Raw genomic sequence first — 115,343 nt, 5'->3', positions numbered from 1 at the left:
TGTCAGATATAACAATTAAAAAAGAGATTAGAGGTGTTATTAGGAATTCTGGATTTAGAGCAAATCCAAAAATGGTTTGCTCTATAGTAAAAATTATGAATATGAAATATTCTCATATTGATAATAAAAAAGTTGCTTCAATTGCAAATGAAATAATAAATGAGCAAGTTGTATGAATAAAATAGGATTTAATAAAAATATAGAATCTCTTCCTTCTTTTGATAAATTTCAATCTATAGTTAATCAAAGAGTAATGTTTCTAAAGTTTTTTAATCAAGAAGTATCATGTAAATTAAAATTTTCGAAAGAAGAATTTAAAGCGTGTAGAAAACAAAGTTTATTTAATATTTTTATAAAAAAAATATATTCTCATCTTTTATATACAGATAATAGTACGAATTCTTTTAAATTAGATATTGAAAAAAGTATAAAAATAAATAAATTTTTAAAAAAAACTAATAAAGAAAATGATTTTAAATTTAAAAATTTTTCTTTTTCAAATAAGAATAGGGTAGATATAAATATTGCAGTTAGTCTAATAGATATTCTTGAAGAATCTGGTTGTTCTTTATATTTAGATGGAAATAAAATTTTCAAGAATTTTGTATCAAATAAAATCATTAAAAATAATGAAAGTAAAAAAATAGATGTTAACAGTGATTCAATTGATATTGTCTCTGAAGAAAATTCATTTAGAACTAAAATTTTTACATTTTGGGAATTTATAAATTCAAAAAGTCTTCAAATAGATGAACATATACAAAAAGCAATAAGTTGTATAAATAGTAGTGATTTTAAGCAAATTTATTTAGTTTATCCAAAAAATGAGAACTTTGATAAACATATAAGAATTCGTACAGAAGGAATTACCTGTAGTGAATATGAAATAAAATTAATTCCGTATTCATTACGTTCAACATTAAGATAAAAAAGGAATAAAATGAAAGCAATATTTTATGCAAGTAGTACTGGAAATACAGAAGAAGTAGCAGGTAAAATTAATGAAAAGTTAGATGGTTTTGAACTTATTGATATAGCAAATGATGGAGTAGATAAAATGAATGAATGTGAAAGTATAATTGTTGGTGTATCTACTTGGGGAGAAGGTGACTTACAAGATGATTGGGAAGATTGTCTAGCAGATGTTCAAGCAATAGATTTTTCAAATAAAACAGTAGCTCTTTTTGGTTTAGGGGATCAAGATGGATACCCCGATGAATTTGTTGATGCTTTAGGAATAATGCATGAAGAAATTTCTTCAAAAGGTGCAAATATTATTGGACATACTTCAACTGATGGATATGAATATGATGAATCAAAAGCAGAAGTAGATGGCAATTTTATAGGATTAGTAATTGATGAAGATAATCAATCTGAACTTACAGATGAAAGAATAGATAATTGGTGTACAACAATAAAAAATCAAATCTAGTTATAATACTGATAACAGTTATTGATATTATTAAATATTAAGTTTAGAAAAGATACAATACTGAATACAAGTTTACTACTAATATTAGAATTTTAGAAAAAAATAAAAGGGATAAATATTATAGGTCACACTTTAAGAAAGTATGACTAAGATTATGATGAATCTAGAGCTGAGGTTGATAAGAATTTATTAGTCTAATACTATATGAAAATAATCAAAGTAAATTATGTTTAGAAAGACACTTTTGCAATTCAGTCGCATTAAAGACTTTCTATATTAGAATTCGAAAATGCAACAAGGTTGCAAAAACAAATTAGGAAAATTTAAATGAAAAAAATTAGTTTAATAGCAGCATCTTTATTATTATCAAGTAATTTAGTTGCAGCAGATAACAGTTTTGATAGCGCAATCAAATCTGGTACAGTAAGTGGTGATGTTACTTTATATGGTGAAACACAATCAAATAGTGGTTCGAATAAAGATTCAGGTTTTACTATGGGTTCTATTAATATAGGATATGAAACTGGAGATTATTACGGATTTAAAGCTGCAGTTGGAGCTAGAGCAAATCATGATTTTTCTGAAGAAGAAGATGGAGATTATGATGGTGGTAATGATGATACAAAAGCTTTAATGCATACAGCAAACATTTCATATACAAATGAATATTTTGGTTTAACAGTTGGTAGACAAGAGATTGATTTAGAGTGGATGGGTGATTTCCATGAAGCAGTTGTTTTAGGTATTACAGCTATTCCTGATACTACGGTAGTTTTAGGTTACTCAAATAGACAAGCTGTTGCAGATTCAGATGCAGTATTAGAAAAATTTACTAAATTTAACGAAGATGATGGTGCTTATGTATTAGATGTTAAATATGAAGGAATTGAAGGTCTTGTTATTAATCCTTATTACTATGATGCAGATAATATTGCTTCATGGTATGGTTTAAAAGCTGATTATGATAATGATATGTTTGGAATTACTGCACATGGTGCAAAAAGTAATGAAGATGGTAGTTCTGAAGATGGTCAAATTTTACATCTTGAAGGTAGAACAAATATTTCTGGTTTTGATTTAACAGCAGGGTATATCACAACAGATAATGATGCAGGTATTGCAAGTATTGGATCTTTAGGTGATAATATTAACCCTTGGGATAGAATTACAGGTGGTGATGGTAATCATGTTTATGATGCTGATGCTGATACTGCATTTATTCATGTAGGATATGACTTAAACGGATTAGAACTAGCTGCATTATACGGTCAAACTGATTATGCAAGTGATAAAGAAAAAGAATTAAATCTTACTGCTAATTATGGTATTACTGACCATTTTTCAGTTGGAGCTTTATTTATAGATGTTGATGCCGAAGATGGTGATGATGACTATAATAAGTTTGCATTAACTTTAGAGTATGCATTCTAATATAATTTTATAAATCTTAATAAAATAAAGGAGTAGAATATACTCCTTTGTTTCTAACTTTCTTTTTTTTATAAAATCTGCTAAAATACCGCATTTTAATTTAAATATAGGGAAATAATGCAAATAGTAAAAATAATATCTACAATTTTTTTTATAACATTTTTAGTTGGTTGTACAAAGCAAGTTCCAAGTGATAAAGTTACAATCTTAGAAGAAAAAAAAGCTCTTACAGAACAAGTTCTACTTGAAAAAACAGAAGAAAAAATAATTAATAAAATTCCAGAATATATTTTAACAAAAAATGAAAAAGAGTTTTTAAAAATATTAGAAGCTGATAAGTATGCATCATTATGTGGAAACTTAGATGAATATTTATTTATAAAAAATATGCCTAACAGTGAAAAAAAATCTGCACAATTAAAAGAATTATTTTATAATTATGCAAATAATTTAAATAACTCTTGTATCGATCAAGATTCTTTTAACTCAACACTTAAAAAATCTAAATATAAAAAAAATAAACAGTTTTATGAAATGTATAATGCTAAATTAGACAAAGAGTCTTTACTTAATCAATATAGTTTAAATAATAGTTCAATAGAAAAAATTCTTGAAAAATATACTCCAAAACATCCAGATTTTTTTAAACTTATTGAAAAACTGGATATTAGTAAACTTTCAAAAATAGAATACAACAAATTAAGATTAAATATTGAAAGATTAAAACTTTTAAAATATGCAGGAAATGATAATTTCATTCAATTAAATGTTCCTTCATTTGATTTCTCTTTATATGAGGAAGGGAAAAAAACCAGAAGTTTTGGTACTGTAGTTGGTGAAAAAGAGACTCAGACTCCTATCCTTTCAAGTAAACTTTCATATTTTATTATAAATCCTACTTGGAATATTCCTGATTCTATTGCAAAAGAGACAATTATTCCAAATGCTTTAAAAGATAAAAACTACCTAAAGAGAAAAAATATAGTAATTCGAAAAAACTATAAGCTTGATTCTAAAAAATTTAGATTTAAAGATATTAAATGGAAAAAGTATTTAAAAAAACATGTGAAATATATTCCATATAAATTTATTCAACTACCTTCAAGTACAAATGGTATGGGAAGAGTTAAGTTTATGTTTCCAAATGAGTATGCAGTTTATATGCATGATACCATTGGAACATGGCGATTTAAAAGTAATAAAGAAAAAATTAGATTCGTTAGCCATGGTTGTGTAAGACTTGAACATCCAATTAGCTTTATGAAACATATTACTACAAATTATACTCCTAAATCTTATAAAAGTATTAGAAAAACATATTTAAATAATGAAATGAAAACAGTGGGGTTGAGTAAAAAAATACCGGTTCATATTACTTATATAACATCGTCAATTAAAAAAGATGGAAAAGTTTCTTTTCATAAAGATGTTTATGGTTATGATAAAATTCAAAAACTAAATTTTTCTCCTTATACTCAAACAGTTTTACTTTCTGAAAAAAATAAAAACGAACAAATAAATTAATTTAATATAGAGGTTAGTATTACCTCTGTAGACTTAATTTAAGTAGAAATTCATGTTATAAATTATAAAATGATAACGATTATTATAGTTAGTAGCAAGGAAATTAATGTTAGCAAGTTTTTTAATTACATTTAGAGAAGGTTTAGAAGCTTTTCTAATAGTAGGTATTATTCTCTCATATTTAGGTAAACTTCAAGCAAAAAAATATAACAAATATATCTATTTAGGTGTTGTCTTTGGTTTAATAGTATCTCTTTTTATCGCATATATATTTCAAGTAATTATTTATGGTATGGATAATGAACTCTACCAGCATTATTTGATGATTTTTATTTTACTTTTTGCAACGGTTGTTTTATCTTATATGGTTGTATGGATGGCAAATCAATCAAAACAAATAAAAGGTGAAATTGAAGAAAATTTAAAAAGTCTTGTGACAAGAGGTAATATTCTAGGCATGGTTTTTTTAGCGTTTCTAGCAGTTTTAAGAGAAGGGTTTGAGACAGTATTATTCTTCTCTTCATTGACTTTAACAGAAGGCTTTACAATGCAAGAAGGTTTGATTGGAGCTGTTATAGGCTTAATTACTTCACTTATTTTAGTCTATGCACTTATGAAAGGTGCAAAAAATATTCCTTTAAAATCATTTTTTAAATATACAGGACTTTTAATTTTAATTATTGCAGGTGGACTTTTCGGAAGTGCTATATCTATGATGCAAGCAAGCGAACTAATACCTACCTTTATCCCTGTAGTTTATGATATATCGTTTATTTTGGATGATAGAGGTTTATTTGGAACATTCTTAAGAGCGTTATTTGGATATAACTCTTCTCCTACATTATTACATCTAATTTCTTGGTCATTATACATGTTTACAGCAATTTTCTTATGGAAGAGAACTTACGCTTATGAAAAAATCTGATATTTTAATCATTGGTGGAGGGGTTGCTGGTCTTATGGCTGGTATCGAGCTTGCTAAAAATGGTAAAAAAGTTATAATTCTTGAAAAAGAAAATATGGTTGGAGGACAATGTAAAACAGAAATCCTACAATCTGGAGATGAAACATATAGATTTGATTATGGAGGACATAGGTTTATTACAAATAATGAAGTTCTACTTTCTTTTGTGGAAGAGGTTCTTGGAGATGATTTATTAATTGCAAAAAGAAGTTCAGTAATTCTTCATCAAAATAGAATATATGAATATCCTCTAAATTTGAAAACCCTTTTTAAAGTAGCTCCTATAAAGCTGTTAGTTGGCGCTTTTTTTGATACATTAAAGATTTTATTTAAATTAGTAAAACCTGATGATACTAATTTTAAATCTTGGATTAGTTCTCGTTTTGGAAGAACATTATATAAGAATTTTTTTGGACCATATACGCAAAAACTATGGGGAGTAAAGCCCGAAAAATTAAGCGCAGATTGGGCAGGGCAAAGAATTTCTTTGATTGATTTAAAAGATGTAATAAAAAAACTATTTTTTAAAAATAAAAAAACTGCTCGTACTTATGCTATTAATTATAGATATCCAAAATATGGATTTGGTGGACTTCCTAAAAAAATGGCAGAAAAGTTTGAATCTTTAGGTGGAGAAATTATTTTAAATGAAGCAGTAGAAAAATTTATTTATGCAAATAATAAAATTCAATTAGTACATACTTTAAATAGTACTTACGAAGCAAAAGAAATCATATCAACAATGCCTTTAAATGAGATGTCTAAAAAACTTGGTTTTGAAAGTGGTTTAAAATTTAGAAGCTTAAGATTTTTATGTATAGGTTTAGATATAGAAGACTTTTCACCACATACTTGGCAATATGTAAGTGATTATGATTTGTTACCAACAAGAATTCAAGAACCCAAAAGAAGATCTAGTTCAATGTCTCCTGAAGGAAAAAGTTCTATTATGTTGGAAATTCCATGTAATAAGAATGATGAAATTTGGAATATGGATGAAGATGAACTTTTAGAATTAGTAAAAAAAGATTTAAAAAGATTGAAGTTTGAAATTGAAGATAAAATAGTTGACTATTTTTCTTTTTCAACAGAACATGCTTATACTCTTATGGATATAGATTATAATGAAAAAAGAGATAAAACGATTAAATATTTAAACAACTTTCAAAATCTTATAATGGCAGGGCGTCAAGGGACATTTAGATATATTTTTCTAGATACTGCTATGGAAACAGGGCTTATGGCTGCACAAAAAATCTTAAATAATAAAAGTCATACGAAAGAAAAGATTTATAATCATAGAAATGAAAAAACAGTTATCGAAACAAAAAGTGTCGCATAATTTAAATAAAGGAAAAAAATGAGACTAGTTTTACTTTTTATTGTAGCAATTGTTACATCAATTAATTTACATGCATATTCTTATGCAGCAGCTGGGAAAGAACCAACGATAGATTCAAAAGAAGCAATATTAAAATCTATTAATGATGATGATTTTCAAAGTGCTAAAACTATTTTTTTTAAATATAAAGAAAACTATCAGTATTTAAGCGTGGAGTTTAATTCTTTATTATTTGAAGGCTTAAAAAATGCAATTGATAAGAAAGATAAATCAGCTATAGTAAAATGGTTAAATGTTTCAATTGCTTCTGAAATTCAAAGAAGATTAGATGGTGGACTAAAAAATATTAAACAATTTAACATTGCGAAAGTTATGTTAGCAAAAGCAAATAAATTTTATAAAATATTATCACCAAGTTTAAGTGAAGAAACAAATAAAAAATTAAATCAAGCTATAAAAAAATGTATAGAATCTATAGGTAATCCTGGTTTATTTGGCGTTGGAGCTAAACCTATAAATATTGAAGAATACCAAAAGAACCAAGAAATAGCTATAAAGATTTTAAAATCATTATAGATGAATAATTATAAAATAACTATAGGTATAATGACTTTTCTTTATGCCTTATTTATTTTTTCATTCCCTCCCTCATACTATAATGATGATGCTTTATTTCTAGCAAGAGGAATTGATAATTTTAGCATTATTGATTTCTCTCCCCATTTCCCTGGATATCCTTTTGTTATAATAGCTGGCAAATTTATAAATATATTTATATCTGATAGTAAATACTCTTTATTTATCCTTACTTCATTATCTGCTATTTTATTACCTTTTATTATATTTTTATATGTGAAAAAGTTAAGTGATGAGAAAGTAGCTTTAATAGCTTTTTTTCTTTCTTTATCAAGTCCGTATTTAGTAAATCTTTCATTATCTATGTTAAGTGATAGTGTTGGGTTGTTTTTTTTATTTTTAGGTTTATATTTACTTGAAGTAAATAAAAGCAAAACTAGTGGAATAGTATTTTCAATAGCTCTATTTTCAAGGCCGTCTTATTTAATCTTTTATGTAGTTGGTTTAATCTATCTTTTTATTGTGAAAAAAAGTAATTTGAAACAGTTACTTATTTGGTTTTTTATAACTACTTTAATTTTTGTATTTTATATATTTTTCACAAATGGAATATTATATATTTATGAAGCAGAACGTTTTATTTTAGGGCATTTTAACTTATGGGGAACGGGACAAAATAGTCAACTTTCTTGGTATGAAAACATTTTTTCATTTGCAAATATTCCTTTTATAGTTCTTTTTTACTCTTTTTTTAAATATCAAAAAAGCTTTACATTTTTGTATGTTCTTTTTATTTTTTATTTATCATGGATACTTTTAGCACAAAACCCAGATAATCTGCGTCATTTGATACCTTTAGTTTTTATCACAATAATTTTTATTTCTCAAAGTATAAAAAATAGTTATTCTTTAGTAGTTTTAATTCTATTTTTTAATTTATATAATATTGTAATTTATGATGAAGAAATATCTCCAATTGAACAAATAATTAATAAAATAGATGAAAAAAATAGGTTAATTATTAGCAATAGAAGTATTGAAATATTAAGAGAAAAGTATAATAATCGAGTAGTTGATCATTATTATATTAACAATGCAAACTACCTAAAACAAAACAATAAGATATATTTGATAACTACAGAAATACCTTTAAATACTAACAAAAATATCTTTCAGGGACGTTTTATTGGAGAAAAGACTTTTTATTTATCTAAAAATTAGAGTCAATTTCATTTATTAATGATAATTAGTATCAAATTAACCCGTTATTAAGCTTATTTTTTTTACAATTCTGATAATCGTTTTCAAAAATAAAAAGGACTTTAATGAAAAATATAGTAAAAATGTCACTTGCGGCATCTTTAGTTGTATCATCTTTATACTCAGCAAATACAAAAACTGAAGTAATGGATAAAAGATTTGATACAGCAGGAGCAATGTTCGCATATACAGAATTTGAATTATCTGGTGAACCAATGGCAGAAGGTTTAGGACTAGATTTAGATACACTTGACCCAAATGCAATTAATCAACCAACACAGTTTGATTATACAGCAGGAATTGAAAGTTATGAATACTCAGAAGAAGCTATGTATGCATTAAACTATCAATCAAAAATGGGACCACATTTAGTAAATGGGCTTCTTAATGCAAAAAGAGGTGGAGACATGACTTCTCTTGCAAAAAGATTTATCAAATTTGCAAAAATAACTGGAAATGACCCAGAAATTTTACCTCTAAATATGCATCCAACTGCACTTCCATATATTTCTGGTATGCCAGAGTTTGCTCAAAAAATTGATTTAACTGTTGTAAATAATGATGAAATTGTTGTTTTTAAACATGGCAAAGAATCTACTGTTAAGACGGCAATTCCTGCATATTTAAGAGATTATAAAACTCTTGCATGGGTTGAAGACGGAATGGACAAAACATTTAATCCTGCAGCATTTGGTGGAGCATTATTAAAAGATACTATGTGGGCACAAGATTTCTTAGGTGGAATGCATATTATCGAAAATGATGAAGAAGTAGAAGCTTCAAGTTCAACTATGGATCATGATGGAAAACATGCACTTGGTGTATCTTCAGCAGATGGTGTAAATGGTGCAATTTTAACTGAACTTGCTTGGGAAAGAATTCTTTTTATGCAAGAAAAACTTGGATATGATGGTAAGAAATTAGGCGTTTCTTTTACCCCTTCTTATGATGCTTCAAAACCAGTATGGTTTGCAAATAAAGTAACAGTTAAAGAAGGACAAAAAAATGGTACAAAATCTATTGCATCTTTAAAAGTTAAAGAAGGTCAATCAACTTTAAGAGATACGTGGGGAATGTTATGGCCAATTTCTGAATTTTATGCATATTCTGATCAAAGAACTAACAATACAAATCAAAACCCAGCATTCTTAAGTGTATTTGATGGTGATCCATTTAAAAATGCACCAAAAGCAAATACTGATGCAAATAGAGCAAATGATGTAAAAGCTGATGATGCATTTTCTGCTGCTGCAAACGTACAAAATTTATTATTTGAAAATATTTCAACAATTCACTTTGATAAAAAAGCTGGAACTTTAGTTGATACGTTTAATGGTAAAAAAGGTTCAATGCTTACAACTTTTGATGCTGCTTATTCAATTGAAGCATTAAGAATTTTCCAAAGATCAATTGATGCCTTACCAGTTGGTTATGGTTCAGCTGATGGTGCTAAATCTTTAGAATCTACACAGGGTAAAGAAGCATTAGGTATTATAAAAACTCAAGCTGATTTCTTAATTAAAAACTTAAAAGATTCAAATGGATTATATGCAAGTACATATAATTTAAAAGATAGTTCTAAAAAAGGTCTTGATGTAGGAACTCAATTTGCTGTAGTTCGTGGTTTAACAGCAGCATTTTTGGCAACACAAGATGAAAGTTATAGAAAAGAAGCAAGAGCTTTATTTATTGCTATTGAAAAAAATATGTTTGATAAAGATTTAGGAACTTATGTAGATGCTACAAAAGAATATACTCCTTATTCAATTGGTGCAGTTAGTGGTGGTCTTAGAGATGCAATTAACAACTTAAAAAATGCAGGTAGCGAAAAAGAATCTGTATTAGAGTTAAAAAATTTAACTGATAGATTTACTTCTTGGTTTCAAATTGTTGTAAATGGTAATTCTACAACTACAGGAGCACAATTAGCTGAGTGGTTATTAGATTCTGGTGAATATGAAACAATAGATATGAAAACTACTAATAACGATGAAGATAATGTTCCTGCAATTAATAAAGCTGGTGGGAAATATGGTACTGCAATGACAATGGCAGGGAAAGTAAAACTTTCTAAATAAAATAGTCATTTCTTTTTTTCTCCCACTCTATCAAGAGTGGGAGTTTCCTTCTTTAATACATTTTGATACTCATTTTCGATATTAAGAATACTATCAATAATTTTTTTGTATAATTAATACTCATTATCATATTTAAAAAAATTAAAGGTTAAAGATTGAAAACTATCTGGATTGAAATCTCAATTATTATTATGTTTATTACAGGAATTCTACAATGGGATATTTTAGATATTCAGTGGGAATATTTTGCCCTTGTACAAGCAGTTCATATTATTACTTCTATTATTGTTTCTGTTGTTTTGATTATTCCATTTGTTAATATGCATACTTATAAATATAGAAAAAATATTGTTGCAAAAAGAAGAAATAGTGGAAATGGAATGTTTCTAGGTATTGTATTATTATTAGTTACTATTAGTGGTTTTTATCTTTTCTTTATAGGAAATAGAGGTGGAGATGAGTGGGGTGTTTACTCTTTTAATATACATTTATATGGTTCTTTTTTACTAGTTTTCTTTTTATGGTATCACTCAATGTTTTCAAATGCAAATATTAGAAGAAAAAATAAAGCTAAAGAATATAGACTAAAAAGACAAGGTTTAGTTGCTAGTATTGCAATTTTGGCATTTCTTATTCCTACACTTTCATATTCTAGTCAAAGTAGTTCAGCCTTATATTTAACAAAAGATACAAAATATATTTATAGTGCAAACTTAGATGGGGGAAGTGTTAGTAAAATTGATGCAAAAACTGGTGATAAAATATTTGAAAAAGTATTAGGAAAAGATATAAGAAGAATTGCATTTAATGATGATGAATCTGTATATGCTGTTACAGATTTTATGAAAAATAGAGTTTATTTTTTAAATTCGAATAATGAAATCATTAAAACAATCAACACTAATAATAGACCTCATGGAATAGTTTATGATAAACAAAATAAATACTTTTTTGTATCTATTTATGAAGATAATGAGCTTCTAATAATAGATGATAAAACATTTGAAGTTTTAAATACAATCAAAACAGATAAAACTCCTAGAGGATTAGCTTTAACAGATGATGGAAGATTACTTGTCTCTCATGCTATGATTGGTATGGTTTCTATATATGATAGTAGAAGTTTAGCTAGACTTAAAACAATTACTTTGCACTCAACACATAATGATGACGAATTTGTATCACAAGGAAAACCAAGACTTTTAGATGATATTGAAATTAAACCAAATGGAAAAGAAGCTTGGCTTCCCCATGTGTTATGGAATTTTGACCACAAGTTTCAATTTCAATCAACTATCTTCCCTACGGTTTCTATTATATCATTAGAAAAAGGCTTAGAAAAAGAATTAGCACAAAAAAGAAAACATCTATTTAAATCTATAAATGTTCAAGATAATAATAACCGAACAATGATTGTATCAAATCCTTGGGATTTAGCTTTTTCTAAAGATGGTGCAAAGGCATTTGTTACTCTTGCTGGAAGCGAAGATGTTATGGTTTTAAATATTGGAAGAAGTACTGGAAATGCTAAGAAAAAAAGACATAGAAAAAGAGGAAATAGAAGTGGAAAAGGTGCAAAAGTAACTCAAATATTAAGAGCTTATCCAAATGAAACTAATCCTCAAGCACTTATAACTCATCCTACTAATAACAACATCTATGTACAAAATGCAGCAAGTTTAGATATGACTTTACTTGATAGTGGAGGCAGTCATCCTTTTGCAAGAGTTACTGTACAAAAAGATTCTTTTTCTAAAGTTGTAGAAAATGATCCTCTATCAAAAAAGTTAAGACTTGGGAAAACTTTGTTTAATAATGCTAATACAAATACACATAAAGATATACCAATGGCAGGTGATTTTTGGATGAGCTGTAATTCATGTCATTTTGAAGGTTTTAACTTTACAAATGGCTTTTTATTTGCAGATACAAAACTTGATAAAAAAGAAGATGCAAGTATAGGACATGATAATGTTGATAAAGGATATATATCAAAAACACCACTTGCAGATTATGTAAGAATTGCAAGAGATACTCAAGGAGGGATGGGAGCTGATGAAAAAGCAGAATTAACTCCTGCTGATCCTGAAAAAATGAGTAAAAAATTAAAAGAAAATATGGATGCATTACATGATTATGTAACTGCAAAGGAGAATTTACGATATTTATCTTCTTGGATTAAACTTGAAGATGAGGTGGAAAAATACCATGTAGAAGATTGGACAAACTCTGCAAAATGTAAATCATGTCATAGCGAAATATTTAATCAATGGGCAGATTCTAATCATAAGAATTTAGTAGGTACAAATCCTTATTATCTTGTAGTTGAAAATATAGCTGCACAAACTGAAGGAGAAGAATTTAGAAAATGGTGTATGAGTTGTCATAATCCAAGTGCTATTACTACTGGGTTAGTAGATAAAACTACACCTACTATGGATAAGTTTTTTGAAAGTGGAGCTAAAACTTTAATTGAAGAATTAAAAGTTCATGGAAATACAAAATTAGAAGAGGGTGTTTCTTGTGTTGCTTGTCATCGAATTACTAAAATTGAAGATGCAGGTGGAAACGCAGCTTATACTTTAAATCTAACAGAACGTCAGAAATATACCTTTGAAGATACCAATAATGAAGCTGCTCAATGGTTGAGTGAAAAATTTATTAATTCAAAACCTGAGGCACATATTAAAAGCTATATGAAACCAGTATACAAAGATAGTGTATATTGTGCTTCTTGTCATGATGAATTTACTCCTGGAAGTGGTAGTAAAATCGTATCAACATTTAAAGAATGGGAAAACTCACCTTTTAATAATCCAAGTGATCCTACAAAACATAAGTCTTGTATAGATTGTCATATGACTTATTTAAAAGATGATCAATTATCACCTTTAAGGGGTCGTTCTACTGATGGTGGAAAAATAAAAGATGATGTAAAGGTGCATTATTTTGCAGGTTCAAATCACTTCTTATCTGGACTTAAAAGTAGTGAACATGAAGACCAAACCTTACAGCTTCTTAGAACATCAGCCCAGCTTGACGTAAATATTGATGGAACAAAAATTGATGTCGGAGTGAAAAATGTCGGTGCAGGGCATCATCTTCCAACAGGAGTTGCTGACTTTAGAGAGTTATGGTTAGATATTACAGTTAAAGATAGAACTGGAAAAGTTGTATTTGAATCAGGTAAATTAAAAGAAGATGGTAACTTAGGTGAAGATGCAAGACCATTTATGAAAGTATTTGGAGATAAAGATGGAAAGCCTGTAGGATTACTTTTTTGGAGATATGAAAAACTATTAAGTGATACGAGAATAAAAGCAGGAGAAAGAAGAGTTGAATCTTATGAGATAAAAATAGATGAAGGCGAAGAACTTTTATATCCTTTAACTGCTATTGTAAAACTAAACTTTAGAATTTATCCTCAATGGGTAACAAGCGCTGTTCAAAAAGCTTATCCTCAACTTCCAAATCCTCCTGTAGTTGAATTAGAAAAAATTATTCAAGAATTTAATTAGTTTAAAAGCCACTTTATGTGGCTTTTATAAAATTTGCTTTTATTAAAAATTTATGTTATTATGTATTTAAGTTATAAAATATAGAGAATAGCTACAAAAATGAAAGGATATTATATGACTAATAATTCAATTATTAAAGAAAATTTTAATCAAGAAGATTTATTTCGAACTTCAATCATGCTTTTAACATTAACTATCATAGGTGCAAGTGTTTTTTTCTTAGTATAGATTACTTATTTTTTAGACCAAAGTTTTTGATTTAATTTTAATTCTTCAACAATACTTACTGCTAAGTGTAAAGATGTTGTATATTCATTAATAAGTTTGTTATCTAAAAGAGAACTAAATACTACAGGTTCAAATAAATCTTTTCCGTAATGAATCCCTATATGTAAATGATTATTAATAAAAGATATAAAAAGTTCTTTTTTTGATTTTCTTTTATAGTTTAAAATTTTTTCCATGAGTGAATGAGAAAGAATATATCTTGCTTCTACTTGATCAGTAGAGTAAACAACAAATTCTTTTTCAAATTCAAGATTATCCATTTTAATAAGCTCATCTCTATTTAAATTTTTAGACTGAAACCATGAACCTAGAAGATTTCCATATTTCTTTTGCGCATGATCAGGTAATATAATAGTATTACCATAAAAATTTTTATAAAAATCAGCAACTATAAATATGCCTTGAAATATTGTATAGCTATTATCGCTACTTTCTCTAACTGCATGAACATCAGAGAAATATATCTTTGTAGAATTTATAAGTCCTGAGATTAAATCGTTTCCATCATATCTATCTGGCTTAGGAAATAATAATGAACGATTGAATGTCTCTTTTGAAATACTAGAGGCTGGTGAGTATTTTAAATTTGAATCTAATTCTTTTATAAGTGGTTTAATTAATTTATGTTTAAATTCTGTTTTGTAATCTCGTGTTAGGTAATTATATAAAAATGAGCATACTATAAGTATAAAAACTAAAAATAATTTTAAAACATCAAAATTATTATCTTCTTTAAAAAAGAAAAAGAAATAAATTGTTGCCGTATTCCAAATAATGATGACAAAGAGAAATATTACTTTTATTTTTAGATCTTTTCTTTGTTTCTCAAACCTTTTTAAAGTAAAATAAAGTTTATTCTTATAAAAAGTGTTTAATTCTTCCGTAGTTTTCATTATTTATTAAATAGTTTTTCTATATTAATATTTTTTCTTTCTTTCTCATTAATTTTAAATACATCTTTTCTTTGATAATTCATTGCTTTTGCCATAAAGTTTGTTGGAATCATTTCAATTATATTATTGTAATCAGTAACTGCTTGGTTATATGCACGTCTTGATGCAGAAATTTGTTCTTCAACTTCATTTAAAGAGGCTTGAAGATGTATTATGTTTTCACTTGCCTTTAAATCTGGATATGCCTCAACTGCAATCATTAACGAACCTAATGCAGAAGTGATTTTATTATCTAAATCTATTTTTTCAGCATCTGAAATATTAGGCTTTGTTGCTTTTGTACGTAAGTTTGTAACATTTTCAATAAGAGTTTTTTCATGTTCCATATATTTTGAAACACTCTGAACTAAATTTGGTATTAGGTCATAACGTTTTTTAAGTTGGGTATCAACAGAAGCAAATAAATTTACAACTTGGTTTTTATTATTTATAAGAGAATTATACATTAGAATTAGTATAATGACTAAAATAGCAATAATGATTAATGTTAATAACATAAATTGTCCTTCGGTTTTATATTAAAAAGTGTATCTATTTTGAAGTTAAATTGTTATTATAACCTTCTTTATTATAAGTTATGATAAATTTTCCTTAAATCTTAAACTTTTTCTATACCCTATAAATATGCTAATGATAAAAAAACCGATTACACTAAGAGTAGTGTAAAGAAAAGCAACTTTTTCTTTCTTTGCTATTTTAACAAATCCTTTTTCTGGAGGAATTCCATCTTTAACTAGGTCATTATCTCTTACTAGTAAATATACCCAATAGGATTCCTTTGGGATATCTAAAATAGCTCCTTTTATTGTCGTCTTTGTCGTAGTTAATATTCTGTTGTCAAACATAGAAACGAGTCTGACCTCATTTCCTACGAGAGGGCGTTTAGAACGTTTAAAAAATGCACTGACATGAATTTTGTCATTTTCTAATTTTTTCAATTCTAATTCTATTCCTGGTATTTTATGTGCTTCTAAAACTGTAAAGAATGTAATACAAATTAAAAGAATTGTTTTTTTCTTAATCATAATATCTCCTAGAGTATTTTGTAAAGAATTTTATTTTATGAGAGTACTTATAAAATATGAAAAAAAGTATACTTAGAATAAATAGAACCAAATCAAAATATAATACTGTATGCATAGAATCTTCCCTAACTAATTTTGCAATATATGTTTTAGCGACCATAATATGTGCAATTATTGTTGAAAAAAGAAAAATTGCAGTAAATAAAGCAAGTGTTTTTAATATATCTAAAACATCGTCATAATAAATACTAAGTAAAAGAGTAAATGCCCAAAAAGAATAAAAAATTCCTTTTATCCATATGATTCTTTGAAATAATTCAGGAGGTAAAGCCCAATATAGAACTAACATTAAAGCTGATGCTGGAATGACTCCAAACATAATTGCAATTGCAAATCTTCCTGTAAAATTAAAATAATCCCAATTGTTTTGATATTTTGATGCTTTTTTTTCACTCCAAATTAAGAAACCAAAGGCTAGTGAAAGAAGAAAAGCAATAGATAAAACTAAGTATATTAATCTAACAAAAAGTGTTTCATCTGGTATAAAGTGGAAAAAGTAAAATGCAGATAAAGACTTATTTCCAAGGTGAGAGTTATTTAAATCTTTTTTTTCTATTAATTCCCCTGAAATAGGATTTAGTAAAACATAAAGTTTATTTACATTTCCTGTTAGTATTCTGTTTGTTTTTAGATATCCTTCAATTTTTATTTGTGCATTTTTATCATTCCATTGAAGAAGTTTTATAGTTTTTACTTCAAGGTTTGGAATAATAGTTTTTGCTTTTTCTATAAGTTTATCAATATCTTGGAATTTTTCAAAACTTATATTCTTTTTTGGTATTTTATCTTTTGGGAAAATTATTGGACCTACAAGAGATCTCATATTTGTAGTTTCTGCTTTTGTTGCAGTGTATGCAAAAGGAGATGCCGATGATAGCATAAATCCTAGTACTGAACCTGTCAATGAAAATACGATGATGTAAGGTAATAAAATTAAAGAGATATTTTTATGCCATTTGAAATTGAAGTTTGTATTATTTTGTTTATGTTTATTAAAATATAAAACCACTCCACTAACAGTTAGAAAAATAATTAATATTGAAGCTATTCCCATCAGTAGTTGCCCAATTTTTGGAATATTTCTTCCTATATGCAATTCATTAAAAAATTTACTTAAAAATGATTTATCTGATGTTGTATCAAGCATTTTAAGAGTATATGGATTTATATATTTTGTTCTAGATGTTGGATCATTTATTGCAATTACATTATCTCTATATGAGGGTAATTTTATTTCTATAAAATTTGTATTAAAACCTTCTTCTTTAATAGTTCTTTTTATAAGCTCATCAAGTTTATATGAATACTCTTTTTCGTGTGCAAAATAACGCGAAGGGTTTTCCCAAGTATGTATTTGAGGTAGAAAGAGGGTTATAGTACCAAAAAAAGCGGATATAAAAAAAAAGAAAATAGCAAACAATCCTAATTGGGTATGTGCCTTGATTAAGTATTTTAAATTTAATTTTTTTAACATTAGAAAACCTTTATACTAAGGTAAATAGCAATTATTAAAAAAATTGAAGAAAAAGATATTTTTTTTAATATATCAATAATTTTTTCAGAGAATAGTAACCATAGTCCATATGCTGTCATTAATATAGGTGTTAAAATAATTGAAGGTATGATTTGATAAGCATAGTCTCCATACATGAGTGCAGAAAATAACATCATTGTTAAATATGCGCAGCAAACTGCGCCAATACAGGCTAGTAATCCATGACCCCAGCCAATATTTGACTTAGGTTCATAGATATATTTTTTAATATTTTTTATCATATAACTTTTCTACTAAAATTTATACGATAGTGTAACTTTAAAGTTTCTACCTGGTTCATAATCAACAGTTGATCTATCCGTACCTCCAACACTAAATACTCTATTTTCTGAGATATGTGAAGAATATTGTTTATCAAAGATATTATCAACACCTGTAACTAGAGATAAGCCTTTTACTCCTTGAGGTCTCCATTTTAAGGCAATATCATGAACATTATAAGATTCTTTTTCTATAAAATTACCAGTTGAAGGAATATCCTTTTCTTTAAGTACAAATAATGATTCCCATGCTAAATCTATTCTTGGTGTAACTTTATAATCAATTCCTAATGAAATAGAATCACCTGGTTGTTTTTTCAGAGGTTCTCCTGTTCTTTCAAAATTTGAACTAGAGTGAGAGTAGGTTAAGAGTGAAGAAAAAGGACCTTTATTATATGCGAAGCTAGATTCAAAACCTTTAATATCAAGTTCTCCTTCATTTGTCATAGCTAACCAGTTTGCATTAATGTAATCTTTTATTGTTGTATTAAAATATTTAAATGAGAAACCAATATCATCAGCGCCTAAAACATTGCTTTTAACATACCTAAAACCTATCTCTTTATTTATACCTGTTTCCGATTTTAGATCTGAATTATCTGAAACAAATATTCTATTTGTGGCTAATACATCAACCATTTCTACACCTTTGTATAGAGTTGTTGCACTTGCAAGAAATGTTAAATCATCATTTACTGCATATTCAGCAGCCAAACCATATGTAATCTTATTATCTTTTATCTCACCATACGCTCCATCAAAATCATAATAGTTATATCTAATTCCTGGAGTTAAAATAAGACCGTTATCAAAATCAATTGCATTTTCTATAAATAGTGCAAATGATTTTGCTGATTCATTATCTCCATATTTATCCCCATTCCATGTAACTTTACTTGTTTGTTTATCATATAATGCAGCATAAGTTAAAGTATGTAAGATATCTCCAGTTTCAATATTTGACTGAGCTTTTGTATTAATTCCTACAGTTTTTACTTTACCATTTAGTAAACCTTCAAAAAGTCCACCAGGTCTAACAGGAGCTCCACTTGTTAATGGACCTTCGTATCTTTCAAGTTCATTTTCATTTGAGTAAATAGAAGTATCTAAAAGTAAATTATCTCCTAAGTTCAATTTATGTTTTAATGTTATAGTCTCCCTTAAATATTCTGTAGGAAAAGTATCAAATCCTGTTCTAGCTTCATTATATTCTCTACCAAAATCAGGTCTTGGTGAATAATCACCTTTATCTTTTAACCTATCATAAGACAAAGAAATTCTTTGAGTATCACTAATATCCACTCCAAATTTAACTAAAGTATTATTTATTTTTCCATCAACACCAAAAGTTTCAGTACCATCTCCATCTTCCCAATTATCTTTATTTATGTAATTATGATAAATTAAGAAATCTGCATTTTCAAAAACTTTCCCATAAGCAGATAATGAGCCACCAATACTGTCATTTGAATTATAAGTAGTTGAAATTCTAGCTCCTAGGTTTTTGCCTTTTTCAAGTATATCTTTTCCATCTTTTGTTTCAAATGCTACAGAACCACCTAAACTACCGTTAACAATAGAGTTAGTTCCAACTTGAATATCAGCTTTTTTTAGAATATCAGGGTTAACTAATAAGTTTCCAATATGATGAAACATATTTGCGTTTTGAACTTTTGCTCCATCTAAAGTGATTTCAAGATCTTCATCTTGTAATCCTCTGATATTTATTCTATTGTTAATTGAATGAGTTCCTCCTACATCAACTCCTGGCAAATCTCTAAGTAAATCACTTAAGTGGTCAGCTTGCTTTGTTTCGATTACATCTTTTCCTAAATTTAATGATGAACTAATTACTTCTGTTTCCCAAACATCAACTGAATCTAATGTTGTAGATTCTGCTAAAGATTGAACATTTAAAACTGCAAGAGTTGCAATCGAGCTTAATAAAATTTTACTTTTATTCATTTGTTTCCTTTTCATATGTGTTTTATATCAGATTTTTATTTAATCTAGATTTAAATTGATAGTGAGTATCATAACCAATACAAATAACACTGAAATCACAAAAGGTATTTTTATGAAAAAATTTCCAAATTTATATGATAATAATACCTCTGTACTAATTGTTGAAGATGAAGCAGTCTTAGCAATGGGAATGGAGTATTCTTTAGAAGAATTTGGATATGAAGTAACAGGAATAGAAACTACAGCAGATGCAGCTATTAAACATGCAAATATAAATAACCCTGATATCATACTTATGGATATAAAATTAAAAGGTGAAAAAACAGGAATTGATGCAGCAAAAGAGATTTGGGCTTATAATAAAATACCAATAGTTTTTTTAACTTCTTTTAGTGATGATAAAACTATTAAAAATGCAATGGAAAGTGAACCTTATGGTTATTTGATAAAACCTTGTAGAGATGAAGAATTAAAAGTTGCTATAGAAACAGCTTTACATAAGCATAAGTATTTTTTTAAAAATAAAGATTCTTTAGAAATAAATAAAAAAACTGAAAAAAAGATAGCCTGTATAGAAGGATATAGTTTTAATAAAGCAAAAAAAATACTTTTTAAAAATGACTTACCTATAAAATTGACAGGAAATGAATCAAAACTATTTGATATATTATCTGATTATCCAAATGAGCCAGTAAGTTTTGAAAAGATTAATAACTATATTTGGAGAGATGATTATACAGATATTGGTAAGTTAAGAACTTTAGTTTATAGAATAAAAAATAAATTAGGTACTAATTTAATTGAAAATATTTTTGAATTAGGTTATAAGTTAAAAATTAATTAGATGTCTACTCCAAAATCATATTCGCTAAATACAAAAATCACGCTCACTTTTACAATTTTAGGATTAGTATTACTAGCCATTTTATTTATTCAAATTATTCCAAATATGCAAGATGAGCAAAAAGAATATAAAAAAAATCAAATAGAACATATGATTACTTTGACAAATCAGCAAATAAAGCTTGGAGTACAGCTTTTAATACATGAAAAAGAAACGAAAACGAATGAAATAGAATCATTCCTAAAAACTCGAGTTAATGAATTTTTGAAAAATGTTGAGAATGAAAAAAATATTGAATTAAAAAATCTAAGTGATGACTTAAAATGTAAGATATATATAGTTGATAATCATGATAAAACTTTATATAGCAGTCATAATAATAGTCTTCTTATAAATAAGGAGTTATTAAAAAATGATAAGGTCTTAATTTATAGAAAAAAACAAGAACATATGTGTCCTAAGAGGGCTGAAAGTATATTTTATTCTAGAAGTATAAAAGAAGGGAAAGAGACTTTAGTAACTAAATGTGAGCCAAAAGCATTTAAGAATAGACATGAAAATTTAGAAGAAAATATTAAACAGGATTTACAAAAAAGTTTTGATTTAACTTATAAAGATCATAAAGGTAAAATCAATTTAATATGGATAAATACAAGACATGAAGATGTTGAAGATAAACCTTTATATAATTCAAAAGATAAACCATATAATAATAAATATTGTTTGAGTAAAATGTCAAGTTCAGATTATCCTCAAACAGGACTTCTTTCTGCAAAACAAATACTAGAAGCTGCCAATAAAGAACCTATTTACCACCTTTTAGATTCAAAAGATAAGCCATTTAAATATACAAACCCGGCATTAACTTGGGTTAGAATAATACAAGATAAAAGAGATAGAAAACTTTTGTTTTTGACAACGGTATATTTAGAAGATTTTAATAGAGAATTTTATTCTCCCTTATTAAAAATATTTCCTGCAGCAATTTTATCTTTGTTGCTTGCAATATTTTTAGGCTTTTTCCTTTTTAAAAGACTTTTTAAGAGTATTAATATTTTAACTAATACAGCAAAAGAGATTGATAATGGCAATATAAATTTAAGAAGTGAAATTGAAGGTAATGATGATATTGCGGTACTTGCAAAAACTTTTGATAGCATGTTAGATTCTATAGAAAAAAATATAAATGAATTGGATAAAAAAGTTGAAGGTAAAACTAAAGAACTTAGGAGTTCATTAGAAGAAAAAGAGACACTTTTAAAAGAGATACACCATAGAGTAAAAAATAATCTCGCAATGACTATAAATTTAATAAAACTTCAAAAGTCAAAAATTGAAGATGAAAAAACAAAAAATACTTTAACTGATATTCAGGAAAGAATTTTTACTATGGAATTACTTCATAGAAAACTTTATGAATCAAAAGATTTAAATTCAATACCATTTAAAAAGTATGTCTTAGAACTTATAGAGGATTTAGATAGTACTTATGGCAGAACAAAAGATATTAAAATAAATAGCTTTATAGATGATATTAATATGAATATCGAATATGCCTTACCTTGTGGTTTAATAATTACAGAATTAATTACAAATGCTTATAAATATGGTTTTGTAGATGCTGAAGGAAAACTAGAAGTTTTTTTTGTAGTTGATAATAATAAATGTACTTTAAGTATAAAAGACAATGGAAAAGGACTTCCTTCTTCAATTGATATAAAAAAAGTAAAAAGCTTAGGTTTAAAGCTTGTATCGACAATTGTAAAAGGTCAGTTATTTGGAAAATTTGATTATAGATATGATAATGGGTCAAAATTTATAATACAGTTTAAATTATAGATATCAATAACTATTATTAATATTGATATTAATCAATGAATAGTTTGTAAATTTATATTATTATTAGAAAAAATTATATTAGAAAGAATTAAATGAAATTTATCTTAAAAATTTTAAAGGATTTTCCATCTTATTTATGGAGTGGTTGGGGTGCTATTGCATCTATATTTTTATTTATCGCTTTTTGGGATTTAGGAAATCAATTATATGGGAACTTAGTCCTTCCTAGTCCAAAAGAAACATTTTCAACACTATTTGTTATGTTAAAAGATGATGCTGTGTGGGTAGATATTTTATTAACTATTAAACGAGCAGTTTATGGTTTCTCTATTTCACTTTTATTTGGTTCATTTTTAGGACTTTTATCGGGTCTTTTTGTAACTGCATCAATTATGAGTAGACCAATAGTAACTATACTTGTTGGTATGCCTCCTATTGCATGGATTGTATTAGCAATGATTTGGTTTGGTATGAGTGATATGACAGTTATATTTACAGTTATAGTTGCATCTTTTCCGATAATTTTTATTGGAGCGTTACAAGGAACTAGAACAATAGAAGGTGATTTAAAAGAGATGGCGGATAGTTTTAAATTACCTTTTAGAATGAAGCTTTTGGATATTTATTTTCCTCATATTTTTTCATATATTTTCCCTGCATGGGTTAGTGCACTTGGTATGTCTTGGAAAATTGTAGTAATGGCTGAACTTTTATCTGCAAATGATGGAATAGGAGCTGCTTTAGCAATTGCAAGAAGTCAACTTGATACTCCAACAGCTTTAGCTTTAGTTGTAATTATGATTGGTTCTTTATTATTAATTGAATATTTAATTTTAGAACCAATAAAAAGAGAGGTAGAGTTATGGAGAGAATAGAAGAGTTACTAGTAGAAGATGTCTCTCATTCTTTTGGCTTTGATGATATATTAAAAGATATAAATTTTAAACTTCAAAAAGGAAAAGTTTTATCAATAGTAGGTCCTAGTGGAGGAGGTAAAACGACACTTTTACATCTTTGTGCGCATCTTCTTGACTTGGAAGAAGGAAAGATAAAAAATAGTTTTGAATCCTCTTCTTATGCTTTTCAAGAAGCAAGGTTACTTCCTTGGAAAAATGTAATTGATAATATCTCTTTAGGATTAAAAGCAAAAGGAATAAAAAAAGATAAAAGAGAAGAAGAATCAAGAAAAATTGCTTTAGAGTTTGGTTTAGATGAAGATGATTTTGAAAAGTTTCCAAAAGATTTAAGTGGAGGGATGAAACAGCGTGTTTCTTTCGCAAGAGCAATGGTAACAAAACCATCTTTACTGTTTTTAGATGAGCCTTTTTCTGCCCTTGATATTGGATTAAAAAAAGAGTTACAAAATATGCTTATAAAAACTATTGAAAAAGAGAACTTAAGTATTCTTTTTATTACCCATGATTTAATGGAAGCAATAAAATTAAGTGATGAGGTACTGCTTTTAAAAGCTGAACCTGTTGGACATATAGTTAAAACATATAAATATGATGTACCTCAAAGTATGAGAGATGATGAGTTTGTTTACGAGCAAACTGCAAAACTATTATCAAATAGAACAATAATAGAAACTTTTGAATTGGAATTAAAATGAGTGAAGAAAAAGAATTAAAACAATATGCTACAAATCATTATAGCCATTATCCAAGTGGAGAATATCCTTCATATTTAGCATATGGTTTTAGGCCAATGTTTTTACTTTTAGCTCCATATATTGTAATTTCAATAATACTTTGGTCTTTTGCATTTGCTGGATATATTAATTTATCTTTTGTAAGTGATCCTTTAACTTGGCATATGTATGAGATGTTATATGGCATTGGAATTGCCGGAATTATAGCTTTCTTCTTAACTGGTGCCCCTGAACTTTTCCCTGGAACTGTGCCTATTGTTGGAAGACATTTAGGAACAATTATTATTATCTGGTTATTAGGCCGAATAAGTTTTTGGTTTATGGATTATATAAATATTTATATTGTGATGATTTTAAATATTCTACCACTTATTTGGATAATAGCTTTGGTTTTTAAACCAGTAGTCTTAGATCCTAAAAGAAGACATTTATCTTTAGCTTTTGCTTTGTTAATATTACTTGGAATACAAATATTTTTCTTTTTATCAGTTTTAGGAAAAATTGAGGTTTCAACAAAAGATATTCTTATTTTAGCCCTTGGTGCTTTTACAGTATTAGAAATTTTAGCACTAAGAAGAATTAATATGGAAGCAATAAATGAACTTTTAGAATATGAAGATATTGATGAAACTTTTTATTCTAGAGCTCCAAGATATAATCTTGCTATTTTTTGTGTAAGTTTATACACAATATTAGAGTTTTTATATCCTGATAATTCTATATTAGCCTATATTGCATTTGCAAGTGCTGCTGCAATTTTAGGGATTATTAATGATTTTGTATTAAAAGACAATAATATACTTTTCAAACCTTTTGTTATATATATGATATCTATTTTAGTATTGATGGCTTGTGGATATGGTTTTATAGGATATGATTATATAAATGTAGAAGTATATATGTTGAATCATTTTAGACATTTTCTTACAACTGGTGTTTTTGGATTAGTTTTTTATATTGTAATGATAATAATTTCTACAATTCATACTGGACGACATCTTTTTTCAAACTTCTGGATTGCACTTGGAGTAGTTTTAATTATAGTATCTACTTTTATAAGAAGTTTCATTCCATATTATCAAGAATATATGATTGAAGCTTATATTATTTCATCAATTCTTTGGGCAATGCCATTTATCTTTTATATGAAAATATTCTTTCCCTTTTTAATGAATAAAAGAGCTGATGGAATTCCTGGTTAAATAGTACTATATAATAATGATTATCAAAATTAGTGAACTTTAAGACAACACTTGATACTATTCATTTATTAATATTAATTATCATTAATAAAAAAGGAGAACTTATATGATAAAACGTTTTAAAATACTTTTTCTAGCTACGGCTTTTTATTTATTGTCTAATCAATTATTTGCAGAGAAGCTTGTGGTTGCAGGGCCTTTTGCCTCAGTGTCACATCCTATAATGCACATGATAAAAACAAATGCTTTAAAAGACTTAGGAAAAGAAATAGAATTTAGGTTGTGGAAAAACCCTGATGAACTAAGAGCTTTAGTTTTAAATAGTGATGTAAAGTTTATTGCAGTTCCTACAAATGTGGCAGCAAATTTATATAATAAGAATATAGATATTAAACTTTTAAATGTCTCTGTTTGGGGTATATTAGGTATGGTTTCAAGAAATCAAGACCTTAAAACTTTAAGTGATTTTAAAGATAAAGAAATAGTAGTTCCTTTTAGAGCAGATATGCCAGATATTGTATTTCAAGAACTTATTAAAAAAAGAGGTTTAGACCCTAAAAAAGACTTTAAACTAAAATATGTATCAAGTCCAATTGATGCGATGCAGATGTTAGTTTTAAGACAAGTTGACCATGCATTGTTAGCGGAACCTGCGATCTCAATTGCTTTGAGAAAAACAGGCTCTTTCCCTATCAAACTTATTGCTCCAGATTTATATAGAAGTGTTGACTTACAAGAAGAGTGGGGAAAACTTTTTAAAACTGAAGCAAAAGTTCCTCAAGCAGGCATGGCATTTTTAGGTAAAACAGAAGGTAATGAAGAGTTAATAAATAGATTTATGACTGAGTATGAAAAATCGTTAAATTGGTATAAATCAAATCCAAAAGAAGCAGCGCAACTAGTAGTAAAAACTCTTCCTATGTTAGAAGCAGAAGGTTTGGCTGATTCAATTGAGCATGTAAATTTAAATAGTGTTAATGCAATTGATTCTAAAAAAGATTTGGAATTTTTCTATGATATTTTAAAAAATAGTAATCCAAAGCTTATTGGAGGAAAACTTCCTTCACAAGGACTTTATTATGAGTAACAACGAGAAAATTGATATTAAAGAGTTACAGAAAAAATGGAATAACTTAAGAAAAAAAGCTGAAGTTAAAACTAATATTACAAAAAATACAAGGGATATAAAATGATGTTAATAAACGTTCATAATATATTTAGAGATGCAGTTTTAGAAGAAAATGCGGATACTTTAGAAAAAATTCTATCTTCTTCTGATACTAGAATTGACTTAATTGAGGATTTTTCAAAACATCATGATATTAACATGTTAATAAGTATTATTCCTAAATTTAAGAGTAAAGGCTTAATTTCAAATATTCAAGAATATTGTGATTTGATTTTGAGTAGAAATAAAAAAAAATATATATCTAGTGATTTTGAGTCATCAGTTATAAAGTATGTACATCAAAGAAACATGGAAGAAAATAAGATTAAACATTTACAAGATGATGCATTTGAAAAAAAAAGAGTTAGTTAAAAGTTAGTTAAACTATAAAAGAAGGAAGAAGATGAGAAAAAAGATATTTGTTTCAGCAATAGCTAGTGTAGTGGCTGTTGGAAGCATACATGCAAATTCGTTAGGTGAAATCACAGTTACTACTGCTACAAAAACGGAGAAGTCAATTGATGGAGTAACTGCATCAGTTGTTGTTATTACAAAAGAAGATATAGAAAAAACTGGTGCATCAACTTTAGATACTATTTTAGAAAAAATACCTTCAATAAATGCACAATATGCAAGATTTCCACACCCAAGTGCAAAATCTAAAGCTGCTATCTCTTTAAGAGGGGTTGGTGCAAATGGAACACTTATTTTAATAGATGGAAAGAGGCTTTCAGGAGAAACCGAAAGCCCATATGAAATGACAAGAATTACTGCTTCAATGATTGAAAGAATTGAAATAGTTAAAGGTTCTATGTCAACATTATATGGTTCAGATGCTATTGGAGGAGTGATTAATATTATTACTAAAAAAATTGACCATAATAGTACAGTTGTTGATATGAAGTATGGTGCAAACAAAGATCATGATGCTAAAAATAGAAATTTTAATTTTAATACTATGGGGAAAGCTGATAAGTTAAGATATAAAGTTTATGGTTCTATAAATGATACAACACCTTATACAATATCAAAATCTTATTCACAAGTAGCTGCAAATCCAACTACAAGTGCTGTAATTGCAACTGATCCACAACATGGAGTCTCTGCAAATCATGATGTTACATATAGAGATGAAACAAATGTAAAAACAATTGGTACTAGGTTAGAAACAGATTTAACAAATAATCTTATTGCTGGTATTGATTTTAATTATTTTAAAGAAGAACGAACTGGTCAATATATTGGAAATGCAAAATATGTAAATGGTGGACCTGTATTGGTTAAAAATACACCAGTTAACTCTAGAGATGAAAATAGAAGACTAGATGCTTCTGCTGATTTTGATTATATGATTAATGATGATTTATCAATTGATGCTAAAATATATAGATCATATTATAAAAAAAGAAACTTTACTGACCCAATAAATTTTACAGGCCCAACTAATACAAAATTTAGTGCAAATGTAACTATTGATACTTTTGAATCAAATATTAAGTATGCATTAAATGATTCTAACTTTATTACTTCAGGAGTAGAATATAGAAAAGAAAAAAGAGAATCAAGTGCAATTAACCCTGATGCATCTTCAAGTGAGTTTATTACAAAAGTAGTTAAATATAAATCACTTTTTATTCAAGATGAAATAGAATTTACAGATACTTTAACTGCAACTATAGGTGCAAGATATGATAATATTTCAAATGCCGATAATAAAGCAACACTTCAAGCTGGAATAGTAAAAAAACTTTTTGAAAATACTAATCTTAGATTTAATTATGCACAAGGTTACAGAGCTCCTGATATAGCTGAACTTTTTGTTGTATCTCCCTTATTTAAAGATGGAAAACGATTTGGTTCGGAGGTAATATTTGGGCCAAAAACTACTGTATATGATTTAAAACCAGAACAATCTCAATCTTTTGAAGTTTCATTATCCAATAAATATAATTCATTGTCTTCACAGTTAACTTTATTTAACAATAAAATTAAAGACAAGATAGAGTTAGTATCGTATGGAAGTGGAGCAGCTAAGTACTATACTTCTGAGAATTTAGATAATGTTGATATCAAAGGTGCAGAGGTTTCACTAGGATATGATATAAATGATAGCTTAGATTTAGGATTTAATCTAACATATCTAAAAACTGAAGATGAAGGTACAGGAAAAGAACTAACTTATACTCCTGATATTTCTGCTTCAATAAATGCCAATTATAAAGTCACTAAAGACTTTTCAACAAATTTAATGATTAGATATATTGGTGAACAATATACAGATACTTTAAATACTACTCAAACTGATGATTATAGTTTGGTTGATTTAGCTGCAAGATATAAAGTTAATAAAAATCTTGAGATTTATGGTGGAATTGATAACTTATTTAATAGAGAAGTTGATGAAGTTCTAGGTTCAAATGTAGGTACTTACTTTTACACTGGTATAAAAGCTACATTTTAAACGAAGCAGCAGAATTTTTCTGCTGTTTTTTCTATAAAAAATTTATTCTCAAAATAATCTTTCTCATTAATACAAAATTACTAAATAGCAATTATTAACAAATAAAATTAAACTCCATAATATATTAAATAATATTATAAATATATATAAAGATTATATTAACTTATATTTTTATTAATTGATTAAGATAATTATTATCAATATTGATATATAATTCATAAAAATTTAAAGGAATGTAATGATTTCACTTTTAGAAAATCTAATGTATGAGGTTTCAAATACCTTTTTAGCGCCTATACTGATACTTATAGTATTATTGTTTATTTATTCAATATTTGAAATAGGAGTATTTTTTACTCAATGGTTTAAGCGAAAAAAAAGCGAAAAAAACTATAAAAAATTCTTAAAAAATGAACAATTTGAATTTATAAAAGGCTATGCAATTGTTAACTATTTAGTTAACAGTGGATTTAATAGTTTAGAGGATTTAGAAGTTCATGCTTATAAAAAGTTACAAAATACTTCTATTATAACAAGAGTTGCCCCTATGTTAGGTCTTGTTGCTACTATGATTCCTATGGGGCCAGCCTTAAAAGCACTATCTTCAGGAAATGTACAAGGAATAAGTGAAAATCTTATTATTGCTTTTGCAGCAGTTATCTTTGCTTTAATTACGGCTTCTATTACTTATTGGATAACAACAGTTAGAAAAGGTTGGTATGCTCATGAGATTAAAGATATTTTACATTTAAACAAGGTAACAAATGAAACTGTTGCATGAAGATGAGTCTTTAAATCCCATACTTTCTGCTGTGAATTTAGTAGATGTTTTTCTAGTAATTATTGCAGCTTTATTGATAACAATTGCTCAAAATCCCCTTAATCCTTTTAATAGTGATGATGTAACAGTTATAAAAAATCCAGGTAAAAAAAATATGGAAGTAGTTATAAAAAAAGGTGAAAAGATTGATAAGTATAAATCAGAAGGGAAAATAGGAGAAGGAGAAGGAACAAAAGCAGGAGTTGCTTATAAATTAAAAGATGGAAGTATGGTTTATATTCCTGAGAATAAAAAATAATAAGAGAAAGGTTAGTTTGTGAAGATTAAAGTTTTATTTTTAATACTATATTTTTTTTCAATAAGTTTATTTGCAAAAAATGATGTATTAATTATTAGTAGTACTATGGGACAAAGTACACAAGCTTCAAAAGCAGTTGAAGTTATAGATATAGGGAAGAAAAAAGATTTAGATATTAAGTTTTTATTTCAAAACGAATTAAAAAAAGAAAATCAGTTTAAAGAACTTTCAAAATATAAAATTATTATGATTGATTCATTAGCTGGTTCAAGATCTATTAATAGTATGCTTGAACAATATAAAGATGTTTTAATTAAATTAGATGATAAAAAAATAATCATTCCTATTTCAATTAAAAAAGAAAATCCTTACAGAAAAAATATATCAATTGAAGATAATATTTTACTAAATGAATATTGGCATAATGGAGGGCAAGAAAACTTTAAAAATTTTGTAATTTTCATTCAAAATAAACTTCTTAAAACATCAAATGAAAAATACAAAAAAGCTTTAATTGTACCAGAAGAGGGTATTTATCATCCAAAAAGTTCAAGTTTAGCTTTTAATTCACTTGAAGAGTATGCGAAATTTGCAAAGATAGATTTAAATAATATAGATAAGCCTGTTATTGCAATTGGTATGCATAGAGGTTCTATTGTGTCAAATAGTATGGCTCATATAAATGAAATGATTTCTTATTTTGAAAAAAAGAATTACTATACTATTCCTTTTTTTACTAACATTTCAGGTGATGATGCTGTAGGTAAACAATTTTTAAGATTTAAAAATAAAACAATAGTTGATGTTATTGTTAATTTTCAAATTATGATTATTGACCACGAGAGTTTAAAAGATGATTATAAAAAGTTAAATGTACCTATATTACACGCTCTTTATTATGGACAAGGAGATACAAAAGATTGGTTAAATGACATAAATGGTGTAAATTTTCCAATGATTCCAATGACTTTTATAATTCCTGAAACATTAGGTTTTACAGATCCTTTAATTGTTGCTGCACAAAATAAGATAACAAAAAAACTTGAACCAATTTTCCCTCAACTTTACTCTTTAGCAAATAAAGCAATAAATATTTCAAAATTAAAAAGAATGCCAAATAAAGATAAAAAAGTTGCAATTATGTATTATAACTACCCTTATGGTGTAGATAATATGGGTGCAAGTTTTTTAAATCTTCCAGAAAGTTTAGAACAAACTTTTAAAACATTTAAAGAAAAAGGTTATACAACAGAAGCTAAAAAACATGAAGAGATAAGAATTGAAGCAACAAAAGGTCTTCAAATGCTTTATGATGTAAATCTTTATGATAAAGCGTGGAAGATGATAGAAGAAGATAGTGCTGCTTTATTTCCATATGAAGATTATATGAAAGAGTTTTACAAGTTACCTGTTAAAACTAGAACAAATATGATTAAAGTATGGGATTATCCACTTAAATCGAAAAGTTTAATATATAAAGATGGGAAATGGTATTTCTTAGTTCCAAGAAAAAAAATTGGAAATATTTTGATAATGCCACAACCAAGACGTGCTGAAAGAGATGATAGTATTAGAGAACAAAATATCGATATTACTAGAGATGATAGTAGACTTTGGCATAATCCAACAGTTCCTATTTCTCATTCATATTTAGCTGGATATTTATATGTTAGAAAACAATTCAAAGCTGATGCGATAGTGCATTATGGAACTCATGGAACGCAAGAATGGTCTCCTGGAAAAGAAAGAGGACTTAGTATTGGAGATGATGCCTTATCTGTATTAGGTGATGTACCTGTTGTATATCCTTATATTACAAATAACTTAGCAGAAGCCATTCAAGCCAAAAGAAGAGGTAGAGCAACTTTAATTTCTCATCAAACACCTCCTTTTGGACTTACTGGAACATATAAAGAACTTAGTGAGATTATGGATTTTATTAATCAATACAAAAGTGTTGATGATGGGATGTTAAAAGGTCAGTTAAAAAATCAAATTACCCAGACAACTGTAAATTTAAATGTACATAAAGATGTTGAATTTTCTGAAGTGGAAATTAAAGAGAATTTTGATGCTTATCTTTCAAAAGTGGAAGATTATATTTTAGGTACTTCAAAATCTGCAATGCCTTTAGGGATGCATACTTTTGGAACATATCCTAAAAAAGAACATTTAATATCTACAATTTTACAGATGGTTGGAAGTGAATTTATACAGATGGTTGAAGGAGACAAAAACTTCTTTACTCAAAATTATGAAAAGTTTCCAGAGTCAAAGTCATACAAACTCTTAAATGATTTTGTAATTGAAAATAAAGATTTTAATGAGCTTGAAGATAAAAATCTAAAGCCATATTTAGAAGTTGCAAGAAAATATAGAGATAGTTTTGTAAATACAAAAGAGATAAAAAACTTTATGAGAGCATTAGATGGAGAGTATATAGAAACTGGTGTAGGAGGAGATTCTATTAGAAATCCAGAATCTTTGCCAACAGGTATAAATATGTATGGTTTTGACCCTAGTAAAGTTCCAACAAAAGCTGCTTATAAAACAGGTAGTAAACTAATGAAGGATTTTATTGAAAATTATTATAAAGAGAATGGGAAATATCCTCAAAAATTAACTTTTAATTTATGGTCTTTAGAAACTATGAGACATTATGGAGTTTTAGAATCTCAAATTTTATATGCAATGGGAGTAAGACCTGTTTGGAATGAAACTGGAATTTCAAATAAATTTATTCAAAATATTGTTAAACAAATGATTCAAAAATATTTAGGTGAAAGTGTATCAAGTTGGGTAGCAAGTTTAGTTACAGTTCCTAGAATTGAAGCTGTTTTAAGTATCACTCCTGATGATTGGTTAGTAAAACCTAAGAAAATGTTAAAGCATGCAAAAATGACTGCAAAAGGTCAAATTGAGGATGTAGAAATAATTCCATATAGTGAACTTAAACGTCCAAGAGTTGATGTTGTGATTTCTGCCACTGGTCTTTATAGAGATACTTTCCCTCAACCAATGCAGCTAATTGCAAAAGCAGTTGAAAAGGTAGCAAAACTAAAAGAAGATAATAACTACTTAAGAATTAATACTTTAGCTATGAAAGAAAAGTTAGAAAAGACAAGAGGTATTTCAAAAGATGAGGCTGAGTATTTATCAACAATTAGAATTTTTTCAAATAAACCAGGTGATTATGGTAGTGGGGTTGATGAAATAGGTGATACTTCAAGATGGAATGATGACCAAAGAATTTCTCAAAATTATGTTCAAAAACTTGGACATTATTATGGAAGTGACCCAAAAAGATGGGGCGAAAAACATGTAAGCTTAGATTTATACTCTAAAAATCTAAGTGGAACAGAGGGAATTATCTTCTCTAGAACTTCAAATCTTTATGGACTTTTAACATCTGATGATCCTTTTGAATATTTTGGTTCAATTGCAATGGCAGTAAGAAATGTAGATGGAAAAGCTCCAAAAACATTTATTGCAAATTTAAGAGATCCAAATAATGCAAAAATTCAAAGTACAGGTGAGTTTTTATCTCAAGAACTAAGAGGAAGATATTTTCATCCAAAATGGATAAAAGAGATGCAAGCAGAAGGCTACTCTGGAACACTAACAGTCTTAGATAGAATGAATAACTTTTGGGGATGGCAAGTTGTTGATCCAAATGTTGTAAGAGATGATCAATGGCAAGAGTTTGTTGAAGTATATGTAAATGATAAGTATGACTTAAAAATACAAGAGTGGTTTAAACAATTTAATCCTGATGCTTTAGCACAATTTACTCAAAAAATATTAGAAGCAAATAGGAAAGGGTATTTCAAAACTGATGAAAATACTTTGAAAAAATTAGTTGAACTGTATAAAGAGTTACAACAAAAATATAAAGTTAAAACTTATAATACAAAATTTAAAGACTTTGTAGATAAAAAAGCAATTGGGTTTGGGCTTATGACTCCAAGTGGACAATTAACACCTGCTCCTACTCAAGAGTCAAATAAGAAAATGGAAAAACCAAAGAAAATAGAAAAACCAAAAGTAAAAGGTCAAAAACTTGAAAAGGTTAAAAAAGAAGAGTTTATGGATGACTCTACTCAAAAAGTAATTTTTGCATTGTTATTTGGACTTATGTTAGCTGGTGTAGCTTATGAATTTAAAAGAAAGGCATAAAATGAAAAGTTTTTTAATTACATTAGTATTTACAATAGCTGCTTTTGCACATACTCCTATTATGAGTTGTATAGATGAAGGTGATGGAACAGTCACTTGCGAAGGTGGATTTAGTGACGGCAGTAGTGCCGGTGGAGTAAAATTTAGAGTTGTTTCAAATGAAAAGAAAATACTTTTAGATACCAAACTAAATAGTGAAAGTGAAGTGAATTTTAAAAAACCAGAAGTTGATTATAGTGCAGTTTTTGATGCTGGACCACAACATGAAGTTTATATAAAAAGTAAAGATATATTGGAATAAAGGAAAGAAATGAAGTTTAAAAAATTATTATGTTTAAGTTTATTAAGTAGTACACTTTTTGCACAATCACAACTTATGTATACCCCTGAAATGACTTTAAATACTGGGAAAAGTATTAATTTAGCTCATGTTCAAATGCATCCGTATACAAATTTAAAAACATATGATATGGGTACGCAACATAAAGGTGATGAAAAATTAGAACCAGAAGAATTTTATGTAATGCATAAAACAATAAAAACAGATTTAAAGGATACTTTAAAGCCAATAGTTTTCACAGGTAAAAATGAAGCAAAAGCATATACTTCAAAATATAAAGCTAAAAAGATGGGTGATCATCTTTTTGTAATGAAACCTGCTCCTTCATTTAGTGAAGTAGAGGGAATCTATTTACAAATGATTACAAAAATGGTTGTAAATGTTGCTGGTAAACCAACTGATTGGGACAAAGAATTGGGTCTTGAAGCTGAAATTATTCCTTTATCAAAACCTTATGGTATTTGGGCTGGAAGTAGTTTTTCAGGAATGGTAAAAGCTTCAGGAATTCCTATTCCTTTTGCACATATTGAAGTTGAATTATTAAATTATGATATTGATATGGAAAATAATAAAACAACAAATATGAAAACAAATGCTCCTCAACAAAGTTTTAAAGTAATTGAATTTAAAGCAAACGAAAGAGGTGAGTTTACTTTTCATATTCCAAAAGAAGGATTATGGAGTTTCAATGCCAAAGGTATTGGACATAATAAAAAATTCAAAGGAAGAGAACTTAGTCAAGATGCAGTTTTTTGGGTTGAATCAAAAAATATAGAAGAATTAAAAAAATTAGATAAGGAGAAAAAGGAGACAAAATAAGTTTTAGTTTCGCAAACTTTTGGTGAAAGAAGAGGGCAACCTCTTTTTTTTAATTTCAATTTATTATTAATAATAGTTATTAATATTGAAAAGGGAAATAATGTTAAATAAAAAATTAATTGCAGTAACTTCTGCAATGATATTCGCATCAAATCTATATGCAGGAGATAGATTAAATGATGTAGTTGTTACAGCGAAAAGTAAAAAACAATTAATCGATACAGCAGGTTCAACATCAATTATTACTGCTGATGAAATTGAAAAAATGGGTGTTAATTCTATAAATGAAGTTTTAGAAGAAACAGTTGGTATTAGTAGGGGAGTTAATAATTCATCTACTTTTGGTAGAAAAACTATTTCGATTAGAGGTTTAGAGAGTAAAAACTCACTTATTCTTATTGATGGAAGAAGAGTCTCAGGTTCTGATGCACAGATTGGACATTCTGATTTTCAATATAACTGGCTTCCTTTAAGTGCAATTGAAAAAATTGAGGTTGTAAGAGGTCCAATGAGTTCACTCTATGGTTCAAATGCTTTAGGTGGAGTAATTAATATTATTACAAAGAAACCAACAAATGAAATAGAGTCAGAGCTTGATATTAAGCTTGGAAGAACAAGCCATTCTAGAGGTGGAAATGAAGGTGATTATTCAATTGTTTCAAGTGGAAAAGTTAATGATAAATTCGCATATTCTATTTTTGGACAGTTCAATGATGAAAAATTAACTACTAAACCTTCTGATTCTAATGCAACAGAACTTGAAGGAAAAAAAGTTAAAAATGTTATGGCAAATGGATGGTTTACTATTGATGATACTCAAAATATTGAAATATCATTATTAAAATCAGATGAGAAAAGAAAAACTGTAGATTATGATAACTATTATGATCTAGATAAAATACATGCTGCTATTACATACAATAAAGAATTTAGTGATTTTGCTTTTAAAGCATCTCTTTATACTACAAAATCTGAAAATAAGATAGAACAGTTTGCTTATACTCATAAGTTAAGTAACACTGTTTTAAATACTGAAGCTATCATAGATAGTATTGATAAGCATTTTATTATAGCAGGAGCAGAAATAAGAAGAGAATCTTATGATAAAGTATATGATACTGCTTCATCAAATGCATTTGGAGATAGTTTTTCTTATTCCTCTGCATATTTACAAGATGAAATAGATATTACTGATAATCTGATATTAACATTAGGTATTAGATATGACAAGCATGAAAATTTTGGTGGAGAAATAAGTCCTAAAGCATTTGCTGTTTATAAATTACAAGAAAATATGAGATTAAAGCTTGGATATGGACATGGATTTAATGCTCCAACAGTTACTCAATCTTCTGATGATTATCAATTTAGAAATTATTACGCTGGGTATGGTTTTGATGGAGATAGTAATCTAAAGCCTGAAGTAGCAGATTCTTATGAACTTGGATTTGAATATAAAGGTCAAGACCTTACATTTAAAACTACGGCATTTTACAATGATGTAAAGGATTTAATTGATTATACAACTGAATCTGGAACTGAAGCAAATCCAATTTGTGCAACTTGGGCATTTGGACCTTGCCCATTTGATGACCCTATTTCAATTAGACAATATGGAAATGTTGATAATGCTATTACAAAAGGTATTGAACTAGAGTATCAACAAGATAATATTATAGATGGTTTAGATTTTGATTTAAATTATACTTATCTAAAAACAGAAGATAAAGAAACTAGTAGAGAGTTAAAATTAAAACCAAAACATACATTAAATGCAAAAATATCGTATGAATTACCTTATGAAATAGATTCAAGTTTAAGATACAGCTATACAGGTAACCAATATGATGCAGATTATAAAAAACTTGGTGCATATGGAACAGCCGCAATGCAATTATCAAAAAAAGTTACAAAAGATTTAACTGTTAGATTTGGTATAGAGAACTTAACAAATAAAAGACTTGATGATGACTATGAGTACCAGTTAAGAAGTAGATTTTATTATGCAGGTTTAAATTACAAATTTTAATCTTGTTAAAAAATCACTGTGAAAAATATTTTCACAGTGATTTTCATTTTTTAAACAGATTTCATTTATCTGTATTTTATTTATAGGTTTTATATTTGGATTTAATAGTAAAAAAAATAGTAGAATTTTTTTTAAATAATAGAGCTCTAAACCATCTTTTATTTATACTTCTTTTAATGATTTCATATTTCTCATACGAAAATTTATCAAAAGAGATGTTTCCTCCTTCTTCTTTAGAAACAGTGGTTGTTAGTGGAAGTTATAGAAGTAGTAGTAGTGAAGTTCTAGATAATTTGATTGTTAAAGATTGTGAAGAAATCTTAAGTAATAACCCTTTGTTATCAAATATAATAACTTTTATATTAAAAGGTAGTTATTCTATAAGTGCAGATATTGAAGAAGGTTCTTCAAAGAGTTTAATCATAAATGATATAAAAACACAAATAGAGGCTTTAGATACTACTTTACCTGATAATATGAAAGTACCAAGAGTTTACACTGTAGAGAGATTTTTTCCTTTATTATCACTCTCTATTTATTCAAATGAAAAAGATTATAAAAAAAATATAAATATAATAAAAGAACTAAATGAAGAGATAAAAAAATTAGAATATATTCATAAATCAGACTTGATAGGAAAGTTTGATAAAACACTTAGAATAGTTTTAGACTATAAAAAACTTGATGCTTATGGCTTAAATAAAATTGAAGCTATTGAAGCTATTGATTCCATATTTTCTATTTATCCTATTGGTAAAATCAAATCAAATGTGGAGCAATATTTTGTAAGTACAAAAGTTTCTGGACTTACAAAAAAAGATATCTTAGATATAAAGATAAAAATAAAAGATCAAACTTTAGCAATAAAAGATATAGCAAAAGTAAAATATCTTTTTGAAAAAAACTCTTTAAGTACTAGAACAAATGCTAAAAAATCAATAATTATAATGACAAAAAAAGCTAAAAAAGGTGATAGTATAAAACTATCTAAACAAATAAGAGAGTTAGTATCAAAGTATGAAAAAGAACATTCTTCTTTAGAAATTAAAGTATTAAATGATAGTTCTTTTTGGATAAAAACAAGACTTAATGTGATTAGTTCAAATATTATTATAGGACTTATCTTACTCTTTTTTGCAATATGGATTTTTATCTCTTTTAAGATTTCACTTGTTGTTTTAATTGGAATACCTGTAAGTCTTGCTTTTGGACTTATTGGCTTAGACTTTTTTGGTAGTGGATTAAATACCTTATCTTTAATAGGTGTATTATTAAGCTTAGGATTATTAGTTGATGAAGCAATTGTTGTAAGTGAAAATATACATAGACATAGATTATTAGGGAAAAATATTCAAACTGCCTGTATTGACGGAACAGTTGAAGTTTTACCAACTCTTTTAGTTGCATTATTGACAACAGTTATTGCTTTTTTACCACTTTTATTTATAAGTGGAGGATTAGGAGTTTTTGTAAAGATTATTCCTTTGATGGTAGTTGTTTTAATCGTAAGTTCATTTATTGAGAGTTTTGTATTTTTACCATCCCATTATAAATTAATAGTTAGCGATAAATCAAAATATAAAATAAATTATAAAGATAAAATGTGGGATACTTTAGGAAATTTATATAAAAAGATGCTACTTTTTTGTATAAAATATAAATATATATTTGTAGTCTTTTTTATAGTCTTAATTTTGTTTATCTCTTTTCTTTTTATAAAAAAATCTAAGTTTATACTTTTCCCTGAATTTGATGCCATGAGTATAAATATAACAGGAAAAGTAGCAAATAACTCTATGTCATATACAAGTAAGAAGATTAAGCCTTTAGAAAAAATCTTATTAAAAAAACTTGAAAAAGAAGATTACTCTTCAATTCATACTACTATTGGTATGAAAACAGATGGACGTTCTAGCCATGAAAAGGGTGATAACTTATTTACAATTACGATTAATCTAAAACCAAAAATTGCAGATGATTATTTTAATAGAGAAATTAATCCATACTTTAAACTCTTTGGAAAAAATAGCCAAGAAGAAAGAACAAGAAAACAAACGGCAAAGATGATTAGGAATGATTTACAAGATTGGTTTAAAAAATATAAAAAAGAGATGAACCTTGAGTTGAATATCCCTCAAACAGGGGTAGTTAAAAGTGATATTCTTATATCTTTTTCAAGTAATAATGAAAAAAAAGTAAAAGAATCTATAGATTTATTAAAAGAAAAGATGTCAAAAATAGATGGGCTTTTTAATATAAAAGATGATATGAATTATAGTGATATTGCTTTACAAGTGGATATAAATGATTATGGTAGAAGATTAGGTTTTACTCAGAAAAATATTATTGAAAGTTTAAGAGTTTATTTAAAAACTCAAAAACTGACAAAAGTTGTAAATGACAATAATGAACTTTTAGAGTTAAAATTATATGTAGTAGATAAAACTAAATTAGAGAATTTTAAAACTCTGATGGTTGAGGTTCCAAATAGTACAATGAAAGTCTCTTTATATGATATTTCAAAGATTATTTACAAAAATACTTTATCAAATATAAAAAAAGATAATCTTGAGAAAGTATTTAGTATTAGTGCAAGTACAGATAAAAAAACTATAACGTCTAGAAAGTTTTATAGAAAAATAAAAGCAGATTTGGAGATTATAAAAGCCAAAGGGATAAAAGTTTATATAAAAGGTGAAGCTGGAAAAAATAAACAAATTCAAAAAGATATAACAAAGAGTTTGATTTTTGCAATTTTTGGAATATTGCTTATTCTAACATGGTTTTTTAAATCCTTTATTCTCTCTTTATTTTCTTTAACTGTAATTCCCCTATCAATTTTTGGAGTATTAGTAGGTCATTTTATTTTGGGCTTACCACTTACTTTTTCTTCAATGCTTGGTTTTGTAGGACTTATAGGAATTGTTATGAATGATACATTATTGATGTTGAATTTTCTAAAAAAGTCTAAGTCATATGAAGAATTAATAGAAAATGCAACCTTAAGATTAAGACCTATCTTGTTAACATCTATTACGACTGTTTTAGGACTTTTTACATTAATGTTTTTAGCTTCTGGTGAGAGTTTACTAATGCAACCATTAGCTGTTAGTATTGGATTTGGTCTGCTTGGAGCAACTATGATAAACTTATTATATATTCCTATAGCATACTCAATAAAGATAAGAAATAAAAAGGAAAAGAATGATTAAAATAATAACACTAGTATTGGGTTTTATATTTATTTTTGCTGGATGTTCAAGTAAAGATAGAGTACTAACTCATGATTTAGAAAAAAAAGAGATGATTTACTCTATCAAACAAGCTAAAGAAATAGATATGAAAGAGATAATAAATCAAATAGAACCATATTCCTTAGTTTTTGTAGGCGATCATCACAATACAGAAAAAACACATAAGTTTTTTCAAGACTTATTAACAAAGATGGATCAAGAAGGATATAATTTGTATCTAATAAATGAATGGTTTACTCCTGAACATGATGATTTATTAGAAATGTTTACTAGTGGAAAAATAGATTCTTTAGAATTAAAAAAGAAAAGAGAATGGGATAAGTTTACAAAATATAAATGGGAATATGTTGAACCATTATATAAAGCAGTAAAAGAAAATACTGGTAAATTATATGGAATGAATCTAACAAAAGAGCAAAGAACTAAAATCTCTTTAAAGCAATTAGATAAGATGAGTGAAGATGAAAAAAAGTTTTATAATTCTCTAGATTTAAAAGTAAGTGCTCATAGTAAACTTGTAATGCCTTATTTAAAACATTGTAATAAGATGCCTAAAAAAAGTGAAGAAGCTTGTGAAGAAAGAATGTACCGTGTACAAGTTGCATGGGATACTTATATGTCTGAAAATATTAATAAAATTGTAAAACAGGTAATAAAGAGTTCTAAAGATAAAGTTTTTGTATTTGTTGGAGCAATGCATATTGAACAAGATTTAGGAATACCATTGAGATTTTCAAGATTAAACACTTTACCTTTCACTACAATTTCAAATAAAAAAATAGATAAAAAAGAAGATTTAGAAGTAGAAATAAATAAAGCAGATATTGTTTATATCTACGAATAGTGTAAAACCCAGATTGGGATTTACACTATTATTTTGACATCTTAAAAAGATTTACATACCAGTCTTCTCCTAAATCATCAGATTCTAGGTCTTTAAGAGTGACTTCTAAATAAAATTCATCATTAATAGCTAAATCTTCTATCTTTTCTTCTGGAATAAAAAGTGCATCTACACAGTAATCATATACTTGTTCTTCACACTCTATTTCCTCCATTCCCCAACCTTCTTCAAATTCACTTATAACAAAGTATTTCTCAGGTTCGTTAACAATTTTCAATTTCTTTTATCCTTTTATTAGTTTTTGAGTTTATGCCACCTTTCCAATTAATTCTCTTATTTGGAAATAAGCCAATAACTAGAGCAATAGTTATAGCGAAAATATAAAAATAAGTCATTGCCTCAACTCCAGTCCAGTTATTTTTTAAACCAGTAGTAAATATAATTGAGGAAATACTAATTCCCAAAAATACTGGGAAAAAAATTGCAAATAGCATCCACCTATAACTATTTGTTTGCATTTTTACTACAATCATTGTAGCAATACACGGTGGTGTTAAAATCATAAAGATGATTATAGCTGTACCATGTAGAGGAGTATATCCACTATTTTGCGCCATTGCATCTTCTGCTCTCATATTATCAGCTTTATTATTTTCATAAAGTGTTCCTAATGTTGCAACGGCACTCTCTCTTGCTGCAAAAGAACTTAAAAATGCAACATTTATTTTCCAATCAAACCCTGCATATTTAGATACTGGTTCAATTGAGCGACCAATCATCCCTAAAAGTGAATTTTCTACTTTTTCATTTTTAATACTCTTTAGAATTCTTTTTCTTTGTTTTGATAATTTTCTAAGAATTTTATTGATTTTTTTAGCTTCTTTATCTTTTTTTGGTTTTATAAATTTAAAAAAAGTTTTATTTAAAACTATATATTTTTTATCAAGTTCTTCTATCTTTTCTTTTGTCGTAATAGTCATTCTTTTTGATTTATAACTATCATAGAAGTTTAGAAGTTGGGATACATTATTTTTTGTATTTACATTTTCATAATATTTTGATTTTTTAGCTTTTTTATCAAAACTTAAAAGAGCATTTTTAATTTGTAAACCATACTTGTTTTTTGATTCATCACTAATTCCAGGAAATTGAATCATACTAAAAAGTACAATTGCAACGGCTAATACAATAGTTACAATCTTTTTAATATATTGCCAGACTCTTTGACTTGCTCTTATTAACACTCCTTTAAAAGTTGGCATGTGATATGGTGGTAGTTCCATTAGAAAAGGTGAGGTTTCTCTAGTTTTTAATATTGTCATTGTCAAAAGTTTAGATACAATCATTGCGATAAAAAGTGTAACAGTAGAAATAAAAAACATCATAATCGCCATATCTGGTTTGAAAAAAGCACCTAAAAGAAGGGTGTAAAAAGGTACTTTAGCAAGACAATTCATGTAAGGAACAGCTAGAATTGTTGCCATTCTTGCTCTATCATCTGCGATACCTTTGGTTGACATTACTCCGGGTACGGCACATCCTCCAACCATTGCTCCTCCTAGTACAAGTGGCAAAGTTGATTGTCCATGCAGACCAAATTTTTTAAATACTCTATCTAGAATAAAAGCCATTCTTGGCATATATCCTACATCTTCCATAATAGCAATAAGAGCAAACAAAATAAAGAAAATGGGAATATAATTCATCAAAGCATTTGCACTATTAATCATCCATATACTAAAGCTAGTAACCATGGGGATATCTATAAAATCTCCCTTTGGAAGGATTTCGATAAAAAAGTTTTTAAATGCCGCAAGTATTGGCCAAGTATAATCAGTAAGCTTATATCCCCATACAATAGAAACTTGATAAACTATAAACATAATTCCTATTAAAATAGGAAGTGCTAAAAATTTGTTTAGAATAATTTTGTCCACTTTTTGAGTTAGAGTCTCTTTTTTTATATTTTCTTCTTTAACTGTTCTATGGTAAATAATATCAGCAGACTCATATCTAAAAGAAGCAAGTAGTGAGGATATATTTTTATTATAATTTTTTTGGAAATGGAGTATTTCTTTTTCTTTAAAGGTCTCTATATTAATAAACTCTTTTTTTAAACGATTTATAATAGTAGTATCATTTTCTAATACTTTTATTGAAAGCCATCTTTTATTTAAATTTGATTTTTCGTCAAAGATTTTATTTTCAATATTTAAAATATGACTTTCAAGTTCTTCGTAGTTAATTTTGAAAAATTCATATTGGTCTTTTTTCTCAAAGGTTTGAATAATATTTTTCATAATTTCATTGCTACCAATATTTTTCGCTCCTGAAGCTTCTACTACTGGACAGTTTAAAAGTTTTGACATCTCTTTTGAGTTAATTTTAATATCTCTTCTTGAAGCAACATCCATCATATTTAAAACGATTATAACTGGAATACCAATTTCTAAAAGTTGAAATGTTAAATAGAGATTTCTTTTTATATTAGAGGCATCTATAACATTTACGATGACATCTAGTTTTTCGTTGAGTATAAAATCTTTTGCAACTCTTTCTTCTAATGAATAAGATGTAAAAGAATATGTTCCAGGTAGATCAACCATCTCAATTTTTTTCTTTTGATATTTAAAAAATCCTACTTTTTTGTCAATAGTAACACCTGGATAGTTTGCTATATGTTGTTCTATACCACTAACTAAATTGAAGATTGTAGATTTTCCACAGTTTGGTTGTCCTGCTAATGCAATTTTTATATTCTTCATTAAAAATATATTTCTATTAGTTTTGCTTCGTCTTTTCTAAGACTTATATGATAATTATGTAATTTGACTTCTATTGGGTCATATAATGGGGCGATTCTAATAACTTCTATAGTTGTATTTATGATAAATCCCATATCTAAGAGTTTTTGTAAAAGTTTTCCAGTAGTTTTAATATCTTTTATTGTAGCTTTTTGCCCTTTTGATAATTTATCAAGAGTAGTTAATTGTTTTCTTTTCATTTGTTTCTTTTGTTATCACATTGTTTACTGCTACATTTGCAATCCATACTTTTAATAGTTGTATTATAAATATAATATATTGCACCAAGCGTTAAAATAGTTAAAAAGAAGTTTTCCATATGTTTCCTATGTTATTAATGATAATTAATATCATAATATTCTTTGACTTTTGTTATACTTAAATATTAATGATTAAGATAACTATTATCAATATTGATGTAAAATTCAATTATGTTAAATAAATTTACTTTAATTTTATCATTCTTTATCATATTATTTGTTCATGGGACAATTTTGACTTTATATAAATCTGATGAAAAGAAAATTGTAGTTACTCAAAAACCTACAGTAAATACTATTGCCTTGAAAAAGGTGGTTCTAAAGAAAAAAGAAGTTAAAAAAGTAGTTGAAAAAAAAGAGATAAAAAAAGTCGTTACTCCCAAAATAGTCGAAAAAAAAGTTAAAAAAGTAGTTAAAAAAGCGAAAAGAAAAGTTCCAAAGAAGATAGTAAAAAAAGAAGTTAAGAAAGTTGAAAAAAAACTTGAAAAGAAAGTTGAGAAAATGGTTAAAAAAATTACACCTAAAATAATACCAACAGTCGTAAAAAAAGTAATTCCTTCTATTAGTAAGAAAACAATTGTTTCAAATATAGATAAAAATGCTATTAAAAATGACTATCTTTCAAAACTTCGGGCGACTATTGAAAATAATAAAATATATCCAAAAAGGGCAAAAAGATTAAAACAACAAGGTAAAGTTATTATATCTTTTGAAATTACAAAAAGTGGACATATAAAAAAAATTGCTCTTAAAAATGCTTGCCCTTATAGAAGATTAAATAGTGCAGCAATTGAGTTATTAGAACAAATTGCAAAATTTGAACCAATACCAAAAGAGTTAGAGAAAAATACATGGGCTATTGATGTCCCAATAAATTATTCAATAGTTAATATATAGGAGAATCAATTTGATAATGTTTGAGTTACTTGAGTACATTGATAGAGGGGGTATAATTGTTTATATCTTAATTGTGTTAAATATAATTGGATTTTCAATTATGTTATGGAAATTTTTAGAGATTACTATTGCTAAATTTAGAAAAGAGACTGTTGCTAAAAGAATTATTGAAACAATAGAAAAAAGTAATGATAAATATGAAGATAAAACTTTTCAAAATGCACTTGATAAATATGTAAATGGTTTAGAATGGGGATTAAATACTGTAAAAATTATTGCCTCTATTGCACCTTTGATAGGTTTACTTGGAACTGTTGTTGGTGTTTTGAATTCGTTTGATTCTATATCAAAAGCTGGTCTTGGTGATCCAACAATTTTCTCTACAGGTATTTCAATTGCATTGATTACTACAGTTGCAGGTCTTATTGTAGCAATACCACATTATATTGGATATAACTATCTAGTTGGTTTTATTGATAATTTAGAACATAAAATAGAAGAAAGAGTTATTTCTAAATTATGAGAAAAAAGAGAGAAACCATTGCTCCCGATTTAACTCCATTAATAGATGTAGTTTTTATTCTTCTTATTTTTTTTATTGTATCTTCAGTTTTTAAAAAAGAAGAACTTGCTTTGATACTTGATTTGCCTTCATCTCAAGCTCAAGAACTTGAAATTGAACCAAAAGAAATATCAATTGAAATAAATAAAAATAAACTAGCTATCTATGGAAAAGAGATAAGTTTTGATGAATTAGATAAGAAACTTTCAGAAATAAATGATAAAAAGAATAACATAATTGTTAGAATAGATAAAGATGTTGTTTATGAACGTATTGTAAAAGTTTTAGATAATCTTCAAAAATATGATTTAAATAATCTTTCTTTGGTAACTAAAAAAGAAGAAAAGTAGATTTATCTACAGTTTCTTCATATATGTACAGAGTGTTGAAATTAGCTCATCGTTAAGATGATTTAGATTGATATCACTCTTATAGCATTCATACTCATCCAGAATAAAAGTATAATTTACAAGATTTGTTTTTAGATTTTCATCTTCTGTTAGAAGCATGATTTTTGATGCTAACTCTTTTATTAGTAACTTCTTTTCTAATAAATTATCACAGTTTATAGTTAATATGTTTTCAGATAATTGAGAAAATAAATTTAGCTTTTTATCTCTTATCCATTTTTTCTTTTCTTGTTTTTGCGTTAGTTTAGATGTCACTACTGAATCAAATATTTTTGTAGTAATAGAACTCACTATTATATTTGCAGTAGTATTTACTAATGATAGAGCTATCATTGTTATAACCTTTTTGATATTAATTATCAGATTCTATCATTTAAACCTTATAGTTTTATTAAAACGATAATTGTTATCATTAATATTAAGTTAAGTTTTAAGAAGGTACTATAATGATACCCATTATCAAGGTTTAATCATGAAGAAACTTAAAAGTTACAATCACCTAGAAGATTCTCTTCTATATAAAAGAAATATAAAAATACATAGAAACTTATGGAAAGTGTATGCTTTAGCCTTGGTTATAAGTCTATTAGTCATCATAGTAAAAGGATTTAATTAATGAATAAATATGAAATGGATTTTGAAACTTTCTTAGAAAATTTTAAAGAACATGTTCCCAAACTAGGTTTTAAAAACTCTGTACAAAAAGATTATATTTTAAAAATACTATATTTTTCAGATGAACATTTAACAGCAGAACAAATTGCATTTAATATAAAAAAAGAGTACAACATAGATGTTGGTATAGCAACTGTTTATAGAACTATGAAATTTTTCGAAGAGATGAATATTATCGAATCTTTAGATGTTGGAGATGGAATAAAAAGATATGAATTAAATTTATCTTTACACCATGACCATTTAGTTTGTACTTCGTGTAGTAAAATTATTGAATTTACTGATGAACTTATAGAAAGCCAACAAATAAAAGTAGCAAAAAACCATAATTTTGATTTAAAAGATCATGTTATGACTATTTATGGTTTATGTGAAAACTGTCAATAAGACAGTTTTCTTTCTCTTTATTTTTTATCCTAATTCTAACTGATAATGAGTCCGACTTTATAATAAGTTCCACTTAAGAATAAAAAAGCCAAACTAAAAGAATAAAGGAATATTTTTGATACAAACAGAAGATATTATAAAAGTTGCAAGTTATTTTTCTATTATCGCTCATACCCCTGGACGACTAAGAGTTAGAGTAAATCCTAATATAAAAAAAGAAAATGGAAATATAACTATAAATGATATAGAAGACTTGCCAAATAGAATTGATGGAATAAAAAGTATAAAAATAAAAAAAATTATAGCCTCAGTTACAATTATGTATGACCCTATTATTTTTCCATCAAAACTTTGGGAAGATTTAATAAAAAATGAAAACCTAGATGAATTGACAGAAATTATAAATAAGTTAGCAAAGGAGGTTGCATAGTTGGAAGAGAATTATGATGAACAACTACTTTTATCTCAAAGAGTAGATATAAATAGTGAACAACCTATCATTTCACAAGTTCTTAGAATTGCTGTTTATGATGAGTTTAAAGCTTATGAAACATACACAAAAGTTATGGAAAAGTTTGGATTTGTTGAACCTTTTGTAAATATAAGAGAAGCTGAATCAAGACACTATAGTGCTTTGATTCCACTTTTAGAAAAATATGGGATAGAGGTTCCTCTTAACAATTGGGCAGAAAAAATTGAAGTACCAAGTACTTATGTTGAATGTTGTGAATTAGGTGTCGCAGCTGAAATAAAAAATGTTGCAATGTATGATAACCTTTTATCTCATACACAAGAAGAAGACATAAGAGATGTTTTATTTAGACTTCAAGCAGCCTCTTACAATAATCATTTACCAGCTTTTAGAAACTGTGTTATCAATTATTACAGTGTGCCAAGTAATCCGGAGTTTAATCAAGAAGATTTAATGGAAAAACTTGGTGAATATCAAGGTTTATTGGATGATTTAATGACAGGAAATGTTGATCAGAATAAATTAACACAACTTTTTTCTAAGTTAAATATTTCAATGATTAGTGGATTAGGATTTGGAAGTGCTTCTATTGCGCTTTTAAATAACTATATGAATAATAAAAATAATAAGGAGTAAGTTATGGCATTACCATTTGTATTAGGATTAGCAGTAGGTGCTGGAGCAATAGTTGCTTTTAATAAGTCGGATAAATTAAAAGAAGTTGCAGGTAATCTATTTAATAAATCAAAAGATGTTGCTAATAGCTCTTTAGAAAAAAGCAAAGAGACTGTTGAAGATGTGAAACAAACGATAAATGCAACAGCTCAATGTATAAAAGAAAAAAAAGAACAAGCAGCTTTAGAAGAAGCTAAAGAAGAGACAGAAGCAAAAAAAGTTTCTGTAAAAAGAGGAAGAAAACCAAAGGCTAAGGAAGAATAATGAACCAACCATTAATTAATACTGGTGAACCTAGAAATGTATTAGGACATATCGTAAGTGGAGCGGTAGCTTCTGCTCTTGTCTCAGGAACAATTAATTATAAAAAATTAAAAAATGAAGAAATCTCTTCAAATGATGCAATTAAAGATACTGTAAAAAGAACTTCACAAGGTGCAATTGCAACTGGTGCAGCAATTGCAACTGCAAATTATGTTGGTCAAAAAGGTGGATTGTTTAAAGCTTTAACTGCTGCATCTATTGGTATGGCTGGTATTTATGCTTTAGAAATTATAGATGAAAAACTTGATGCAAGTTATGAGTCTATATCTCATGCCAATGAAGATTTAATTAGTGAAGGTGAATAATGAAAAACAATTATAACTACGATATGAATATTGAAAATTCTAGAAAAAACAACAATCAAAATGTAAATATTAATCACAATCCATACATAAACCAGCCAATGAATGTAAACTCTATGAATAACCAAGGTAATCCTCAAGGACAATCAGGATTTAACAATGGTGATTTTGTAAAAGGTGCACTAATTGGAGCAGCAGTTACTTTTCTTTTAACAAATAAAGGTGCTCAAGAATCTTTAATGAAAGCGGCTTCAAAAGGTACAGAGTTATTTCAAGCGGGAATGGAAGAGTTAAAAGAGAGATATGAAGATGCACGAGCTGCTATGGAAGCAAATCAAGAATAGAGATTATGAGTAGTAATCAATTTAAAAAAGTACATAGTACTTCAAATAGAGCTAGATATAAATATTCTTTATTAAAAGATAAATATCTTGATGCGAATATTTTAAAGAGCAATTTAGAAAAAATTGAAGGTATTATTTCTGTAAGAGTAAATAAAAAAGCTCATAGTATAATTTTTGATTTTGAACAGAGTTCAGTTTGCGAACAAATTGAAGAAAAACTATCTAATTTGAGTATCGATGATTTATTAGATTCTTGTAAAGATGCAGCAGTTTGTATCTCTTGTGTAAATGATGAGGAACCAAGTATAGAAGGTATGGCTAGAGCTAGTAGTGCTTTAGTTGCTGAAAGATTTATAAAAAATGATATGTTAAAAGCTAGTGTTACTACAGCTGCTGCTGTTCCTATGTTAATAGATGGTACAAAAGAACTTTTTTCTGAAGGTTTAACTTCAAGAGTTCTTGAAAGTGCTGCTGTTGGTATATCTATTTACAGAAAAGATTATTTGGCTGCAAACTCAACAAATGCAATGCTTGAACTTGGTGAATATATAGAAGAAACAACTGTTCATAAAAGTGATGATTTACTAAAAGAACTTTCAAAACCAAATGTTGAAGAAGCATGGGTTGAAAAAGAAGTTGATGGAAAAATCACAGAAGTCTTAATAAAAAGTGTTGATATCAAAATAGGCGATGTTGTAATTGTTGGTATTGGTAATACTGTTCCTGTAGATGGACATATTATAGAAGGAAGTGCCAGTGTAAATGAAGTCTCTATGACAGGAGAAGCTGAACCTGTTGTAAAACATAGGGGTGATAGAGTTATTTCTGGAACTATTATTGAAGATGGAAGACTTAGAGTTTGGGCTGAATATGTAGGTGCTGATACTGCAACACAAAGAATCAAACACTATATAGAAAACTCTTTAAATGAAAAATCATCTGTACAATTAAAAGCTACAAAACTTGCGGATAAGTTAGTTCCAGTTACATTGGGATTAGCTGGAGTTTCATATGTGTTTACTAAAGATTTTGAAAGAACAGCTTCTATTTTACAAGCAGATTATTCTTGTGCTTTAAAACTTGCAACTCCAGTTGCTTTTAAATCTACTATTTCAAAAGCAGGGCATCATGGTATTATGATAAAAGGAGCAAAGTCTATTGAGTCTTTACATAGTGCTGATACTTTTGTTTTCGATAAGACAGGAACTCTAACAGAAGGTGAATTAGAAGTTATCTCTGTAGAGTCATATGATAAAGCTTGGACAAAAGAACAGTTGCTAAATCTAACTGCATCTACAGAAGAACACTATTTTCATCCTGTTGCAGAAGCTGTTGTAAAAGCTGCAAAAGAGAATGGCTTTGTTCATATGCACCATGAAGAAGTTGAATTTATAGTTGCCCATGGTGTTAAAACAGAAGTAGACGGAAAACAAGTAATCATTGGAAGTAGACATTTTCTAGAAGATGATGAAAAAATAGATTTTTCAGGACATAAGGAAAAAATTGAAAAATCACTTAGTAATGGTAAAACACTTTTATATATAGGTTTTGATGGGAAGCTTTTAGGAACAATTGCACTTGCAGATAACTTAAGAGTAAATGCAAAAGAATCTATAATTAGACTAAAAGAACTTGGTGTGAAAAATATTGTGATGTTAACAGGTGATACTAAGAAAAAAGCTCAAATGATTGCTGATGAACTTGGAATTGATGAGATAAAAGCAGAGCTTTTACCTACAGATAAAGCAAAAATCGTAAAAGAGCTTATGGATGAAGGTAAAAAAGTAGCATTTATTGGTGATGGAATAAATGATGCTCCAGCACTAATCTCTGCACATGTTGGTATATCTATGAGTAGGGGTGCAGATATTGCAAAAGCAACAGCTGATATTTCTTTGTTAAAAGATGATATCTCTGCTGTAGTAGAAGCAAAAGAGTTAGCAAATAAAACTATGCAATTGATAAACAATAACTTTAATGCAACAGTTGGAATAAACTCTGCAATTTTAGCAGGGGCAACTTTTGGATTGTTTTCACCAATAGTAACAGCAGTTTTACATAATGGAACAACAATAGGATTGTTGCTAAACTCTATAAAAGGAGTAAAGGTAAAATAAAAGGCATAACTTGATAATAGTTATCAGTTTAATTTAAAGTTACTTAGATAAAATTAATGATAATTATTATCAAAAGGATTTCTATGCCATTTTTATTACCTTTAGCAACTATTTTAACAACTGCATTAACTGTGAAAACAATTAGTGGAACTACAAAGACGATAAAAAGAAGAAGAAAAAGGAAAGAGAGAAATGCCAATTGATTTAGAAGTACAAAAAGAAGCAGCTAAAATTGGAATGACAGCAACATTAGGTGCAACAGTTGTAACTTCAATGTTTATGAAAAATAAACTTGCAAAAAAAGTTCATGTAGGAGCAGGTGTTGCTTTTTGTGGATTTGCTTTATGGCATCATATGCTTTATCAACCTAAGAAAAAAACTTCTTCTAAAGAAATTCAACCTGAATAATTTTAACTCATAAGTAAATTTTTAAATATTAGATTCCTACTGCAAGTGAATGAATTAATTCTATAATATTTTGTTTTTCTTTATCATCTAAATTCTCATTTATATAATAAGTTAAAGCTCTAGTGGGAATAGGAATTGAAGCATTTTTATATGAAAATAAGAAAAAAGAATTTGATTGATATATTATAGCTTTTGTATGTTCATTTAATTTTGAACTATCAAATTTTTCTAAAAATTTGATTTCAAGAACATGTGATATATATGAATGTATAACTCTTACAAAGTTTTCATCACTGATGACTGAATTTAATATATCAGTATCGCTGAACTTTCTATTTAGTTTTTTATGATTTTCAAGAAACATATTGAAAATAAAATATACATTTTTATAAATTTCATCATCTTGACAAATATGAGTTAAATCTAATGCAATCAAACCATATTTTGCCTCATTGTTTTTAATTCTAACATTAACTTGTTTTATTGCTTTTTTTATATTTTCATTGATTCTTAAAGAACTATGTATATATTTACATTCTACAGCAATATGATCATCAACAATAATATCACAATTTGTTTGCATATTTATTTGAGAAGATTTAATTTTTTTAGATAAAGAAAATCTAACTGCCATTGCTAGTTCAAAAAGAGTATCATTTGATTTGTCATTTGTCTCATCAAAAGTAAATTGTCCTTCAATAATTTTTAGTATATCAGAGTTTTTAAAATAGATATTTTTATTATCATTAAAAAGATGGTTTATAGAATTGTATTTATTTACAATTCCAATAAGCTTTGCAATGTTTTCATTTTTCATTGAACTTATATTATTTAACTCTTTTAAATATTTTCCTAGTTTTGTATTGTAGATTGTACTTCGAGGTCTTTTTTCTTTAATTATATTTTCAAAATTTTCTAAAAGCTTAGAATATTCATCTATCAAGCCTTCTAACCCTTTATTATTTTTTACAAAACTCATTTATAAATCCTTTTCAAATGAATAAGTTATAGTATCTAAAAATTTTCTAAATGAATAAAAATATAATACTAAGAGGGACTTTGATACTTGTTTCTAAACTGTTTTTTATTATGTAATATTAAATTGTCAATTAATATTTGGAGTTTGAATTAATTTTCAATGGTATTAAAATGGTGCAGCTGGAGGGATTTGAACCCTCACGCCGTTAAGCACGAGCCCCTCAAGCCCGCGTGTCTACCGTTCCACCACAGCTGCATTTATAATATGTAGTCGCGAATTTTACTACTAAAATGCATAAAAATTGCTTAATATATACTAGTTTAAAAATTGCCTTTTGAGTATATAAGTACAATAACCAAGGGACTTCCCCTTGATTATTTATGCTTTTTAATTTTCTCTAAATTTCTTATTATTTACTTCGTCTAAAATTTGAATTGCAAGTCTTGATGTATTTTCTGCGATGTCATGAGTTTGTGTAGCTACTGAGGCATTATTTTGTGATTGTTGATCAAGTTTATTGATTACGTCATTGATTTGCTCTATACTAGTTTTCTGTTCTTTTGAAGCTTCTGAAATATCAACTATAGCTTCTGTTGTTTTTTTGATATTTTCATTTAGTTTTTCGTAACCGGTTATCATACTATCAGCTATTTGTTTTCCATTATCAGTTTTTAATGTTGCATTTTCTACTAAATCTTTAATCTCTTTTGCTGCTTCTGCACTTCTACTTGCAAGATTTCTTACCTCTTGTGCAACAACTGCAAATCCTTTTCCTGCTTCACCTGCTGTTGCTGCTTCAACAGCTGCATTTAGTGAAAGAATATTTGTTTGGAATGCTATTTGGTCAATAATTGTAATTGCTTCTGCAATAGCTCGTGTTTGTTCATTAATTTCATCCATAGAGACTACTGTAGAATTAGCTAAGTTTTGACCTTCTTTTATAGATGTAGATAATTCCTTTGAGTGGTTTGACATCTCTGAGATTTTATTGGTATTGCTTACTACTGTACTTGTTATTTCTTCAAGAGCAGCAGCTGTTTCTTCTAAAGAAACCGCAGTTTCATTTGATGCTTTATTTAAAATATCCACATTTTTAAGTAAAACTTTTGAACTTTCATCAAGTGCTAAACCATGTAATTTATTTTCTTGTAACATTTGATTGATAATATTACATAAGTCATTTAATCCTTTAGAAATATTTCCATTTGCATTTGGAATATTATCTACAAAATTTAATTTAGAGTATTCTTTTAAATGAGATAAAATAGAATTGATATCACTATTTACGTTGTCACTAATAGTTTGAATCATTTCATTTAAAATATTTTTTAATTCATTTAATGATTTATTTCTTGTTGAGTTTTCAACTCTTAGGGCTAAGCTCCCTTCATTTACTTTTGAAACAACTTTTTTTACGTTATCAATTAAAGCTTTATCTTCATCAAAACTACTTGAGATTATTTCCATTTCTTTGTCAATCATATTTGCCATATTCCCAAACTCATCGTTTCTTGTAATATTCAGTTTTTTTATACTATTTTCTTCTCCTTTTAAATATTTAAAGAAAAAGTTTAATCCCTCTTCAACAGTTTTTAAAGGTGATAAGATTTTAATTAGAGAAAATAAAATAAGAGCTAAAATCACTCCTAGTAAGACAATATATAGGATTACTTCTTTAATTATTGATTTTTTTATATCATCAAAAACAGAACCTTTATTAAGTTTTATAATAGTTTTCCATCCTGTATTTTCAATAGTGCTATATGAAACTAACAATGGAATATTGTTTTGTATAGTTTCTCCAAATCCATCTTTCTTTTTTGTTTTGATTTTAGGAAATAAAGCATCATCTTTTTTTAGAAGTTTTTGATTTTTGTGAATAATAATCTTTGATTTTTCATTTATAAGATAAGCAGTTCCTTTTCCTGCTATATTTACATTTAAAATAGAATCAACAACTGTATCAATAAAAATATCAGATGCAACAACTGCAACTATTTTATTATCTTTTTTAATTGGAGCAGATACAGAAATAACTAACTTTTTAGTTGTAAAATCAACATATGGGTCACTAACAGCAGGACCACTTAGAGTTATTGCTTTTTTATACCACGGTCTAGCTCTAGCATCGTAATTATCTTTGTGAGGTTCTCTTATTGTTCCATCATCTTTTAAAAAATTTCCGTTATTTTCAAAACCAATATATAAAGCAACAAACTTTCCAGCTTTGTTCCCTAATCTTAACTTTTCTATGATTTTTTTATTTTTAATATTTAAATCTAATGGAGTGATTTCTTCTGCTGTAGCAGTAACAATATCTATTTTCGACTGTATATAGCTATTTATAAACTTTGATGTACTTTTTGCTAGATTTAACTCTTTTTGTTTTATTAAATTATAATGCGACTGGTAATTATTCTGTGCATTATAAAATCCTAATATCATAAATGATACAACTGTACTAAACATAACTAAGGCTAAAAGCTTACCTTTAATACTATTTATTTTCATCCTTTTCTTTCCCCTAAAAAGCTATTTGATAACAAAAAGATTCATCTATATTGATTATTGTTTGTGATGTGATAATTTTGCATTTTTAAATATAACAAGATGAAGTGAACTAAAAGTGGCTTTTTAAATAAAATTTTTAATTTTATTTAGGAAATAAAAAAGAGCAAAAAAAAGGCCAAGAGAAAAACTCTTGACCTTTTTTAGATTTATAAAATCTGTAGTTTAGACTAGGATCTTATAGGAATGGGTTTGCATATAATGCAATCATAGCAACAACAAGTGCATAAATAACTTGTGCTTCGATCATCGCTAAAGCAATGAACATAGTTGTCATTAATTTTCCACCTAAACCTGGGTTTCTAGCAGTACCAGCGATTGTCGCAGCAGCAGTGTTACCCATACCAATAGCACCACCAAGTGCAGCAAGACCAAGTCCGATACCTGCAGCAACTACAGAGTAAGCTTTTAAAGTTTCATTTGCAACTGCACCATCAGCAGCGAAAGCAGCACCAGCAATAGCTAGCATTAAAAGAACGATTTTTTTCATTCTAGATTCCTTATAATATATTTTTTGTATAAAGTCCGTTCGGATAGCGTAACTACAGAAAACTGTAGCAATACTTACATAAATGCAAATATTTCCCTACTTGTCACCTTATATCGGCAAGAATTATACATCAAATATATTTAAAATTTCATTAGCTAAAAGAATATATTCCAAGAAGATTACTTTATGTAACAATATATTGTGATATTTGATTATTAAAATTTTATATAAAATTTTTTTGTGCCATTGGTTTACCTTTCTTTGTTAAAATTACTTTTCAAAAGAGTACTTAAGATAGATTAAAAATAATTTTATTTTTAATTTTTTTGATGTATAATCGTTACTCTTTAAATGAAACAAAAGGTAAAAAAATGAAAAAACTATTTTTTGGACTTACATTTCTTATAGTATTGGTAATAGCTGGAATTTATGGAATCCTATTTACAACTCCTGGTAATTCTTACGTTGCTTCAATAATAGAAGAAAAAGTTAATGCAGGTCAAAAAGATGTAACGATGAAAGTTAATGATTTTAAATTAACTATGAACGATATATTGTTTAATGCAACAATTGATGATAATTCAACAATAAATGTTCAAGGAGACTTAAATATCTTTGCTAAAAATGTTGACTTAAACTATGATGTAAATATTAAAGAACTTTCAAGTCTACAAAATATTACTAAGCAAAAATTAAATGGTCTTTTCTCAACTAAAGGTACTGTAAAAGGTAACCAAGAACTTGCAGTTGTAAAAGGTATAAGTTCAATTGCTTCTAGTGATACAACTTATGATATAAATTTAGTAGATTTTAAACCAAGCAATATTTTATTCAATATGAAAAATGCAAAGATTGAAGAGTTATTAAATATAGTAGACCAACCACTTTATGCAAATGGAAATATTGATATAAATGCAAATATAAAAAGTGCAGATATTCCAACTTTAGATGGTTTAGTTACAACAAAAATCTCAAACGGTATTTTAAATGTAATGCTTATAAACAAAGAGCTAAAAGAGGCACCTGCAACACCTATTACTTTTGATGGTGATATTATTACTAAATTATCTCCTAACATGGCCGATACAGAAGTCGCTTTTGATAGTTCAATTGCAAAATTAGATGTAAAAAAAGCAAATGTAAATTTAAAAACATCAGTTATAAATAGTGATTATAAAGTATTTGTAAAAGATTTAGCTAAATTAGAAGCTATCATAAATCAAAAATACAATGGTTCTTTTTCTACTTCAGGAAATGCAGTTGTAGATAATGGTGTTATAAAAATAGATGGTATCTCTGATATTTTTACAAGTGATACTAAATATGATATTAAGGTAGTAGATTCAAAACCAGAATATGTAAATGTAACTGTAAATAAAGCAAAAATAGAATCTTTATTGAACCTAGTAAATCAACCAAATTTTGCAAATGGTCTTATGAATATTGATGCAAAAATTAAAAGTGCAGATGTTAAAAATTTGGATGGTAAGATTTTAACTACAATTTTAGAAAGTAAAGTAAACAATGCAGTTGTAAATAAACAATTTGAACAAAAGTTAAAACAGCCTATTATTTTTAAAGGTGATATTGTTACAGATTTAGTAAAAACACAAGCTATCTCAAAAATAGATTTAAATACAAGTGTAACAAATCTTGATATGCAAAAAGCTGTATTTGATATAGAGAAAGGAAGTTTTGTAAGTGATTATGTAGTAAATTTCACAGACCTTTCAAAACTATATGATATAACTCAAACAAAAATGAGAGGTGCTCTTAAACTTGCCGGTAATATCAAACAAAGTACAGATAGTCTATCTGTAGATGGAGCTTCAAGTTTATTTGGTGGGAATCTTAACTTCAATCTTTTAAATGATGACTTTAAAGCAAAGATAAATGATGTGGAAGTTAAATCTTTAACTCATATGTTATATTATCCAGAAATTTTCACTTCAAAATCAAATATTGATGTTGATTATAACTTAGCTACAAAAGTAGGTAAGATTGGTGGAAACTTACTTAATGGACAGTTTGTAAAAAATGAGTACTCAGATATTATTAACACTTTTGCAAAGTTTGATTTGACAAAAGAAGTTTATGAAAAAGTAGCTATTACTAGTGATATGAAAAAGAATATCATAAATACTGTAATTGATATGCAAAGTAAATATACAAAAATCAGCGTTCCAAGTAGTACACTTGATACTGATAAAAATAGTATAAATGCTTTAGTTCAAGCTACTATTAAAAAGTATACTTTTGATACTACTATTAAAGGAAGTTTATCTAATCCAAAAGTAAAAGTAGATACAAAAGCTTTCTTAAAAAGTAAGTATGGAAAAAAAGTTAAAAAGAAAGTTGATAAATATAAGAAAAAATTTAACGATAAGTTAAAGAAAAAACTTGGAAGTGATTTTAAATTAGATAATCTATTAAATAAAGCTCCTTCAAATAACAATGCTCCTGCTTCAGCACAAACAGGACCATCAAATAAAGAAATTGCTGCTGCATTTAAAAAAATGTTTGGTAGTAACTAATCAAATAAGAGGCTATTCTTTAGCCTCTATATTTTTTGTTAAACTTAAAGAAACACTTACCCACGAAGCTATACCACCTCTATACCATAAAATTCTCTCTTTAGGATAACCTATTTTTACAAGATGCTTTATTGCTCTTGGAGATTGTGCACACCATGAACCATTACAAAAAAAGATTGTTGTTTTAGCATTTGTAAAATCAAACTTATTTTTATCTAGAATTTTAACACCTAAGTTTTTATAAGCTCTTTCATACTCTATTTCAAAATCTTCATCATATTCTAACTCATCATATGGAATATTTATAGCACTTGGAATTGTTCCTGCATCAAACCAATCTGATGTTCTACTATCTACTAAGATATATTTATTTGAATCTTTTGATGTTCTATTTTCAATAAAATCTAAAACTTCAAGTTCAGCAACTGTTGTAATACCTGCTTTTAACCTAAGAGGTTGAATTACTCCTTTTGTTGTAACAAGAGTTTTTTTACAAAGTTCATTTATTTTTGATGAAGCTAAATTTTCAGATTGAAAGTTTTCAACATTTACTGCAATATTCATACAAATACCAGCAACTTCTCTTTCAATAGTTATTTTTTCTTTAACTCCATTTGAGTATAAATGTTCAACTTCGACTCCTTTTATTGGTAACATAATAGGGTTTATAGCATGCATATATACAAAAGAAAATATTAGTAAAATAATTCTATTCATAATTTTAACTCCTAAGTTTTTAAATAGTATAACAAAAAAAATCATAAAGATATTATTCTAGGATATTAAAATTCATTAGCTATAATACAAAAAAATAAAAGGATATTTTATGTTAAATAGAGTTCTTGTAACTGGTGGAAATAAAGGTATTGGTTTAGAAGTTGTAAAAAGATTTTTGGAAATCGATTATGATGTAGTTGTAGTAGGAAGAGATTTTTCAAACTTTCCTTTAAAAGATAATGCAAAAATCACCACAATAGAATACGATTTATCAGATGTAGAAGGTTTACCAAAGTTAGTTGAACAGATTGGAGAAATAGATACTTTAATCAACAACGCTGGATATATGCAACCAAAATACTCTTACGATAACTATCCAAAAGAGGCAAAAGAACATATTATGAATGTTGATTTATATACTCCTGTAGAACTTATAACACTTTTCTCTGAAGATATGAAAAAAAGAGGATATGGAAAGATTGTAAATACTGCTTCAATCGCAGGACAAATTGGACATCCAGATATTTGGTATGGTATAGCAAAAGCAGGAATCATAAATGCTACAAAAATATTTGCAAAGATTTTAGGTGGTGATGGGATTGTTGTAAATTGTATTGCTCCAAGTCCTGTTGAAACTGATATGCAAAAAGATAATTCGGAAGAGAGAAAAGCTGAGTTTAGAAAGATTGTTCCTTGTGGAAGATTTGCAGAACCCCAAGAAGCAGCAGAAGTAATATTCTGGTTAGCTACCCAGTGTCCAGAGTATGTAAATGGAACTACTATTGATTTTAATAATGGTTCGTATGTAAGATAAAAAGAGACCTTTTTAGGCCTTTTTTTATTAACTTTTTTAAATAATATTTCTCAAAAATCTTTTTTTCTTTTTTACATAAATTTTTAAAGTAATTTATTTTATCTTAAATTTAGAACATTTGTTCTATACTTTTAGAACAAGTGTTCTAAAGGATAAATTTTGTCAAATAGAAAAGAAGAGATATTAGAAAAATCAATAGAATTGTTTAATGAAAAAGGTTGCATAAATAGTTCAACTAGACATATTGCAGATGCTTTAGGAATTAGTGTTGGAAACTTATACTATTACTTCAAAAATAAAGAAGAGATTATAATTGCTATTTATATGAAGTTTATGAATATATTAAGTGAACAGTTATCTACTGTAAAGAAAGGAGTTGATGCTCCTTTTGATTTTTATAATTTTTTAAATGAACATATGGAACTTGAAAAAAAATATAGATTTTTTAGGCTTGAAATGAATTCAATACTTCAAAATCATCCAGTTTTGAAGAAAAGTCTAGAAGAAGGGATCAAAAAAAAGTCTCAAGAGTTTAAAGAACTTTACTATCATCAAATAAACTTTGGATATATGATAAGTCTAGATGAAGATGAAATGGACTTTATACGTTCAAATACTTGGATTATTGGCTCACAATGGGAATTGTATTGGATACTCATGGAAGTTTATGATGAAAAGCTTAGAAGACTTAGTGGTATTTTAAATCTATTGTATTTTTTAAAACCATATTTAACAAAAAAAGGTTTAGAAGAATCAAACCTTTTAAGTTCTATTGCACATATAAAAGAGGAGATTAAAAATGCTAAATAGATATATATTTCTAAATATACTTTTTTTTATTTCACCCTTATTCGCACAAAATTATACTTTAGATTTAGTAATTGATGAATCCTCTAAAGATTACATTTCTTCTATAAAAAAAGAGACGAAATCACTTTTTTCTTCAAGTGATAAAGTTTTGTACAATATTAAAATTTGTAAAGAAGAGTGTGAACAGTATTTAGATAAAAAGAGAAAGGTATTATTTTTTAAAAGTAATAAAAAACATAAAAAAGTAGCTAAGAACTATATTATAAACTACAATTTTATATCATCTATTTATGATGAAAATAGAGTTTTAAGAACTACAGCATTAGCTATTTATGAAGTTTTAAAAGAGAAAAAATACAATTCAATTTATATAGAAAATAAAAGTAAGATAGAACAAGTTTCTAAATATGAAAACGAAAATTTAAAACTGATTAATTTAGAAGATGTTTTTACCCTTGCAGGAAAAAATAATCTAGAAATAAAACAAAATCAAAATAGTATTAGATTAGATGATTTAAATATTGATGAATCAAAAAGTTTATATAGACCTCAGGTTGATGTATATTCAAATTATATTGGAATTGATAAAGACAGAGCTCAATATAGTAATGGAGTAAATTCCCAAGGTACTTTTGATGCAGGAATAAAAGTAAAACAGTTAATTTATTCAAATCAAGTATTACAAAATATAAAAATCAAAAAACTACTTTCTAAATCAACAAAAGATGAAGTGAAAGCCTTAAATGACGAGATTATGTATAAAGCTACACTTATTTATCTAAATATTATAAAGGCTAAAAAAGCAAATCAAATTATAAAAATAAAACAAGATTTTATAGAACAAAACTTGGAGTTTGCAAAACAAAGAGTAAATATTGGAGTTCAAGATAGAAGTGATGTTTTTAGATGGGAAAGTGAACTGGCAAATGTAAATATTGACTTGGCAAATTCTAGTAAAGATTTAAACTCATTGAAAATAGAGTTAGGGAATCTTCTTCAAATAAGTGATGAGTTTAGAGTTTACGAATATGGCATGAGTTCAATACTTTTTAAACTTGATAATAAAGATGCAATAAAATTTATAGCAGATAAAAGAGTTCAAGAAAACTTCTCAAATAATATTGTACATTCTCATTCAAGGCTTAAACAATTAGGTTTTTTAAAAGATGTCAAACAAGAAGAATTAGAGATGAATAAAGACTCTAGATATATGCCTACAATTGCTTTTGAAGGAAATGCAAAGAAAATCATAGATAGATATGGTGAAGGTAAAGATGCAATTAGAGCTTGGGATGATGAAGAGTATCAAGCAGTTTTAAATCTAAATATCCCTTTATATGAAGGTGGTTTAAAATCTACAAAAATACAAAAGAATCAAATTGAATTAATTAATTTGAAACTTCAATATAACAATATGAAAAATTTGATAGTTGAAAATGTTAGAAAAAACTTTGAGTCTTTAAAACGTTCATATGAAAAAATTAAATTTGCAAAAATATCACAAGAGTCATCAAAAAAGAATTTTGAACTAATACAAGATAAGTATAAAAATGGAAAAGAAAATATAATTTCACTACTTGATGCACAAGATTCGTATATTATCTCAAAATTGAATCTAAATATTTCAATTATTGAGTATCTAAGTGATTTAAGTTCTATCTATTTTTTTAGTGGAAAGATTGATATTTTAGTTGATAAAGAGAAAAAAAGAGAAGTTGAAGAAAAGATTTTAAATATAGTAAGAGGTATTGAAAAATGATGAAGTTTAATGAAGCGATATTTACAAGTAGAAAATATATAGCAGTTTTTTGTATAGCAATTTTATTTGTATCTTGTACTAAAGAAGAAAAGAAAATTGAAAAAAAGGAAGATTCTTTAAAAATAGTTTTTGCAGTAAAAGCAAAATTAAAAGATGAGAATGAAAATAGGGTATTTAATGCAACTGCTTCATCAAACAATCAAATAAAACTCAGTTTTAAAGTTCAAGGAAATATAAACTATTTTAAATATCAATTGGGCGATGAGGTTAAAAAAGGTAGTTTGATTGCAAGACTAGATGCTAAACCATATGAACTAAGAGTTTCCCAAACAGATTATGCTTTAAGTGAAGCAAGAGCATCTTTACAAAATGCAAAAAGCAATTATGAAAGAACAAAAAAATTATACGTAAATCAAAATGCGAGTGCTAGTGATATTGACAATGCCAAAGCTTCTTATAATGCTGCAAGTGCAAAAGTACAAAATATAAGAAAAGAGTTAGAGTATGCAAAATTACAACTTTCATATACAAAACTTTATGCTCCACAAGATGGATATATCTCTGTAAAATATGTACAAGAAAATGAAAATATTACTATTGGAACGCCTATTGTTCTTATAAGTGATAAGGTTGTTGATGAAGTAAAAGTTCAAGTTCCAGAAAGCTTTATTAATAAAATAAAAAAAGATGAAAATGTAAAAGTTGTTTTTGATTCTCTTGATGAAAACAGAGCTTTTAGTGCAAAAATATCTGAGATATCTAAGTTTGCATCAAGTAATACGAAAACTTATCAAGTAATAGTAAAACTAAATGATAGTTCAAAATTGATTCGTTCGGGAATGTCTGCAAATGTATTTTTTAAAACAATAGAGAAAAATGTTTTTGAAAAAAGAACTTTGATTGTTCCTTCTACTTCAATTTTAAATGATAAATCTGGATATTTTGTTTATATATTAGATAAAAAAGATGAAAATTATATTGTTAAAAAACAAAAAGTAGAAGTAGGGAAGCTTATAAAAAAAGGATATGAAGTTATATCTGGGTTAGATAAAAATAGTTTAGTTTTAAAAGCTGGTATGAGTGAAGTTTATGAAAATATGAAAGTTGAAATTGGTAACTTAAAAGATTTAGGAAACTAAAATGAATATTACAAAATTTGCATTGGAAAAAAGTACAGTAACTGCTGTGTTTTCTATAATTCTTTTAGTTTATGGGTTTATATCTTTTCTTGATTTACCAAGGGCTAAAGATCCAGGTTTTATTATACGAACTGCAACTGTTGTAACGTATTTTCCAGGGGCTAGTGCCAAAAGAGTCGAACAGTTAGTAACTGATAAATTAGAAAAAACAATCCAAGAAATGCCTGAACTTGATAATATACAATCAACTTCAAAAAATGGTGTATCAATTATCTTTGTTAATATTTTAGAAAAACATAAGAAAATGAGACCTATTTGGGATAGTTTACGAAGAAAAGTTGAAAAAGGCTCAATAGATTTACCTGATGGCACCTCTAAACCTGTTGTTAATGATGAGTTTGGAGATGTTTATGGTACTTTAATTTCAATCTCTAGTGATGGCTTAAGCTATAAAGAGTTAGAAGATATTGCAGATGATACAAAAGATATATTTCTGCGAATAAATGATGTTGCAAAAATTGAAATACTTGGAGTTCAACCCCAAAGAGTCCATGTTGAATTTGATAATTCAAAATTAGCAAAACTAAATTTAAGTGCTTCATATTTAAAAAATATTTTAGAACAAAAAAATATTGTACTTTCAGGTGGTAGTATAAAAGTTGATACAAACAGACTTGCAATTGAGCCATCTGGAAACTATGAAAATATTGAACAAATTGAAAATACTATTATTCCTTTAAATACAGGTGAACATATCTATTTAAAAGATATTGCAAATATCAAATATGAATATAAAGACCCAAGCTCTTTTATTGTACATAAAGATGCAAAACAGAGTCTTTTATTAGCTATTTCTATGAAGAAAGATGGAGATATTATTAGATTAGGGGAAGAGATTGATTTTACATCTTCAAAAATACAAAGTAAACTTCCTTTAGGTGTAAAGCTAGATAGGCTTTTTAATGAACCAAAAGTTGTAAAAAAGATTATTGATAATTTTGTAACAAATCTATTACAAGCTATGGGCTTAGTTGTTATTGTTATGCTTTTTACTTTAGGTTTAAGAACAGGATTAATTGTAGCAGTACTTATTCCTATGTCTATATTAACTTCATTTATCATAATGTCATTTTTTGATATATGGCTTGACCAAGTCTCTTTAGCTGCTCTTATTATATCCCTTGGGCTTTTAGTTGATAGTGCAATTGTTATGAGTGAATCAATTATGGTACTTATGCAAAGGGGTAAAAATGTAGTTGAAGCTTCTATTCAAAGCGCAAATGAATTAAAAATACCACTCTTAACTTCTGCACTTACAACAGCAGCTGCTTTTTTACCAATATTTCTTGCTAAATCAACAACTGGAGAATATACAAATGCCATCTTTAAAGTTGTAACTATAACACTTTTATCTTCATGGGTTTTAGCTTTAACTTTAACGCCTGTTTTAAGTAAGTATTTTATGAAAAAAGATATGAAAAAAGAGAAAAATGAAGGCTTTATTTATACAACTTATAGAAAGTTTTTAAATCTTATTCTTTCATATAGATGGATTGCAGTTGTTTTTACATTGGCACTTTTTGTAGCTTCTTTAAAACTTTTAGGTTTAGTTCCAAAGAAATTTTTTCCACCTTCTGATGAGCCTACTTTTACGGTAGAGATAAGACTTCCTATTGGAACAGCAATTGAAACAACAAGAGACAATGTTTTACAAATAGAAGAATATATAAAAAATAAATATATGAAACAAGAATTAGAAGAAAAAAACAAAGTAGTAAACTTTACATCTTTTATAGGAGAAAGTGCTCCTAGATTTTGGCTTTCTTATGACCAAGAATTAGCCAGCGTAGAGTACAGTACTATATTAGTAAATTTAAAAAATTATGAAGATTTAGAGAATATAAAAAGTGATGTAGAATATTTTGCTAAAGCATCTTTCCCTGATATGCAAGTTACTGCAAAATCTTTAGGTAATGGGCCTCCTGTGAAAAAACCAATAGAAATTAGAATTAGTGGAAAAGATGTAGATAAACTTTTTTCACTAGCTTCTGTTGTAAAGCAAGAACTTGGGAAAATAGAAGGAGTAAAAGGTATAGTTGATGATTGGGGAATTAGAAATAAAAAACTAGTAGTAGATATTGATGAATCAAAAGCTTTAAAAGAAGGAATTACAAATCTAGATATTGCCTTATCTTTACAAAGTGCTTTAAGTGGATTTGAGGTTACTACTTTTAGAAAAGAAGATAAACTAATACCTATAGTTTTACGTTCAAATGAAAATACAAAAGATGACTTAGATAGATTAGAATCAATCAATGTATATTCTCAAACAAGTGGTAAAAATATTCCTTTATCACAAGTAGCAACTATAAAGTCTGTTTTTGAAGAATCTAAGATAATTAGAAGAGATAGACAAAAAACAGTAACTGTTGGAGCATATATTAGTGAAGGATACAATGCTTTAGCAGTATTTGAGCAGATAAAACCTTTTATGGATGAATTCCAAGATAGTTTTTCATTAGGTTATTATTATGAATTTGGTGGAGAATATGAAGCTTCTGGAAAAGCAAATGAATCAATTGCTGTAAATCTTCCAATTGCATTTATGGTGATATTGCTTTTAATGGTGGCACAATTTAACTCTATTAAAAAACCTATAATAATCCTTGCTGCTATTCCTTTAGGTATGGTAGGAGTTTCTATAGGGCTTTATATAACTGGTTCATATTTTGGATTTATGACTCTTCTTGGAATAATATCTTTATCAGGAATTGTAATTAATAATGCAATTGTTCTTTTAGAGAGAATAAAAATTGAAGAAATAGAAAATGGATTTTCAAAGTATGATGCAATAGTTGAAGCTTGTATTAGTAGATTTAGACCTATATTATTAACAACTGTTACAACAGTATTTGGATTAGTGCCTTTATGGTTAAGTGGTGGACTTATGTGGGAGCCTATGGCTATTGCTATTATATTTGGTTTAATATTTTCAACAATGTTAACTTTAGGTTTTGTTCCTGTGTTATATTCACTATTTTTTGGAGTAAAAAAATAGTGAGTTTTATAATATATTTAAGAGAGTATGTATAAATAAGGTGAGTTTTTTAATTCACCTTATTGTTTTTCCCTTTAAACTCTTTTTCATTAACGTTCTCAAGAATTTTGTTTGATAATTGATATGTACTATCTGCAATGCTATTTGCTTCTGTAGCAATAGAAGAGTTCTGTTGAGTTTGTCTATCTAGTGTTGCTACTGCATCATTTACTTGTTCTACTCCAAGTTGTTGTTCTTTTGAAGCATCATCAACATTTTTAATTAACTCTACAGTTTCTTTAACATCATTGTTTAGATTTTTATATTCATTAAGCATTGTTTTTGAAATGTCTTTTCCCGCATTTGCTTTTATTGTAGCATTTTCAACTAATGCTTTTATTTCTTTTGCCGCTTCAGCTGATCTTGTGGCTAAATTTCTAACTTCCCCTGCAACTACTGCAAAACCTTTTCCTGCTTCTCCTGCTGTTGATGCTTCAACTGCTGCATTAAGTGATAAAATATTTGTTTGGAATGCTATTTGATCAATTACTGTTATAGCCTCCGCTATAGCTTCTGTCTGCTCATTTATTTCATCTATAGCATTCATTGTATCACTTGCAAGAATCTCACCATTTTTAACAGTATTTGAAACTTGGGTTGCGTATTCATTCATTTTTGCAATATTATTGGTATTGCTAGACATAGTTCTTGTGATTTCTTCTAATGCAGCTGCAGTTTCTTCAAGTGATGTTGCTGCATTTAATGAAGACTGAGATAGATCGTTCATATTATTTTTCAAATGCGAAGATGAGTTTTGTAATTTATACGCATCTTCTCTTCCTTCTATTAAAGAATTACTAATACTACTACCAAGGGAATTTATGCCATTTGCTAGTTTTAAGAAGTGTTCTTTTAGACCATTTATATCTACTTCATTTATATATCTTTCATTTTCATATTCAGATAATACATTTAAAATATTTTCAATATTTTCTTCAAGTTTTTGTGCCATATTATTTAAAAGATTTGTTAGATTAGATAAAGATTTATTTGAAGTAACTGCTTTTACTCTTTTTGTTAAGTCTCCTTTTTCAAAACTACTTAAGACTACTACTGTGTCTTGAATAACTTTCTTGTCCTCTTCAAAACATTTTTCAATACTTTCAATATTTTTATTTATTATTTTTGACATGTCACCTATTTCATCATTTTTACTTTCATCTAAAAAATGTACAGTTTCTGTTTCATTGTTTAAATATTTGAAAAAATCTAATAATCCTTCTTGGAAATTTTTAATAGAGTTTTTTATAAATTTACTTAAGATTATTGAAATAATAGTTGAAATTATTAAAACAATTATAGAAATTATTTCTATAGTTAAAAGAGCTTCTCTTTCATCGTCTTCAGTATTTTTTGTTGATGTTATTAAAAAATTTTCAAGTTTATGGACTAGTTTTATAATAGATTTTCTCATTTTTTCTAATTGTTTTTGTAGTTTGATTGTATCTTCTTGAAGATTTTTATAATTGGGGAGTTTAACATCAGTATCTAATTTAATTAACATTTCTTTATATATTAATTGCTCTTTTTCCAAAATAATTAATTCTTTCAAAAAGTATTTATAGTTACCTTTTGTTTCTTCATCTACATTATGATTTACGGCTTTATATACCTCATTTTTGGCTTTTGTAATCATCTCTTCAGTTTCTTTTTCTAGCTTTAATACATGTTTTTCAATAAGTTTAAATTGCTCACTAAGAATGTCTTTTGCTGCAATTATAAATCTTAAAGTAAGAATTTCTTCTTCTAAAATATCCTTTTCAACTTCAATAATAAGAGTACTAATTGGAATTTGGTATTCAGCAATTTCTTCAATTTCTTCACCTATTTTTTTAAAACCTAAATAAGAGGATATGGAAATTATACTCATTCCTATAATTATAAATACCATTGCTGCAATTATTTTTGTTGTTATATTATAATTATTTAACATGATGAGACCCTTTTGTGAAGATATAAAATAATCATATATGATTATTTTAAAAATATATATTAATTGATTATATTAGACTTGGCAAATAAATAATAATTAAGTAGATATTAGATAAGAGAAAAGAGTTTTCTGTTATTTTCCAAATATTGTTAAATAGCAGATTCATGTGGGATCCTATGGCTATTGTTATTATATTTAGTTTTATGTTTTCGCTAATGTTAATCATAGGTTTTGTTATTGTATTATATTCACCATTTTTTGGAGTAAAAAAATAGTGAATTATAAATAAAATATTAAAATAATTATATTTATGATAAAGTACGAAAAAATTAATAGGAAAAATAATTGAAGTTAGTTTTATTTAGAAATATTTTAATGTATCTTATCCCAATCATGATGTTTACTGCATGTACAACGAAGGCACCAATTTTTAATGAACCAATAACTAATAAAAAAGGAAATATATATAAAGTATCGAAAAACCTAAAAAATACTGATGATTTATCTTTGATACTAACTTTTTCAGGTGGAGGAACAAGAGCAGCATCTTTTTCTTATGGTGTTTTAAAAGAGCTTAGACGTCAAAACTTATTGGATGAAGTTGATGTTATCTCGTCTGTTTCAGGTGGAAGTTTTACATCTGCTTATTATGGACTTTATGGAGAGCAAATATTTGAAGATTTCGAAGAGAAGTTTTTAAAAAAACCAATACAAACAAGACTTATTGATACTTTTGTAAACCCTTTTAATTGGTTTGATTTATCATTTTCAAATAGAAGTGATTATGTAGCTTCTTTATATGAAGAAGAGATTTTCGGTAAAAAAACTTTTGGTGATTTAAGAGAAGATGGACCAAAAATTATTATAAATGCAACTGATCTTTCAACTGGAAATGCTTTTTCTTTTACACACGATAATTTTCATAGAATATGTTCTGATCTAGATACTTATCCAATAGGTCGTGCAGTTACTGCTTCGTCTGCTGTACCTGTTTTATTTTCACCTTTAACTTTAAAAAATTATTCTGGATGTATCCCATATTTTTATCAAAAAAGAAAATCAAAAAAGTTATTGAGTCATAAAGATAGACAATCATTAAATGTAAGAGCTTATCAAGATAAAGAAAATTTTCCTTATGTACATTTAGTAGATGGAGGAATTGCAGATAATCTTGGTATTCGTTCACTCTTTCATATAGTTTCAGAGCTAGATAATGATTTTTTAAAAGTGATGAAAGTTTTTGGTATACCAAATAGTAGAAAAGTAGCCATTGTAGTTGTAAATGCTTCAGATGCTTTAGATCCAAAGATTGCAAAACAAGAAATAGCTCCTGATATTGAAACTACAGTTGGTGCTGTAAGTACAATTCAACTTAAAAGATATAATACCGATACTTTAGATTTAGTTAGTAACTCTTTTAAAACCTGGGAAAAGCAAGTAAATGAAGTTAGATGTACAGATAATAAAAAAGATTGTAATGCAATTGAATTTTACTTAATAGAGTTAAACTTTAATCAACTTCCCAAAGAACAAGCTAAAAAGTTTTCATTAACTAAAACTTCTTTAGAATTAAAACCTGAGAAAGTTGATGAATTAGTCCAAGCTGGAGAAACTTTATTACGAAACTCAAAAGAATTTAATAAACTTTTAAAAGATATAAAAAAATAGAAAAAACTATTTTTTTATATAAGTAAAGATAAATAATCCAATAATAGTTGTCAAGATAAAGATATTTGAAAACAAAAGAATAATAGAAAATACTAAAGTTAGTAAAATAGCACTAGTTTTTAAAAAACCTTTTTCAAAAAGCTTGATAGCTGTAATTAGTCCTATAATTGCATTTGCAATAAAAAAACCATCAGCAAAGGCAACTAAATTATCTAAAGTAAGATAGTTTAAATATACTAATAAAAGAGTTATCATATAAATAATTGATAAAAAGTTTAATGCACCTATTGGTACTCTTGTTTTAGTAACTTTTGATGTGAATTTTGTAAGCTCTAAAGAAGATATCAATCTTGCTACACCTCCTACAAAAAGTATAAGAGTTCCTACACATAAAATAGTAGATATAGAAGATAGTAAAATAGATGAAAATTGACCAAATATAGGTTCTATTAACCATACAAGTTTGAAGTTTTCTGTTGTTTTATTTTCAAATTCACCAAAACAAATTGCAAGTGTAATTAATATATAAACAAGAGATACTATAATTGCTGAAAAAATTACCGCATTTGTCAATGTTTTTGTATTGTCAACTTCATTTGAATAATTACCTATAACTTCCCATCCAACTATTGCCCAAAAGATTAATAAAAATGAATATCCTACTTCTTTTAATGAAACAAGAGGCATTGAGAAAGTAAAATCTTGTGTATTTAGCAATATATTGATACTTGAAATAAAAAATATTAAAGTAATAGCTGAGGTAACTATTAGCATTAACTTTCCTAAAAAGTTTATTTTTATTAGAAGTAAAATATATGTAATTAAATAAATAAAAAAACCTAATGTCACTAAAGATGTATTTGGAAAATATTCTTGTATAAATTCTGCTGCTATTAATAAAACTGCAACTGGACCAAAAAAGACGGCACAGATTAAATAAAATGAAGTTAGTAGTTGATATTTCTTACCCATTGCTGCTTTTGTTGCAAGACTAACTCCTCCATCTCCTGGATATAAAATAGCTAGTTTTCCAAATATAAGTGCAAAAATAAATCCAAGAATTAGAATACTTGCCCAAATAACAAGTGAAAAACTTCCTATCATATTATATAAAAGTGGTGGTAATAAAATAACTCCTGAACCTAAAATAGGGCCTATTATCAATCCTGATAAAGTAAGGGTATTTAATTTTTTAGTCTGAGTATTGCTCAATTTTCTCTTTCTTTTTGAATATTTTTACTGCAATTATAGTTAAAGTCCTTGCAAAAGTTGTTGATATAATTGTAAGTATTTAGCAAAATATTAAGGCTTCACATCTTATGCTGCTTAAAAACATTTTGTATTCTTCTTTTAAGTATAGAATAAAAAGGATTTAATATATAGAACAAAATTGCTATTAGAGATTAAGAGTTAAAAATTCCTAGTACAAAATAAACAAAATCAGTTTTAGTCAAATTTTTACTATTTCGTACTAAGAAACACTTTATTAAGAGTGTAATTATAATTATATTTTGTCAAGTTTACAAGGTAGTTTTTCTTAACATTCTCTTGACAAATTAAACTCTTTAAATAGAGGTTTTTTAATTATAAGAAGGATTATAACTCTAATATAGAATTATAATCCCATGTATACTTTTGTGAATATTATATATAATATAAAAACAATGATGTAGATAATATCACTGCAACCCACATCACCATTCCACCAAGAGATCGAAAGTTAGACAAGAAGCCATCTGCACCAACAAATTTGTTAGTAGATGATTTAGACGAATTTAGTAATTGTTCAACTTTACACTCAATTTTAGTATAGTATGCACCAAAAACACTACTTGTTTGATAAATTGCTTTTGGGAATAATTTACGATATATCCATTCTGCATCAATATTTACTGATTTAAGTTCAGGTGGATAAATATGAGCTAATTTCAACCAAACAAATGCAAGTGCTGAGAAGAACAGTAATTGTAATTGAGTTAATACATGTGTTGTATCATATACTGTATAGTCCATTTCCCAAGGTAATAAAGAGTAGAAAGTTTGAGGGAAACAACCAATAGCAATACAAAGTACTGCACTTAGACTCATCGCCCATAGCATATTTTTGGGAGCCTCTTTTGCTGTATCAATAAATTTTGAATCGTGTGCAAAGAATGCGAAGAATGGAATTTTAATACCAGCATGGTGAAATACTCCAGCTGCAGCAAATAGTAAAATTAACCAAACTCCATAATAACCTTCTGCTAATACCGCACTAACAATAATAGACTTAGTTACAAATCCACTAAATAGTGGGAATGCAGAAATTGAAGCAGCTCCTATAATACAAAGCCAAGTTGTTTTTGGCATTTTCTTATATAAACCTCCAAGTTCCGAACCACGCATTTCTCCAGTTGACCATAGTACTGCTCCCATCGTCATCATCAATAATCCTTTAAAGATTACATCTGCAAATGCATGGGCTACTGCACCATTTAGGGCTAACTCTGTACCAATACCAACACCAACTACCATAAATCCAATCTGGTTGATAAGACTGTATGTTAATACTCTTCTTAAGTCATTTTCAATTACTGCATAGTAAATTGGGAAGAAGGCCATTGTTGCACCAATGTAAATAAGAATTTCTTCACCTGCAAAAGATCTTGCTAATGCATAAACCGCAACTTTTGTTGTAAATGAACTTAAAAATACTGTACCACTCTCAGTTGCTTCTGGATAAGCATCAGTTAACCAGTTATGTAAGAATGGGAAGGCACTTTTAATACCAAATGCTAAGAAGAATAACCAAGCACCTGGAGCATCTAATCCGATATGATTAAAGTTTAAGTTTCCAATTGAGTTGTAATAAACGATAATACCTGCTAGTAATAATAAACCAGATATAATCTGTATTGCTAAATATCTAATACCAGCATGAAGTGAGGCATCAGTTCTTCTAGCAAAAATCAATACTGATGATGTTAAAGCCATTAACTCCCAGTAAATAAATAAAGTAAGCATATCTCCAGCAAAAACAGCACCTATAGCACTACCGGCATAGGCTTGCGCTGCAAAGTGTTGCATTGTGTCTTTATGATATAAAGCATAGATATTACCTAATAATCCAGCAACACAAAATAAATAACCAAATAGCATTGAAAGCTTATCTATTCTTATTGGTTCTAGTTCAAATCCCATTAGTGTAAAATTAAATGTATGACCAACTTCAAGATTGTAGATACCATAAGCCGCAATAATTGGCGTTACTATCATAATAGTAGCACGCAAGCTTCCACGAGTAAAAAGTGTTAGAATTGCTGCAATAAAAAATGGTAATATTGGTAAGAAACTATCCATCAACTTTTTCTCCTGTCATTAATTTTTCTTCTTTATTTTTTTCAATGTCATGGTTATTATTTTCAACTTTTGTTGTATCGTTTTTAGTATCATAATAGTCTTCATCACGCATAACAAGTTTTCTCATTTCACGCGCTAATAGTACTAATACCACACACGCAAGACAACCATAAAAGGCATAAAAACCTATAAATTCTTCCCATGGATGGTAAATATGTCGATGTATAACTAAATCCATAGCAAACAGAATAAAACAACAAGTATAAAGTGCTCTTACTAGTAGTGTTACATTTTTAGGGTTGTCAAATATGTATTGTTTATTATCATTCATGGTAATATTTTCTCCACAAGATTCCAAGCTGGGTTAACCAAGAAAAATAGTGCTAGGCAGCCCGTTGTTGTAATTAAAATTGCAATTAAACTAAATTTTGGTGCTTCTTTGATCCCGCTGTTATAACTTGGATCAACGGGTTTTGCAAAAAAACCTCTTAATGGTATTTCTACTAAATAGAATAAATTTAATAAGGAACTTACTAATAACACCATTAGTAATACCATATTGTGTGCTTCCATAGTTGCTTGTAGCAATAACCATTTACTCCAACTTCCTCCAAGAGGTGGTAAACCAACAATTGAAAGTGCTGCTAGTAAAAATGCTAGCATTGTAATTGGCATTGCTCGTCCTATACCATTTAATTCAGAAACTTTAGTTTTATGAGCACTAACTAAGATTGCACCCGCACAGAAGAATAGAGTAATCTTTGCAAATGCATGCATAGCAATATGTAAACTACCTGCTAATACACCAGTAGCAACACCTAACATAGCAGCTAAAATAATGTATGATAACTGACTAATTGTTGAATAAGCTAACCTTGCTTTTAGATTGTCTTTTGTCATTGCTATAATTGAAGCACTAAGAATAGTAAATCCAGCTAATAACGAGAGCCAATAAGCAGTGTCAAGTGAAGCAACTAAGTCAATTCCAAAAATATAAACTGCAACTTTTAAAATAGTGAAAACACCAGCTTTTACCACCGCAACTGCGTGTAGTAAAGAAGAAACAGGTGTTGGTGCTACCATTGCTGCTGGTAGCCATTTGTGAAATGGCATTAATGCCGCTTTCCCTGTACCAAAAACAAATAGTAATAATAATCCACCTAAGATAGCAGGTTCAGCTTTTCCAGCAAGAATTCCTCCTGCAGTAAATTCTAGTGTACCTGTTAATGACCATGTCCAGATAATTGCTAATAGCAAAAATCCAATTGACGTTGTCATTAGGATACCTAAATAGGTCCAACCTGCACGACGTGCTGCGTCGGTTCCTGCATGAGTAACTAATGGTAGAGTAAAAAGTGTTAACATTTCGTAAGCTAAAAATAGTGTTAATAAGTTAGCTGATAAAGCTATTGCCATTGTAGCAAAAATAGAGATGGCAAATGCAGTATAAAAACGTGTTTGGTTTTTTTCATGATGTGAACGCATATAACCAATTGCATATAAAGATGTAACAGGCCATAAAAATCCTGCTACTAATGCAAATATCAGTCCTAATGGTTCAAGGCGTAATGCAATTGACAAATCAGGAAACGGTTCTAATAATGTCACAGTTACCATTTTTTCAAAGTCATAGTTAAATGCCAGTGTAACAACAACTAAAAATAAAGATACACCACCTATAAGTGTTACAGATTCACGGATATTTTCGTTTTTATGACATACTAATACACCAACAGCAGTAAGCAACGGTATAAGTAATATTAAAATATAAAGTACTTCAATACTCATGGTCTAACCCCTATTATCTGATCTACTGCAAGAGATGATATACCTAAACTGATATCAATGTTTAAACCAAAATAAATATTGCTTAGAGCAAATATCCATAAAGTGACTATCATCGTTGCTGGTACTTTTTTCTGAGTAGTTCCCTCTGGCGCAGGTCTGAAATAAGCAACTTCTATAACTCGACCTACATAAATCAGTGTCAATACAGAAGCTACAAGTATTAATAGTGCTATTGGCCATAATGAAGCATCAAGTAAAGCAGTTACAAGGTACCATTTGCTTACAAACCCAGCAGTTCCTGGTACACCTATTAAGCTTAAACCACCTATAGTAAAGGCAGCCATAGTTAAGGGCATAGTCTTACCAATACCTGACATTACAGATAACTCTGTACTAGCATATCGGAAGAACACAATTCCAAGTGCCATAAATAAGCTTCCTTTTATTAAGGCATGGTTGAACATATGTAACAATGCAGCAGTAAAACCTGGGTGACTTGCAAGACCTATAGCCAATAACATATAACCAATTTGAGCAATACTAGAATATGCTAGCATACGTTTAACATTGCTTTGGTAAATAGCATAAATAGAACCACCTAAAATACCCAATGTACCAAGTATCATTAATATTTTATCAAATGGCATTTCAAGAAGTGAAAACTCTATACCAAATATAGTTAATTCAAAACGGATCATTACATAAACTGCAACTTTAGTTGCTGTTGCCGCAAGGAAAGTTGAAACTACAGATGGACTATAAGCATAAGCATTTGGCAACCATTGGTGTAAAGGTAACATTGCTGCTTTAATACCTACACCAATTGTAATAAAGGCAAAAGCAGCACGTATAGCACTAGTATCAGCAACTGCTGGTATACGTTGTGCTAGATCATTCATATTTAGTGTCCCTGTCATTACATATAAAAAGGCAATACCAATTAGAATAAAGGTTGCACCAATTGTCCCCATGATAAGGTATTGGTATGAAGCATGCAGAGCACGACGATCTTTCCCCATACTTATTATTGCATAGGTAGAAAGAGAAGATATCTCTAAAAAGACGAAAACATTAAATGCATCGCCAGTAATACTAATACCAATAAGTCCTGCCATAACTAATAAAAAGGCTGAATAGAATAGAACTTGTTTTCCTTCTGCAATCTCTTTTTCAACACTTTTTAGTGCATATATACTGACTAGTGAAGCTGAACCAGATAAAATTAATAAAAGTAAGACACTTAGTGCATCAATACGAAGTTCAATTCCAAGGGGTGCTTGCCAACCACCAAGCGTGTAAATTAGTACATCAACTTCTTGCAACATTTGTAACATACTGATTGAAGCATAAAAACAAAAAAGTGATGTCAATAAGGTGATTAACCAAGCGCCTTTTCTACTATTAAGTAATACAATTAGTGCTGCTGCTAGTAATGGTGTTACAACAATAAGAACAGGTAAATGTGTCATTTGATTCAAGTTATACTCCTGTTTTTAGGGTTAAAATCATCATTATCATCCATATCATGTATATCATCTTCATCTGTACTACCATAAGCTTCTTGAATACGTACAATTAATGCTAATCCAACAGATGTTGTTGCAACACCAACTACAATAGCTGTTAGAATAAGTACATGAGGTAAAGGGTTAGAATAAATATCAACATTGTCGGTGATTATAGGTGGACTACCTTCCGTTATCTTTCCAAAAGTAATATATAATATAAATACCGATGCTTGAAAGACAGAAAGACCAATCAATTTTTTAATTAAATTAGATGATGCAATTACCATATATAATCCCATCATCATTAGAAAAATTACTATCCAGTAATTAAAATGTCCTAATAACTCATTCATTATGATTCACTCCAGAAAAAGAATAAAAGATTAGTAATACTGTAGAAAATACTGCCAACCCAACGCCAGCTTCAACCAGTAATATACCCATATGTTGACCACTTATAGGATTAGAAGATAATGCATTATAGTCAAGAAAAGGCTTATTTGATAGAAGACTTACAAGCCCCGTTATACCATAAATTAATACACCTAGTGCAGAAAATCTAGGTAAAACCCTAGCTGGAATAACTTTCCTTGCATAAGCTTCTCCAAAAACTAGGCTATACAAAATAAAGCCACTAGCGAAAACTACCCCTGCTTGAAAACCACCTCCTGCGCCAAAATCACCATGAAATTGTACATAAAGTCCAAAAATTAAAATTAGTGCTATAAAAGGTTTAACAACTACCCATAAAACCATGTTTTGTTCTGGTTCTTGTTTAGGTTCCACATGTCCCATTCCAAGTAGAAGTAATACTGCAACACCTGCACTGAATATAACCACTGTTTCACCAAAAGTGTCATAACCACGAAAACTTGCCAGTACAGCAGTTACTACATTGGGAATATCAATTTTTTCTTGTGTCAACTGAATAAATTCAGGAGCAACATGTAGATGTACTGGAGCATTAGCATCTCCCATAATTGGAAAGTCTGCTGTACCATAGATTAAAGCAGCACCAGTAAGTACTACAATAAATAATCCCAATGCTGAATGACGGTGTTTAGCATTTTCTACTGCACCAGTAAGTTTTAAAGCTGATAACATCAGTACTGTTGAAAATCCAGCACCAACTGCAGCCTCAGTAAAAGCAACATCTACTGCGTCTAGGTCTAGAAATAATAAGGCCGTAACAAAACTAAAAATACCAAATAGCATAGTAGCAACGAATAAATTGGTTATTTTCATAGTTGCAAAAACAATTAGTATTAGAAAAGCTAGCAAACAAACATCAATTAGTAAGTGAAGATTCTCTATCACTTTGACTCCTTACCTGAAAGCTCTGTTTCAGTTTGCGATTGTTCTTTATTAGTGTTTTTAGTTTCCATCTCAGGTGTTGTACCACCATGGACAGCAGCACGACATAAAGCATGAGTAATAGTTGGGTTAGAAACTACCATGATAACAATTATAAGGACTAATTTAGCAGCATCTAGTGTAAATCCAGTATCTAACATAATCCCGACAATTAATAATGGGGCAGCTAGTGATTCTGTAACACTAGCTGCATGTAATCTAGTATAAAAACTAGGTAGACGTAATAAACCTACTGCACCAGTTATAGTAAAAATACCTCCAAGAAGTAAACAAATATCACTTAATAAGCTAATAATTGTCATGACTGTTCTCCTTGTGGATTATATTGTTCAAAAAAACGCATTACAGCTAGAGTTCCAACAAAGTTAATTAACGCATACATTAATGCAATATCTATATAACTAAACCAACCTAGTGCATGTCCACCAACAACAATTAATAAAACTGTTTTAGTACCAAAAGAGTTAACGGCAAGTATTCTGTCATAAATACTTGGGCCTAGAAAGGCACGAACTAATGTCAATGCTAGTGTAATTAGCAAGGCAACTATAGCAGCAGCAATCATTGTTTTTCCTCCAGACGAATAAGACGTCTTTCCATTTCACCTTCTTCCAATTCATCTAGACCTTCAACATTTAGTGCATGTACAATAAAGTAATCTTCACCTACCTCAGTAGTTACTGTACCTGGTGTCAATGTTATTGAATTTGCATAAATGGTTTTGATTAGTGGATTTTTGACACTTACTTTAATCTTACGACATGTGGGTTTAATTGGCAATGATGTTTTCCAAATACGACGTGCAACATCAATGTTAGTAAGAAGAACTTGCCAAACAAGCCAAGCAAGATAAGAAAGAAATTCTATAGAAAATAACATACGAATTGGAGCATTATCGTTGCGATCCATACGACTAACTAACCATGTAACCAGAATTATAGATGCAAGACCAAGAGTCAGCAATAATATACTGGTGTGGCCGGATAATAAAAACCAAAATAGGGCAAGGACAAAAGCTAAAATAAAATAATACCTAGTTGTCATTATAATTTTTTACTCCTCAATATTAAATTTTTTACAATATTTGAACGTTTTATGGGCATAAAAAGCCTGTTTGTTTTTTTGTTATAATTAGTTAAGACTTTTTTAAATCTTAACTTTATATCTTCTGATTAGAATTATATTGCTATATTTTTTACACTAGGCAAAATGACTAATAAGCCCTATTAATACAAAACTAGATACTACTAAGATAGCCATCTTTATAACAATTCCCATAATTAATCCTTTAAAACTGACTTTTAGAGTTGTAAATATATCAAGATAGTGTCAATTTTAATATGGTATATTCATTAACATTTTCTTGACAATTTTTAATTTAATGGAAAAACTTACTTCTAAAAGGTTTATATTAGATAACATTTACAGTGTTAAGGTGAATAGATTGTATTTAAATTATAAATTGTAAAAAAAGACTCTTATAATAAATATTAAAAGTGATAAAATAAGTGAAATGAGTACTTAGTTTTTATTGATAAACTTGTATCCTATTCCCCATGCTGATTTAATATATGTGGGATTTTTAGGGTCATCATTTATTTTATACCGTATATTACTAATATGTGTGTCTATAGTTCTATTTTTAGTATCTTTTTTTAAAGAGGTTTGATTGACAATATCTTCTCTAGAAACTACTTTATTAATATTAGAGATAAACATAAAAAATATTTCTGATTCAATTTTGGTAAATTCTATTTCTTGATTTTCCAAAAATACCTTATTTTTACGCATGTCTATTATTAAATCGGCAATTTTAAGTTCTTTGTTATTTTTATATATTTTTTCTTTGTCATTTTCATATCGTTTTAATATTGCATCAATTCTTAACACCAATTCTCTTGGCTCATAAGGTTTTGATAGATAGTCAGCAGCACCTAACTCAAACCCATAGATTTTATTACCAATATCATCCCTTGCTGTTGATATTATTATTGGTATATCTCTAACTTCTTTTAATTTTTTAAAAAGATCAAATCCATCCATTTTTGGAAGACCCAAATCTAAAATGACAATAGCATACTTGAAATGATTTTCTTCAAAATCTTTTAATGCTTCTACTGGTTCTGAATATACTTTACAAACGTAGTCATAGGATTTTAGAAAATTACTTATAAGTGTTTGAAGTTCTAAATTATCTTCTATCAAAAGTACATTTTTTATATTCAATTATTCTACCTCTTTTTCGAAACTCTCTTTAAACAAAAAAATTCAAGTTAACTTGAAAATAATGAAGGGTTCTAAATTCTTACTTTTGCTTGAACTATTTAAACTTTTAAATAGTTTATTAATCCTATATGATTCATTTTAAATATATATACAGTTTCTTAAGCACTAAAAGTTAGAATACTTAAGGAAATAAAAAAATTACAATTATAGAAATTAACTTTCAAAGAACTATCTTAATGGTAAATTTCATAACAAATTCTTTCAATCTATAAATATATCAATATAATGTCAATTTTAGTATGATATATTTTTTGACATTTTCTTGACAATTATTGATTTAATGTGAGGTTCGTTCATGTCTTCATCTTTTATATTGAAAAATATAGAGAATGATGTTTTTGTAATTAAGAGATATCTACTTTTTTAGTATTTTAATATTGTTTAAAATTTTTACTGCAATTATAGTTAAAATTGTTCCAATAATTATTGAAAATGTCACTTCTTCTTTTAAGAATATTGCACTAAGTGTAATAGCTGCAAAAGGAACTAAAAATATAAAAGTACTAACTTCGCTAGCTCCTAACTTTTCAACTCCTAAAAAATAAATTGTATTTGCAAAAGTTGATGCAACAATTGATAAACAAAGCATGTTTATCCAAAAAAGTGAATCAAGTTTTTCATATTCTATTGTTGTTAAGTCCACAAAGAATATAAGATTTAAGATACAAGTTACAATATATAAATATAATGTAAAAACTATAGGTGAAACTTTAGTCGCCTTTGAACTAAGTATTGTAACAAGTGGCCAAAGAACTGAAGCTAAAATAAAATATAGATTATGGATAACAAATATTTCTTCAGATTTAAAAGACCAAACATTTAACATCGTCATAACTCCAATTGCTCCAAGAGCAAGGGCAAAACTATCTTTTTTTGAGATTTTTTTACTTCCTAATATAGCCATTATTAAAAAAGTGTTTATAGGGATTAAACTAGTTACAAAGGCACCACCTAAAGAGGCTGTACCAAATTTTGTACCTAAATAAAAATATTTCATATATGTAATCATGGCAATAGATGTTAATATTACAAAGAAAAAAGCTTTTAAGTTGATTTTAAATGATTTTCTTAAAATTAAGATTATAGGAATCATTGTAATAGCAGTAATAAAAAATCTAAAAAACATAGTTTCAAACTCATTTAAATAGTTACTTAAAATTTTTATATTAACCCAAGAACCACCCCATCCAATCATGGCGAAAAAAAGTAAGATATAGAATATATTTTTGTTTGTATTTGTCATAATTTATTTCTTTCTAGTTTGAATGACGAAGTATATATTAAAATAAAAGTTACTTATAGAATAATATTGCTATTTTTTTGTAAATAAGATGGTGTATATCCAAAATACTTTTTAAAATTTCTAGAAAAATGTGATTGGTCATTAAAACCAACTTGAATACTTGCTTCACTTATAGAAAGACCATTTTGAATAAGTTTATTTGCACGGTTTAATCTTTCGTTTATAATAAAAGCATGTGGAGTTAAGCCAAATTCTTTTTTAAACAATCGTAAAAAATGATATTTGCTAAGGTTTACATTTGAAGCTAATGATTCTAAGGTAAAGTTTGTATCAATAGAGTCATTTATTAGTTCATATGTATTTTTGATGATTTTTTTATCTTCAAAAATTTGTTTACAATTTTTTGTATAAATTGTAGATGTAAGTATTAAATTTGAAAGAGCATCTATTAAATTACTTTCAATTAACATATCATCATCTTTTTTAAAATAGGCATCAAAAAAATTATGCAGCTTTAAAAATAGTATTTTATTATCTACTATATGTCTTTCAAAATAGGGGATTTTTTTTTCATTGAAAATTTGTTCATATAGATTTGACATCATTTCAACAGTAGGATAGAAATTTACGTGAGACCATTCTTTTGACTTTCCTGCATGTACTTCTCCTGGATTATTTATACGAATTGAGTATTCATATGAATCATAACTCTGATTTGCATTAAATGATTTTAAAACGCCTTTGTATGTTAATCCTACAGTATAAGTATCATGATAATGTCTAGTAAAATCTTCACTTGAAAAACTTACATTTTCAAATAGTATGTTGTTTAATAAAGGTGACATGATTTATTATAGCAAAATATAATATTTAAAAATAGAATAAAATTGCTATTGTAGAAAGTTTTAAAGAATTTTTTCTAAAGCTTTTTTAATAAATTCTGGGTCTGAAAAATGATCAATCTTTGCTGAAAAGTTTCCTTTTTTATCAAACAAATATATATATGAAGTGTGAGATACAGAATAGTCCATTTTAGAACCCTCTAAATATACTTTTTCATAAAAAGTGCCATATCTTTTTGTAATATCATCTATATTTTCTTTATTTGAAGTTGCACCTAAAAAGTTTTTATGAAAATATTTACTATATTCGTCTAAAGTTTTAACTGTATCTCTTTTAGGGTCAACACTTATAAATAAACCTCTAAATTTATTTTGTTTTTCTTGACTAAAAGTATTTAGAGCTTGCGCTAAAGAACTCAATGATGTAGGACAAACATCTGGGCAGTAAGTATATCCAAAGTATATTCCTAAGGCTTTATCTTTGAAACTTTCTTTTGTTAATTCACCTTTTGAACTTGTAACATTAAAAGAGTATTTTTGTTTTTCTTTATATTCATTTATAAAAGGCTGAAGAAAATATATTGCTATAGCTGCAATGACAATAGATATTAGAAATGTAGATATTTTTTTCATTTTATTTTTCCTAAAATTGAAATCTTGCCCCTGTAATATTAAATAAAGATGATTTTTGAACTTCAGCATTCCAATGCATTCCACCAATTTTACAAGCAGGTAATGTACTTGATACTTCGAACGAACCATCAGTTTGCTTTTCTAGTGGAAGTTCTACTGTTCCCATATTCATATTTGTTGCATAAATTTTTAATGATAAGTCTTTAATAGAACTATCAGAACTTCTTACTTTAAATTTTATTTTTTCCATTATAGGAATATTTCTTGGGAAAACTTCCAAAATAACTTTTGAACCATCTTCAATTATCACCTCACAAGGGCCTTTCCGTAAATTACAATCTTTATTCTGCTCTACAAATTGACCTTCTCCTTGTATTTTTTTTTGCAATACTTTAAAGTCTATTAAGAAATATCCAGAAACAAGTGATAATACAAGTATAATTTGTGAAATAAGAGTTGTTGATTTTTTCATTTAGTTTTTATTTATGATCCATCTTCATATTACTATGGTCCATTTTCATTCCCTTATGCATTTTCATTCCACCCATTACACTTTTAACAGGAATTGAAACTTCAATTTTTTCATTATTTGAAAAGATTAGAGTTAAGTTAACTTTTTGATCTGTAGTTAACGGTTTTTTCTTAAGTCCAAGAAGCATAACATGAAAACCACCTGGTTTAAGAATAGTTTTTGAATGTGCTTTAATTTCAATTTTTGGAACTTGATACATTTTCATCATTCCATTTTTCATTTCATGTGTATGTAACTCAGCAACATTTGAAATTGTAGTTTTAACATCAATAAGAGAAATATCAGAAGAAGATGGATTAGAAATAGTCATAAATGCAGCAGAGTTGGGCAGTCCTGGAGGAGTTGCTCTTGCGTAAGCATCTTTAATTTCAATATTTGATGCAAATAATGATGCAACACAAAGGAATAATCCTACAAATAGTTTTTTCATAATACAGGCCTTAATTAAATTTTACTGTATTGTAATCAAGACCTGTTAAATATATGTTAATTTTTTGCTCTAAGTATTAAAAGCACTCCAATAACAGCTGCAATGAATGAAGCTGCGAATACTCCAAGTTTTACTGCTGCAATGATTTCTTCGTCTAAGAAGGCTAAGTGAGTGATAAAAATAGACATAGTAAAACCAATTCCGGCAATAAACCCGACAGCTAGAATTTCACTCCATGAAATATCATCTGGTTTCTTTACTATATTTAGTTTTGTTGCAAGATATGTAAATCCTAAAATACCTAGAGGTTTCCCAATAACTAATCCTAAAACTACCCCTAAAACTATCATGATATTTGCTGAAACTGTTGAAAAGTCAATTAAAACTCCTGCATTAGAAAAGGCAAATAAAGGCATGATGAAAAATGCTGAAAGACCATGTAAATTATGTTCTAATCGTACTAAAGGATTTTGAACTTTATCATAGTTATAAGCAATATTTTCAAGATTATGGATTTGATGACCATTTAAAACTGGAACATTATCTATATTATCTTCAAATTCTTGAATATCTTTTTTAGAATCTTTAATAAAATTTCTTTCATCTATTTTAGATTTAATAGGAATTGCAAAAGCTAATAAAACACCTGCAATTGTTGCATGAATTCCTATTGCATGTATATAAACCCAAAGAAGAATTCCAAGTAATAAATAAGGTAATAGTTTAGTTACTCCTCTTATATTTAGAGCCCAGATTATTGCATAAATTATCCCTGCATGTAAAAAGTATTGTGTTTGAATATCACTTGTATATACAAAAGCAACTACAGAAACAGCACCTAAATCATCTATTACGGCAAGTGCAACAAGGAAAACTTTTAGAGAAGTGTTAACTCTATTTCCTAAAAGCATCAATATCCCAAGTGCAAAAGCAATATCAGTAGCCATAGGAATACCAAAACCTAATGGATTTTCAGGATTTAAACCTACATAAATAAGTGCAGGAATTACCATCCCTCCAACGGCAGCTATTAATGGAAAGGTAGCTTTTGAAACTGTTGAGAGTTCACCAATCATCATTTCTCTTTTAATTTCAAGTCCAACCATTAAAAAGAATAAAGCCATAAGTCCATCATCAATCCAATAGGTTAATGTCATAGAAATAGATAATTCTCCTAAGTTAATACCTAAAGGCATATGCCATAAGTCATAGTATATTTGACCTAATGAAGAATTTGCAACAATTACTGCTGTAACAGTTGCAATAAAAAGTAGAATACCACTTAGGGATTCCTTATTGATAAATTTCTCTAAAGTTATCAAGTGTTTAATCATGAGTTTTACTCCACATAAAATAGTATAAAATAAAGTTTGTTAGTTTTAAAAACACAATTTTTTATAGACAGTTAGGACAAATTCCTTTAATTATAATATTGTCTATTTGATGATCTTTTATGTCAATATTTAGATTCTCATGAATACATTCTATAGATGAACATAAATTACAGATAAAGTGAGAATGCTTTGTTTTTTGTACCTCATAATATCTTTTTTTGTCATTTGATTCAAAAGAATTTATAATTCCTTCTTCTTCAAACTTTGTAATGTTTCTATAAAATGTTGCTTTATCCATCGATAGGTTATCTTTAATATCTTCATAGCATAAGGGCTTGTTCGAATTTATTAAAACTTCCAAAATCGCACGTCTAGCAGTGGTAAGTTTTATGTTTTTTGATATATTTTCTAAATCCATATTTTGATTATATCTATTTAAATTTAAAAGAAAATTTGAGTTTAAAAATTTAGTCTTGCAATTAAGTTGCATTTTATTTAAAATTGATTAGAATTCCAAAATGCAATCAAGTTGCAAAAAAATTAAAAGGATATATATAATGAAGAAAATTTTATTAATTTTATTAGCTCTTTCAAGTTTTTTACTTTCTAAAGAAGTAACCGTAAGTATCACTCCTCAAAAATATTTTGTACAAAAAATAGCACAAGATAAAGTTACAGTAAATGTGATGGTTAAACCTGGTTTTTCTCCTGCAACATATGAACCAAAAGTTTCTCAAATGAAAAAACTATCAAGTTCAGAAGCTTATTTTTCTATTGGAGTACCTTTTGAAAGTGTATGGTTAGAAAAGTTTAGACATGCAAATGAAAAAATGCTTTTAGTTGATACATCAAATGGTATAGAAAAAATTGAAATGGAAGAACATGTACACCATGAAGATGAAGAAAAACACGAAAAACATGAAGATGAAAAACATAAGCATCATGAACATGAAGAACATGCCCATCATGATAAAGAAGCACATGAAGAACATGCACACAATGAAGAAAAACATGAAAAACACGCTCATCATGAAGATGAAGAAAAACATGAAGAACATGAAAAACATGAACATGGTGGTTTAGACCCACATATTTGGTTAGATCCTATTTTAGTAAAAGTACAAGCAAAGAATATTTATTCGGCATTAGTAAAAATAGATATTGAAAATAAAGAATTTTATAGAAAAAATTATGAAAGTTTTTTAAATGAATTAGATTCTTTAGATAATAAATTAGAAACAATTTTAAAACAATATGAACATAAAGCATTTATGGTATTTCATCCATCTTGGGGATATTTTGCCAAAAGATATGATTTAGAACAAATTGCTATAGAAGTTCAAGGTAAAGAGCCAAAACCAGCGCAACTTGTAGAATTAGTAGAAGAAGCAAAAAAACATAATATAAAAATAGTTTTTGTATCTCCTCAATTTTCTCAAAATGGAGCTAAAACTATTTCTAAGAGTATAAATGGTAATGTTGCGATTATCAATCCATTAGCAGAAAAATGGGATGAGAATCTAATTAAGGTAGCAAAAGAGATTGCAAAAACATATAAGTAAAATATTTATACTTTTAACACTTTTTTCGTACACTCTTTATGGGTGTACCTTGTGTACTATTTATTCTCCTGAGACAAAAGTTTCAATATCAATTGAAGCAACAAATAAGACAATAAAGACTGCAAACATTACTTGGGTTTTAACCAAAGAGTTTACAGAACAACTAAAACAAATCTATGATAGAAACCAGAATAACTATTTAGACAAAAGGGAACTAGAACCAATTCAACAGTCTCTTTTAGATTATATTGAAGAGAAAAATTTTCTAACACATATCTCTTATGATAAAATAATTGATAAAAAAAATTCAAATGAAATAATTGTAAATAAATATAAAACATATATAAAAAACTCTCTTTTACATTTTACTTATGAACTTAAACTTGATTATGATGTTGTTAATGATAATGCTCTGTATATAAATATCGATGATGATGAAAACTACTTTATTTTACTACTAGCAAAAAATGCAATAAAATTTAATGCTCCTTTTGAAATCTCAAAAGTTCAAAAAAGACAAAGTGTTGTTTTTTATATAAGTGGTAGTGTACAAAATCTTGAACCAGAACCAGAAGAATTAACTAGTAAAGAATTAGTAGAAGTAAAAAAAGAAGAGACTCTTTTAAGTAATTTCTCTAAAAAAGTAAAAGAATATCTTGTAAAAATAGAACAAGGAGATAATCTTGCTCTTCTTATTCTTTTAGGTATTTCATTTGTTTATGGAATAATTCATGCTTTAGGTCCTGGACATGGAAAATCATTGGCTTTTTCATACTTTGTAGCAAATAAAAGTTCTTATATCAAAGCATTTTGGGTCTCTCAATTAAGTGCTTTTATTCATATTATTGGAGCTTTAATATTAGTTGTAGTTTCTGTTTTTGTTCTTCAGTCAATATTAAACAATTTTGTAAATGATTCTGTAGAAATCTTGACAAAAGTTTCTGCTGTATTAATTATCCTTTTAGCTATGTATATTTTATATAATAAGCTGAAAAATAAAAGTTGTGCTTGTAGTTCATGTTGTTCTGCTAGTGAAAATACAAATGCAACTTGGAGTGTAAATAAACCAGTAAAAACAAATAGTTTAAAACCAAGATTTATGAAACAAGATTTATATTTTGTATTAACTGCTGGACTTATCCCTTGTCCTGGAACTGTTGTATTGTTTATTTATGCTTTTGTTTTAAAAACATATTTTGCTGTTCTTTTGGCTTCAATATTTATAAGTTTAGGTATGGGATTAGTTATTTTTGCATCTTCTTTTTTAGGAGTTAGTGTTAGTAAATTATCTAGTAGGTCACATTCAATCACTAACTTTTTAGAGATTCTAGCTCCTGTTGTTATGTTTATTTTAGGTATATTGTTATTTTTAAATGCAAATATTATCTAGGGAAAAAGGAATTTCATGATAGATTTTATATCTATATTAAAAGAGCATCTTCCAAAGTTCCAAAAGGTTTTAGAACTTGGAAGTAATAAAGGTGACGACTTAAAACTTTTAGATGAATATTATGAAGTAATTGCAAGTGAAGATGAAAAAGTTAAAACTAGATATTTAAAAGATACTTTCATTGATATACGTGTAATTTTAGTTGATAAAATTGAATTAGATTTGCAAAAGAAATTTGATTGTATATTTTCAAATGAAAAGCTTGATAAATATAGTTTAGCAGAGATAGAACTCTCTTTTGAGAATCAAAAAAAATTATTAAATAAAGATGGAATAATTTTTCATATTTTTGATTCTTCAAATATAGATAGAGAAGAAGTTTTAAAAACTATAAAAGAAAATTATATTCTTTTAAAAAATAAAGAGATAGATAATAAGTTTTATATTTTAGCAAGAAAAAAAAGCTAGATTAATTTTCTAGCTTTTTAAACTCTTTTATAATTTCTTCTATAGGTTCACTTCCAACAGAAATTCTGATTAAATCAATAGGTAATCCAATTTCTTTTAAAAATCTATTTCCATCTTTACAAACTATTAAATCATAATGAGCTAAATATGTATAAGGCATAAGAAGAGTGAACTCTGTTCCTAAACTAGGACCTTTCGCAAAGTTTAGTTTGTCATATACTTCTTCTATATTTTTATTAAAAGTTACAGATACAACTCCTGTATATGAGTTGTCATCAATCATAGTTTGCGAATAATTTTCTTTATTTTCTTCACTTAAACAATAATAGATTTTATCAATATATGAACATGATTTAAAATACTCTACCAACATTTTTGTATTAGAACTGATTTTTTTAATTCTAGTTTTATAATCTTTTATTTCTAACGCTAGTCTTTGTATATCTTTTATATAAACGCATTCACAGTGTTTGAAAAATTCTGTTGTCATGTGTGATAGATTATGTTTTTTATTTAAAATTATTGCACCCATCAGAACATCTGCATTTCCACAAGCAAATTTTGTAAGTGATTCTACAAAAATATCAGCATAATCTTTTAAGTCTAGATTATATGGTGTTGCGAATGTAGTATCGATTACTAAAGGTATATTATATTTATCACAAAGCTTTCGTAATCTCTTTATATCTACACTTGTAAGAAGTGGATTTGTTGGAATTTCTGTAATAATTGCAGTAATACTAAACCCATACTCCTCTAAATACTCTTCAAGTAAATCTAGATTTGTAATATCTGGGAAAACTTTTTGTCTATCAAAATGATGATTTACTATATTCATAGTATCCAGATATAGCCATCCAAATTGAACTAAAATATTTCTTCCATTGTGACTTTGAATTGAATTTAGTCCTCTCACAATTGAATAAATAGCATTCATCCCTGAAGGTGCTAAACATATATTTTCTTTTGGTTGTTCGTAAGCACTTGCTAAAGTACTGATTATTATATCTTTGGCTTTTGTTTTATCTTCAAGTTCTTCTTCATGTAAAGAGATTATTAAACCCTCTTTATAAAGATACTCTTCTGCTAGTCTTGAAGATAGATTACATCCAACATGTTGAATATACATTAATACTTTTTGAAGTTGACATGTTCCATTTCGAACTAAAATTACACCAAAAGGTTCATCTATTTCTATTTTGTTATGAATAAAATATTTATCACTTACAAGTGCAACTGCTTTTTGTGAACTCAATAGAACTACTTCATAATCATCACAAACTTGATATTTCTTTTTTATAAAAAGTCCCAGTTGTTTTAAATATGGATGTAATATAAATCTTGGATAACCACTTTTGATTTTTTCTAGAATCTCAGGTGTTTGTTCTTCATAATCTATTACATCTTGAATAGTTGGCATTGAAACAGATACTGCATGTACATTGTTTATTGGCAGCGTTTCTCCACATTCTATTGGTTCAAAAAAGTTTTTAATCATTGTTTATTTAACAGCTTGTTTAATATCTTCAATTAAGTCTTCAACATTTTCTAAACCAATTGAAAATCTAACTGTAGAATCTGCTATTCCAATAGCTGCTAATTCTTCTTTAGAAAAAGTTGCATGTGAGATTTTTGCAGGTATTTCCACTCTTGAATCTGGACTTCCAAAAGAACATTTTTCTCCAAAAATCTTAGTATCTTCAATAAACTTTTCAGCTAGTTCAACACTATTAAAATCAACACAAAATAGTCCTGGAATATAATCCATTTGCTTTTTAGCTAACTCATGTTGAGAATGAGATTCTAAACTTGGATGAGTTACTTTTATTATGTAATCTTGTTCTTCTAAGAAGTTTGCAATTGCGATTGAATTTTTTTCATGTTCTTGCATTCTAACTTTTAGAGTTGGAATACCAAGAGTGATTAAATACACATCCATAGGGTTTTGACTTCGTCCACCTGCATTTGCATAATAGTGAATTTGTTCAGATAGTTCTTTTGTTTTTGCAACAATTGCACCAGCAACAACTGCTCCATGACCTGATATATATTTAGTAGTTGAAAATAAAGAAAAATCAGCTCCTAGGTCAAGAGGTCTTTGAGATATAAATGTTGCTAAAGAGTTATCAACTGCAAATAATGAATTGTACTTATGTGATAGATTTGCAACTTCTTCTAAGTCTATAATTTTTAATCCAGGATTTGTAGGACTTTCACAAAGTACTAAATCTATAGGATTGTTTTTTAGAATCTCTTCCATTTTATCAAACTCTAAAAAGTCTGCAAAGTGAACAGTTACATTGTACTTTTCTTTAAATATTTTTAACAATCTAAATGTTCCACCATAACAATCTGCTTCAACTAAAATGTGAGAATTTGCTTTTAATACGGTTTCAAAAAGTAAGGCAACAGAAGCAATGCCTGTATGTGTACATACACAACCAGCTCCATTTTCCACTTCTGCAAATAGATTTTCTAACATTTCTCTTGTAGGATTATCACTTCTTGTATAGTCATATATTTTATCACCAGATTGTTTTTTTAAATCAAATGTCCCAGTATTATAAATAGGAAAATGAGAAGCTCCTGATTGTTCTTCAAACGGAGCAAATTTTGCAATATGGCTTAGTGATGTTTCTATATGTTTATTATTCATAAAAATCCTGTATTTTTAACGGGATTATAGCTAATTTTTTATAAGAGTAAAAATCAATAAAAATTAAGTATTAAAAAAACTTATAACAAAAAAAGAAGATTTTTTTTTGTATAGTTTATAGATAAAAATTTAAAAAAGGAATATTGTGATTTCAAGACGAAAATTTATTTACTCATCGTCACTAGTAACTATGGGCTTAGCTTTGAATCTAAATGCAAAAAAATTAAATAAATATAAAGAAGAAACAATGAAGTTTTATATGCCAGAAGAATCAGAACCTCATAAAAGAACATGGATATCTTTTGTTACAAATGATTATATATGGTCAAAAAAACAAATTCCAGAAGTAAAAAGAAATTTAGCTTTAATTGCTAAAACTATAGCAAAATATGAACCTGTAAATGTAATGGTTAGTAAATACGATAAAAAAGATGCTCTTAAATTATTTGGAGATTTAAAAGTATATAACTATCCTATAACTTTAATAGAAAAAGATCTTGATGATTTATGGCTCAGAGATACAGCTCCTGTGTTTGTATATAATCAAAGTAATGATAAGTTAGGAATTGATTTTAATTTTAATGGTTGGGGTGAAGACCAAGAATATAGGCTTGATTCTGAAGTTGCTTCTTTTATAACAAGACATGAAGGATTAGAAGTTTTAAATACAAAACTTACTTTAGAAGGTGGATGTTTTGAAGTAGATGGTAAAGGTATTGCAATTTTAACTGAAAGTTGTATTTTAAATGATAATAGAAATCCAAATATAACTAAAAAAGAAGTAGAAGAAGAGATGAAATATCTTTTAGGATTAGAAAAGATTATTTGGTTAAAAGGGATAAAAGATAAAGATATAACAGATGGTCATACAGATTTTTATGCAAGGTTTATTAAACCTGGAGAAATTGCAGTAGCATATGAACCATATACTAAATCCTATGAACATGAACTAACAAAAGAAAATATAAAAATACTAGAAAATGCTACAGATTTAAATGGAAACAAATTTGAATTAACTATTTTAAAAAATCCACAAGAAATAAATGAAAAATATGGAGTTGAAGATTTTGCAGCAGGATATATAGGTTACTATGCTTGTAATGGTGCAATCATTATGCAAAGTTTTGGTGATGATTTTGCTGATAAAAAAGCAAAGAAAATTTTACAAAAAGCGTATCCAAATAGAGTAATTGAACAAATTAGAATAGATGGTATTGCTTCTGGTGGAGGAAGTATTCATTGTGCAACACAACAAGAGCCAATTGATAAAGTATGAGAGTTAAATAGAACAAAATTAAATTTTTATCTTTTTTAATATAAGACATTTCTTATCTTATTTTGATATTGTTTCTAAAATAGATAAAAAGAAAATATTATGAAGTTAGATGAATTAAAATTAAATGTAGATTATTTTCAATTTGATGAGAGTCTTTTTCAAAAGCTAGCTGCTCAACCTTTAAACAATCCTCATCTTGTATCTTATAGTAAAAGTGCCTGTGATTTAATAGGGCTTGATTATGAGGAATGTGAAAAAGAAGATTTTGTAAAATTTATAAATGGTGAAAAAGTTTTAGACGGAAGCCAACCATATTCTATGGTCTATGCAGGACATCAATTTGGATATTTTGTTCCACAGCTTGGAGATGGAAGAGCTATAAATCTTGGAAGTGTAAATGATTGGCATTTACAGACAAAAGGTTCTGGTTTAACACGTTATTCAAGACAAGGTGATGGAAGGGCTGTATTAAGGTCTTCTATTAGAGAGTTTATTATGAGCGAAGCTATGCATTCCCTTGGTATTCCAACTACTAGAGCTTTAGCTTTAATTGGTTCTTCTCATAAAGTATTTAGATCTTATGAAGAAGTTGAAACTGGTGCTGTTGTTATGCGTATGTCTCCTTCTTGGATTAGAGTAGGAACATTTGAGTTTTTTGCTAAAACAAAAGATTCAAAGAAAAATTTAACACAATTAGCAGACTATGTAATAAAACAATCATATCCACATCTAGAAAATGAAGAAAACAGATATGAGAAAATGTTTTATGAACTTGTTGATAACACAGCAGAACTAATAGCCAAATGGCAAGTTTATGGTTTCATGCATGGTGTTATGAATAGTGATAATATGTCAATGGCTGGACTAACAATAGATTATGGTCCATATGCTTTTATGGATATTTTCGAGAAGCATAATATTTGTAATCATACGGATGTTGAAGGAAGATACTCTTACAACAATCAACCTCATATAGCTGGCTGGAATCTAGAAGTTTTAGCAAATGCTTTAAAAGATATTTGTGATTTTGAAAAACTTATGAGTTATTTAGAGACTTTTATTCCTCAGCATATAAAAGTATATTTAGAACTTATGAACAAAAGAATAGGCTTAGATGAAAGTTTAAGTGGAAATTCAAATTTAGATTTAATTATTGAATTATTAGGAAGTTTAGAGAGTGCAAAATGTGACTACAATTGTTTCTTCTATGAATTAACTAAAATTAAAAGCTTAGAGGAGGTATCAGCTATTACTGATATTTGTGTATTTAGAGAACCTATTATTAAATGGCTTAAAGAGTATAAGAAAGTAATAAAAGAACAAAATCAAGATTTCAAAATAATGCAAAAATTGATGAAAAAAATAAATCCAAAATATGTTATCAAAAACTATATGCTTCAAGAATCAATAGATAATGCAAAAGAGGGTGATTTTAAATTGGTAAATGATTTATTAAATATTGCTCAAAATCCATTTGATGAGCATAAAGAATTTGAGAGGTATTCAAAACCAACACCTGCAGAACATGCTAATTTAAGATTATCTTGTTCTTCTTGATGAAATAAATTAGGTATATAAAGTATACCTAATTTATTTTTCTAGTTTTTTATTGTATTGATTTATAGCTGTAATTAGTTTTCTCTCTGTCTCTTCTTTTATTCTAACTGGTTGATTATTTTCATTTAAGCATTCAGCAATATGATTAGTTGAAATTCTAATAGTTGCAGTATAAGTCTTTTCTTTGTATTCAAAGATAGCATTGAAATAATTTTTTGGTACTACTTCTGCATTTCTTTTAACTGCAATATCATCTTTATTAACTGGTCTAATTTCTAATATCTTCATTTTTTTCTCCATAGTTTCTTAGCTGTTATTCTATTATAATGAAGATTAATACAATGAAGCTTTAATTATTTTTAAAATCAAAGCTATCATTATTTTTATTTATAGGGAACAATAAATTCTATTGCAACGTCTGAAAAAGACTTGTTTTGATGAAGTGCTCCACATTTTTTAGCAAATGCCATAAATGAACTTTTCATATCAAAATCTAAAATATCAATGACACCTTTTGCTATGATTTTTCCATCTGTCATTTCATATGCCATTGGAACTGATTTTATAACTTTATTCATCGTTACATTTAAAGTTAAACTTTTTTTCATTTCATTTACTTCAGAAATACTTCCTTCTATAATCTTTGCTGTTGCAAGAGAAAAAAGTGTTGAGGTAATATTTAGATTTCTACCTGGATTCTTTGATTCAAGAGAACTAGATTTTATAGTTACCATAGAACTTTTTAAAAAGGTACTTAAGTCATCAGATGATTTGATATCTAATTTAATATCATTAAATGTACCAGAAACAGGAGCTTTTTTTTCTGTTTTATATCCAGTCCATTTTACCCCTAACTCTCCGTTTAGTTCATATGCATTTATACTTGAGATTAATCCAAGAGATAGAACTATTGCAAATAAAGTTTTTTTCATGATAAATCCTTTTATCTATTTATGTAAATTATAATTTACATAAATTAATTTAATATTAGCTGACAATAAGAATTTAGATTATCATTATTATTTAAAAATGATAAATGAAAAACTAAACATAAGCTTTGTATAAAAAAACCTCAAAAATAATATTTAGTTTCTATACACTACCCTAAAATGTTAGTGAATGGAATATAAGTTTAGAAATTAGGAACAAATTATAGATCTTATTACTGAAGACCATAAAATATATATTGAAGTATTAGGATGTGCTCACTCTGTTACTGTACTCAAAAGAAAAAACTAAATTATGAGTACTAAATGATATCAACTTTGATTTAATTAACTTAGATAGATTAATAAGAACTAATCCTCAAACTCTATTTTATCTATATCAATTAACATACTTTTAATATATTGGGTCAGAATATAAGTTTGATTTTTTTACTTTTTTAACATCTATTCCATATGTTGAGCTAATTTCTTTTACTATTTCTATGAACCATTCTGGAGCTTTTGGGCATATATGTATAAAATCTATTAAATCATTAATATTTTGAATGCTTATATTGATACCTTTTTTCTCATTTTCTTTAAGATTAAGCATTTCATTTATATCTTGTGTTATTACTCTTACTTCTTTTTCATGTTCAAATGACTTTCTTTTATAAATGTAAGGTGTATACATAAAGTTTTCAGAAATTACATCTTTATTGTAATCTATATATTTTACATAGGTAATTGTTACATTATTTGGAAGAGCTTCTTTTAGCTTTTTAAAACTAGTTTCAATTGCAATTGACTCATTTGTTTTAGTGTATAGTTCCCACATTGCAGCTGACTCATGCTGATTTGAATGCCAACAATTTATATATGTCCATTTCCTTAGTTCTTTATATGTGTCAGTAAATGAATCTGCTGGTAATCCATACTCAAAAAGCTTTTTGTCAGTTCTTTCTCTTATTTCTAAGTTTTTTTCTGGGAAAGAGCCTTCAAAAATATCTTCAAAGGTATCTGCTCTTGCAAGAAAAAGATTTTTTGAAGAAATCATTGAAATAAACTTTGTAAAATCCATATATCTCCATAGTCTTGCATTTTCATCTTTTGGTAAGATAATGTTTTCTAATTTAATGTCTGCAGCCAAAATATATCCCTTTGGTTAAACGTAAATCATAAGGACTTACTTTATTTAATATGAGGCTTTACTGCCTCTACGATTTTATACATATCTTTTGCTTTTTTTGCAAAATCTTATTTATTTAAATCAATATCTTTAAGTATTTTTGTTAATTCATCTTTTAACGCTAAACCTCTTTTTGTATCAATTCGATGTATGATTTTACATAAAAATATCCAAATAATATATTATGACTTGACTTATATATTAAAAAGATACAACAGATAAACTAGACTATTAACTCAACACAAGTATAATTTGTTTGCTTTTAAAAAGTAACTAAATTACGCTAAAAGTTAGTAATTATTTTGCATACTTATATTTTTCAAGCCGTTATACACTTTTCTCACATAATTTTAATGTAATATTTGAGTAATTTAAAAATTTGACTGACCGTCGGTCAAATTTAAGAATTTCTTAAGAATATATAAACTATACTTCAATTATATAAATGACCGACGGTCAGTCAAAAAATATTTAATTAGATTTTTTGTAAATTGAAAGGAGTGAAATGAGTCCTAGAAAAGTTAACAAAGAAGAAAAAAGAAGAGAGGTTGCACTTGCATGTTTTGATTTAATCCATGATGGAGGAATGAAAAAACTTACAGTTGCACAAGTTGCTAGAACGGCAGGCATAGGTAAGGGTACTGTATACGAATATTTTGAAAATAAAGAAGATATTATTTTTGAAATAATAAATATGCATATAGAACATCATCATAATCAATTTTTAGAAACTATTAAAGATGTAAAAACAATCAGAGAAAAAATTTATCACTTTTTTGATTTTGTTATGAATGATAGTGAAGAAAATATAAAACATTTTAATGGTTATAGAGAATATTTATCAATAGTTTTATCAGATGAAAATGAAAATATGTGTAACTTCAATGATAAATGTAATGATTTTTTTAAAGAGCAATTAAAAATGATGATAGAAGAAGGGATTTCAAATGGTGAACTTCAAGAACTATCTAGAAATTTTATTGATGGAATTATGATTTTTGAAAAAGGCGTTGTTTTAATGAAGATGACCCAAATAAACTTTGATGCTAAAAAGTCATGTGAGGATTTCTTAGGAAACTTATTTGATTTGATTGAAGTGAAAAAATGATAAACCCAAAATTCAGAAGATTGACATTTGCTTTTTTTATGTCTTTATTTATGAGTTTTATAATGAGTATGGTAATTACGTTTATTAACCTTGGGTTAGTAGATGGATTTATTTTAAAATGGATGGAAGCGTTTATAAAAGCTTTTATTTTTGCCTTCCCAATAGTATTTATAGTTGCACCAATAGTGCATAATATAACAGATAAATTAATAATCAAGGAATAAAAATGTTAAGAAAATTAATAGCAGTTTCTTTATTTGCTATTTCAGCTTTTGCGATGGGTGGACCATCTTTAGTTGAAACTACAAAACTAGTAAAAGGTGAAGTAAACCCTTTACAAGAGTTTATTGGAACACTTAATTTTGATAAAAAATCTATGCTTGCAGCACAAAATTCTGGAGTAGTAAAGTCAATCAATTTCGAAATTGGTGATAAAGTTAAAAAAGGTAAAACAATAGTACAAATTGATGCAGATGTTTTAAATGCACAAATTAAAGCAGTACGTGCAAATCTAAAAGTAGCAAGAGATGAACAAAAGAATTCTTCAAAAGACTATTTAAGATATAAAAAACTTTTAGAATCAAAATCAATTACACAAAAAGAGTACGATGATGCATTGCTAAAATTAAACTCTTCTTCTGGAAATGTAAAAGCTTTAGAAGCAAATTTAAAAGAACTACAAATCCAAAGTTACAAAAAAAGTATCAAGGCACCTTTTACTGGTGTAATAGTTGAAAAAAATATCAACTTAGGTGAATGGGTAAGTGCAGGAACTCCTGTTGCAAAAATCGTTGATACAACTAAAGCAGAATTTATTTTTAATATACCTCTAAATGTAGTAAATGGTTTAAAAATTGGAGATATATATGATGTTAATGTTGGGGATAAAAGTATTTCTTCTACTTTAAGTGCGATTATTCCAAATGGAGATAAGTTAACTAGAACATTTCCTGTAAAACTTGTTGCAGATATAAAAGATGTTTTTGTATTTGATGGACAACAAGCAAAGGTGAGTTTATCAAAAAATGGTAAAAAAGAAGCATTACTTTTACCTAGAGATTCAGTTATAAAAAGATTTGGACAAAATGTAGTATTTTCAATAGATGATAAGATGTTAGCGCAAATGATTCCTGTTCAAATTGTTGGGTTTGATGGAACTAAAACTGCTGTATCTGGTCAAGGATTAGTACCTGGTATGGATATTGTTTTAAAAGGAAATGAAAGAGTTTTCCCTAATTCACCAGTAAAAATTATAAATAAGTAAAGATAGCTCGCTATCTTCTTTAGGATTTGTTTCTTTAAATGGAATTTATTTCCATTGTCAAAAGAAATTAAAAATAAAAAGGTTCCCTTCAAATTAGGGAACAATTTAAAGGAATATAAAAAATGGATTTAATTAAATTTTCGATTAAAAACCCAGTTACAATAATAGTATCAGTTTTAATCGTTGTATTGTTTGGGTTTTTATCTCTTACAAAACTACCATATCAATTAACTCCTTCTGTAACAAAGCCTGAAATCAAGATTACAACTACTTGGGCAGGAGCAACTCCCTATGAGATTGAGCGAGAGATTATAGAAGAGCAAGAAGATGCATTAAAAAGTTTAAATAATTTAATAGAATATGAATCATCTTCAAAGGATAATTACGGTGAAGTTACTTTAACTTTCAAACTAGGTACTGATATTAGGGCAGCTTTACAAGATGTATCAAATAAACTAAATGAAGTTAGTTCTTATCCTGATGATGTAGATGAGCCTATTATTGAAACAGCAACGGCAAGTCCTGTTATTTGGATGATGCTTCAAACGGAAGATTCAAATACTAGACATATTGATGAGTATAAGACTTTCTTTGATGATGAAATTGTACCTACAATTAAAAGAGTTGATGGTGTAGCTGGAGCAATGACAGCAGGTGGTCGAGACCAAGAGATGCAAATTGTATTTGATACAAATAAATTAGCTTCTTATGGGCTTACTATTTCACAAGTGATTAATATCTTACAAAGTGAAAATGTAGATGTTGCTGCAGGTATTCAAAATATAGAAAGACGTGCATATAGAATTAGAACTGTTCATAAATTTGCTTCAACTAAAGATATTGAAAATACTATTTTAATTTCTAATAGAGAACAAAGAGTAACTGTCGGTGATATTGCAAAAGTAGACTTTGGTTATGAAACAGCAAATTCAGTTGCTATGTTCTTAGGAAAAGATGGAATGTTCTTAGGAGTTCAACCAAACTCTACTGCTAACCTTGTTAAATTAACAAATGATGTAGAAAAAGTTGTAAATGAGTTAAATGATACTATTTTAAAAGATAAAAAACTTAAAATGCAATGGATATATGATCAAAGACCATATATTGTTGGTTCAGTTGATTTAGTTCAACAAAATATCATGATAGGTGGTCTTTTAGCAGTTGTTATTTTAATTTTATTTCTAAGAAGTGTTTCTCCTACAGCTGTTGTATCTGTAGCTATTCCTATTTCTATTATTGGTACATTTATAATTTTAGAGACTATGGGAAGAAGTTTAAATACTATCTCTTTAGCTGGTATTTCTTTTGCCGTTGGTATGTTAGTTGACTCCGCCATTGTTGTATTAGAAAATATTGATAGACATAGAAAAGAAGGTATGAGTGTTAGTGAAGCTGCGTATGTTGGAGCGAGTGAAGTTTGGGGAGCATTAATTGCTTCGGCACTTACAACTATTGCAGTATTCTTACCAATTGTATTTTTACAAGATGAAGCAGGACAACTGTTTAAAGATATAGCTATTGCAGTAACAGCAGCAGTTACTTTTTCTTTATTTGTTTCTATTTCAGTTATTCCAATGCTTTGGAAAACATTTGCTGGTATTTCAAAGAAAGAGCCAAAGGATGCTGGATCATTAGCAAAATTTGGTGAGAAGATTGTAAATCTAATTATGTCTATTGTAAATCTATCTTTAAAAAATGTATTAACAAAAATAGTGACAATAACACTGCTTGCATCAATTTCAGTAGGTATTATCGTTCAATTAGAGCCAAAAAGAGATTATTTACCACAAGGAAATAAGAACTTAATTTTTAATATTCTTATTACTCCTCCAGGTCTTTCATATCAAGAAAGATATGATATGGGTGCATACTTGATGAAAGAAGTTGAACCATATGTAAATAAAGATGTTGGAGATATTCCAGGATTAAATAGAGTATTTTTTGTTTCTTTTGGAGATTTTAATCTTTTTGGTGGAACTTCTATGCATGAAGATAGAGCAAAAGAGACTATCCCAATGTTTAGACCTATTGTAAACTCTTTACCGTCTGTTATTGGTATTCCTTTACAATCAGGTGTATTTGAAGATGGTATTGGAGAAGGAAATACGGTAAATGTTGATATAAGTTCTGAAAAAATGGAAGACATTGCAAATACAAGTATGCAACTCTTTGGTGCAATTATGCAAACTACAGGAATTCAACCGCGACCGGTCCCATCTTTTGAGTTACTTTATCCAGAAGTTAAAATTACACCAAATCAGGATGCACTAAAAGCACTTGGTATGAGTTCACAAGATTTAGGTCTATCTATTGATATTTTAATGAGTGGTAGAAAAATTGGCAATTTTGAACAAGATGGAAAAAAGAAAATTGATTTAGTTTTAAAAGCAGATGATAATTTAATAAAAACTCCTGAAGATATTATGTCTTCACAGATTGCATTACCTAATAAATCTTTAGTCCCTATTTCATCTCTTGCCTCATATAGTAATTCAGCAGGTATTAGTGAAATCAGACATTTAGATGGTAAAAGAACTATTACTCTTCAAGTAACACCTCCTGATGATAAAACAATTGAAGAAGTAATGAAAACAGTTAGTGGAATGTTAGATGATATGAAATCAAAAGGAGTTATAGCTAATAATATTGAAATTGGAATATCTGGTACAGCTGATAAGTTAGATGAAACGATTGATTTATTGACAGGAAGTTTTTTATTAGCATTATTAGTTATATATTTACTTATGTCATCATTATTTGGTAACTTCCTTTATCCTTTAGTTATTATGTTTACTGTTCCTCTTGCTACAGCAGGTGGTTTTATTGGTTTATGGTTAACGAAAAATTTTGTCCCTGGCGCAGAAGGGCAAACCTTAGATATTTTGACTATGCTAGGATTTATTATTTTGGTGGGTATTGTTGTAAATAATGCGATTCTAATAGTACACCAAAGTTTGAACTATATAAGAAATGAAGGTATGGAACATAAAAAAGCTGTAGTAGAAGCAACTAGAACAAGAATCAGACCAATATATATGTCTTCTATGACTTCAATATTTGGTATGTTGCCTCTTGTTTTAATTCCAGGTCCAGGTTCTGAATTTTATAGAGGTTTAGGTTCTGTAATTACAGGTGGGCTTGCATTTTCAACAATATTTACAATTTTTGTTACTCCTGCATTGTTAATGTTCTTTATTAAATTAGAGCAAAGAATGAATGGTGGAAAAATAAAAGAACCAGTAGATGTTAGTAAAGCATAAGGATTAAAAAATGAATAAAAATATTTTAAAAGTTATACCAGTATTTTTTATTGGACTAAATTTATATGCTTTGGATATAAATGAAGCAGTTGAAATTTCTTTATTAAACAATAATAATTTAAAGAAACAACAATATATTTATGATGAAGCAAAAGAGAATATAAATATTTCAAAAAGCTCATATCAACCAAAACTTGATTTAAGTTATACATATAATGCAAATGCAGAAGATATAAATAGTTCAGGAAAAGATAACTCCAATGCAAGTGCAGTATTATCATATAATTTATTTAATGGTTTAACTGATAAGTACAATTTAAAAAGTTCAGAACAACTTGCAGATACGTCTATGTACAATTATCAAGCAGCTAAATATGATTTAATTTATTCTGTTAAACAATATTATATTACATACTTAAAAAGTTTAAAAAATATTGAAACACAAAACAATGCTTTTAAACTTTTGGAACAACAATATAAAGATTCTGAAAATAGATTTGCACAAGGTTTATTAGCTAGAAATGATTTACTTCAAGTAAATGCTCAAATGCTTCAATCTAAACAAGATTTAGCAAGAGCAAAAGCTGATTCAAAAATTGCTAGATATCAGTTGAAAAACGTACTTGGGGGTTCTTTAGATTCAAATGAAAAAATAAATGACCTTCAAAAAGAAAAAATCATGTTAGAAAACTATAATTTAGAAGAGTTAGATAGTAGAAGTGAAATAAAAGCTGTGAAGATGACTATTGAATCTTTAGTTAGTCAAAAATCTGCAAATAAAGGTAATTATATGCCAAGTGCAGATTTAAGCTTGACATATACAAAATATGGGGATGATGCTTTTTTAGATGTGGATGATTCAAATGTTGATGATCAACAAACTGCAACAATAAATTTAAAATGGAATTTATTTAATGGAGGAAAAGATTCTTCACAAGATATTATCTATCAAAAAAGATTGTTACAGACTAAAGAGGCTTTAGAGGATTTAAAGCTTTCTATTAAACTTCAGTATGAAGAAGCAATAGAGGAATTTGAAGTTTCACAATTAAATTTTGAAACTGCTAAAGTATCTTTAGAACAATCAAATGAAAACTATAAAATAGTAAATAATAGATTTAAAGAAGGATTATCAAGTAGTACAGATTTGATTAATGCAAACTTTTTATTATCTAGTGCAAAACAGAGTTTTGATAATGCTTATTATGATAGGTTTTTAGCAAAGGCGTCGTTAGATAGAATTTTTGAGAAATAGAAGCTTTCTTCTATTTCTTAATCGAAATATTCAAAATCATCATCTTCACTTCCATCTTTTTTTCTATTCTTGAATTTCCACATTGTTTTAAAGTATTTATATGTTTGAAAAGATAGAAGAATAGCTATAAAAAATATTATGATTGAAGTGATTATAAAAATTATTTCCATCATATTTACCTACTTTTTGAATCCTTCATATTTAAATCCAGTATTTCCACTAGACTTTGAACTTTTTTTCTTATTTTTACTGGGTACGTTTTCCACTCCACCAAAAGAATCGAACCATTTAAGTTGTGAAGGAGTATATGCAGTTGATTGACTTTTCTTTGGAGATGACAATGTCATCGTGTTACTAGAAAAATCTGTCTTATCATAAAGTATATATGCAAACAGGATAACTGCAATTCCTACAAGTCCTTTAAAGACTATTCTTGAAATTGTATTTGCTAAGGTTTTTTTCTTTTGAACTTTACGTGATTTACTCATAATTTTAATTATTCCATAAAAATTATTAATTCTTTATAGTATAGATTTTTTAATTTTTTGATATTATTATTTTATGGAAATATTACAAAAAGAATTTAGCTTAAAACAAAAAAGTAGAGGTTTTCATTTAATCACAGATGAGATACTAAATAACATATCAGAAATTTTAAGTATAAAGATTGGTACTGTTAATCTTTTTATTAAACATTCAAGTGCAAGCTTAACTATAAATGAAAATTGTGATAGTAGTGTACGAACAGATATGGAAAACTACATAAATGATGTGATTTCAAATAAAAGTTATTTTGAACATATTTATGAAGGAAATGATGATATGCCTGCACATATAAAATCATCATTTTTTGGAGTTTCTTTAAGTATTCCTATTACAAATGGAAAACTTAATCTTGGCACTTGGCAAGGTATTTATTTAGGAGAACATAGAAATTTTGGTGGGAGAAGAAAAGTAGTTGCAACTATAATAGGTATATAAAATACTATAATGAATCAATAATTAATGATTTTAAACAATACACATTAGCTTGGATTGAAAGTTTTAATAAAGGTGATGTAGAAGCTTGCATCAATGCATATGTAGATGATGCAGTAATGATTGTAAAGAATGTAGGTGAATTTAAAGGTAAAAAAGAAATCTCAGATTTTTTGAATGAGACTACAAAAGCTGCTAAACATATTGAATATTCAAATACAAATATTAAAGTAATTGATGAAAAAACTGTACATTTAGATTCTGATTGGAAAATGAATATCGCAGAAGGTATAATTACACTTGAAGAATGGGTTAAACAAGAAGAAGCTTCTTGGAAAATAGTTCAAGATGAGTTTGAAATTTTAAAACAATATTAGGCGAAAAGATGCAATATCTAGAAAAACACTCTATATATATTTCAAATACAAAAAATAGTTTAGATTTTTATATAAATAAACTTGGGATGAAACTTGTTAATCAGTTTCTAGAAGATGAAAAGGAATTTTATCAACTGAAATTTAATCTTGATACCAATGAGGCAATTTTAGAGTTAATTCGCGATAAAAATAATACGCAAATAGTTTATCCAAAAGATGACAATAGGCTTACTGGATATTGGAAGATGGCAATTAGTATAAAAGACGTAGATATTGCAAGGCAAAAACTAATTGAGAAAGGTATTGAAGTAACTGAAGCTTTTCAAGTACCTAATGTGGCAAACCTTTGTCATTTTTTTGACCCAGATGGTTATGGGTTGGAGTTTATACAACATGAATTTGAGCAAAACCATAAAAAACAAAAAGAAGATTCGAATTATGTTTTAGGAAATAGAGCTATTTTTTCCCTTATTACATATAGAATAAAAGATATTGAAAAGAGTTTGAATTTTTATGAAAAAGATTTAAATATGAAACTTCTATCTAAAATGAATCTTGAGAAAAGAGGTTTTGATTTATATTTTTTAGGATTTACAAAAGAAAAACTTCCAAATGAAGATGTAGAAGATATTGAAAATAGACAATGGCTTTGGAAAAGAGATTTTACTATGATTGAATTACAATATGTTTTTGATTTAGATGAAAATTTTAAATATGAAACAGGTATTTCAACTGGTTTTAAAAGTCTTACTGTTTTTTCAAATGAAGAAAAAACTTTAATTGATCCAGATGGTTACAAAATTGAAGTTAAGAGTATTTAATATTTATATTATTTTTTTAACTATCAATATCCTAGATGAATAATAGTTCATCGTTTAATTTTGTTTTTAATTTAATTGGAATAAACTTCCATCTTAAAAAATGAAATTAATATATAAGAATTATACAATTTTTATATAACTAAAAGGAAAACAGATGAATTCTGTTATTATTGCAGTTACTGTAATGGTTATACTCTCATTAGTAAGAGTAAATATAGTTATAGCTCTAATTATTGGAGCTATAACAGGTGGTCTTACAGCAGGACTTGGACTTAATGAAACTATAAAAGCTTTTAATGCAGGCTTAGGTGGTGGTGCGACAATTGCCTTAAGTTACGCAATGTTAGGAACTTTTGCAGTTGCTATTTCTAAATCTGGAATTACAGATTTACTTTCTAATATGATTATCAAAAAAATAAATGGTGATACTTCTGATATGCAATTTATTTATATAAAATATCTAATGTTAGGACTTATTTTATTTGCTGCAATTTCATCGCAAAACTTAGTACCTGTTCATATTGCTTTTATACCGATTTTGATTCCACCATTACTTCATTCTATGGCACAATTAAAACTTGATAGAAGAGTTGTTGCTTGTGTTATTACATTTGGATTAGTTGCAACTTATATGTTATTGCCAATTGGTTTTGGTGGTATATTTTTAAATGAAATTTTGTTGAAAAACTTAGTTGATAATGGAGTAAATGCAGTATCCGGACAATTACCAATGGCTATGTTATTTCCAGTTTCAGGTATGTTCCTAGGTCTTGTAATTGCAATTTTTATCTCATATAAGAAAAAAAGAATATATGATGTAAGTAAGATTTTAGAAATAGAATCTCAGAAAAAAGAGATAAATAAATTCTATATTTTTATTGCTATAGTATCTGCGGTTACTGCTTTAGGTTTACAGTTATATACAAATTCAATAATTGTTGGTTCATTAGCTGGATTTATTATTTTTATAGTTGCTGGTGTAATAAAAGCAGATGAAACTCAAGATTTTTTTACTAAAGGTTTAAAAATGATGGGAATGATTGGATTTATTATGATTGCTGCAAATGGTTTTGCAAGTGTAATAAATGCAACTGGTGGAGTTGAAACATTAGTATCTTCAATTGTTGATATTATTGGTAATAATAAGTCTTTAGCTGTACTTCTAATGCTAATTGTTGGTTTATTTATAACAATGGGAATTGGTTCATCTTTTTCAACTATACCAATTATCGCAACGATTTATGCTCCATTGTGTATGCAATTAGAATTTTCTGTAATGGCAACAATTACTATTATAGGAACAGCAGCTGCTCTTGGTGATGCAGGAAGTCCAGCTTCTGATAGTACATTAGGACCTACTTCAGGATTAAATGTTGATGGTCAACATGATCATATTTGGGATACAGTAGTTCCTACATTTATTCACTATAATATCCCTTTAGTAATATTTGGATGGTGTGCAGCTGTTTATATTTTTTAGAAGAGGGGTTCCTCTTCTAATTAAAAGCTTTAAAAAGTCTTCTATTTAGATGTACAAAAATTAAAATAAGTGTAAGTACAAATACAAACATATAAATAGTAAAGTCCCATCCATATTTTGCATATACAATTGATGGAATTATTGAACCAAATGCTCCACCAATATAATAAAAAGTCAAATACATACCAGAAGTTAAAGCTTTTTGTGAGGCTTTAAGAGAGTTTGCAATTCTTGTTGATACTGTATGAACTGTAAACATACCAATACAAAAAAGAAATACAACTGAAAATAAAAACAAAGCATTTGAACTAAGAAATAAACTTGTTGAAATTATAAATATAACAACTCCTGCAACTACAGTTCGAAGTTCTTTTTTAAAAAACTTTACAATTTTATGAATAGTTAATGAGATAATAATTCCCATACCATATCCCAAATATAAAAGTCCAATCTGAGTCTCAGACGTTTCAGGTATAAGCTCTTTTATTCTAAATGGTAAAATATTTAAAAGTCCTGCAAATACAAAAAAGATAGTAAACATTAGTGAATAGATAACTATAAATCTTTTATCTTTTAAAATATTTGTAATATCTTTTATTTTAGGTTTTACTAAATTAGCATCTCCTTCAAAAGAGAGTTGTTTTATAAAATATAGTCCTATTAAAAGTGCAAAAGATAGCGAAAAGAAAACTACTCTCCATCCAAATTCTTCTGCAATAAACCCAGAAAACACCCTTCCTACTAATCCTCCAAATACAGTTGCTGCAACATAAATTGACATATTTAGTTTTGTATTTTCTTTATCATTTGCAAGTATAGACATACACGCTGTGAGTATTGCTGGTATTACCATTGCTTCAATTGTTCTTATGATTAGAAATATTTCATAATTATTTGCAAAACCTAAAGCAAGGTTGGTTATAAAAAGTGTAACAGAAGCTATGATTAAAACTTTTTTTGTTTTAACTGATTCTAAAATATATCCATAAATTATAGGTGAAATAGCTAGAAAAAGCATAATAACAGCCGTAAAAGAGGAAGCTTTTACAATTGATACTTCAAATTCATTTGCTAAAAGTGGTTGCAAGGGTTGTGTTGCATACATTACTGATAGTAGTATAGTAATTGTATATATAACTATCAGTAATTCTTTTTTCTGCATCCTTTAGATAGCTGCTCCAGAAGCTACCATAATTTCTTTTGCATCTTCACTCATCTTACTCATATCCCAAGGTGGGTCAAAAACTAAATTTACATTTACTTCATCTATTTCTTCAACACTTAATGTTACATATCTTACTTGTTCAACTAAACCTTCTGCAACTGGACAAGATGGAGATGTAAGTGTCATTTCAACACTTGCATGTCTATAATTATCTATTATTGCAAAGTCTATTTTGTATATTAATCCTAAGTCATAAATATTTACTGGTATTTCTGGATCAAATATATTTTTTAATCTATTAATTACTTCTGCTTTAATTGCTTCATCATTTTTTATTAACGACATAGTATTTACCTTTTACTTTACGCTTTAATAGCATATTCTTTTATTTTTTTTATCATTCCTATTATTCCACTTTGTCTATTTGGAGTAATAACCTCACTTAAATTTAGCTCATAGACTATATCCATGTCAGTATCTTTAAGTTCTTCAATTGTTGAATCAGAGAATATTTTTAGAATGATATATACTAAACCTTTTACGATTACAGCATCAGATGTTCCTTTAAAGTATAACTTTCCATCTTTTTGTTCACATACTAACCAAACTTGTGAAGTACAACCATGGACTATATGTGCTGGAACTTTATATTCATCATCTAAAGAATCTAGTTTTTTACCTAAATCTATTATGTATTCATATTTTTGTAATTCATCTTCAAAAAAATCTAGGTCTTCTTTTATATCATTTACTCTTTGTTCAATACTCACAAGTATCCTTCTAATCTTCTAACATACTTAAAGCTCTTTTTAGTGCCACTATTAACTTATCAACATCTTTATAATCATTGTAAAATGAAATTGAAACTCTAATTGTTCCTCTAATATCAAGTTGCTTCATAATAGGTTGTGCACAATGGTGTCCCACTCTAAGTGCAATACCCATTTTGTCAACAAGTATCCCAATATCATCATGAACAATATTTTCAAAATTAAAACTTCTACTTCCTACACTATCTTCTATATTATTGTAAAAGATGATATTAGGTATTTTTCTTAATTCCTCATCTAGATAATTATATACATTTTTTTCGATAGCTTCGATATTTTCGTATCCAACATGTGAAATAAAATTTAAAGCTTCTGCAAAGCCAATTATTCCTGCAATATTTTGAGTACCAGCTTCAAACTTATATGGAGAATCTAATAAAGTCGAACTATTAAAATCAACTTCATGTATAGTAGCTCCTCCAGTTTGATAAGCCTCTACATTTTTTAAATACTTTTCTTTTATATATATGGCACCAACACCTGTAGGTCCAAAAGTTTTATGTGAAGATATTGCAAAAAAGTCCACATCAAGCTCTTGCATATCTACTTTCATATGAGCTAGACTTTGTGCTCCATCTATCATAACTACAGCACCATACTTATGAGCAAGTTCTGTGATGATTTTTATATCATGTATTTTTCCAAAGGCATTTGAGATATGAGTTACACTTACAAAGGCATTTGGATTCTCTTTTAGTAGTTCTTTAAAATGTGCAAAGTTAAAATCTAAGTTGTCATTTACTTTTACTACTTCTAAACCATTTCCTAAACTTCTTCCTTGCATATGCCATGGAACTATATTTGAATGATGCTCTAAGCTAGAGATAATAACTGTTTTAAAATTTTTTGCGTAAGAACTTGCTATAAAATTTATAGATTCAGTTACACCTTTTGTAAATATTATCTCTTCATTTATATTTGCATTTATAAAATTTTTAAGTGTTTTTCTTGCATCTTCAAACTTTTGAGTTGCTTTATTTGCATCACCAAAATTACTTCTATGTGTATTTGCACAATATTTTTCATAATATTCTGTCTGTGAATTTATTACAGCTTCTGGTTTTTGAGTAGTTGCTGCATTGTCTAAATATACTATTTCAGAATTATTGAAATATGGAAAATCTTTTTTAAACATAATCACTTCTTTTAAAATTTGCTATAAATCTTTTTATTTTTTCGTCTTTTATATTATCGTATATTTCATTCTCAAAAGCTTTTAAAAGCATATCAAATGCCTTATTTTCTTCTATTCCTCTTGAGCGTAAATATAAAAGTTGGTCTTTGTTAAGTGAACCAACTGTTGCACCATGACTTGCTTCTAATTCATCAATAGATATTTCTAGATGAGGTTTTGCAAATATTGTTGCATCATCACTTAGTAAAATAGTATTTGAGTTTTGTAAAACTTTTGAAAAGTTTGCATTTTCATTTACTATAGATTTCGCTTCAAACACTGCTTTTGAATTATCATGTAAAGAGTGTTTATAGTTTACATTACTAAATGAACTCTTGTTGTTATGAAGGGTATTAAATATCGATGATGAATGTGCTTCTTTATATAATCTTACCAGACCATTTATATTTAAACTTGATTCAATATTATCTAAAGAAGTTTCATAAATATTTAGATTAAATCCATCTCCTAATTCAAAACTTGTATGCTCTATATTTGCATTATTTTTTAAATCAATGATAGAATTTATAATCAATTTATTTGACTCTTTTATATCTTGATACTTAAAATAGTTTAAATTTGCGTTATCTTTAATCTCAAACTCTCTATTTACACTATAAAATGTATTTTTACAATTTGATAAGAAAACTTCTATTATAGAAGCTTTGATACCTTTTTCTACTTTTATATGTAGAGTGTTTGTATTTATAATATCATCATCTTTTAATACATGAACAACAACAATTGGTTCTTTAGTATCTTCTTTGATAATAAGTTCATAGTTTTTTGAGTCCAAATTCTGATTTATTTTATAAAGCTCATTATTTGTAGATGATACTTTATTTTTTTGTCCTAAATCTAAATTTATTACATAATCTTTTTTATCTTTAAAACTATACTCATAAAGTGAAGAAAGGTCTATTTTTCTAAACTCTTCATCTTTTTTTGTAGGAAATTTTATATTTTTTAAATCAATTAGTTTCATCATTTATTCCTATTCCTTCATAACCTTTGCTATCAAGTTCAAGTGCTAAGTTATAATCACCTGTTTTTACTATTTTCCCATCTTTTAATACATGTACAAAGTCTGGTTTTATTAAAGATAATAATCTATCATAATGTGTAATCATTAAAAGTGAACGGTTTTTATCTTTTTGCAATAAATCATTTACTACATCTGCTACAGTTTTAATTGCATCTACATCTAGACCTGAATCTATCTCATCTAGCATGATTAACTCTGGTTTTAGTAAAAGCAACTGCATTAATTCATTTCTTTTTTTCTCTCCACCAGAAAAGCCATCATTTAAATCTCTTTGCATCAATTTTTTATCAATGTCAAATTTTCCTAGCTCTTCTTTTGAAAGTTTTAGAAACTCCATAGTGTCAAGCTCTTTTTCATTGTTATATTTTCTTTTTTCATTTATTGCAGTTCTTAGAAAGTAGCTATTATTTACCCCTGGTACTTCAACTGGGTTTTGAAAACTCATGAAAATACCTTCATTTGCACGTTCATTTACATCTAATTCTAATAAATCTTTTTCTTTATAAGTAATATCACCTTGCGTAACTTCACAATCATAGTGAGCACTTAATGTTTTTACTAGTGTAGATTTACCTGCACCATTTTGTCCCATAAGAACATGGATTTCACCTGGATTTATTTTTAAATCTAAGCCTTTTAAAATTTCTTTATTATCAATATTTACTTTTAAATTTTTTATATTAAGCATGTGTTTCTCCTGCTTTTCATTTTTTATATTTTTATCCAACACTACCTTCAAGTGATATACTTAAAAGTTCTTTTGCTTCTGCTGCAAATTCCATTGGTAACTCTTTTAAAACTTCTTTACAAAAACCATTTACAATCATTGCAATGGCATCTTCTTCACTTATCCCTCTTTGATTTAGATAGAACAATTGTTCATCAGAAATTTTTGAAGTAGTAGCTTCATGTTCTATATTTGATGAAGCATTTTTTATCTCATGATATGGATAAGTATGTGCTTTACACTTGTTTCCAATAAGTAAAGAATCACACTCAGAAATATTTCTTGCATTTTTCGCATTTTTACCAACTCTTACTAATCCTCTATAGGCATTTACTCCAGTCATTGCTGAAATACCTTTTGAGATAATTGTTGATTTTGTATTTTCACCTAAGTGAATCATTTTACTTCCAGTATCTGCTTGTTGAGCCCTGCTTGAAATAGCAACTGAATAAAACTCTCCAACTGAGTTCTTACCTTTTAAAATACATGATGGGTATTTCCATGTTAAAGATGAACCTGTTTCAACTTGAGTCCAAGATATTTTTGAATTCTCACCTTGACATAATCCTCTTTTCGTAACAAAGTTTAAAATACCACCTTTACCATTTTCATCACCTGGATACCAGTTTTGAATAGTAGAATATTTTATTTGTGCATTATCAAGAGCTACAAGTTCAACTACTGCTGCATGAAGTTGTCTTTCATCTCTACTTGGAGCAGAACACCCTTCATTGTAAGATACATAAGATCCTTTATCTGCAATGATAATAGTTCTTTCAAATTGTCCAGTATCTAAGGCATTTATTCTAAAATAAGTAGATAGTTCCATTGGACATCTTACATTTGGTGGAATATATACAAAACTACCATCTGTAAATACTGCACTATTTAGTGCTGCAAAATAGTTGTCTCCTGTAGATACAACTGATGCTAAATATTTTTTTAGTAATTCTGGATGATTATTTGCTGCATCTGAAACAGAACAAAATATAATTCCTAGTTTTTCTAACTCTTCTTGATATGTTGTTTTAACTGAAACTGAATCAAATACTGCATCAACCGCAACACCTGCAAGCATTTTTTGCTCTTCAAGTGGGATTCCAAGTTTTTCATATGTTTTTAAAATCTCTGGGTCTACTTCATCTAAAGAATCCAATGCTTTTTTTGGTGCAGAAAAATATGAAATATCATTATAGTCAATCATCGGGTATCTTAAATTTGCCCAAGATGGTTCTTCCATTTTTAACCATCTTTTATATGCCTTTAATCTAAAATCTAAAAGCCATGATGGTTCATTTTTCTTTTTTGAAATTGCTTTAATTACATTTTCATCTAGACCTTTAGGGAAAGTATCACTTTCTACTAAAGTCTCAAAACCCATCTTATAATCGTTGTTTAATAACTCTTTAATTTTTTGATTGTCACTCATGACAAGCTCCTTATTTTTAAATAGGAGTATTTTAGTCCTATTTCTAAAGTTAATTTAACATATGACCATTAAAATAAAATATGTTGAAAAAGTTATTAACTAAATTTAAGATATAATTAATATAATTGTTTCTCTTCATAGACTAAAAGGATATATCGTACAATGCCAGTTTTAAAAATTTTCTTTATATATATTATATTTCTATTGAGTGCCTCTTTTGCTCATAATGATATACCTAAAGTTCAAATTGAGGATTCTATCAATAATATAAAATATAATAAAAACTTTTCACTTAAAGAGAATCAATATTTAAAAAAGAAAAAAATGATAAAGATATGTATTGATCCTGATTGGATGCCATTTGAAAAGATTAATAAAAATGGCGAACATATTGGAATAAGTTATGATTATTTTAATATATTTCAAAAACAAATTAAGATTCCTATTAAATTAGTCAATACAGATTCTTGGACTCAAACATTAGCATTTTTAAGAGAGAAGAAATGTGATATTTTAACTTTAGGTAATGTTACTCCAGAAAGAAAAACTTATTTAAATTTTACAAAGGCTTATTTAAAAATACCTTTTATTATTACTACTAAAAATGAACAACATTATGTTAATAACTTAAAATATCTTAAATATAAAACAGTTGGTGTTGTTAAAAATAATGCTTTAATGACCATTCTTCAGAACAAATATCCAAATTTTATAATAAAAGAAGTCAATAGTAATAAAGATGGTTTAGAACAAGTACAAGAAAATAAATTATATGCTTTTGCAGGGAATATGTTAAGTGTAAGTCATATATTACAAACTGAATATATGAATGATTTAAAAATCATGAGTAAACTTGGAAATGAAAAATCTAATTTAGCAATTGGTGTTAGAAATGACGATTTAATGCTTCTTCAGATATTCAATAAACTTGTAGATAATTTATCTGAGGAAACTCATCAAGAGATTATAAATAAGTATCTATCAATTAAATATGAACAAAATGTAAATTATAAGT

General features: G+C 27.5%; 106 protein-coding genes, 1 tRNA gene and 1 pseudogene (2 of these 108 cut by a window edge). 60 read left to right on the top strand and 48 right to left on the bottom strand.

From position 1 onward, the window contains the following. The 11 genes from BT997_RS15560 to BT997_RS08940 all read left to right on the top strand — a co-directional run. A protein-coding gene (locus BT997_RS15560; protein ID WP_174247223.1) for a hypothetical protein crosses the window boundary here: on the top strand, positions 1-176 show its 3' portion. The gene continues 1 nt to the left of window position 1, outside the view; only the last 176 of its 177 coding nucleotides appear in the window; the start codon is cut by the window's left edge — 2 of its three bases fall inside, at positions 1-2; its stop codon occupies positions 174-176. After that, on the top strand, positions 173-928 hold the full coding sequence (locus BT997_RS08985; protein ID WP_072681362.1) for a hypothetical protein: 756 nt from the start codon (positions 173-175) through the stop codon (positions 926-928). The genes BT997_RS15560 and BT997_RS08985 overlap by 4 nt, the downstream gene beginning before the upstream one ends. 12 nt (positions 929-940) lie before the next feature. Next, complete coding sequence (locus BT997_RS08980; protein WP_072681360.1) at positions 941-1,432, top strand: flavodoxin; 492 nt, start codon at positions 941-943, stop codon at positions 1,430-1,432. Between the two features lie 327 nt (positions 1,433-1,759). Further along, entirely contained in the window at positions 1,760-2,863 is a 1,104-nt protein-coding gene (locus BT997_RS08975) for an Opr family porin (protein WP_072681358.1), read from the top strand. 117 nt (positions 2,864-2,980) lie between these two features. Further along, positions 2,981-4,387, top strand: coding sequence for a L,D-transpeptidase family protein (locus BT997_RS08970; protein ID WP_072681356.1), 1,407 nt, complete (start codon positions 2,981-2,983; stop codon positions 4,385-4,387). A gap of 106 nt (positions 4,388-4,493) precedes the next feature. Then, positions 4,494-5,312 carry an FTR1 family protein gene (locus BT997_RS08965; protein WP_072681354.1) on the top strand — a complete coding sequence of 273 codons (819 nt, stop codon included), beginning with the start codon at positions 4,494-4,496 and terminating at the stop codon, positions 5,310-5,312. Continuing rightward, positions 5,299-6,693, top strand: a complete 1,395-nt coding sequence (locus BT997_RS08960) for an FAD-dependent oxidoreductase (protein WP_072681352.1) — start codon at positions 5,299-5,301, stop codon at positions 6,691-6,693. Before BT997_RS08965 ends, BT997_RS08960 begins: the two co-directional genes overlap by 14 nt. Before the next feature lie 18 nt (positions 6,694-6,711). Then, the gene (locus BT997_RS08955) at positions 6,712-7,269 is read left to right on the top strand and encodes a hypothetical protein (protein ID WP_072681350.1); all 558 of its coding nucleotides are present in this window, start codon (positions 6,712-6,714) and stop codon (positions 7,267-7,269) included. Then, positions 7,270-8,490, top strand: coding sequence for a glycosyltransferase family 39 protein (locus tag BT997_RS08950; RefSeq protein WP_072681349.1), 1,221 nt, complete (start codon positions 7,270-7,272; stop codon positions 8,488-8,490). Between the two features lie 104 nt (positions 8,491-8,594). Beyond that, the gene (locus tag BT997_RS08945; RefSeq protein WP_072681347.1) at positions 8,595-10,607 is read left to right on the top strand and encodes a hypothetical protein; all 2,013 of its coding nucleotides are present in this window, start codon (positions 8,595-8,597) and stop codon (positions 10,605-10,607) included. Between the two features lie 155 nt (positions 10,608-10,762). Beyond that, positions 10,763-14,125, top strand: a complete 3,363-nt coding sequence (locus BT997_RS08940) for a multiheme c-type cytochrome (protein WP_083568621.1) — start codon at positions 10,763-10,765, stop codon at positions 14,123-14,125. A gap of 233 nt (positions 14,126-14,358) precedes the next feature. Here BT997_RS08940 and BT997_RS08935 read toward each other — a convergent pair whose 3' ends face one another. The 6 genes from BT997_RS08935 to BT997_RS08910 all read right to left on the bottom strand — a co-directional run bounded on the left by BT997_RS08935 (position 14,359) and on the right by BT997_RS08910 (position 20,231). Next, a complete protein-coding gene (locus BT997_RS08935; protein WP_072681346.1) occupies positions 14,359-15,306 on the bottom strand; it encodes a DUF3137 domain-containing protein in 948 nt (315 codons plus the stop codon). Beyond that, positions 15,306-15,863 carry a LemA family protein gene (locus BT997_RS08930; RefSeq protein WP_072681345.1) on the bottom strand — a complete coding sequence of 186 codons (558 nt, stop codon included), beginning with the start codon at positions 15,861-15,863 and terminating at the stop codon, positions 15,306-15,308. Before BT997_RS08930 ends, BT997_RS08935 begins: the two co-directional genes overlap by 1 nt. Before the next feature lie 78 nt (positions 15,864-15,941). Further along, the gene (locus tag BT997_RS08925) at positions 15,942-16,391 is read right to left on the bottom strand and encodes a hypothetical protein (protein WP_072681344.1); all 450 of its coding nucleotides are present in this window, start codon (positions 16,389-16,391) and stop codon (positions 15,942-15,944) included. Further along, positions 16,384-17,925, bottom strand: a complete 1,542-nt coding sequence (locus tag BT997_RS08920) for a PepSY domain-containing protein (protein WP_072681342.1) — start codon at positions 17,923-17,925, stop codon at positions 16,384-16,386. The genes BT997_RS08925 and BT997_RS08920 overlap by 8 nt, the downstream gene beginning before the upstream one ends. After that, positions 17,925-18,227: a hypothetical protein gene (locus BT997_RS08915; protein ID WP_072681340.1), complete on the bottom strand. Its 303-nt coding sequence runs from the start codon at positions 18,225-18,227 to the stop codon at positions 17,925-17,927. The genes BT997_RS08920 and BT997_RS08915 overlap by 1 nt, the downstream gene beginning before the upstream one ends. 12 nt (positions 18,228-18,239) lie before the next feature. Continuing rightward, a complete protein-coding gene (locus BT997_RS08910) occupies positions 18,240-20,231 on the bottom strand; it encodes a TonB-dependent receptor domain-containing protein (protein WP_174247222.1) in 1,992 nt (663 codons plus the stop codon). A 112-nt stretch (positions 20,232-20,343) separates the two neighbouring features. On the opposite strand from BT997_RS08910, the gene BT997_RS08905 reads away from it, so the two are divergent. The 16 genes from BT997_RS08905 to BT997_RS08830 all read left to right on the top strand — a co-directional run bounded on the left by BT997_RS08905 (position 20,344) and on the right by BT997_RS08830 (position 41,937). Continuing rightward, on the top strand, positions 20,344-21,075 hold the full coding sequence (locus BT997_RS08905) for a response regulator (protein WP_072681337.1): 732 nt from the start codon (positions 20,344-20,346) through the stop codon (positions 21,073-21,075). Beyond that, positions 21,076-22,914, top strand: coding sequence for a sensor histidine kinase (locus BT997_RS08900; RefSeq protein WP_072681335.1), 1,839 nt, complete (start codon positions 21,076-21,078; stop codon positions 22,912-22,914). Between the two features lie 92 nt (positions 22,915-23,006). Next, on the top strand, positions 23,007-23,789 hold the full coding sequence (locus BT997_RS08895) for an ABC transporter permease (protein ID WP_072681334.1): 783 nt from the start codon (positions 23,007-23,009) through the stop codon (positions 23,787-23,789). Then, complete coding sequence (locus BT997_RS08890) at positions 23,777-24,526, top strand: ABC transporter ATP-binding protein (protein WP_072681332.1); 750 nt, start codon at positions 23,777-23,779, stop codon at positions 24,524-24,526. The genes BT997_RS08895 and BT997_RS08890 overlap by 13 nt, the downstream gene beginning before the upstream one ends. Beyond that, a complete protein-coding gene (locus BT997_RS08885) occupies positions 24,523-25,767 on the top strand; it encodes an NnrS family protein (protein WP_072681330.1) in 1,245 nt (414 codons plus the stop codon). Before BT997_RS08890 ends, BT997_RS08885 begins: the two co-directional genes overlap by 4 nt. Before the next feature lie 106 nt (positions 25,768-25,873). Then, positions 25,874-26,854 (top strand): ABC transporter substrate-binding protein, encoded by a 981-nt coding sequence (locus tag BT997_RS08880; protein ID WP_072681328.1) that lies wholly within the window; start codon positions 25,874-25,876, stop codon positions 26,852-26,854. Between the two features lie 102 nt (positions 26,855-26,956). Beyond that, positions 26,957-27,307: a hypothetical protein gene (locus BT997_RS08875; RefSeq protein WP_072681326.1), complete on the top strand. Its 351-nt coding sequence runs from the start codon at positions 26,957-26,959 to the stop codon at positions 27,305-27,307. 31 nt (positions 27,308-27,338) lie between these two features. Beyond that, positions 27,339-29,396, top strand: coding sequence for a TonB-dependent siderophore receptor (locus BT997_RS08870; protein ID WP_072681325.1), 2,058 nt, complete (start codon positions 27,339-27,341; stop codon positions 29,394-29,396). A gap of 238 nt (positions 29,397-29,634) precedes the next feature. Beyond that, positions 29,635-30,177: a MotA/TolQ/ExbB proton channel family protein gene (locus tag BT997_RS08865; RefSeq protein ID WP_072681323.1), complete on the top strand. Its 543-nt coding sequence runs from the start codon at positions 29,635-29,637 to the stop codon at positions 30,175-30,177. Then, entirely contained in the window at positions 30,161-30,475 is a 315-nt protein-coding gene (locus tag BT997_RS08860; protein ID WP_072681321.1) for a DUF2149 domain-containing protein, read from the top strand. Before BT997_RS08865 ends, BT997_RS08860 begins: the two co-directional genes overlap by 17 nt. A gap of 18 nt (positions 30,476-30,493) precedes the next feature. Further along, positions 30,494-34,651, top strand: a complete 4,158-nt coding sequence (locus BT997_RS08855; RefSeq protein WP_072681320.1) for a cobaltochelatase subunit CobN — start codon at positions 30,494-30,496, stop codon at positions 34,649-34,651. 1 nt (position 34,652) lies between these two features. After that, entirely contained in the window at positions 34,653-34,952 is a 300-nt protein-coding gene (locus BT997_RS08850) for a hypothetical protein (protein ID WP_072681318.1), read from the top strand. 9 nt (positions 34,953-34,961) lie between these two features. Then, complete coding sequence (locus tag BT997_RS08845) at positions 34,962-35,810, top strand: DUF4198 domain-containing protein (protein ID WP_072681316.1); 849 nt, start codon at positions 34,962-34,964, stop codon at positions 35,808-35,810. 100 nt (positions 35,811-35,910) lie between these two features. Continuing rightward, positions 35,911-37,839 (top strand): TonB-dependent siderophore receptor, encoded by a 1,929-nt coding sequence (locus tag BT997_RS08840; protein ID WP_072681314.1) that lies wholly within the window; start codon positions 35,911-35,913, stop codon positions 37,837-37,839. A 95-nt stretch (positions 37,840-37,934) separates the two neighbouring features. Beyond that, complete coding sequence (locus BT997_RS08835) at positions 37,935-41,051, top strand: efflux RND transporter permease subunit (protein ID WP_072681312.1); 3,117 nt, start codon at positions 37,935-37,937, stop codon at positions 41,049-41,051. Beyond that, positions 41,044-41,937, top strand: a complete 894-nt coding sequence (locus tag BT997_RS08830) for a ChaN family lipoprotein (protein ID WP_072681310.1) — start codon at positions 41,044-41,046, stop codon at positions 41,935-41,937. Before BT997_RS08835 ends, BT997_RS08830 begins: the two co-directional genes overlap by 8 nt. Before the next feature lie 28 nt (positions 41,938-41,965). On the opposite strand, the gene BT997_RS08825 is transcribed toward BT997_RS08830, so the two are convergent. Genes BT997_RS08825 through BT997_RS08815 form a run of 3 tightly spaced genes read right to left on the bottom strand, consistent with a single transcriptional unit; the run spans position 41,966 to position 44,941 of the window. Further along, positions 41,966-42,214: a hypothetical protein gene (locus BT997_RS08825; RefSeq protein WP_174247221.1), complete on the bottom strand. Its 249-nt coding sequence runs from the start codon at positions 42,212-42,214 to the stop codon at positions 41,966-41,968. After that, positions 42,201-44,702, bottom strand: a complete 2,502-nt coding sequence (gene feoB / locus BT997_RS08820) for a ferrous iron transport protein B (RefSeq protein WP_072681308.1) — start codon at positions 44,700-44,702, stop codon at positions 42,201-42,203. Before feoB ends, BT997_RS08825 begins: the two co-directional genes overlap by 14 nt. Then, positions 44,702-44,941 (bottom strand): FeoA family protein, encoded by a 240-nt coding sequence (locus BT997_RS08815; protein ID WP_072681307.1) that lies wholly within the window; start codon positions 44,939-44,941, stop codon positions 44,702-44,704. The genes feoB and BT997_RS08815 overlap by 1 nt, the downstream gene beginning before the upstream one ends. 294 nt (positions 44,942-45,235) lie before the next feature. Between BT997_RS08815 and BT997_RS08810 the strand changes: the two genes are divergently transcribed. From BT997_RS08810 to BT997_RS08800, 3 genes are read left to right on the top strand one after another with little or no spacing between them, the layout of a single operon-like run. Continuing rightward, positions 45,236-45,898 carry an energy transducer TonB gene (locus BT997_RS08810; protein WP_072681303.1) on the top strand — a complete coding sequence of 221 codons (663 nt, stop codon included), beginning with the start codon at positions 45,236-45,238 and terminating at the stop codon, positions 45,896-45,898. 16 nt (positions 45,899-45,914) lie between these two features. Beyond that, positions 45,915-46,421 (top strand): MotA/TolQ/ExbB proton channel family protein, encoded by a 507-nt coding sequence (locus tag BT997_RS08805; RefSeq protein WP_072681417.1) that lies wholly within the window; start codon positions 45,915-45,917, stop codon positions 46,419-46,421. Then, a complete protein-coding gene (locus tag BT997_RS08800; RefSeq protein ID WP_072681301.1) occupies positions 46,418-46,810 on the top strand; it encodes a biopolymer transporter ExbD in 393 nt (130 codons plus the stop codon). The genes BT997_RS08805 and BT997_RS08800 overlap by 4 nt, the downstream gene beginning before the upstream one ends. A 6-nt stretch (positions 46,811-46,816) precedes the next feature. Here the strand turns inward: BT997_RS08800 and BT997_RS08795 are convergent, their stop codons facing one another. Further along, positions 46,817-47,203 (bottom strand): hypothetical protein, encoded by a 387-nt coding sequence (locus BT997_RS08795; protein ID WP_072681299.1) that lies wholly within the window; start codon positions 47,201-47,203, stop codon positions 46,817-46,819. 282 nt (positions 47,204-47,485) lie between these two features. Between BT997_RS08795 and BT997_RS08790 the strand changes: the two genes are divergently transcribed. The 8 genes from BT997_RS08790 (at position 47,486) to BT997_RS08755 (ending at position 52,574) form a co-directional block, all read left to right on the top strand. Continuing rightward, a complete protein-coding gene (locus BT997_RS08790) occupies positions 47,486-47,932 on the top strand; it encodes a Fur family transcriptional regulator (protein WP_072681297.1) in 447 nt (148 codons plus the stop codon). A gap of 115 nt (positions 47,933-48,047) precedes the next feature. After that, positions 48,048-48,362, top strand: a complete 315-nt coding sequence (locus BT997_RS08785; RefSeq protein WP_072681295.1) for a hypothetical protein — start codon at positions 48,048-48,050, stop codon at positions 48,360-48,362. Next, the gene (locus tag BT997_RS08780; RefSeq protein WP_072681293.1) at positions 48,363-49,040 is read left to right on the top strand and encodes a DUF2202 domain-containing protein; all 678 of its coding nucleotides are present in this window, start codon (positions 48,363-48,365) and stop codon (positions 49,038-49,040) included. A 3-nt stretch (positions 49,041-49,043) separates the two neighbouring features. Continuing rightward, on the top strand, positions 49,044-49,343 hold the full coding sequence (locus tag BT997_RS08775) for a hypothetical protein (RefSeq protein ID WP_072681291.1): 300 nt from the start codon (positions 49,044-49,046) through the stop codon (positions 49,341-49,343). Further along, a complete protein-coding gene (locus BT997_RS08770) occupies positions 49,343-49,708 on the top strand; it encodes a magnetosome protein MamC (protein ID WP_072681289.1) in 366 nt (121 codons plus the stop codon). Before BT997_RS08775 ends, BT997_RS08770 begins: the two co-directional genes overlap by 1 nt. Then, positions 49,708-50,049, top strand: a complete 342-nt coding sequence (locus BT997_RS08765; RefSeq protein ID WP_083568618.1) for a hypothetical protein — start codon at positions 49,708-49,710, stop codon at positions 50,047-50,049. The genes BT997_RS08770 and BT997_RS08765 overlap by 1 nt, the downstream gene beginning before the upstream one ends. Positions 50,050-50,054: 5 nt before the next feature. Continuing rightward, positions 50,055-52,166 (top strand): heavy metal translocating P-type ATPase, encoded by a 2,112-nt coding sequence (locus tag BT997_RS08760; RefSeq protein WP_072681287.1) that lies wholly within the window; start codon positions 50,055-50,057, stop codon positions 52,164-52,166. Between the two features lie 192 nt (positions 52,167-52,358). Continuing rightward, on the top strand, positions 52,359-52,574 hold the full coding sequence (locus BT997_RS08755) for a hypothetical protein (RefSeq protein WP_072681285.1): 216 nt from the start codon (positions 52,359-52,361) through the stop codon (positions 52,572-52,574). A 28-nt stretch (positions 52,575-52,602) separates the two neighbouring features. On the opposite strand, the gene BT997_RS08750 is transcribed toward BT997_RS08755, so the two are convergent. The 4 genes from BT997_RS08750 to BT997_RS08735 all read right to left on the bottom strand — a co-directional run bounded on the left by BT997_RS08750 (position 52,603) and on the right by BT997_RS08735 (position 56,611). Beyond that, positions 52,603-53,553: a hypothetical protein gene (locus BT997_RS08750; RefSeq protein ID WP_072681283.1), complete on the bottom strand. Its 951-nt coding sequence runs from the start codon at positions 53,551-53,553 to the stop codon at positions 52,603-52,605. 171 nt (positions 53,554-53,724) lie between these two features. Beyond that, positions 53,725-53,808: transfer RNA gene (locus BT997_RS08745), tRNA-Leu, on the bottom strand. A gap of 132 nt (positions 53,809-53,940) precedes the next feature. Next, positions 53,941-56,064, bottom strand: a complete 2,124-nt coding sequence (locus BT997_RS08740) for a methyl-accepting chemotaxis protein (RefSeq protein WP_072681281.1) — start codon at positions 56,062-56,064, stop codon at positions 53,941-53,943. A gap of 235 nt (positions 56,065-56,299) precedes the next feature. Continuing rightward, complete coding sequence (locus tag BT997_RS08735) at positions 56,300-56,611, bottom strand: F0F1 ATP synthase subunit C (protein WP_072681279.1); 312 nt, start codon at positions 56,609-56,611, stop codon at positions 56,300-56,302. A gap of 371 nt (positions 56,612-56,982) precedes the next feature. Here BT997_RS08735 and BT997_RS08730 point away from each other — a divergent pair, with 371 nt between their 5' ends. Beyond that, the gene (locus BT997_RS08730; RefSeq protein WP_072681277.1) at positions 56,983-59,145 is read left to right on the top strand and encodes a hypothetical protein; all 2,163 of its coding nucleotides are present in this window, start codon (positions 56,983-56,985) and stop codon (positions 59,143-59,145) included. Positions 59,146-59,157: 12 nt separating this feature from the next. Here BT997_RS08730 and BT997_RS08725 read toward each other — a convergent pair whose 3' ends face one another. Next, entirely contained in the window at positions 59,158-59,862 is a 705-nt protein-coding gene (locus BT997_RS08725) for a rhodanese-like domain-containing protein (protein ID WP_072681275.1), read from the bottom strand. Between the two features lie 109 nt (positions 59,863-59,971). Between BT997_RS08725 and BT997_RS08720 the strand changes: the two genes are divergently transcribed. The 5 genes from BT997_RS08720 to BT997_RS08700 all read left to right on the top strand — a co-directional run bounded on the left by BT997_RS08720 (position 59,972) and on the right by BT997_RS08700 (position 67,442). Beyond that, complete coding sequence (locus tag BT997_RS08720; RefSeq protein WP_072681273.1) at positions 59,972-60,676, top strand: SDR family NAD(P)-dependent oxidoreductase; 705 nt, start codon at positions 59,972-59,974, stop codon at positions 60,674-60,676. Positions 60,677-60,835: 159 nt separating this feature from the next. Continuing rightward, the gene (locus BT997_RS08715; RefSeq protein WP_072681272.1) at positions 60,836-61,486 is read left to right on the top strand and encodes a TetR/AcrR family transcriptional regulator; all 651 of its coding nucleotides are present in this window, start codon (positions 60,836-60,838) and stop codon (positions 61,484-61,486) included. Then, on the top strand, positions 61,476-63,245 hold the full coding sequence (locus BT997_RS08710; protein WP_072681271.1) for a TolC family protein: 1,770 nt from the start codon (positions 61,476-61,478) through the stop codon (positions 63,243-63,245). The genes BT997_RS08715 and BT997_RS08710 overlap by 11 nt, the downstream gene beginning before the upstream one ends. Continuing rightward, complete coding sequence (locus BT997_RS08705) at positions 63,242-64,384, top strand: efflux RND transporter periplasmic adaptor subunit (protein ID WP_072681269.1); 1,143 nt, start codon at positions 63,242-63,244, stop codon at positions 64,382-64,384. The genes BT997_RS08710 and BT997_RS08705 overlap by 4 nt, the downstream gene beginning before the upstream one ends. Before the next feature lies 1 nt (position 64,385). Beyond that, the gene (locus BT997_RS08700; protein WP_072681267.1) at positions 64,386-67,442 is read left to right on the top strand and encodes an efflux RND transporter permease subunit; all 3,057 of its coding nucleotides are present in this window, start codon (positions 64,386-64,388) and stop codon (positions 67,440-67,442) included. A gap of 49 nt (positions 67,443-67,491) precedes the next feature. Here BT997_RS08700 and BT997_RS15775 read toward each other — a convergent pair. Beyond that, positions 67,492-68,028 (bottom strand): annotated as a pseudogene (locus BT997_RS15775) (methyl-accepting chemotaxis protein); the annotation flags it as partial. A 1,731-nt stretch (positions 68,029-69,759) separates the two neighbouring features. Between BT997_RS15775 and BT997_RS08690 the strand changes: the two are divergent. Further along, positions 69,760-71,082: a patatin-like phospholipase family protein gene (locus BT997_RS08690; protein WP_072681264.1), complete on the top strand. Its 1,323-nt coding sequence runs from the start codon at positions 69,760-69,762 to the stop codon at positions 71,080-71,082. Positions 71,083-71,088: 6 nt separating this feature from the next. On the opposite strand, the gene BT997_RS08685 is transcribed toward BT997_RS08690, so the two are convergent. The 18 genes from BT997_RS08685 to BT997_RS08600 all read right to left on the bottom strand — a co-directional run bounded on the left by BT997_RS08685 (position 71,089) and on the right by BT997_RS08600 (position 86,809). Then, positions 71,089-72,294, bottom strand: coding sequence for an APC family permease (locus tag BT997_RS08685; RefSeq protein ID WP_072681263.1), 1,206 nt, complete (start codon positions 72,292-72,294; stop codon positions 71,089-71,091). 432 nt (positions 72,295-72,726) lie between these two features. Continuing rightward, on the bottom strand, positions 72,727-74,421 hold the full coding sequence (locus BT997_RS08680; protein ID WP_072681261.1) for a Na(+)/H(+) antiporter subunit D: 1,695 nt from the start codon (positions 74,419-74,421) through the stop codon (positions 72,727-72,729). Continuing rightward, complete coding sequence (locus BT997_RS08675) at positions 74,414-74,779, bottom strand: hypothetical protein (protein ID WP_258239466.1); 366 nt, start codon at positions 74,777-74,779, stop codon at positions 74,414-74,416. The genes BT997_RS08680 and BT997_RS08675 overlap by 8 nt, the downstream gene beginning before the upstream one ends. Beyond that, on the bottom strand, positions 74,749-76,209 hold the full coding sequence (locus tag BT997_RS08670) for a proton-conducting transporter membrane subunit (RefSeq protein ID WP_072681258.1): 1,461 nt from the start codon (positions 76,207-76,209) through the stop codon (positions 74,749-74,751). Before BT997_RS08670 ends, BT997_RS08675 begins: the two co-directional genes overlap by 31 nt. Beyond that, the gene (locus tag BT997_RS08665) at positions 76,206-77,534 is read right to left on the bottom strand and encodes a monovalent cation/H+ antiporter subunit D family protein (protein ID WP_258239468.1); all 1,329 of its coding nucleotides are present in this window, start codon (positions 77,532-77,534) and stop codon (positions 76,206-76,208) included. Before BT997_RS08665 ends, BT997_RS08670 begins: the two co-directional genes overlap by 4 nt. 149 nt (positions 77,535-77,683) lie before the next feature. Next, a complete protein-coding gene (locus BT997_RS08660; RefSeq protein WP_072681257.1) occupies positions 77,684-78,070 on the bottom strand; it encodes a cation:proton antiporter subunit C in 387 nt (128 codons plus the stop codon). Beyond that, positions 78,063-79,034 carry a DUF4040 domain-containing protein gene (locus BT997_RS08655; protein WP_258239465.1) on the bottom strand — a complete coding sequence of 324 codons (972 nt, stop codon included), beginning with the start codon at positions 79,032-79,034 and terminating at the stop codon, positions 78,063-78,065. The genes BT997_RS08660 and BT997_RS08655 overlap by 8 nt, the downstream gene beginning before the upstream one ends. Beyond that, the gene (mnhG, locus tag BT997_RS08650) at positions 79,031-79,393 is read right to left on the bottom strand and encodes a monovalent cation/H(+) antiporter subunit G (protein WP_072681255.1); all 363 of its coding nucleotides are present in this window, start codon (positions 79,391-79,393) and stop codon (positions 79,031-79,033) included. The genes BT997_RS08655 and mnhG overlap by 4 nt, the downstream gene beginning before the upstream one ends. Continuing rightward, positions 79,390-79,632, bottom strand: coding sequence for a monovalent cation/H+ antiporter complex subunit F (locus BT997_RS08645; protein ID WP_258239464.1), 243 nt, complete (start codon positions 79,630-79,632; stop codon positions 79,390-79,392). The genes mnhG and BT997_RS08645 overlap by 4 nt, the downstream gene beginning before the upstream one ends. Before the next feature lie 20 nt (positions 79,633-79,652). Further along, positions 79,653-80,135, bottom strand: coding sequence for a Na+/H+ antiporter subunit E (locus BT997_RS08640; RefSeq protein WP_072681252.1), 483 nt, complete (start codon positions 80,133-80,135; stop codon positions 79,653-79,655). A gap of 477 nt (positions 80,136-80,612) precedes the next feature. After that, on the bottom strand, positions 80,613-81,317 hold the full coding sequence (locus BT997_RS08635) for a response regulator transcription factor (RefSeq protein ID WP_072681249.1): 705 nt from the start codon (positions 81,315-81,317) through the stop codon (positions 80,613-80,615). A gap of 415 nt (positions 81,318-81,732) precedes the next feature. Further along, positions 81,733-82,620, bottom strand: coding sequence for a DMT family transporter (locus tag BT997_RS08630; protein WP_072681247.1), 888 nt, complete (start codon positions 82,618-82,620; stop codon positions 81,733-81,735). A 53-nt stretch (positions 82,621-82,673) separates the two neighbouring features. Next, a complete protein-coding gene (locus BT997_RS08625; protein WP_083568613.1) occupies positions 82,674-83,465 on the bottom strand; it encodes an AraC family transcriptional regulator in 792 nt (263 codons plus the stop codon). A 60-nt stretch (positions 83,466-83,525) separates the two neighbouring features. Then, complete coding sequence (locus tag BT997_RS08620) at positions 83,526-84,095, bottom strand: SCO family protein (protein WP_072681243.1); 570 nt, start codon at positions 84,093-84,095, stop codon at positions 83,526-83,528. Positions 84,096-84,105: 10 nt separating this feature from the next. Continuing rightward, positions 84,106-84,567 carry a hypothetical protein gene (locus tag BT997_RS15425; protein ID WP_072681241.1) on the bottom strand — a complete coding sequence of 154 codons (462 nt, stop codon included), beginning with the start codon at positions 84,565-84,567 and terminating at the stop codon, positions 84,106-84,108. 7 nt (positions 84,568-84,574) lie between these two features. Continuing rightward, positions 84,575-85,057: a copper chaperone PCu(A)C gene (locus BT997_RS08610; protein ID WP_072681240.1), complete on the bottom strand. Its 483-nt coding sequence runs from the start codon at positions 85,055-85,057 to the stop codon at positions 84,575-84,577. Positions 85,058-85,113: 56 nt separating this feature from the next. Beyond that, positions 85,114-86,391 (bottom strand): Na+/H+ antiporter NhaA, encoded by a 1,278-nt coding sequence (gene nhaA / locus BT997_RS08605; protein ID WP_072681238.1) that lies wholly within the window; start codon positions 86,389-86,391, stop codon positions 85,114-85,116. A 61-nt stretch (positions 86,392-86,452) separates the two neighbouring features. Continuing rightward, positions 86,453-86,809 carry a Fur family transcriptional regulator gene (locus tag BT997_RS08600; protein ID WP_072681409.1) on the bottom strand — a complete coding sequence of 119 codons (357 nt, stop codon included), beginning with the start codon at positions 86,807-86,809 and terminating at the stop codon, positions 86,453-86,455. A gap of 139 nt (positions 86,810-86,948) precedes the next feature. Here BT997_RS08600 and BT997_RS08595 point away from each other — a divergent pair, with 139 nt between their 5' ends. Genes BT997_RS08595 through BT997_RS08585 form a run of 3 tightly spaced genes read left to right on the top strand, consistent with a single transcriptional unit; the run spans position 86,949 to position 89,811 of the window. Beyond that, positions 86,949-87,953 carry a metal ABC transporter solute-binding protein, Zn/Mn family gene (locus BT997_RS08595; protein WP_072681235.1) on the top strand — a complete coding sequence of 335 codons (1,005 nt, stop codon included), beginning with the start codon at positions 86,949-86,951 and terminating at the stop codon, positions 87,951-87,953. A gap of 49 nt (positions 87,954-88,002) precedes the next feature. Next, entirely contained in the window at positions 88,003-89,343 is a 1,341-nt protein-coding gene (locus BT997_RS08590) for a nickel/cobalt transporter (RefSeq protein WP_174247220.1), read from the top strand. A gap of 15 nt (positions 89,344-89,358) precedes the next feature. Next, positions 89,359-89,811, top strand: coding sequence for a hypothetical protein (locus tag BT997_RS08585; RefSeq protein WP_072681233.1), 453 nt, complete (start codon positions 89,359-89,361; stop codon positions 89,809-89,811). A 1-nt stretch (position 89,812) separates the two neighbouring features. On the opposite strand, the gene BT997_RS08580 is transcribed toward BT997_RS08585, so the two are convergent. Together BT997_RS08580 and BT997_RS08575 are read right to left on the bottom strand one after the other, a co-directional pair. Then, positions 89,813-91,309, bottom strand: a complete 1,497-nt coding sequence (locus tag BT997_RS08580; protein ID WP_072681231.1) for a PLP-dependent transferase — start codon at positions 91,307-91,309, stop codon at positions 89,813-89,815. Between the two features lie 3 nt (positions 91,310-91,312). After that, positions 91,313-92,467 carry a PLP-dependent aspartate aminotransferase family protein gene (locus BT997_RS08575; protein WP_072681229.1) on the bottom strand — a complete coding sequence of 385 codons (1,155 nt, stop codon included), beginning with the start codon at positions 92,465-92,467 and terminating at the stop codon, positions 91,313-91,315. Positions 92,468-92,612: 145 nt separating this feature from the next. On the opposite strand from BT997_RS08575, the gene BT997_RS08570 reads away from it, so the two are divergent. Both BT997_RS08570 and BT997_RS08565 read left to right on the top strand, forming a co-directional pair. Beyond that, complete coding sequence (locus BT997_RS08570) at positions 92,613-93,743, top strand: agmatine/peptidylarginine deiminase (protein ID WP_072681228.1); 1,131 nt, start codon at positions 92,613-92,615, stop codon at positions 93,741-93,743. Between the two features lie 99 nt (positions 93,744-93,842). Next, positions 93,843-95,300: a YdiU family protein gene (locus tag BT997_RS08565; protein WP_072681226.1), complete on the top strand. Its 1,458-nt coding sequence runs from the start codon at positions 93,843-93,845 to the stop codon at positions 95,298-95,300. 33 nt (positions 95,301-95,333) lie between these two features. Here BT997_RS08565 and BT997_RS08560 read toward each other — a convergent pair whose 3' ends face one another. From BT997_RS08560 to BT997_RS08550, 3 genes are all read right to left on the bottom strand, one after another. After that, entirely contained in the window at positions 95,334-95,588 is a 255-nt protein-coding gene (locus BT997_RS08560; protein WP_072681224.1) for a hypothetical protein, read from the bottom strand. A 95-nt stretch (positions 95,589-95,683) separates the two neighbouring features. After that, positions 95,684-96,232, bottom strand: a complete 549-nt coding sequence (locus tag BT997_RS08555) for a YceI family protein (protein WP_072681222.1) — start codon at positions 96,230-96,232, stop codon at positions 95,684-95,686. 409 nt (positions 96,233-96,641) lie between these two features. After that, a complete protein-coding gene (locus tag BT997_RS08550) occupies positions 96,642-97,376 on the bottom strand; it encodes a DUF2971 domain-containing protein (protein WP_072681221.1) in 735 nt (244 codons plus the stop codon). A 544-nt stretch (positions 97,377-97,920) separates the two neighbouring features. On the opposite strand from BT997_RS08550, the gene BT997_RS08545 reads away from it, so the two are divergent. From BT997_RS08545 to BT997_RS08525, 5 genes are all read left to right on the top strand, one after another. Continuing rightward, on the top strand, positions 97,921-98,523 hold the full coding sequence (locus BT997_RS08545) for a TetR/AcrR family transcriptional regulator (RefSeq protein ID WP_072681219.1): 603 nt from the start codon (positions 97,921-97,923) through the stop codon (positions 98,521-98,523). Continuing rightward, entirely contained in the window at positions 98,520-98,747 is a 228-nt protein-coding gene (locus tag BT997_RS08540) for a DUF2798 domain-containing protein (protein ID WP_072681218.1), read from the top strand. Before BT997_RS08545 ends, BT997_RS08540 begins: the two co-directional genes overlap by 4 nt. Positions 98,748-98,749: 2 nt before the next feature. Then, positions 98,750-99,787 (top strand): efflux RND transporter periplasmic adaptor subunit, encoded by a 1,038-nt coding sequence (locus BT997_RS08535; RefSeq protein WP_072681216.1) that lies wholly within the window; start codon positions 98,750-98,752, stop codon positions 99,785-99,787. Between the two features lie 122 nt (positions 99,788-99,909). Continuing rightward, a complete protein-coding gene (locus tag BT997_RS08530) occupies positions 99,910-103,047 on the top strand; it encodes an efflux RND transporter permease subunit (protein ID WP_072681212.1) in 3,138 nt (1,045 codons plus the stop codon). Between the two features lie 10 nt (positions 103,048-103,057). Next, positions 103,058-104,302, top strand: coding sequence for a TolC family protein (locus tag BT997_RS08525; RefSeq protein WP_072681210.1), 1,245 nt, complete (start codon positions 103,058-103,060; stop codon positions 104,300-104,302). Positions 104,303-104,319: 17 nt separating this feature from the next. Here the strand turns inward: BT997_RS08525 and BT997_RS15555 are convergent, their stop codons facing one another. Further along, the gene (locus BT997_RS15555) at positions 104,320-104,472 is read right to left on the bottom strand and encodes a hypothetical protein (RefSeq protein WP_174247219.1); all 153 of its coding nucleotides are present in this window, start codon (positions 104,470-104,472) and stop codon (positions 104,320-104,322) included. 9 nt (positions 104,473-104,481) lie between these two features. Next, positions 104,482-104,790: a hypothetical protein gene (locus tag BT997_RS08520; protein WP_072681208.1), complete on the bottom strand. Its 309-nt coding sequence runs from the start codon at positions 104,788-104,790 to the stop codon at positions 104,482-104,484. Positions 104,791-104,863: 73 nt separating this feature from the next. On the opposite strand from BT997_RS08520, the gene BT997_RS08515 reads away from it, so the two are divergent. From BT997_RS08515 to BT997_RS08500, 4 genes are all read left to right on the top strand, one after another. Then, the gene (locus BT997_RS08515; RefSeq protein WP_072681206.1) at positions 104,864-105,283 is read left to right on the top strand and encodes a secondary thiamine-phosphate synthase enzyme YjbQ; all 420 of its coding nucleotides are present in this window, start codon (positions 104,864-104,866) and stop codon (positions 105,281-105,283) included. Further along, the gene (locus tag BT997_RS08510) at positions 105,280-105,657 is read left to right on the top strand and encodes a nuclear transport factor 2 family protein (RefSeq protein WP_072681204.1); all 378 of its coding nucleotides are present in this window, start codon (positions 105,280-105,282) and stop codon (positions 105,655-105,657) included. The genes BT997_RS08515 and BT997_RS08510 overlap by 4 nt, the downstream gene beginning before the upstream one ends. A gap of 8 nt (positions 105,658-105,665) precedes the next feature. Beyond that, the gene (locus BT997_RS08505) at positions 105,666-106,478 is read left to right on the top strand and encodes a VOC family protein (protein ID WP_072681202.1); all 813 of its coding nucleotides are present in this window, start codon (positions 105,666-105,668) and stop codon (positions 106,476-106,478) included. 154 nt (positions 106,479-106,632) lie between these two features. Next, complete coding sequence (locus tag BT997_RS08500) at positions 106,633-107,958, top strand: Na+/H+ antiporter family protein (RefSeq protein WP_072681200.1); 1,326 nt, start codon at positions 106,633-106,635, stop codon at positions 107,956-107,958. A 16-nt stretch (positions 107,959-107,974) separates the two neighbouring features. Here BT997_RS08500 and BT997_RS08495 read toward each other — a convergent pair whose 3' ends face one another. The 7 genes from BT997_RS08495 to sufB are packed head-to-tail and all read right to left on the bottom strand — an operon-like array spanning position 107,975 to position 114,328. Continuing rightward, on the bottom strand, positions 107,975-109,120 hold the full coding sequence (locus tag BT997_RS08495; RefSeq protein ID WP_072681198.1) for an MFS transporter: 1,146 nt from the start codon (positions 109,118-109,120) through the stop codon (positions 107,975-107,977). A gap of 3 nt (positions 109,121-109,123) precedes the next feature. Beyond that, positions 109,124-109,468, bottom strand: a complete 345-nt coding sequence (locus BT997_RS08490) for a metal-sulfur cluster assembly factor (protein WP_072681196.1) — start codon at positions 109,466-109,468, stop codon at positions 109,124-109,126. A gap of 17 nt (positions 109,469-109,485) precedes the next feature. Continuing rightward, positions 109,486-109,893 carry a SufE family protein gene (locus BT997_RS08485; protein ID WP_072681195.1) on the bottom strand — a complete coding sequence of 136 codons (408 nt, stop codon included), beginning with the start codon at positions 109,891-109,893 and terminating at the stop codon, positions 109,486-109,488. A 10-nt stretch (positions 109,894-109,903) separates the two neighbouring features. Continuing rightward, a complete protein-coding gene (locus tag BT997_RS08480; RefSeq protein ID WP_072681193.1) occupies positions 109,904-111,088 on the bottom strand; it encodes an aminotransferase class V-fold PLP-dependent enzyme in 1,185 nt (394 codons plus the stop codon). Further along, on the bottom strand, positions 111,081-112,112 hold the full coding sequence (locus tag BT997_RS08475) for a SufD family Fe-S cluster assembly protein (RefSeq protein ID WP_072681191.1): 1,032 nt from the start codon (positions 112,110-112,112) through the stop codon (positions 111,081-111,083). Before BT997_RS08475 ends, BT997_RS08480 begins: the two co-directional genes overlap by 8 nt. Continuing rightward, complete coding sequence (sufC, locus tag BT997_RS08470) at positions 112,099-112,887, bottom strand: Fe-S cluster assembly ATPase SufC (protein ID WP_258239467.1); 789 nt, start codon at positions 112,885-112,887, stop codon at positions 112,099-112,101. The genes BT997_RS08475 and sufC overlap by 14 nt, the downstream gene beginning before the upstream one ends. Positions 112,888-112,891: 4 nt before the next feature. Further along, positions 112,892-114,328 carry a Fe-S cluster assembly protein SufB gene (sufB, locus tag BT997_RS08465; protein ID WP_072681189.1) on the bottom strand — a complete coding sequence of 479 codons (1,437 nt, stop codon included), beginning with the start codon at positions 114,326-114,328 and terminating at the stop codon, positions 112,892-112,894. Between the two features lie 162 nt (positions 114,329-114,490). On the opposite strand from sufB, the gene BT997_RS08460 reads away from it, so the two are divergent. Continuing rightward, positions 114,491-115,343: the 5' portion of a transporter substrate-binding domain-containing protein gene (locus tag BT997_RS08460; RefSeq protein ID WP_072681187.1), read on the top strand. It continues 812 nt past the right edge of the window; the window shows 853 of its 1,665 coding nt (coding positions 1-853); the start codon lies at positions 114,491-114,493; the stop codon falls past the right edge of the window.

This window comes from Arcobacter sp. LA11 (assembly GCF_001895145.1).
Taxonomy (GTDB): Bacteria; Campylobacterota; Campylobacteria; order Campylobacterales; family Arcobacteraceae; genus Halarcobacter.
The sequence above is the reverse complement of the archived record's forward strand: the minus strand, read 5'-3'. Positions and strand labels throughout refer to the sequence as shown.

Coding starts and splice junctions, on each gene's coding strand:
- BT997_RS08860 (WP_072681321.1), top strand. CDS start 30,161: ATGAAACTGTTGCATGAAGATGAGTCTTTAAATCCCATACTTTCTGCT.
- BT997_RS08805 (WP_072681417.1), top strand. CDS start 45,915: ATGTTTGAGTTACTTGAGTACATTGATAGAGGGGGTATAATTGTTTAT.
- BT997_RS15425 (WP_072681241.1), bottom strand. CDS start 84,567: ATGAAAAAATCAACAACTCTTATTTCACAAATTATACTTGTATTATCA.
- BT997_RS08505 (WP_072681202.1), top strand. CDS start 105,666: ATGCAATATCTAGAAAAACACTCTATATATATTTCAAATACAAAAAAT.
- BT997_RS08545 (WP_072681219.1), top strand. CDS start 97,921: ATGAGTCCTAGAAAAGTTAACAAAGAAGAAAAAAGAAGAGAGGTTGCA.
- BT997_RS08905 (WP_072681337.1), top strand. CDS start 20,344: ATGAAAAAATTTCCAAATTTATATGATAATAATACCTCTGTACTAATT.
- BT997_RS08585 (WP_072681233.1), top strand. CDS start 89,359: ATGATAGATTTTATATCTATATTAAAAGAGCATCTTCCAAAGTTCCAA.
- BT997_RS08865 (WP_072681323.1), top strand. CDS start 29,635: ATGATTTCACTTTTAGAAAATCTAATGTATGAGGTTTCAAATACCTTT.
- BT997_RS08775 (WP_072681291.1), top strand. CDS start 49,044: ATGGCATTACCATTTGTATTAGGATTAGCAGTAGGTGCTGGAGCAATA.
- BT997_RS08980 (WP_072681360.1), top strand. CDS start 941: ATGAAAGCAATATTTTATGCAAGTAGTACTGGAAATACAGAAGAAGTA.
- BT997_RS08750 (WP_072681283.1), bottom strand. CDS start 53,553: ATGAGTTTTGTAAAAAATAATAAAGGGTTAGAAGGCTTGATAGATGAA.
- BT997_RS08830 (WP_072681310.1), top strand. CDS start 41,044: ATGATTAAAATAATAACACTAGTATTGGGTTTTATATTTATTTTTGCT.
- sufB (WP_072681189.1), bottom strand. CDS start 114,328: ATGAGTGACAATCAAAAAATTAAAGAGTTATTAAACAACGATTATAAG.
- BT997_RS08705 (WP_072681269.1), top strand. CDS start 63,242: ATGATGAAGTTTAATGAAGCGATATTTACAAGTAGAAAATATATAGCA.
- BT997_RS08945 (WP_072681347.1), top strand. CDS start 8,595: ATGAAAAATATAGTAAAAATGTCACTTGCGGCATCTTTAGTTGTATCA.
- BT997_RS08875 (WP_072681326.1), top strand. CDS start 26,957: ATGATGTTAATAAACGTTCATAATATATTTAGAGATGCAGTTTTAGAA.
- BT997_RS08920 (WP_072681342.1), bottom strand. CDS start 17,925: ATGTTAAAAAAATTAAATTTAAAATACTTAATCAAGGCACATACCCAA.
- mnhG (WP_072681255.1), bottom strand. CDS start 79,393: ATGACAATTATTAGCTTATTAAGTGATATTTGTTTACTTCTTGGAGGT.
- BT997_RS15555 (WP_174247219.1), bottom strand. CDS start 104,472: ATGGAAATAATTTTTATAATCACTTCAATCATAATATTTTTTATAGCT.
- BT997_RS08925 (WP_072681344.1), bottom strand. CDS start 16,391: ATGATTAAGAAAAAAACAATTCTTTTAATTTGTATTACATTCTTTACA.
- BT997_RS08535 (WP_072681216.1), top strand. CDS start 98,750: ATGTTAAGAAAATTAATAGCAGTTTCTTTATTTGCTATTTCAGCTTTT.
- BT997_RS08600 (WP_072681409.1), bottom strand. CDS start 86,809: ATGGATTTAGAAAATATATCAAAAAACATAAAACTTACCACTGCTAGA.
- BT997_RS08595 (WP_072681235.1), top strand. CDS start 86,949: ATGAAGAAAATTTTATTAATTTTATTAGCTCTTTCAAGTTTTTTACTT.
- BT997_RS08850 (WP_072681318.1), top strand. CDS start 34,653: ATGAAAAGTTTTTTAATTACATTAGTATTTACAATAGCTGCTTTTGCA.
- BT997_RS08640 (WP_072681252.1), bottom strand. CDS start 80,135: ATGACAACTAGGTATTATTTTATTTTAGCTTTTGTCCTTGCCCTATTT.
- BT997_RS08935 (WP_072681346.1), bottom strand. CDS start 15,306: ATGAAAACTACGGAAGAATTAAACACTTTTTATAAGAATAAACTTTAT.
- BT997_RS08950 (WP_072681349.1), top strand. CDS start 7,270: ATGAATAATTATAAAATAACTATAGGTATAATGACTTTTCTTTATGCC.
- nhaA (WP_072681238.1), bottom strand. CDS start 86,391: ATGATTAAACACTTGATAACTTTAGAGAAATTTATCAATAAGGAATCC.
- BT997_RS08580 (WP_072681231.1), bottom strand. CDS start 91,309: ATGATTAAAAACTTTTTTGAACCAATAGAATGTGGAGAAACGCTGCCA.
- BT997_RS08660 (WP_072681257.1), bottom strand. CDS start 78,070: ATGAATGAGTTATTAGGACATTTTAATTACTGGATAGTAATTTTTCTA.
- BT997_RS08740 (WP_072681281.1), bottom strand. CDS start 56,064: ATGAAAATAAATAGTATTAAAGGTAAGCTTTTAGCCTTAGTTATGTTT.
- BT997_RS08870 (WP_072681325.1), top strand. CDS start 27,339: ATGAGAAAAAAGATATTTGTTTCAGCAATAGCTAGTGTAGTGGCTGTT.
- BT997_RS08700 (WP_072681267.1), top strand. CDS start 64,386: ATGAATATTACAAAATTTGCATTGGAAAAAAGTACAGTAACTGCTGTG.
- BT997_RS08845 (WP_072681316.1), top strand. CDS start 34,962: ATGAAGTTTAAAAAATTATTATGTTTAAGTTTATTAAGTAGTACACTT.
- BT997_RS08735 (WP_072681279.1), bottom strand. CDS start 56,611: ATGAAAAAAATCGTTCTTTTAATGCTAGCTATTGCTGGTGCTGCTTTC.
- BT997_RS08475 (WP_072681191.1), bottom strand. CDS start 112,112: ATGAAACTAATTGATTTAAAAAATATAAAATTTCCTACAAAAAAAGAT.
- BT997_RS08630 (WP_072681247.1), bottom strand. CDS start 82,620: ATGACAAATACAAACAAAAATATATTCTATATCTTACTTTTTTTCGCC.
- BT997_RS08895 (WP_072681334.1), top strand. CDS start 23,007: ATGAAATTTATCTTAAAAATTTTAAAGGATTTTCCATCTTATTTATGG.
- BT997_RS08965 (WP_072681354.1), top strand. CDS start 4,494: ATGTTAGCAAGTTTTTTAATTACATTTAGAGAAGGTTTAGAAGCTTTT.
- BT997_RS08525 (WP_072681210.1), top strand. CDS start 103,058: ATGAATAAAAATATTTTAAAAGTTATACCAGTATTTTTTATTGGACTA.
- BT997_RS08710 (WP_072681271.1), top strand. CDS start 61,476: ATGCTAAATAGATATATATTTCTAAATATACTTTTTTTTATTTCACCC.
- BT997_RS08620 (WP_072681243.1), bottom strand. CDS start 84,095: ATGAAAAAAATATCTACATTTCTAATATCTATTGTCATTGCAGCTATA.
- feoB (WP_072681308.1), bottom strand. CDS start 44,702: ATGAAGAATATAAAAATTGCATTAGCAGGACAACCAAACTGTGGAAAA.
- BT997_RS08765 (WP_083568618.1), top strand. CDS start 49,708: ATGAAAAACAATTATAACTACGATATGAATATTGAAAATTCTAGAAAA.
- BT997_RS08670 (WP_072681258.1), bottom strand. CDS start 76,209: ATGAGTATTGAAGTACTTTATATTTTAATATTACTTATACCGTTGCTT.
- BT997_RS08610 (WP_072681240.1), bottom strand. CDS start 85,057: ATGAAAAAACTATTTGTAGGATTATTCCTTTGTGTTGCATCATTATTT.
- BT997_RS08520 (WP_072681208.1), bottom strand. CDS start 104,790: ATGAGTAAATCACGTAAAGTTCAAAAGAAAAAAACCTTAGCAAATACA.
- BT997_RS08975 (WP_072681358.1), top strand. CDS start 1,760: ATGAAAAAAATTAGTTTAATAGCAGCATCTTTATTATTATCAAGTAAT.
- BT997_RS08960 (WP_072681352.1), top strand. CDS start 5,299: ATGAAAAAATCTGATATTTTAATCATTGGTGGAGGGGTTGCTGGTCTT.
- BT997_RS08930 (WP_072681345.1), bottom strand. CDS start 15,863: ATGTTATTAACATTAATCATTATTGCTATTTTAGTCATTATACTAATT.
- BT997_RS08985 (WP_072681362.1), top strand. CDS start 173: ATGAATAAAATAGGATTTAATAAAAATATAGAATCTCTTCCTTCTTTT.
- BT997_RS08915 (WP_072681340.1), bottom strand. CDS start 18,227: ATGATAAAAAATATTAAAAAATATATCTATGAACCTAAGTCAAATATT.
- BT997_RS08910 (WP_174247222.1), bottom strand. CDS start 20,231: ATGAATAAAAGTAAAATTTTATTAAGCTCGATTGCAACTCTTGCAGTT.
- BT997_RS08560 (WP_072681224.1), bottom strand. CDS start 95,588: ATGAAGATATTAGAAATTAGACCAGTTAATAAAGATGATATTGCAGTT.
- BT997_RS08970 (WP_072681356.1), top strand. CDS start 2,981: ATGCAAATAGTAAAAATAATATCTACAATTTTTTTTATAACATTTTTA.
- BT997_RS08490 (WP_072681196.1), bottom strand. CDS start 109,468: ATGTCGTTAATAAAAAATGATGAAGCAATTAAAGCAGAAGTAATTAAT.
- BT997_RS08800 (WP_072681301.1), top strand. CDS start 46,418: ATGAGAAAAAAGAGAGAAACCATTGCTCCCGATTTAACTCCATTAATA.
- BT997_RS08770 (WP_072681289.1), top strand. CDS start 49,343: ATGAACCAACCATTAATTAATACTGGTGAACCTAGAAATGTATTAGGA.
- BT997_RS08795 (WP_072681299.1), bottom strand. CDS start 47,203: ATGATAGCTCTATCATTAGTAAATACTACTGCAAATATAATAGTGAGT.
- BT997_RS08890 (WP_072681332.1), top strand. CDS start 23,777: ATGGAGAGAATAGAAGAGTTACTAGTAGAAGATGTCTCTCATTCTTTT.
- BT997_RS08530 (WP_072681212.1), top strand. CDS start 99,910: ATGGATTTAATTAAATTTTCGATTAAAAACCCAGTTACAATAATAGTA.
- BT997_RS08540 (WP_072681218.1), top strand. CDS start 98,520: ATGATAAACCCAAAATTCAGAAGATTGACATTTGCTTTTTTTATGTCT.
- BT997_RS08755 (WP_072681285.1), top strand. CDS start 52,359: ATGCCAATTGATTTAGAAGTACAAAAAGAAGCAGCTAAAATTGGAATG.
- BT997_RS08885 (WP_072681330.1), top strand. CDS start 24,523: ATGAGTGAAGAAAAAGAATTAAAACAATATGCTACAAATCATTATAGC.
- BT997_RS08880 (WP_072681328.1), top strand. CDS start 25,874: ATGATAAAACGTTTTAAAATACTTTTTCTAGCTACGGCTTTTTATTTA.
- BT997_RS08680 (WP_072681261.1), bottom strand. CDS start 74,421: ATGGATAGTTTCTTACCAATATTACCATTTTTTATTGCAGCAATTCTA.
- BT997_RS08790 (WP_072681297.1), top strand. CDS start 47,486: ATGAATAAATATGAAATGGATTTTGAAACTTTCTTAGAAAATTTTAAA.
- BT997_RS08555 (WP_072681222.1), bottom strand. CDS start 96,232: ATGAAAAAAACTTTATTTGCAATAGTTCTATCTCTTGGATTAATCTCA.
- BT997_RS08730 (WP_072681277.1), top strand. CDS start 56,983: ATGAAAAAACTATTTTTTGGACTTACATTTCTTATAGTATTGGTAATA.
- BT997_RS08760 (WP_072681287.1), top strand. CDS start 50,055: ATGAGTAGTAATCAATTTAAAAAAGTACATAGTACTTCAAATAGAGCT.
- BT997_RS08900 (WP_072681335.1), top strand. CDS start 21,076: ATGTCTACTCCAAAATCATATTCGCTAAATACAAAAATCACGCTCACT.
- BT997_RS08495 (WP_072681198.1), bottom strand. CDS start 109,120: ATGCAGAAAAAAGAATTACTGATAGTTATATATACAATTACTATACTA.
- BT997_RS08665 (WP_258239468.1), bottom strand. CDS start 77,534: ATGTTGCAAGAAGTTGATGTACTAATTTACACGCTTGGTGGTTGGCAA.
- BT997_RS08565 (WP_072681226.1), top strand. CDS start 93,843: ATGAAGTTAGATGAATTAAAATTAAATGTAGATTATTTTCAATTTGAT.
- BT997_RS08815 (WP_072681307.1), bottom strand. CDS start 44,941: ATGAAAAGAAAACAATTAACTACTCTTGATAAATTATCAAAAGGGCAA.
- BT997_RS08955 (WP_072681350.1), top strand. CDS start 6,712: ATGAGACTAGTTTTACTTTTTATTGTAGCAATTGTTACATCAATTAAT.
- BT997_RS08720 (WP_072681273.1), top strand. CDS start 59,972: ATGTTAAATAGAGTTCTTGTAACTGGTGGAAATAAAGGTATTGGTTTA.
- BT997_RS08725 (WP_072681275.1), bottom strand. CDS start 59,862: ATGAATAGAATTATTTTACTAATATTTTCTTTTGTATATATGCATGCT.
- BT997_RS08625 (WP_083568613.1), bottom strand. CDS start 83,465: ATGTCACCTTTATTAAACAACATACTATTTGAAAATGTAAGTTTTTCA.
- BT997_RS08500 (WP_072681200.1), top strand. CDS start 106,633: ATGAATTCTGTTATTATTGCAGTTACTGTAATGGTTATACTCTCATTA.
- BT997_RS08515 (WP_072681206.1), top strand. CDS start 104,864: ATGGAAATATTACAAAAAGAATTTAGCTTAAAACAAAAAAGTAGAGGT.
- BT997_RS08480 (WP_072681193.1), bottom strand. CDS start 111,088: ATGTTTAAAAAAGATTTTCCATATTTCAATAATTCTGAAATAGTATAT.
- BT997_RS08840 (WP_072681314.1), top strand. CDS start 35,911: ATGTTAAATAAAAAATTAATTGCAGTAACTTCTGCAATGATATTCGCA.
- BT997_RS08575 (WP_072681229.1), bottom strand. CDS start 92,467: ATGAATAATAAACATATAGAAACATCACTAAGCCATATTGCAAAATTT.